Raw genomic sequence first — 92,706 nt, forward strand, 5'->3', positions numbered from 1 at the left:
GTCACTTTTAAGATGCGACGTGCAACGTGTGAAAAATACTTGCCATAGTTATATAAATTTGAAAGAATCACCAAGTAAAATTAGGTAATTCACTGATAATCACCAACCAAAAGGTCTATTGATATCCTTAATCTTTACAAGGATAAAAAAAAGGAATTTGCCCCATTATTTAAAATGGCGGAGGGCTATGACTTGAGTGACCCGTTCAACAAAGTACCCATGCAGTTGTACAATGATATGTGCAATTGGTTAGAGAATGAACTGGGACAATTTAACCTTATCCGTGTCGGGCGGCAAATCGGTGAAAGTGTTTATAACAGCCTGAAAGCCAACAATGTAACCAATGAAAAATCCACACCGTTGGACTACATGAAAGCCTTGGTATATGCCGCCTCTACCATGGTGCAAGACCCGCAGGGGCGCGGTTGGGAAATTGTTTCGCATGATAAAAGTAGCATCGTCATGCGTCGCACCCAAACCTTTAACAGTAAACTGCAATTAGGTCTGCTTGCAGGTTTGGTTTACAAGTGTAAAAATGTTTTTGGCGTTACAGTAGATTATCAGGAAAAAGAAGCCAATGGAGCGGAGTATGATACCTATATCATCCGTTGGACAAATATGAAGTAAATGAATTTTTATTTTACACCTATAAAACATGTATTTTTATAGATGTAAATACTAATATCAATCACTATGCCAAATTTATTAATTTTTTTTTAAAATGTTATATAAAATTTGCTTTATACAAGAGCCTCTTCTACATTTGTTATAGATAATTAAATCTATAACACCATGAAAAAACGAATTATTTATTTACTTGCATGTTGTCTTGCAGTAAATGCCTGCTCTCCATTGAAAGAGGTTGAAGAGTCCTCTGTGCCTATTTCAGACCAAAATGCCTCTGTATGTACATCTTGCACCGGATTGTTATTGCCCTCACAAACAAAAATTGCTAAAATGGGTGATAATACTGTACAAATAGATTTACCACAGGGTTATTTTTTTAAAGCATACACAAATGATAATACTCCTGTCTTGCTTAGCTCATCGGTTACTATTAAATGCGATTGCAGAGGCAATGGCAATGGCCACGGTTGTTCACCTGTTTACAGACAGTTTGCCAATGGCACTATCGAGTATGCATGTGCACAGGCCGGAAGTTGTGATATGGAGATTCATGAAAAAGTTGACCAGGCAGGCTCTATGATGTTGTCTGCTGTGGCAGATTATAACCGGCGAAACGGCTATATTAAGAACAGAAATTTATCCACCGGTCGGTTGGAGGTTGGAATAGGCTCGCCGTTGGATGAGCTGGAAAGAACAGAACAGGTAGCATTTATGGATTTGATAAATGAAACCTCTCTGAAACCGTCCCCCAATGAATCTTTAATGCCTGTTGTGCCGGTTTCGTCTTTTTCGCAGTTGATAAAATCAGCACCCGTAACGGAGGCAGATTTGAATGATCCTGAAGTGGTGAATGAATTGAACCAGATTTTTACAGGGCTGAAGAGAGCTGTTCATACACGCGGAATCCCTGATAGTCAGGAGAAAGCATTAGTGCCACTGATGATAAAAAATAAAATTGCCTACTGGCAAATTCCTGCCGCTTATGTGAGAGCAGATAATGTCTTTGGCTTTACTGATATCGGCACGAATGCAAACTTTTCTTGCAGTGGCTGCAATGGCAACTGCACGCTTCATGCAAAGAAAACGCTTGAATATGATATATACTATCGCAAGGGCAGCGGTTGCGATTGTACACTCCATGTAGAGCGATAGGTATTATTGTTAAACAGAAGCAGCGTGGTAAAATTTACCACGCTGCTTCTGTTTTTATTTACCGTACAGTTTCTTACCTGCTTCAAAGTACTTATCTCCCTCTTTCCAGAAAGGAATTTCCTTTGCATTGGCAATCAGGCGTGAGGCATAGACGTATGCAGAAAAGAATTTTTGCAGGTAGTCATAATCCAGATTGTCGGGCTGATCGCCGGGTTGGTGGTAGTATTTGTTGATAGCATCGTCAAATGCGGTAAATCCGAGGCTGAAAGTAGGGGCAGGGATGCCCATCGCTGCAAAGTTTACGTTGTCGGAACGGTCAAACAGGTTTTGCTCAGGGGCGGGGTCATCGGTAGCTTCCAGACCAAAAGCCTTGCAGGCCTGCTCAATCATCGGTGCGGCCGAGGTGCGCTTCAACCCGATGATAGTGGCTGCCTTTGTAGTATTGTAGCCTGCATTGTCGCTGTTGAAACAGTAAACCATTTGCTTGTGAGGAATCGGGCTGTTTTCTATAAACCACTCGCTGCCCAGCAAACCTTTTTCTTCGCCTGTAAACAGCACAAACAGCGCCGAGCGCTTGGTGGGGTGTTTGGCAATATTTTCAGCCACGGACAGAACCGTTACCGTACCTACTGCATTATCGCGCGCACCGTTATAAATGGAGTCGCCCGCTACATCAGGTCTGCCGACACCTACGTGGTCGTAGTGAGCAGAATACACCACATATTCATTTTTAAGTTTCGGGTCGGTGCCTTCCACATAGGCCACTACGTTCGGGCTGGAGGCGTAAACAATCTCCATGCCTGTAATGGATAATTTGGCAGTATAGGCGGCATCTGTTTTCATTTCGGCGGCTTCTTTCCAGTCGGGGTCATTCAGCCACAGGTGCGGGATGCTGCCCGGCGCGTCCTTACCTGTTCCTTTGTCTAATACCAGCTGGTCGCTGCCAAGATAATTGACCAAAAATCGCCAAGGAATCATTGGGTTGTTGTAAAGTTCAATCAGTGCTGCTGCACCTGCTTTGGCTGCGCGCTCATGCTTTTTGCGCCCGTCGGCAAACCATTGGCGCGCGTCGGTGCCTTCGCCGACACCCGCTTTTACAACTACGATTTTCCCTTTGACATCGGTTTTGGCAAATTCTTCTTCCTTGCCGTATTCCATAAATACCATTGCTCCGTCGGCAGACATGTTGCCGCCTTCAATGGCTACCATGTGTGTGTTTTGCTCAAAATTTTTACCGTTGAAGCTGAAAGTAATTTTGGCTTTTGATTTTTTCTGGGTTTTGAATTTAACCTGCTGGAAATAGCCTCCCAACGATGGCAGCGGCTTTGCGCCATAACATTGCAACTGTGTTGCCAGATAGCGGGCAGCAATGAGTTGCTCGGGTGAGGGCGTATTGCGTCCTTTTAACTCATCGGAAGCCAAAAAGCCGATGTGTGCTTCAATTTTTGCACGGCTGATGGTTTGGGTTGCCAGCGTTTGGTCGTTCTGAGCGTAGGCAGTAGTGCCTGCCAACAAAGCCCACGCAACCAACGCCATGCGATAATACTTTTTAGACATGATAATGAAGTTTTTAATACGCAGGCAATTTAAGGAAAAACGATGGTTGCCGATAAGGCCACAAAAAATAAGTGCCACACCAAAGGCGTGGCACTTGAATTTCTAAATTACTTAACAGCAAATATCAGAATCCGCTTACGTTCAGCCTGCCGCCTGTTACGCATCGGCCGCTCAGCGACGGTGTTGGAATAGCGCTGTTCATAATCGCATTTTTGATTTGCGCCGCAGTAGCGCTTGGGTTGATAGACTTGTACAGCGCAACGGCACCTGTTACGTGCGGAGTAGCCATTGAAGTACCGTTATAGCTGGCATAGCCTGAAACTACGCGGCCGCCTTGTCTTACAGGCACCGTTGACCATACGCCTGAACCCGGAGCACCGATATCAACAGAAGTAGCGCCAAATTGCGAGAAACTGGACAGCGCGCCTGTGCTGGTGATAGAAGCTACGGCAATAATGTTGCTGTTTGGATAGCTAGCAGGATAGCTTGGCGTAGCGTCATTATTAGTACCGTTGTTGCCTGCTGCTGCTACAAACAGAATACCTGCCTGATTCGCGCGCTCGATAGCGTCTTGCAGCGCCTGAGAAAAGCCGCCGCCGCCCCATGAGTTGTTGGTAGCCACAATGTTCAGCCCCTGACGGGTTTTCAAATCGGTGAAGTAATCAATGGCTTTAATGGCGTTTGCAGTAGTGCCGCCTGTTGAACCAAGAAATTTAGCACCCAGCAATTTTACGTTCCATACCACACCGGCAACGCCTCTGCCGTTGTTGCCAACCGCACCGATAGTACCTGCACAATGCGTTCCGTGGTCGTCGTTTACACCGTCAAAAACAGAGTTGTCGTTACCTGCAAAGTCCCAGCCGTAAACGTCGTCCACATATCCGTTACCATCATCATCTCGGCCGTTGCCTGCAATTTCGCCGGGGTTTACGCCCGTGTTAGCTGCCAAGTCCTCATGATTAAACATGTAGCCTTCATCAATTACACCTATATAAACAGTGTTTGAACCGCGTTTGCCGGCAGCCCATGCAATAGCAGCACCACAGCCAAATTGGTTAGCAGGTGAAGAGGTAGCACTGTACATACCCCACAAAGAACCGTTGGTAAAGTAGGTATCGTTAGAACTGTTGTGGCGATACACGTAGTTAGGCTCGATGTATTCTATTTCGCCGAAACCGCGAGCTTTTGCAAGCGCTTCTTGTGCCTGAATGGGCAAATTGACTAACATGATACCTGCACGGTCGCCTGCACGCTCCATCGCACGTGTCATCAGTTTTTCTTTCATTTTACCGCCCATTTTGTCGAGGATTTCATCCTTTTTGGCATCGCTGGTGCCGGCTTTGAATTTTACGATGTACTCGTTTACCACCACTTCGTAACCATCTTCGGTTCTGCCCACATTAAGAGCCTGCTCCGATGAATTGCTGTTTTCCGTAGGGTTGATGTCATTTGTTTGGCAAGCGGTGATTGCACCAATAAGAGCAAAAAAGTAAAGGGAATTGAGAAATAATTTTTTCATCTTACGTGAGTATGAAAAAGTTGATAAAATGAACTTATTGGGACGCAATTAATAGAATTTCAAGATTGCCTCAAAGTATATAAAAAATTTTTTTTGAGAATCGCACAATAAAGCACTTGGGCAGACGTTAAAAACAAAACGATACGTTTGGTCTGCAATAAATCTTCTTTTTTCAAAATAACCTTACGTTTTATAAAAAATTCGCTTTAAAACAAAATAACCATCTACTTGATAGCAGATGGTTATCTATAAGTGTTGCAACAAGTATTTTTTACATCTCCGCCAACAAATCAATCATCACCTGCATTTCCTGTGCGGTCAGGTCGGTGGAGCCGTTGTAGCCTATGCTTTTGAAGCGGATGCGACCTTGTTTGTCTATTACAAACTTAGTCGGGATGCCGCTTACCTTATAAGAGCCGATAACGCTGTTGTCTTCGTCCATGGGTACGTTGAAGTCATATTCCTTTTTGGCGATGAAGTCGCCTGCCTGCTTTTTCTTGTCTTCCACGCGCTCCCAACTGTTGATGAATAGGAACTGGACATCACTGCGGCCTTTGAAGCTGTCTTGCGCTTTTTTCATACCGGGAAAAGAGGCGATGCAAGGGCCACACCAGGTTGCCCAGAAGTCAATCACCACCACTTTGCCGCGCAATCCTTCCAGCGATACGGTTTCGCCGGCCAGGTTGGTCAGCGTGAAGCCCGGGGCAGGTTCGTCAATCATTTTAGCGGCAATCTCTGCAACCATGTTTTTCTTTGCCTCTGCCTCTATCCCTTTCAGATACTCCTCCCAGCCTGTTTCGCTGCCTTTGGTTCTGATGTAGGCAATTTTCAAAGATTCTTTGACAACTTCTCTGCTTTTGTTTTTGCGCACCATATCGGCAATGGTTTCCAAGGCTTTGGCGGGGTCGCCTGCTTTGGCTAAGGCTTGTGCATGGTTTTCGGAGAGCACACTGCCCATCATTCTTTCAACAGGAGCAAAAGATAAAGCGGCTTCCAGCAGCGGCAGAGCCTCGGCAGCTTTGCCCTGTTGCAAGAGTGCGCCGCCGGCAACGCCCTTGGCATACAAGCCCCACAGCATGGCATTACCGTCGGGTTTGCCGCCCGACGCTATGTTGCTGAGATTTGCCTGAAAAAGGTCTATTACGCTTTGCGTCAGCGACAGCGCCAAGTCGTATTGTGCGTTTTTGGGTTGCGACAATGCAGAAGCGGCATTGACATATACGGACAAGGTTTGCCCTTCCAACGGCAGCGAGCGTACAAACTGCACGCCTTCCTGCCATTGCGAATTGTTGAAGTATTCCTGCGCAATCATGGTTGCCATGTTGGAATACTTTTCATCCATGCCGATTTTATTGCGGTAATTGCTAAAGATGGCGCGTTTTTTATCTATTTCGGCAGCCTGACGGAACTCGGTAAACATATTTTCTCTAACGGTTTGTCCGGTAGGAAAGCGCTGCAACACCTCGGCATCCAATCGGTCGGCCTCTTCTTTTTTGCCCAACATACGGGCTATTTGTGCAGCCATCGTAACCTCGCGCTCGGTGTTAAAGTTTGCAGACTGCCGTATCAATGCCTCAAAGGTTGCCATGTGTTTTTCTGCCTCCTCTTTTTTGTTGCCTTTCAACAGATTGCTCATTACATGCAATACATAAGGGCTTTTGTTGGCAGGAAACTGCTGCATTTCGCGCTCAAACAGTTGATTGGCAAAGGCGTTGTTCCTTTCGCGAAGCAAGCCGACAGCGGTCGTTTCATAGAAAACGCCCATTGAGCCTTGTGCATGAGGCAAGAAAGCACCGTTTTTGTCCGTAAGAAGTGTATAATAACCCTTGCCGTCGTTGGTGTCGGCATTTTCGCCGGCTCTGATGTCCCAAAAAATGCCCACAGTATTAGCAGGGGGTGTAAATGTACCTTGCCAAATGCCGTTGTTTTCTGTCAATTTTACATTGATGCGCTCATTGGATTCGTCGGCAGTAATCGCATAAGCAACTATAAACAATTGCGAAGCCGATTTGAGCGGGCCGTTGGCGGCTGTGTAAGTAATGCTGACAGGTTCGCCCTGTTTGGGCTGTGCAGGCTGAATTTTCAGGCGTTCATACTGCGCCTGTGCCGCCGATATCAGCAGCAACAATGCCCACAGAGAAGAGAGTAGTTTTTTCATGTGATGTAAGTTTGTGTTTTGAATGAACCGAATATACTAAGGTACGGGTTTGTCAAGAATTTTGTTCATTCAAGCGTTTTTTTGATAAAGACAGGGCTTATGACCTACCTTTGCAGAGTTGATTTGCCTGAAAAATTCCATGAAAAAATTAATTCCCTTAGTTGCCTTGTGGCTGATGTTAGGAGGCTGTAACTTGCCCTCAGCCGTTGTTACACCGCCACCCAAGGGCATTACCCGCTTTCAATTGAACATCAGCTATGCGGAAATAGCCGAACGCACCGAAAAAAACGAACGCTGGGACGTGGGTGTAACCGAAGAACAAATGGCTCCCGATGCTTATTATATCGTTAGCATTGCCGGGCGGCAAGTCTATAAATCGGCCACTTCCGACAATAAATATATTACCCAATGGTTAGAAAAATCGGACGTGATAGACATGAAACCGGCCGAAAAAATCACCATCAGCTTCTATGACTATGACTACTCCATTGCCCGTACAGGCATGTTGAGCAATCAGGATGATTTCATCGGAGCAATTGAATTAAGCATTGATGAGCTGATTCAGGGTGCCAAGTCGGGGAAGGAATTCAGCGGCGGCCAAATAAAAAAATGCCGCATCAGTTTGCACAGCCTGTACCGATAAAGGATGTTTGGGAATTCGGATTTTATGCAGAATCACAAGTGATTTGCAAAAATAATAATTGTGTCATTCGCAGAATCTGTTGATAAACTACTGCAAGCAGTTATTTTAAAACCTCTTTTTGTAAATCAAAAAATAGGTTGCGCTCCTGTGGCTTGAATTTTTTAAAAGGAAATAAGACTTCTTTGGTTAAAAAAATATCTGATACTTTTTCCAATGGCAGAATATACAAGTCCTCCGGATTGTCTGCTGTACCGCCTACGCCAAGCGCCACAAACACCGGTATGCGCGTTTCCATGGCAAATTTTTTATACCCATTGAACTGATGGATTTTGCACCACTCAATGCCGTTTTTATAGTAACCGCTGCGGTATTTACACTCTACGGCAAATACTTTAACGGTATTGTTCAATTTAAATTGCAATTTTAGGTCGAGGTGGAATATATTTTTTGCATACACACCGGCGGTATATTTATCGCTCGACCACTCTAACAATGTGAAGTATTTTTTATCAAACTTGCGGACGATATACTTTTCAAAGTCATCGCCTTTTTGTTTTTCTCTGTCTATGATTTGGGTTTCGGCAGGAGTGCCCGCAAGTGCTGCCTGAATCTGCGCCGCATAGTCGTTATAATTCAAACCTAATTCGGCTGCTTTTTTCTGCAACATTTTTTGTTCGTCGGGGGACAACTGACCGTCGGCAGTGGCCAGCGCAATGAGGTTTTCAAATATTGATTCCTTGTTCAACTTAATTATGAAAACAATCCTTACCAAAAACAACCATAAAACAAGGCTGTATTTGCATAAAAAGCAAATGCGCCGTTAATGCCTTAGCTTTGCGCCGCAAACAAGGCATCCATGATTGTAGAATTTCCAAATCCTTCGCCGCGCCTGCTGGTGGTCGGCGATTTGATGATAGACCATTACCTCTGGGGAAGTTGCAACCGTATATCGCCCGAAGCTCCTGTGCAAGTGATTGATATTGAGCGCGAAAGTTGCATTTTAGGCGGTGCGGGAAATGTTGTAAACAACCTCCTTGCATTAGGCGCACAGGTAACTGTTGCCTCCGTTATCGGCAAAGATGCCAACGGAGAGCTGCTGCAAAACCTGTTGCAGCAAGCCGGTGCCGATGCCCGCTTTCTAATTACTTCGGAAACGCGCAAAACCAGCCGTAAAAGCCGCCTGATGGCTGCCCACCAACAGGTAGTTCGCTACGACAGCGAAACAAAAGCCGCCATTACATCGGAAGAAGAAGCCCAATTGCTTGCCTCATTACTGCCTGCATTGCAGCAGTTTGACGTGGTGCTGCTTTCCGACTACGGGAAGGGAGTTTTAACCGACAAGGTTTGTCAAGAAATTATTCAAAGTTGCCGTGCTCATAATATTAAAGTGCTGATTGACCCCAAAGGAACGGATTACAGCAAATACAAAGGCGCATACCTGATTACGCCCAACCGCAAAGAAGCAGCCGCAGCAACGGGGCTTTCGTTGCACAACAACGAACAACTGCTGCTTGCAGGTCGGCAACTCAAACAATCCTTAGCACTTGCCTATGCCATCATTACGCTTTCGGAAGCGGGGATGGCTTATTTTGATGAAGAAATGCACCTCATTCCCACACAGGCAAAAGATGTGTATGACGTTACGGGTGCAGGCGATACGGTACTCGCCGCCCTTGGTTTTGCGCTTGCCAACAACAAGCCACTGGCCGAAGCCTGTCATTTTGCCAACTATGCCGCTGCGGTGGTAGTTGCCAAAGTGGGCAGCGCCACGGCTACACTGGGCGAAATTGAGGCCTTTATTGCTTCCACGGGAAAATCGGAAGGCAGCGAAACATTCATCAAATCGTGGGAAGAAATCGGCAGGTTGGTGCAGCAACTGAAAAAGAGCGGTAAAAAAATCGTTTTTACCAATGGTTGTTTTGACATCCTGCATTTGGGGCATGTCAAATATTTGGAGAAAGCCCGCAGTTTTGGCGATGTGCTCATTGTGGGCGTAAATACCGACGAATCGGTACGCCGCCTGAAAGGCCCCGAAAGACCGGTTAATACAGAGTTTGACCGCGCCTATCTGCTGGCAGCACTCAGTGCGGTGGACTATGTGGTGCTGTTCGGTGAAGACACGCCCTACGACCTGATTCGCCTGATTCGCCCCGATGTGCTGGTCAAAGGCGGCGACTATACAGGCAAGGAAGTAGTTGGCAGCGATATTGCCGGAGAGGTGCGTCTGGTGGACTTTGTACAAGGCAAAAGCACCACCTCGGTTATTGAAAAAATGCGAAAACAGGGGTAAGTTCCGTATTTATGCCCTATGTTTGTAATATTTCGCAAGCAGAGAAACAGAGATTCGTTTCTATCAACCTAATTATATGCAGTAGGAAATTTTAGTTAAACAAACAGTAAAAAAATCAAAATGCAAGACAAACTCATTCGGATAGGCGTATTCTACGATGGCAACTATTTTTGGCAAGTAAGCAACTACTATGCATATTCACACGCAAGAAAAAAACGCCTCAGTATTCCCGGATTACATGAATTTATCCGTCATCAGGTAGCAGAAGAAGAAGGCAGCGACGTTCGCCTGTGCCAGATTGTGGATGCACACTATTTCAGAGGCCGACTGAATGCCTACGATGCCAGCCAGCGCGGCGATATGATTTTTTGGGACAGAGTATTTGACGATGTGCTGATGAACGAAGGGGTAAATACCCACTACATGCCGCTGAAAAACACCTACGACGGCCAACGACAACAGGAAAAAGGCATTGATGTATGGCTCGCTTTGGAAGCCTACGAAATGGCTGTTTACAAAAAGTTCAACGTGATTGTGCTTGTGGCCTCCGATGGCGACTATGTGCCGCTTATCCGCAAACTGAATACGCTGGGCACGCGAGTGATGGTATTGAGTTGGGACTTTGAATATACGACCGACACCGGACAGCGCCACGTTACTCGCACTTCGCAAGACCTGCTCGAGGAAGTAACGTATCCTATTGCGATGCACGAAATTATTGACAACCGTGTGCGCCGCAACGACCCGCTGATTAACAATCTGTTTGTCAATACGGAACTGAAAAAGCCTGTTTCAGGCAAGCCCGTTACCGCACCCGTAAACGTCAATGATGGCGAAATTTTGAGCCTTAAAAACGGCTACGGCTTTATTAAATATCCGCCCAACAACCTGTTTTTTCACTACTCTACCTTGATTGACACCGATTTTAACGACTTACAGGTTGGCGATAAAGTAGAGTTTACCATAGAGCGCGGCGCAGAAGGGCAGGAAATTGCCAAAAATGTGCGCATCATCGCGCCCGACGATAGTAATAATATCGGCAACACATTTGAATCGGACGACATCAACCACACCGACCACGACGAATAAAGTACATGGATTTTCAACAGTTGGTAGCACGCGAATTGCAATCGCATGTGGAAACAATCGCACAGGTGCAGGCTACCCTATCTGCCGACATACAAAAAGCTGCCGAGATGGTTACTCAAACCATCATCGGCGGCTGTAAAATATTGCTGTTTGGAAACGGCGGCAGTGCGGCCGATGCCCAACATATCGCCGCCGAGTTTACGGGGCGTTTCGTGAAAGAACGCCGCGGGCTGCCCGCCATTGCGCTGACCACCGATACCTCCGCACTCACCGCCATTGGCAACGACTACGGCTACGACCGAGTGTTTGAGCGGCAGGTGGAAGCCCTTGCCCGACCGGGTGATTTGCTCATTGGCATCACTACCAGTGGCAACAGCCCCAACGTGTTGCTGGCATTGGCCAAAGGGCGCGCGATGGGCTGCCAAACCCTTGCACTCACGGGCAAAGACGGCGGTAAAGCCTCCCAAACGGCCGACCTGAATATTGTTGTTCCCTCGCAGGTAACGGCGCGTATTCAGGAAATGCACATCTTGATAGGGCACATTCTGTGCGCTGCGGTAGATGAAATTGCTTGACTTTAAAGCATATTATTGGTTATATTGTCTGCCCATTCATATAACACATGCAAACAGGCAGAGCATTTCCCTTATTTTTTGATTTAGACAAAAAAATTACCGCAGCTTCTGCTTTTCGGGTTTCATTGGTTTTTTGGTTGATATACTCTTTTGTCTATCTCGTGCTGAAAGGTGAAAATGTTGATTACTTTGGCTTTGAGAATGGAAATATAGCAGCCTCCGTAGCACGCGGCGAAGGTTTTGCCGATGTGATGGCAACCGGTAAGCAACAACCAACCGCATGGATGCCCTTGCTTTATGTATATCTGCTGGCAGGCGTGTTTTACCTGACAGGGATTAAATCAACAGCGGCGTTGTGGATGCTCTCGCTCATCCGTTGTGTGGTGTTAGCTGGGGGGGGCTATCTCGCTTTCAAAATCGGCGAACGGTTCGGGCGCTTGCAGGCTGTGGTATGTACCCTTTCGTTTATCGGATATATGACGGGGTTTTCCTACATCATGGTCAGCAACATATTTACCGAAGAATGGCTCATGGCTGTACTGCTCCTGCTGTTGGTGCATCAGTTTATCTTGCTGTTTTTCAATGAGCATGTATCGGAAACTTATGCCGCAATAGTCGCCGCACTGTGTGCACTGAGCAGCCCTATTTTGCTGGCGGTTTGGTTAGGTTTATTTGTGATATATGTGGCAACAGGCACCTTGAATCATTTGCTTCCGCAAAATTGGCGCGCGATTTCCCATACCACCATCGCATGGAAGCCGACACTTGTTGCAATTGCCGCAATCGTTGTCATCTTCTTTGCATGGGGCATCAGAAACCACTATGCAATGGGTAAATTCATTCCTCTAAAGTCAAATATGTGGATGGAGGTATATCTGTCTAACGTTATGTCGCAGGACGGCCTACTGTGGAAAGATGTATTACACGGAAATCATCCGCTTACCAATCAGGCAGCTCGTGCAGCCTACATGGCGCAGGGGGAAGTAGATTTTCTGAAAGCAAAAGAAATGGCAGCCAAACAGTATCTGGCTGACCATCCGACAGACTACCTGCGAAAAGTTGCCCGACGGTTCATCAATGCTTTCGGCTATACCGACATGAACCAGCAGGCAACCGATTGGTCGGAAGTTTCTCTCAAACAGCATATTCGCAGCCTGATGGTTGCCTTTATCCCGTTGCTTGCATTGCTGATTAATTTATTTACTTACAGGCTGCAAAAACCGGCACTGACGGTTATGGCGCTGGTATATGTGGGTTGTATTATGCCCTATGTGCTGATTTCTCATTTTTCCCGCTATCAGTTCTTTGCTATGGGGTTGCAGGCCGTTTTTGTAGGATTAGCTTTCTGTATATTTGTTCATCGGATACAAACCGGCCGGTTTTTCCCGGCACTCATCTCACGTAAATCACTATGAAAAAAGCCCTTATTACAGGCATTACCGGCCAAGATGGCGCATATTTAGCCGACTTACTGCTTGCCAAAGGCTACGAAGTCCATGGCATTAAAAGGCGCAGCTCGTTGTTTAACACACAACGCATTGACCATATTTACCAAGACCCGCACGAAGCAGGCAGACGGTTCATTCTCCACTACGGCGACCTGACCGATTCTACTAACATTATCCGCGTGGTGCAAGAAGTGCAGCCCGATGAAATCTACAACCTCGGCGCAATGAGCCACGTAAAAGTGAGCTTTGATACACCCGAATACACGGCCAATGTGGATGCCCTCGGCACGTTGCGGATTCTGGAAGCGGTGCGCATTTTGGGACTGACTGAAAAAACCCGCATCTATCAGGCGTCTACTTCCGAACTGTACGGGTTGGTACAAGAAGTACCTCAAACCGAAAAAACGCCGTTTTATCCGCGCTCGCCTTATGGGGTGGCCAAAATCTACGGCTACTGGATTACGGTCAATTATCGCGAATCGTATAACATGTTTGCCTGCAACGGCATTTTGTTCAACCACGAAAGCCCGCTGCGCGGCGAAACGTTCGTAACACGCAAAATCACGCGCGGAGCAGCACGCATCGCGCTCGGTTTGCAAGACATCATCTACTTAGGCAACTTAGACGCTCAGCGCGACTGGGGACATGCCAAAGACTATGTGGAAGCCATGTGGCTCATGCTGCAACAGCCCAAACCCGACGACTACGTAATAGCCACAGGTATTACCACCCGCATCCGCGAGTTTGCAAGGCTCGTTTTTGCCGAGATGGGCATTGACATTGAATTTTCGGGCAGTGGCGTAAATGAGGTCGGAAAAGTAGCCGCCTGCCGCAATCCGGAGTTTCAGTTGCCCGCAGGCAAAACCGTTATTGCCGTTGACCCGCGCTATTTCCGCCCGACAGAAGTGGACTTGCTCATTGGCGATGCAAGTAAATTTAAAAGCCACACCGGCTGGGAGCCACGCCACAGCTTGGCAGACCTGATTAAGGACATGGTAGAAGCGGACTTGGCACTGTTCCGCAAAGACAAATATTTGCTCAAAGGAGGGCATCGGATTTTCCAGTTACATGAATAAATCGGATAAAATTTACGTTGCCGGCCATCGGGGTATGGTCGGTTCTGCCATTGTGCGCAGGTTGCAGGCAGAAGGATTCAACAACTTGGTGCTGCGCACTTCCGCGGAGTTAGATTTAACGCAACAACAGGCCGTAGCCGATTTTTTTGCTGCTGAAAAGCCCGACTATGTATTTATGGCAGCCGCCAAAGTAGGCGGCATTGTGGCCAACAATACCTACCGCGCTCAATTTATCTATGAAAACCTGATGATTCAGAACAATGTGATTCATCAGAGTTATTTGCATGGCGTTAAAAAACTGCTGTTTTTGGGCTCTTCCTGCATCTATCCTAAGTTGGCACCGCAACCGCTCAAAGAGGAATATCTGCTCACCGGTTTGTTGGAGCCTACCAACGAACCCTACGCCATTGCAAAAATTGCGGGTATTAAAATGTGCGATGCCTACCGCGCACAATACGGCTGCCGTTTTATTTCGGCAATGCCTACCAACCTCTACGGCCCTAACGACAACTACCACCCGCAAAATTCGCACGTACTGCCCGCGCTTTTGCGCAAAATTCACACCGCCAAAACCGAAGGGTTGCCCGAAGTGGAAATATGGGGCACAGGCACACCACGCCGCGAACTGATGCACGTGGACGACTTGGCCGATGCCTGCCTGTTCCTTATGAAAAATTACGATGAGGAGGGATTCGTTAATGTGGGTACAGGAGAAGACATTACCATCAGCGAACTTGCCCAACTGATTTGTCGCATTGCCGGCTATGAAGGCCACCTGCGCTACAATACCGCCCAACCCGACGGAACACCGCGCAAATTGATGGATGTCAGCAAGTTGCACAGTCTGGGGTGGCGGCATAGCATCTCACTGACCGACGGCATCCGCAGCGTTTATCAGGCACAGGAGTGGATGCAGTTGGCATAGGCAAGCGCCTGCTGCTGACTTTTGCAAGAGTGAATCAGGCAAGCAAAATCAACACTGTGATTTTGCTTGTTTTTTTGAGATATATCGACAAAAAGGTTATCAAAATCACAAACAAACCTGATGGGGCTTAGAAGTCCGTCGGGTTTTGTTATCAATCTAAGAATCCCCCTCATCCAAAACCCTGCTGATTTCGGTTAATATACTGTTCATTTCTTTGGCATTGCTGTCTATCAAATGAATCAGGTAGCGCAGCTCGGCAGGGTCTTGGGGGATTTCCATTCGCAGAATTTCCATCACACCCATAATGCGCACTAATGGCGCACGCACTTCATGAGCATTCTTAGAGGCATAGTGAATCAGGCGCAGGCGGCGTTCATGTGCTTCGTTGCTTTTGCGTTGAACTTCCTCTTCTAACTGCTCGTTGAGTAAGGTGATTTCTTCATTGGCACTTTGCAATTCTTCGTTGCTGGTACTCAACTCTTTGTTGGCTTTTTCAACTTCATATTGAAAGTTTGTATATTCTTTTTTGATGGCATAGGCCAGATAGAGCGACACGCCTATGTGGATAATGGTATCCATTACGATATTATCGTTGTAATAATCGGTAATGACAGGGCCAAAAGCCTGATAGAGCAGCAAACCGATTAGGGAAACCATAAAAATGGCAGCCAATATGCGTCGTTCCCAACCTGCACCCGCAAACATGATAACAAACCCGATATTGATAAAATCCAATGCCAGCGTGCTACTGAAGCCGTTGATGTAGAAAAAAATAGCTACATGCATAGCATGAATAATCAACAGAATCGGGAAATATATTTTTGAAAAAAGATTGTGAGCACGAATCAGATAAATGCCGGATACGCTCAATAGTATCAGTGCGATGCTGCCCCAAGTAAGCAGAGAGTAATCGGAAACCGCAATGTCCCGGCCTACATACACAGCGTTGCCCACTATCAGACCTATTAAAAGCGCCTGCGTAATGTTGCTTTCTAATTTTAACTGTTGCTGTTCCAAAAGACAATTTGGTTTATGGGAAAATTCGTATCCGGTCTTATTTAAAACAAATTAAACCAAAAACCTTTGAATAGCAAACAACTATACCTTACATGAGCGAAATAATCGGTTAAACTGTCCGATGGTGGACAAACAATGGGCGACAATGGTACAGTTTGATTTTCCGATAGCTTGGTTTTTGCTTATAAGTGTTTGATTATCAGAATGTTATTGGCTTTGGCATCGGAATGGTAATTCTTATGGCATCACACGGTAGTTGATACCGAATTTAAAATTGCAAAAGCCATGAAAAATATATTATCAGTTTTCGCCATTGTATTCGCATTGTTGAGCATGTCTGCATCGGCCAATGACAAAAAGCCTGCTGCTTCGGCAAACAATCCACAACCTGAAAAAAAGACAACCATATCAGCTTTACAGGCCATGCAGGATGAGTTTTTGGCTGAGGTGCAGTCGTATGTACGCGAAACGTTTGAAGTCCCTGCCCGCGAGGTAAGCAAACTTGGCAAGCCGCAAAACGAAGTGCGCGTGTACGATATGGCGGGGAATCTTGTATATTGCTGTAAAACAGGTGAATATGCCGACCTGCCAAGTGGGGCAGAGTTGCTGACCGTACACGGCAATATTGCCTACTATATGCTAACGAAGTAATACCTGACGGCTAAAGCCTGCCAATTGCTTACATAACATCAAGGGGGCGTCTTTGCATTGTTCCGATGCGAAGATGCCCCCTTGATTTGCTGAAAAACCGACATTTAAACCTGTCAGGTTTGTGTGCATATACACAAACCCGAAAGATTTGACAATATCTTGGGTTTAATATTTTGATTTTCAGTAGTTTACATCTGCTTCAAAATCGCTTAGTAAGCCACACCCGAATCGCAGCCTAACTTGGCAATGAGCCATTTTCCGTTTTCTTTGACCATTTCGTAGGTAAAATCGGTGCTGTAATTACCGTCGGAGAGGGTGAGTTTGGCCTGTGCACGGTTGCCGTCAATAACCGATGTTACTTTGCCTGTATTGTAGGGTGCAACGTAGTCCTGTGCACACAGCCAGCGGTCAGCCCCCAAGCCCGAGGGGACTTCGTCTTTGGGTTCGTTTTGCCAAAGTTTGGCGCAGGCGCGATAGAAACGGGTTTCGTTGGCAATCAACTCGTCGCTGATGCAACCCGATGCTTTGAATTGTGCCAAATAAGCGCTTAACCTCTCTTCGTTGAGTGCCAGATGTTCGCCCGAATCATCGGTGAAGTTGATTTTGTACAAGATGGTATCGTTGGCTGCATACCAAGTGTAAAAATCGTGGATGGTTTTTTCAGTGGCTGCACTGTCGGGCAAGGCTTGCGCCGTAGCTTCTTCGGCAGGTTTGTCAGGCGATTGCCCGCAGGCAAACAGTAGCCCTACTGCTAAAAAAGCAATAAAAAAGATGTTTTTCATGGTATTTTTCAGTGAATTTTGGCGATTATGGTTTGGCACCGACCTGTAAAACTACATTGAGCGGTCAAAAATATTGTACTTCAACATGCAGTAGAAGGCTCGCACACCGTCTTTCCAGCCGATTTTCTTGCCCTCTTCATAGGTTCTGCCATAATAGGAGATACCCACTTCGTAGATGCGTATTTTAGGTACTCGAGCAATTTTGGCGGTTACTTCCGGCTCGAACCCGAAGCGTTTTTCTTTGAGTTTGATTTTCTGAATAATATCGGTGCGAAACATCTTATAGCACGTTTCCATATCGGTCAGGTTCAAATTGGTGAACATATTGGAAACGAACGTAAGAATCTGATTGCCAATAGAGTGCAGGAAAAACAGCACGCGGTGCGGGCTGCCTCCCATAAACCGTGAACCATAAACCACATCGGCAAAGCCGTCCAAAATAGGTTGCAGCAGCAGGTTGTATTCCTTGGGGTCATATTCCAAGTCGGCATCCTGAATCACGAGGTACTCGCCCGTTGCCTTGCTGATACCCGTGTGGAGGGCTGCGCCTTTCCCTTTATTTACTTCGTGCTTGTAGTACTGGATGTCCATATCGGGGTTGGCGGCCATGTAGCGTTTGATAGCGCCTTCTGTGTCATCTTTTGAGCAATCGTTGATAATGATTATCTCTTTGGCAATATTATTGGTGAGCCGAACTTGTTTTATTTTGTCCAGAATCAGATGAATAGTCCGTTCTTCGTTGTAGGCAGGGATGATAATTGAAAGTTTGTTGATATCCATTTGATTAAAATAATGCAGCTTAGTCAGATTGGCGGCAAATTACAAAAAAACAATTGTACGGCTGTTCTTCACCGAAATTTACGTACAACAGCGCTTATTTAGGCCGCAGCATGTATTTTTGCGGCATACAAACACTTAAAAACCGCTTTTCAATATGGAAACAATGGAATTGGCTGCCTATATCTTTTTCATCTCGCTGTTTGCTGTTTCTATTGCCGTTGGAATCTGGCTGGAAAAAGGCAAATACAGAGGCAAAGTTTAAGATATTTATTTTCCGAAAAAGCTAAGCCATCCCATTTGCGCGGGGTGGCTTTTTGGTTGCTGATTGTTATCGGCCGAAACAACCGCCGCTTTATTGCGTTATCTTTGTGTAAAAACATTTAGGATGTTTTGAGAGAAAAAATTGCCATAAAAAAACCGCTTGTGTGGTTACTGCTGGGCTTGTGGACGCTCATCATGCTCAACAGCGTGATGTATCGCCACTCGCACCGCCTGCCCAATGGCAAAATTGTTTCTCATGCCCACCCCTATAAAAAAAGTTCGGACGGTTCGCCCGCAAAACCCCACGAGCACACAGACGAAGAGTTGGCTCTGCTCCAACTTATTGATGGTCAGTTATTTACTACGCCCGCGACCCTTTCTGTCGCAATTGTTGTGCCTTCGGTAAATGAGGCTGCTCATAACTTTGCGTATGCCTGCCTTGCCCTTTCTTCTTGCCAGCTGCACCACGCAGGACGCGCCCCACCGCAAGTTTAACATCCCTTCGCATATGTAATGCGGCACACCTTTTAGGGAAAGTTGTGTGCCGGATGCTCGGTAAATCATCGCGCGCCTGCAAAGGCTCTGATGCATTTTCTTACCTTCCAACTTACCTGTCATATCAACCTGACAACTGCTCTGCATTGTTGTTTCCATTTGTTTTGCCTTTCGCATATGAAAAAATATATAACCATTTTTGCTCTTATTATTTGCTTCAATTTCATTAATGCCGCCTTTTCTCAAAATCAGTTTACACTGAAAGGTAGAATTACAGAAGCAGGTGGCGACCCCATCCCCGGCGCAACCATTCAATTGGCGGCACAGGGCACAGCCTCCGGTACTGTCAGCGACCAAGAAGGCAACTTCTCCATCAAAGTCAATAAAGAAGGAACACATACCGTTATCATCCGCGCCGTAGGCTATCAATCATTGACCAAAGATTTGACCACGGGCGAAACGGCTGAGATACAACTTGCTGCCGATGTGTTGCATTTAGAAGGTGTGGTGGTAACAGGCACACGCAATGAGCGCGACCGCAGCACGGCACCGGTGGTCGTAAACATCAGCGACCAGCGCGTTTTCAATGCGGCACAGGCTGTGAGCCTTTCGGAAGGTTTGCGTTTCCAGCCCGGGCTGCGCGTTGAAAACAACTGTCAGAATTGCGGTTTTACGCAGTTGAGAATGAACGGGTTAAGTGGCCCATACACGCAAATTCTGGTAGATAGTCGCCCGATTTTCAGTGCCCTGAATGGTGTTTACGGGTTGGAGCAAATCCCCGTAGCAATGGTAGAACGCATAGAGGTAGTACGCGGCGGAGGCTCTGCCCTCTACGGTGCCAATGCAATTGCAGGTACTGTAAACATCATTACCCGCGAACCAGTAGAAGATTATTTTGAGGCAGGTATCAATTCCGGCTTAATCAACGGTAAAGTTTTTGAACATACTCTCAATGCCAATGGCGCAAGTATCAGCAAAGACGGCAACAGGGGCATCAGTTTGTTTGGTTCGGCACGTACCCGCAATCCGCTGGATATTAACAATGACGGGTTTTCGGAATTGACCCTTCAACGCAACATTGCAATGGGCAGCAAAGCCTTTTGGAAAACCCAAAACAGAGGCAAATACACCGCCGAGATGCACTTCATCCGCGAGCGGCGGCGCGGCGGCAACTTGTTTGACCGTGCCCCACACGAAACCGACATCGCCGAGCAAATTGTTCAGCAAGTTTACGGCGGTCAGATAGCCTATGAAGGCTACTCGGCGAATTATCGCACTCGTTATGCCGTTTATGCATCGGGGCAGCAGACTTTCCGCGACAGTTACTATGGCGGCGGCGGCAACTCGCCCGACCCCGAAGAACGCGCACAAGCATTGTTGTACTACGGCAACACAGCCGACCTGATGATGGTAGGAGGTGTGCAACTCACACACAGCATGGGAAAAACCGACAAAGGTGTAACTCTCACCGCAGGTATAGAATCGCAACACAACAATGTGGATGACCGAATGCCGGGCTACAATCGCCGCATTGAACAGCGGGTAAACGGTATGGCAAGCTATGCGCAATTGGAGTGGAAACCATTGGAACGGCTCACCCTGTTAGCAGGCGGACGTTTTGATATGATGGATTTAAAAGGCACTTATGATTTTGGCGTAGGAGAAACCGCCAAAAACAATCGCACATTTGCCGTATTCAATCCGCGCACAAGTCTGTTGTGGCAAACCGGTAAGTTTTCGCGCATCCGCGCAGGGTATGCCCGCGGTTTTCGTCCGCCACAGGCTTTTGACGAAGACCTGCACATTAAAACACTGAGTGGAACGGCACAATTTATCCGCATCAGCAAGGAGTTGCGCAGCGAAACTTCCGACAGCTTTACTGCCTCTTTTGACTTGACTCGCAACAATCCCGTCCGTCCGTTCTCATTATTGATAGAAACGTTCTACACCCGTTTAAACAATCCGTTTGTGCTGGAATTTTCCGGTGAAACAACCGCAGGAGGAGCCGCTTTTGTATCGGAAAAACGCAACGGTACGGGTGCTTATACAACGGGTGTCAATCTGGAAACCATGTATGCCATTGGCAGCCGCTGGCAGTTTCAAGCAGGCGCAACCCTGCAACAGGCGCGCTACATAGAACCCGAAGCTGTGCTTGCCAACCCCACAACCGGCGCGGAGATACTGACTGACCGATTGTTGCGCACACCTGATGTGTATGGTTATGCGCTGGTTACTGCCAAAGTTCTCAAAACGCATCAATTGAGCTTGACCGGGGTCTTCACAGGCCCTATGACCGTGCCGAACGAACGCTCACGCACACTTGTACGCACGCAAGGCTTTGCCGAATTGAATCTGAAATGGGCGAAACAAGTTAAAGTAGCACGCCACAGCAATATGGAGTTAAGTGCAGGCGTGCAAAATATCCTGAACAGTTTTCAGCAGGACTTAGAGGTTGGTGCAAACCGCGATGCCGGTTATATCTATGGCCCCATCAGACCGCGTACCATATTTGCCGCCCTGAAATTTCATTACTAAGGTCTATGATTGTTAAAATGCCTATTTGGCTTAATTCGGTGTAAAAAGTGAAATAAGCCAAATAAACTTACACCATTATTGCAGGAAATTTTTTAAAAAAAGTTGCTTAATATTTTGCAAATGAATTTTCCGATGCTAATTTTGAGTGTAAATCGCTTGAAAAATTACGCAAGTAATTAATGAGCAATTTTTTAAGGCAAATCCATGATATGTGAGGTAGCGTATTTGCCTTACCTTTGACTGTGAGCTGTTTCAAACTTGCTTTAATACCATAGGGTTATCTTGTTAGTGGGTATGTCTTCTGGGCATGCCTACTTTTTTTTGTGCCAAGTTGTCTCTAAGGGGTACTGCCGGTTTAATGCAATCGCGCAGGGCTTTTGTGTTTAAGACTCGGCGTACACCGCGGTTGTCTTGTTTGCTGCAAAGGCTTTTGTAAATTCCTAAAAATCAAATATTTAAGCCTGACAACTCTTAGAGAATCGTCAGGCTTGTAAAGCATTGAACAAAGCCAATCGGCAAATGACGTGGTTTTTTGCTGAATTTTTACATACGAATTCCGAAAGGCTGTTTTGCCAACTTTAAAACAAGATGTGATAGCTCAAAACGGCTTCTTTTCCGGCAGGGGCTGCCCAGATGAGTTCGCTTTGCCCGCCAATGGTGCGTATTTTGAGCTGTGCGGCCTGCTCTGCCGAAAGGCGCAGATAGTGCGTGCCGTTAATCAGGAACAATCCTTCGTCTGCTTTGGTAACAGTGCCTTTGGCAAGGCGCAGGTAAGTATTGGCAGGCGCACCGTTGATGCTGATGTTGCGCAAGAGGGTTTTGCCGCCGTCTGCCATTGCCACGCGGTCGGTAAGAGTGGTGCTGCCCATCAGGTAGCGGAAAGTCGGCACGCCCTGCGTGTCAAGTTCCATACCTTTGTAGGTAATGCCTACGGAGTCGGGAAATGCGGTTTGTTCTGTTGCCAGCACTGCTGCTATCGGGGCAGCCTGCAAATCAACCACGCTGCCCAGCGGAGGAACATTGCCGCCGCCGCGCTCGTGCCAAATGGGAGCAGCATCTACAAACTCGCCGCGCCATGCGTACAGCAACTTGCCCTGACTTAAATCCATGGCATAGTTGATTTGTTCGGGAAAACCAACCGAAATGGCATGAGAATATTGTCTGCCGCTATGTTGTACAAAAGCTCGCAGGAGATAGGGCTTTCCATCTTCGGGTTTTACGTGCATGATAGGGTCGGGAGAAAGCGGCGGCACACTGCCCGAGGCGTGCAAGGCATGACGCTCGATGTTTGGCCCTTCGGCATAAACTCCCAGTAACGGATACTGCCATTCAATCCACTTGGCATATGCCACCTGAATCGGATATTTACCGGGTTTAAGGTCTATTTTGCCCAATTTGACACTGCCGCGCCAATTTTCGCCGGTTTTCTCTACTAACTTTTGCCCATTGACCGTAATGCTGCCTGCTCCGTTACATTCTAACCCGAAGAAATAAGTACCGGGTTCAGCTACGGTAACGGTACCGTTAAAAAGCAGTGCGCCGGGTTCGTTGTTGTCGCTTACCTGCCACGTAATGCCCTCAGGAGCAGGCAAATTGCCCTCAGGTTGCAGGGTTTTCCAATCGGGCAGGGCTTTGTCAAAAGTGCCGTTGTAGCGCACCGCCGTTACGTTGTCCACTTTCAGGCCGGGCTTGCTGTACAAACGATAGCGGATGTTGCGGAATGCCACCGGCCCGTGGTCGCCTTGGATGCGCAGCGGCCCTGTCGGGGCTTCTTTCTCAAAAGCAGAACCGCGTGTAGGCCCTGTAATTTCCACATTTTCATGCACCAGAACGCCATTGTGGAATACTTTGACAAACTTTGCATTGGCTGTTTTTTCACCTTTCTCGTTGAAGCGCGGCGCACGGAAAATAACATGGTATTTTTGCCATAAACCCGGGGCACGGGTTACGTTTACTCGGGGCGGGCGGCCTTCGTAGCCTTCCTGCCCTTTGGGTTTGCTGCTGTCCCAGCGTTCGTAGATGGCGGCGCAATCGTGCTTACCCGGTTTGAGGCTGCCGCTGAGCGTGCGTGTATGGCTATCCAGAATCTGCAACTCATAGCGCCCCATAAAATAAATCCCCGAATTGGTTTCGCGGGCGTTCATAAATTCCAGCTCAATTTCCATGTCGCCATGTTCCATGAGCGTAAAAAGGTCGTCTTTTTTATGTTCATCGGGCAGATTGACCAATATGCCTGTGCCGTTGCCTGCCTGCAAGTCTAATTTTTTGTCCGGATGTGCGCTTACGCTACCTGCAATGCGCCAGTTGCCGGCCTGCGACTTAAATGCCTTCATATCGGCCAGCGACAGGGTAGAGAAGGGATAGCCCTGCTCATTTTGCGCCCGAACGCCCCATGCAGCCAACATTACAACGGCTACAAGCCCGTTTTTCCATTTCATATGATAGAATAAGTTAAGTATGCGATGATTTATCGCCCATAAAATTGAAGAAAGTGGGGGGATTTATCAAATCAATGTTTTTGCAGCGGCTTGTTTTAACTACAAGGTACGAAAGGCACAGGGTTAGGGGGGTAGCCGCTACAAAATAAAAAAGTGTCATTTTGACATCTTTTTTATTTTGAAAAAAGCCAAAAAGTGTCAATTTGGCAGTAAAAAACCGATAGAAATGGGCTGGTACAGGGCTTGCAATGCTGTTAAGCGTAAACGTTAAAAATGATTCAAACAACTAAACATCATAAAGCTATGACACTGATTCAATATCCTTCTCGCTTAGGCAACAGTTTATTCCCTGTGTTCAACCAATTGTTGAGCGATTTTTGGAATAATGACGATTTATTGAGCCGTACTACACAGTTTGTACCGGCGGCAAACATCAAGGAAAATGCCGACGAGTTTATTGTAGAGTTGGCTGTGCCCGGCTTGAAGAAAGAAGATTTCAATATTCAGGTAGAGGACAACGTGCTGCGCATTTCCGCTACTAAACAAAACGAAAGTACCGATGAAACAACAACCGTACACCGTCGTGAGTTTAGTTTCCATTCATTTGAGCGCACTTTCCGCTTGCCTAAGTCTGCCGATGGCGACAAAATCGCAGCTACTTATACCGATGGTGTGTTGCACCTCAATATTCCGAAGCGCGAAGAGGCTAAACCCAAAGCGCCAAGAACTATCCAAATCGCTTAGTAACAGAAGATTTCATAGTGTATGCTATTCATATAGCCAATAGGGAAAATGCCCGCCTTTTTGAGGCGGGTTTTTTTATTTTGATACCTGAATTGCAGCAATTGCTGTGATTTTAGAAGTTTTTTTGCGGAAAAATTTCTTGTGAATGGAATTACGGCAATACTTTTCCCTTTCCCGCATTTCTCTTGCAGCCGTTGGATGGCTATATGCGCTGCTGGCTGTTTTTGCGGCAGTACAAGCCATACTGCTCGGCGAAAATCCGGTTGAAAACGGCATTTATACGCATTACAACAACTATGTCATTTTCAAATATTCCTTTTTTCATTTGCTGGAAGGCAAAGATTTGTACGTATTCCATCCCAACGACCATTTTGACCTCTACAAATACAGCCCGACTTTCGCGCTGCTGTTCGGTGTTTTTGCGCCCTTCCCCGATGTGATAGGGCTTTCGCTGTGGAATCTGGCCAATGCAATGGCGATTTATTGGGGGATTCGTCGCGCCGATTTCCTTTCGGAAGGCGCACAAAAAAGCGTATTGCTGTTTGCGGTCATTGAAATGCTTACTTCGCTGCAAAACTCGCAAAGCAATGCACTCATTGCAGGCTTGTTTATTTGGGCATTTATCTGGTTGGAAAAGCGGCAGTATGCATGGGCTACGCTTGCCATCCTACTGACGGGTTTTATCAAAATTTTTGGTGTAGCATTGTTTGCCATTTGCATATTCTATCCACAGAAATGGAAAATTATTTTGTACAGTCTTTTCTGGGGGATTGTGCTGCTGCTGTTGCCATTGCCTTTTACGGGTTGGGAATATTTGCTGAGCCTTTACAAAAGTTGGTGGGAGTTGCTCAAAAACGACCACAGCATTTCTTACGGATTGTCGGTAATGGGTTGGCTGGCAAGCTGGTTTCATTGGGAGCCGCCTAAAAACACAGTGGTGCTGGCAGGTTTGGCGATATTGTTACTGCCGCTGCTGCGTATCCGTGCCTACAAAGAGTTGCCGTTCAGGCTGGCGTTTTTTGCTTCGCTGCTTTGCTGGGTTGTTATTTTCAACCATAAGGCCGAGTCGCCGACATTCATTATCCCCGTTGCGGGACTTGCCATGTGGTATTTCAGGCAGGAAAAAGCACCGCTTGTAATTACGGCACTGATGGTTGCCGTCTTTGTGCTTACGTCGTTGTCTCCCACCGACCTGTTCCCGCGCAGCCTACGCGATGAGGTCGTCATCCCGTATGTGCTGAAAGCCGCACCCTGTATTTTCCTCTGGATAGCCCTGCAATGGGAAATGAGATTCCGTATTTCGGATTTCCGATTTCGGATTGGGGATAGCTGATGTAGATTTGCAATTCTAAACCATCCGTTTTTCGCAAGTTAATTTATCTGTCAGTCCCAATCATGCAAACCTATCCCATTCTGCAACTGCAACCCAAAAAAGAACGCGCCGTACTGTTGCGCCATCCGTGGATTTTTTCGGGTGCGGTAAAAAAACTCCCCAAAGCTGCCAACGGCGACATTGTGGAAGTGCGCACTGCCGAAGGGCAAACGCTTGCATGGGGTTTCTTTTCGCCTGAAAGTCAGATTGTTTGCCGATTGTTTGCTTTTGCGGCAGGCATGAATGCCACGGGTAAATGGGCGGGCTATGAGCTCAACCCTGCGATGCAGTTTGATGCTGCCTTCTGGGAAGGTAAAATCAGCCGTGCACTGGCTTTGCGCCGCCGCCTGATTGACAGCGCAACTACCGACTGCTACCGACTGCTGCACGCCGAGGGCGATTTTATGCCCGGTGTCATTGCCGATGTTTACGGCGATACGGTTGTGTTGCAAATCCTGATTAAGGGGACGGAAAACCTGTTGCCCGTTTTGGAACAGGCGCTGCGCAAACAAGGTTTTCGCCATGTTTTTCTGAAAGGCAAGAGCAGCACCCACCACTTGGAGGGACTGCCGCAGGAAAACCGCTGGCTTGGTCAGCCGCGCCCCGCGCTGCCAATTGAAGTAAGGGAGCATAATGTTAAATTTTTCGTCAATCCTGAAAAGGGGCAGAAGACCGGCTTTTTCATAGACCAGCGCGAAAACCGCCAACTGTTGCGCAACTTTTCGCAAGGCAAGCGCGTGCTCAACACCTTTGCCTACACGGGCGGATTCAGCGTTTATGCGCTTGCAGGGGGTGCAAGTGAGGTTGTATCGGTAGATATTTCCAAAGAGGCCGTTGCTTTAAGCGAAGAAAACGCCCGCCTCAACTTTGGGGAACAGGCAGCGCACAAAGCCGTTGCTGCCGATTGTTTTGACTACCTGCGGCAAATGAATGAAGATTTTGATATCATCGTATTAGACCCGCCTGCCTTTGCCAAAAACGCCCGTGCCGTACCTAATGCTTCCCGCGGCTACAAAGACCTTAACTACTTGGCTTTCAAAAAAATAAAACCGCAAAGTTTGCTCTTTACTTTCTCCTGTTCGCAGAATATAGACAAGGTGCTTTTCCAGAAGATCGTCTTTGGTGCGGCTGCCGATGCAGGCAGGGAAGTAAGAATTTTACAGCATTTGGAACAACCTGCCGACCATCCTGTCAATATTTATCACCCCGAAGGCGAATATTTGAAAGGATTATTGCTTTGGGTGGAATAATATTCGCTCACTTTGCAGCCAATGCCAAACGGATTGAGTATATTTACCATGGCACATTTAATCCGTCAAAAAAATGAAACAGAATCTGTTATTTGCTCTCATGGCACTGATGATATCGGTACCGGTTGCTTATGCGCAAAAAAGCACAACCGTTATTGGCAAATTAGAAGGCAGTAAGGCCGTTTTAACGGCAGACAAAGCACAACTGCTTAAAAACTATCACGCAAATCTGCAAAAAATGGGTATCACAGACAGGTTGTTTAGTGATGTGCATCTGGTAGCCTTAGAAAACGGTCATTATATGTTGGTCTTTTCTCATAAAGACTACAAATCCGTTTTTGCCGTTGAACGGGAAGGCGAAATACTGTATGCCAAAGGAACAACGGCCTGTTTTACGTCTGATTGCGTGCAAGAATTGCAAGGCAGCATCCCGCAGTTTGAAAAAGATGCCGATTTCGGCATTTGCATACCATGCAGCAACGGCGGCAAAAGTACCCGCATCGCTTCATCCGGTTCTTTGCTGGAATAAAATCGCGTTTTAGTGTTCAATGCGAACGCGCACCTTTACCTCATCGCCCATGAGCCAATTGCTCGTACCCACCTGAAAATCAAGTCGGTTGAGGCTGAATTGCGCTGAAAATAGTGTGCCTTCGGCAGTTTTGCGGTAAGTAAACGGAATAGTCAAGGTTTTGGTAATGCCTCTGATGGTCAGGTCAAATTCGCCCTCCCAATGTTGGCTGTCTTTGCGGCTGATTTTGCGCGATTTCATCTGAATATCAGGGTATTGCGCTGCATGAAAGTAGTCTTCTTTGAGCAAATGGCGGTCGCGGGCACGAATGCCTGTATTGATACTGCCAACAGTTACCACTGCCGCAAATGCTGCAAACTCAGGGTTTTGCTCATCAAAACGGATAGTGGTTTTGGCTTCACCAAAAGTTCCTTCTACGTTCAATCCCGCATTTTTGATAGTGAAACGGATATCGGTTTTCGCTTTTATCATATCAGACTGCGCAAGGGCTTGCAGGGTTATTAGCCAAACTGCCAAAAGTTGGAAAATGAATTTGTACATCATGTGCAAGGGGGGCTTTTTATCGGCAGGAAACAGCATAGAAACTTCCCCCATGGCAAAATGTTTTGCGCAATAATTTATATTATGTTAAGCATTACTAAACTGCTATAATTCTTCTGCCCTATTTGCACAAAGGCATGTGATAATCTGGCAGTACACAAATAAACCACGCAAATTTTTGCGCTTTGACCTTGTCAAAGTGTGTATTGCGTTAAACCTTCCTGCCGTTTGCTTGTCAAAGTCAAGCATAAATGTGCATATTTGCCAAATCCGAATTGCAAGCCTTAGCCCAATAACCTATGCGGAAAATTTTACTCTCTTTTGCCGTTTGTTTGCTGTCCGTTTTTGCTGCCTATTCGCAGGTTTCTACCATCAGTACCAAAGGCCGCGAATTTTGGTTCAGTTTTATGCAGATGATTCCCAACGGAAACATCCAGTACCAAATTGCATTGACGGCGGAAACCAATGCACAGGCCACTATCCGCATACCGGGGATTAACTACACCAATACGGTTAGCATCGTACCCGGCGTTACTACGCAAGTCAATTTGACCAATCCTGCGGTTATACCCAGTGGTGAAGGGCTTCGCAATACAGGTATTCAGGTAACGGCAACGGCCGACATCAGCGTTTTTGCCACTTACCAAAGCAATGCACGGACGGAGTCTACCATTGTATTGCCCGTGCAGGCATTGGGCAGCAGCAGCGAATATATCGTAACGACCATTGCGCCCGAATCGGCCAACGGCAACAGCAATATCGTGATTGCCGCTACGCAGGATAATACAATGCTGGAAGTTATCCCCTCTGCCCCTACGCTGGGCGGCAGACCTGCTAATGTGCCTTTCCAAATTACCCTGAATGCAGGCCAAAGCTATCAGATACTCGGTGCGAACGTGCCGCCGCTTCTACCGCGCCCCGATTTGAGCGGAACGATTATTCGCGCCGTTCCCGGCACTTCTTCCTGCAAGCCGTTTGCGGTTTTTGCAGGTGTAACAGCCACTGTTATTTCTACGCCGGGCTGCTTGGCCACCTCATTGCAACACCTTTGGGAACAACAATACCCTGTCAGTACTTGGGGAACGCGCTATGCGCTTACGCCTTATACCAACAACCAAAACATCCGCAACAGAGGCTATATCTATCGGGTGATGGCTTCGCAAGACAACACTCGGGTCACACTGAACAACGGTGCCGCACCGCAAACCGTTACGCTCAACCGCGGGCAAATTTTCACCGGCAGAACCGGTACGGCAGACGGCATAGACATTTCGCGGGGCGTACTGATAGAAGCCGATAAACCCATTTCCGTTGCGCAAATTACCTTCAGCCAAGCCTGCAACGGTTCGCAGCCGCAGGCAGGCGACCCCTCGCTGCTGATGCTTACGCCGCTGAATCAGGCCACTACCCGCGTTACGGTAACTCCTGCCCGCATGTTTGGCGGAAATACGAACCCCAACCCGCAGAATGAGCGGCACTTCATCAACGTAGTGATGCGCACCAACGCATTCCGTAACTTTCGCATCACCAGCCCGACAGGTAGCGTTGCGCCGTTTACTTTTCAGCCATTGGCCGCCGACCCTTCTTTCTCTTACGCAGTGATAGAAGTAAGCACAGGTATGACCATTCCGAGTTATACCTTAGAAGCCTTAGGCAGCGGTTTTGGTGCATTTATTTATGGCTACAATGGCCCCGATGCCTATGCATATGCGGCAGCGGCAACCTTTGAAAATCAGGAAGTTAATTTCAATGTGGCAGGTTTGCCGGCCTGCGGTGGCACGCAACTCACTTTTACGGGAACAGGAACAGGCATTACCAATTTTGAATGGGACTTTGGCGATGGTTCGCCTGTACAGCGCGGCCAAACCGTGCGCTATACCTACCCGCGCGGTGGCATTTACAATGTGCGCATGAGGGCAACTACGGGCACAGCCTGCGGGTTCACCGATATTGTGAAGGAAGTACAGGTGATAGAACAACCCCGCCCCGATTTAGGCAGAGATACGACCATTTGCAACAATACACCCCTGTTGCTCAACGGCGGAGGTATCGTAAGCAACCCTTCGGCGGCGCAACTGACCTATCAGTGGAGCACGGGCGCAACTACGCCCAGCATTACCGTAACTCAGCCCGGGCGTTATATCCTGACTGTTACCAACTTTGGACAATGCGTAGGACGAGATACCATAGAAGTAAGGCAGCGCCTTGTGCAAAACGATTTGGGACAAGACCAGACTGTCTGCGCCAATATCCCCGTGTCCTTAGGTTTTGCACCGCAACAGGGTATCAGCTACCAATGGACACCGGCCACAGGTTTGAGCAACGATAAAATTTCTAACCCCACTTTAACACCCGAAAACACGGGAACGACACCGCGGACGGTGCGCTACATCCTCACGGCTATCGACCCGCAAACCAATTGCAGCAAAGCCGACACCATCAACATCACCATTCGCCCCAATCCGCTGCAACGACCTGCTACGCCGCAGCCACCCGTTCGCCTGTGTGCGGGAGAACGCGCCCAAATCGGAACGGAGTCAAGCGTTGCGGGGGTAACGTACAGTTGGAGTCCTGCCACGGGGCTGAGCGATGCAACGGTAGCGCGTCCTTTTGTGCAAATTGACAATGTAACCGCCGATTCGCTGCGCACACTATATGTGCAAACCGTTACTTTCCAAGGTTGCAGCTACCGCGATACGGTAACGGTGATTGTGTATCGCAGACCCACAGCCAATGCAGGCCGCGATACTGTCGCCTGTTCCAATCGCCCCGTGCAGTTGGGCAGCACACCGCAAAGCGGCCTGACCTACCGATGGGCACCGCTGGACGGGCTTTCCAATGTAACAATTGCCAATCCGACCTTGCGATTGACCAACAGCGGCACAACACCCATTACACGTACCTACGTACTCACCGTGCGTAATGCGGCGGGTTGTACTTCAACCGATACGGTCAATGTGCGCATTTTACCCGGCGAACTGCCGCCTTCGGGCAGAAGAACCATTCGCCTGTGTCATGGAGATACGACTGTGATAGGTTTGGACAGTGTGCGGGGCTTTACCTACCGCTGGTCGCCGGCAACGGGGTTGAGCAGTACAACGCTCTCACGCGTGCGGCTGATTGGGCAAAATACCACCGCCGATTCGGTGCGCATTCTCTATGTGCTGACTATCAGCAACGGGGCTTGCAGCGCACAAGACACGACCGAAGCCATTATTTTCCGCCGCCCCACAGCCAATGCGGGACAAGACCAATTGGTTTGTGCGGGTCAGACCGTAACCTTGGGCGCTGCTCCCGTGGCAGGTTTGCGCTACCAGTGGACACCCGCCGAAGGGCTTTCCAACGCCACTGTTGCCAATCCGACCGTCAGGGGCGACAACCCGGGCAATACGCCGATTCGCCGCAACTATGTGCTGCGTGTGAGCAATGCAGCGGGCTGTTTCAGCACAGATACCGTACAAGTAACCCTTTTGCCGCCGCTTAATACTGCCCTTGCTACCAACTTGCGCGTATGTTCGGGCGATACGCTGCGCTTGGGTGCTGCCCCTGTGCAAGGTTACACCTACCGCTGGTCGCCTGCTGCCAACCTTAGCGCAACGAACGTTGCCAACCCTGTTTTCCGCCTCAACGTACAAACGCGGCAAACGCTGACATACGTTCTGACAATTACTGCCAATAACTGTTCGGCAAACGATACCGTGCGCATTACGGTAGAGCCGCGTTTCCCCAAACTGAAAATCAGCGGTGAAACACTGCTTTGCCCGGGTTCTAATCAGGTGCGCTACCGCTTGGATTCGGCACAGGCGGGCGTGCTGTACGCATGGACGATTACGGGAGGAACGATTCAAAGCGGACAAGGCACGCGCGAAATTACCGTCAATTGGGGTGCGCTGAACCCTGCGGCAAGTGTAGTTGTAGGTTATGCCGACCCGACCGTGTGCAACAGCGGCGGCGATACACTCCGCGTGCGGCTCACGCAGCAACTGCAAACAGGTAAAATCAGCACCTTGGGCAGCCGCGATACGCTTTGCGTGAACCGTGCACAAAACATCCGCTATCAGGTGCGCCCAAATGCAGGCGCGGTATTTACATGGCAGACTTCGGCCGGCGGCACGATTGTTTCGGGGCAAGGCAGCAACACAATTACGGTCAATTGGACAGGTACGGGCGCACAATGGGTGGTTGTGAACGAAAGGCAAACCACTGCCCTCAGCACCTGCACAGGTATTTCCGACACCCTGCGCGTACTCATCAATCCTGTGCCCAATCCTAATTTACAGATACAAGGGCTTGCGCAGGTTTGCGAAAATAGCGCCGCTACCTATACGCTTCCCGGCTTCTTCGGCTCTCGCTATGAGTGGGAAGTTACGGGTGGTACCATTGCAGGCAACCGAAACGGCAGCAGCATCAACGTCAATTGGGGAAGAATCAACGCCACAGGTGCACAGCCACAGGTGCGCGTCCGCGAAATTTCGGGCGATGGCTGCGAAGGTGAATTTATCACGCTGCCCGTGCGCCTCTTACCGATTCCCGTTACACGCATTGCGACAGCCGATTCGGTATTTTGCCCTACTCGCACGCAAGGGCTGCGCTATGTCGTCAGCGGTTTAGCAGGCAGCACCTTCACTTGGCAAATCAGCGGCGGAACGATTACACAAATCACTGACAATCAGCAGCAAATTATCGTTACATGGGATACGCTGGTTTTTCCGAAACGACTTTCGGTAACGGAGCGCAGCGCAGGCGGATGTACAGGGCAGCCTTTGGTTTTCAACATCTACTACGACAATCCGCAGTTGGAAATGCGCAATGTGAGCGTACAACAGGCAAACGAGCGCAACATAGAAGTACAATTCCGCATCCGCAATGCAGTGAATCTGCCGCAAACCTTTACCGTTTCGCGCCGTCCGTTGGGGCAAACGCAGTGGACGGCGGCAGGCACTGTTCGCCCGACCGACTCGCTGTTTACCGACCCGAACCTCTCTACCGACGAAACCGCCTATGAGTACCGATTGGAAAGACAGGCCGTAAGCTGGGGCTGCAACCTCAACCCGACAGCAGCGCACAACAGTATTTTGCTGCGCGGCACCGCAGAACAGTCAAGCAACGGCATCAGCCTGAACTGGAACAGCTACGGCGGCTGGCGCGTCGGTCAGTACGAAATCTGGCGCAAGTTGGACAACGAAACCGACTTCCGTTTAATAACTACTGTCAACGGCAACACGCTGCAATTCAACGATTTCAGCGGTAAGGAAGGCTTTACGCATTGCTTCCGCATTCTGGCACGCGAAGCAGGCGGCAGTCGTCGTTCGTGGAGCAATGATATTTGCTTGGAGTTCCGCCATCCGATTACCGTTCCGAATGTTATCACGCCCAACGGCGACGGCAGAAACGAAACGTTCGTCATCCCGAACTTAGAACCCTACAAGGAAAACGAACTGTTCATCTACAACCGCTACCATCAGTTGATTTACAGCCAAAAGAATTACCAACAAAATTGGGACGGCGGCGGCTATCCTTCGGGGACATATTACTACCTGCTGCGTGCCTTCCGCCCTACCGCCAACGGGCAAACAACAGTAGAAGAATTTAAGGGTTGGTTGCAGGTGATAAGGGAGTAACCGTTTGATATGGCAAATCCCGAAGGCAGTTACTTTCCTTCGGGATTTGCTTTTAGTTTTGATTAATACGTTTGCAAACCCACTACGGGCGCAGTGCACTTGCTATGATTTAGCAGCAACCGCTGCCGGGCGCGCAACCATTCGCCCTCAGTTCGGAAAGCCTGATTTTCGGTTTCTGTTGCGGAACGCCGCATTGGTCTTGTGCCAAACAAGTGGTGGTGGTAGAAAGCAGCACAAAATCCTGCCCGTCAAAGTCTAAATGGAACTTGCCGATGGTTTCGCCCTGATATTCCACCTCTATTTCCGCATCTTCCAGCCCCAACTTTTCTTCCGAAAGGCGGATGATATTCAGCAGCTTTTGCGGTTTAAGACGGTGTTCGTAGTCATTGGCATCCCAAAGCTGGAAGCCGACTTTCTTTTCGGTGCGGATGGTGCCGCCGCAATCAATAAAATGCTTGGTAATCATGCCTACTTCTGTTACGTGGAAGTGTTCGGGAACGTAAGCCCCGTTTTCCAATCGGAACGATACATTTTGCAAACCGGGCAAAATATTTTTGATAGCTGAAAGTTTCATGGTAATTGGTGGGTTTTAGCTTGTATAAAAATTGACATAAAGTGTTAAAAATCAGTTGCTTTTGCGCATTAACAACAAATTGATTTTTGCGCATTGAGTTTGTCCACGATTTGCAGCAAAAAATCGGACAGTTCGCGGATGCTTTCTTCCCGTAAGCAATAACAGACCGAAGTTCCTTCCACCGTACCCTGAATAATGCCTGCATTTTTCAGTTCTTTCAGGTGTTGCGAAATGGTTGGCTGCGCAAGCGGTATAACATTGACCAAATCGCCGCAAATACAGGCTTGGGCATTGAGCAGGTGCTCCACAATCGCTACCCGCGCAGGATGTGCCAATGCTTTGAGCAAAGAGGCCGTTTTGTTTTGGCGGTCGGTAAACTGTTCGGTTTTGGTTGCTCCCATAAGTCTTTTTCATTGTAATATTGCAATATTACGATAAATATCGGAATAACCCAAACTTTCACCTGCTTTTTTGCAAAAGTTGTCCATAAAGGGCTTTGGTGCGATTTTACGGGCGAAAAAGCTGCAAAGAACTTAGGAAAATACGCGCACCTGTTACAAATTGGCTTGCTATAACTTTTGGTTAGCTTTTTGTACTAATTTAGCGAGCAAACACACGATTCCCCATGAAAAAATTACTCCTTTCTGCTGCCTTTTCCGCTATCGGTTTGAGCCTGTTTTCATTTACCCTGTTGCAAGATGATGCGATGAAGCAGAGCATGAAACGCGGCGAAACTGTTTATGCAACCAACTGCGCCAACTGCCACATGGCACAAGGCGAAGGCATTCCCGGTGCTATTCCGCCGCTTGCCAAGTCGGACTACCTGATGAAAGACCAACGCCGCGCCATTCGTCAAATCATCTACGGGGCTAAAGGCGAAATGACCGTTAATGGTGTAAAATACAACAACGAAATGCCCGGCCAAAACCACCTGACCGACCAAGAAATTGCCGATGTACTGAACTATGTACAAAACTCTTGGGGCAACAAACAGCCTAAAATGGTTACGGCAATACAAGTGAAGCCCGAGCGCAGCAAAAAACAATAGTACGGCTGCCACTCACAAACATTCGGTTGGCGGCTGTCAATAACCGCAACTTTAACTTTGGCGAAGTTTCAAACTTTGTCAAAGTTTTTTCATTTTTGGGAAAGTCTTATTCCTTAACCGACCGTTGCCGTGATTCGTCCATATATTCTTGCCGAAACCAACTGGAAAGCCGTGCGCGATGCGCGCTTTCAGGTAGCCGTATTGCCTTGGGGAGCTACCGAGGCTCACAATTTTCATTTACCCTACGGAACGGACACCTATCAGGTGGAGTACGTTGCCGCCGAGGCCGCCCGAATTGCATGGCAACAAGGCGCACACGTAATAGTGCTGCCTGCCGTTCCCTTTGGTGTCAATACAGGGCAGTTGGATATTCCGCTGTGCATGAACATGAACCCCAGCACCCAACTGGCGGTACTGAAAGACATTGCCGACGTAATATGGCGTGCAGGTATTCCCAAGTTGGTGATTATGAACGGGCACGGCGGCAACGATTTTAAGCAAATGATTCGCGAGCTGTCGGCACTGTTTCCCGAACTGTTTGTTTGTGCGCTCAACTGGTACCGCGCCGCCGACTGGCACAAATATTTCCCCGAACCGGGCGACCATGCCGGACAAATGGAGACCTCTGCCATGATGCACATTGCCCCGCATTTGGTACTGCCGTTGAGCAAAGCGGGCAACGGCAGCGAGCGCAAGTTTATCCCCAAAGCCCTACGCGAAGGTTGGGCAGTGGCACAACGTGCATGGACACAAATCAGTGCCGATACAGGCGTAGGCAACCCGCAAGGCTCTTCCTCCGACTTGGCAGAACCTTACTTGGCGGCCTGTGCGCAAAACATCGCCGAGTTTTGGGTAGAGTTGGCCTCCTTGCCCAATGAGGGCTTGTATGAGTAGCCACGCTCCGTCGGATTATTGTTGCAACAAATAAGGTTTGTCGGAAATTCTGTAACTTTCCTTCAATCACCATTAAAACTGTGAGAAAATGAAAGACAAACCTAGCGACTCATCCCAATCATTCTCTCGGCGCGATTTTATTAAAGGAGCGGGAGCTTCTTTGGCGCTGTTTACCATTGTGCCACGCCATGTACTGGGCGGTGTGGGCTATATCCCCCCAAGCGACAAACTCAACATTGCAGGTGTAGGCGTAGGCGGCCGCGGCTATGACATCCTCAAAGGAGCTTACAACAACGGCACGGAAAACATTGTTGCCCTTTGCGATGTGGATGATGCGCGCGCAGCCAATACCTACAAAGAATACCCCAATGCGAAACGCTACCGCGATTTCCGCAAAATGCTGGAAGCCCAGAAAGACATTGATGCGGTGATGATTGGCACACCCGACCACACGCACGCCGTTATTGCGATGGCAGCCATGCAAATGGGCAAACACGTATATGTGGAAAAACCTCTGACACACAACATCCGCGAGGCACGGATGCTGACCGAAGCTGCACGCCGCTACAAAGTAGCCACGCAGATGGGCAATCAGGGCAATTCCAGCGAAGACATCCGCAAAATTGCCGAGTGGATTCAGGGCGGCGTAATTGGCGAAGTACGCACCGTACAGGCATGGACAAACCGTCCCATCTGGCCACAGGGCAAACCCGTCCCCAAAGGCGGCGAAAAGATTCCTGCCACTTTGGACTGGGACTTGTGGCTCGGCCCCGCAGCAATGCGCCCTTACAGCCCCGAATATCTGCCCTTCAAATGGCGCGGCTGGTGGGATTTCGGCACGGGTGCGCTCGGCGATATGGCTTGCCACATCATTGACCCCGTATTTATGGCACTCAAACTCGGCTATCCTACGAGCGTAGAAGCCAGTGTGAGCAGCGTTTTTATAGATGATTTTAAAATGGGCGAATTTCCCGAAAGTTGCCCCCCTTCTTCTATCATTCACTTGGAGTTTCCGGCCAGAGAAGGAATGCCGCCTGTCAGCCTGCACTGGTACGACGGCGGACTGATGCCACAGCGCCCCGCAGAACTCAAAGACAACGAACAAATGGGCGACTGGGGCGGCGGTGTGATTTTTGAAGGCACTCGGGGCAAAATTATGTGCGGCACCTATGCACGCAACCCAACCTTGCTGCCAACCTCTGCCATGAACTACTTCAAACAGCCCGAACCTACCATTCCGCGCGTACAAGGCAACCACCAAACCAGTTGGGTAGCGGCATGTAAAGCAGGAAACCTCGAAGCTGCCAATAAACTGGCAAGCTCCAACTTTGACTATGCAGGCCCGCTGACCGAAACCGTTCTGATGGGTAACTTGGCGCTGCGCAGCCTGAACATCAAGGAAATGGTAAAAGGAACAGACGGCAGAGAAACTACCGTTTACACAGGCAAGAAAAAGCTGCTTTGGGATGGAGCGAATATGCGCATCACCAACTATGAGCCTGCCAATCAGTTTGTAGGGCGCGAGTACCGCAGCGGTTGGGAAATCAAAGGATAAGCAAAAAGCTAAGTCGCAATGAGCGCAAAGGTCTTTATCGCAACGTCCGCAGAGTAAATATTCTTTGTGCCCTCGGCGATAACCTTTGCGTTCTTAGCGGTAAAAAAGATATTGCCCTCAGAAATTCATTAAGTTTGCCACCATGCAGGAAATCAAGCGACTGACAGAAGCGTATCATGCCATTGACTTCAGCCTCCGCAAGGCAGCGCTGGCAACCGTAATTCGGGTAGAAGGTTCTGCCTACCGCCGCCCGGGTGCGCGAATGCTCATGACAGACGACGGACGCTGGACAGGTGCTATTTCAGGCGGTTGTTTAGAAGGGGATGCCTTGCGCAAAGCCCGCAGGGTCATTCTTTCAGGGCAGCCCGAGGTGGTTACTTACGATACCATGGACGACAGCAGCGCCACTGCGCTTGGCGTCGGGCTGGGCTGCAACGGCATTATTGACGTACTCATAGAACCTATTGATGCGCAAGACCGATTCGGGCATTTTGCCATCCTTCAAAATTTCATCGGGAAAAACAGGCCGGAAGTAGTGGCTACCGTTACGGCGGTCAGCGGCTTGCCTTTACAGGTTGGCGAGCGCTACTACCAAAGCGGCGAAACCGTTTTACACCTCTCCCACTCGGGCATTCAGGCACAACTGCTCGCACAACTGCCCGTAATGCTCATGCAGGGGCGCAACCAACTCGTCCGCCTGACAGAAGGAGAAGGCTATGCCGATGTTTTTGTGGAAATGCTGCAACCGCCCGTCCGATTGGTTATTTTTGGCGGCGGCTATGATGTAGCACCTGTTGTTGCGCTTGCCAAAGCCACGGGTTGGGATGTTACCGTAACGGACGATTGCGTGGCGCACGTAGGCCCTAAGCGATTCCCGATGGCAGATGCCGTATGTGCCATTCCCCGCGAGGTGGCAGTAGAACAATTGGAACTCAACAAATGGTCTGCCGCCGTGCTGATGTCGCACAACTACAAGTACGACCTTGCCATTTTGCGGCAGTTGCTCCGTAGCGATGTTCGGTACATCGGCATTTTGGGGCCTCGCAAGCGCGGCGATAAAATGCTGGCGGAGCTTGCCCCTGAACTTTCCGCCCTGAATAGTGCCGAAAGAGAATTATTTGAAGAAAAACTGCACAGCCCCATCGGGCTGGATATTGGCGCAGAAACACCCGAAGAAATCGCCGTTTCCATTGTTGCCGAAGTAATGGCCGCCTTCCGCAATCGCAACGGGCAGTGCCTGAAATACCGCAACCAACCTATCCACAGCCATGCCTGAACCAATTCATAATACCGTTATTGCCATTTTAGCCGCCGGCGCATCTTCGCGCATGGGCAGCCACAAAGCCCTGCTCAACTGGCGCGGGCAGCCGTTAGTGGCACATGTTGCAAAAATGGCGCTGGGGGCAGGTGCGGCAAATGTTGCCGTTATCACCGGTTCGCAGTACAAAGAAGTGCAACAAGCCGTTGCGGATTTACCCGTACAAACGGTTTACAGCCCGCATTGGGAGTCAGGGATGGCACATTCCATTGCAGTTGCGGCAAAGTGGGCACACAAACAACAGGCCGAAGGTTTACTCATTATGGTTTGCGACCAACCCTTTGTGAGCGTGGAACTGTTGCAACAGATTTTACAAAAAGCCGATTCAGGCACATCACCGATTGTGGCCTCTGTTTATGCCAATGGTGTCAAAGGTGTGCCGGCGTGGTTCGACGAAAGTTTTTTTGAGTACCTCTACCACCTCAAAGGCGATATCGGTGCGCGCAAAATCATCGGGCAGTTTGCCGATATGATTGCCGCCGTCCCTTTTCCCGAAGGCGAAATTGATTTAGACACCCCCGAGCAGTACCGCCAATTTGCGGAGGAATAACCCTGCGTTTGCGGCAAAGGCAGCTAATACGAATGAATGCCGACTTGGTCATTTATGCATTAGACCTGACAGGTATCGGAGCCCCCTCAGGTCTAAATACTTGATTTTCAAAAATATGCTTTTGTATAAATCTGCCGTCAGGGATATCCTAAGAAAACGCTGTCGGTGGACAAAGTCCCTGCCGACAGTTTCATCCACTTACTTAATCACTGCAATTTGATCCATCAATGCTTTGGCATCGCGCTTAACTTCCTCGTCGCGGGTGCGGTCGTGTACGGCCTTGGCTATTTCCCAAGCAGCATCGCGCAGTTTGCCGCGTTCGCTGCGTTCAAACAGTTTCTTGTTAAGGGCTGCACTGCGCAAACCGTCGGCTTTGCCTAACTCAATGCGCTCTGTCATTTCGGTTTTCATGGACGTTTTTTCGTCTTCGCATTGCTTCAAGGAAGCCTGCAATGCCGCCGAATTATCGGGAGCAGGTTTATTGCCGCCGCCCCCACCGCCGCCTGCATTTTGTTTCATAGCCAGTTGCAGGTCTTTCATTTCTATTTGGCGTTTCAGGTCTGCAATCTCGCTTTTGAGTTCGTCTATGCGCTTCACGGCATCACCTGCCGAGGCGAGTGTTTCCTGCAAACTGCCTATTTTGATGCGATATGCTGCCAGCGTATTGAATGCCCCCAGCGCGTTGGCATAATACCCGTTTTCGGCTTTGGAAATTTCCGGACGAGGTGCGGTTTTGCCTTCCTCTATCAGCCGCAGCATGACCGACTCATAGTTTTTTGCCTGTGCTGCCAGCGAGGCTCGTTGCATATCGGCCTGTGGCATACCGTCCATTTTCTGGTCTAAGTCGTAGAGATAACCTACTTGCCGCGCCAGCGAATCCATTTCTAAAAGCAGGCGTTCATAGGTCGCCGCTTTTTTCTGCAAGGCTTGATTTTCTTCTTTTAAATAGCCCTCGGGGGCTCGCAGTAAAAAAAACATTGCCCCCAACGGCAGCATCAACGACAACAAATATGTTCCCAAAAATTTTTTAACTGCTTTGCTGCGGGCTTCTTTGTTCAGTGGTTCCATGGTTATTTTTAATGTTCAGTGATTCACAATCGGCAGAACTCATCGCGTGTTTTACACGTTCTGTAATTGACCTTTAAGATAAAAAATGGAAAGCGAAAAATCACCAAAAGAAGAAATCAGTATCAAAGAAGTTTCTCCGACAGAAGAGCAAGTTCAGGAAACCTACATCCCCGACTTTCGTCAGACAGTAGCAGACACACGGTCAAAAACCTGCGGCATCACTTGGAAACTCCACCCGACAGCCGATGATGAGGTAAGCGATGACACGGATTCCGACGAAGATTAATAGGGTAAAAACTTAACAGTCAGAAAAATACACTCCCAACAGATGCCGAACACCTGTCGGGAGTGTATGCCGAAGAGGCCTAATATGCAGGCACTATTTACCGTCAGTTTTGGCGGGTTGCCCCTGCATCATGGCAACGGCGCGGTGGATGGCCTTGCGAATGCGTGGATACGTACCACAACGGCACAGATTGCCTTGCATGGCTTTGTCAATATCCTCGTCGGTCGGCTGCGGTTTTTCTTTAAGCAGGGCTACGGCCGCCATAATTTGCCCCGACTGGCAGTAACCGCATTGCGGCACTTGTTCGGCTATCCATGCCTGCTGCACCGGATGGCTCAGGTCTGCACTGATACCTTCTATGGTTGTAATTTTTTTGCCCTGCGCAGCCATGACAGGATAAGTACACGAGCGAATCGGTTTACCGTCTATATGCACCGTACATGCGCCGCACTGCGAAATACCGCATCCGAATTTTGTACCGGTTAAATCGGCAAAATCGCGGATAGCCCACAGCAACGGCATCTGCTGGTCAATATCCATTTGGTAATCCTTTCCGTTAATAGTAAGCGTAATGGCAGCCATAACAATGCGGATTTTAAACGTTATAGTCAAAGTTAAAAATTGCGGCTGAGAAAATGCTATATGCGCTTGTTTTTTTAATCAGTGGCCGATATTGATAAAAAGCCGCAATTGATAACTAAATTTGCTATGGAATTATTGATTAACTTACTCATTCAACCGCTTAGCTATGTCAAAAACACACAAATTTGCCACTAATATTAACTGTGGCGGCTGTATTGCCAAGGTTACACCTTTTATTAATGCTGTTGAAGTTATAGAAACATGGTCGGTAGATACTACCAATCCGCAAAAAATTTTAACGGTACAAACAGCAACAGACTCTCCCGAACAGGTTGTGGAAGCTGTGAAAAAGGCCGGCTTCAAAATAGAGCCTTTATCTTAGGCTGCGGGTAAGTCCGAATAAAACAAACAACTTCTTTATATTTTTTTGAACAGCAATCAAGCAGATGAATAACCCGCTTATTTTGGTTATAGACGATGACAAAGCCATTCGTTTTTTGTTAGAGCGGATTTTTGCTGACAAGTTTAGTGTCAAATCTTTTGGCGATGTCATTCACGCTACCGCTTGGCTGGATGAGGGTAATATTCCGCATGTCATCATTTGCGATATTAATATGCCCTATATCAGTGGCATAGAGTTTATGCTAAACATTCACAGCAGCGGTATTTACGGCAATGTGCCCATCATTATGCTTTCCAGTTTCAGCCAAGAGGAAGCGGGTAAAAAATGCATGGAAATGGGTGCGTATGCCTATTTTGAAAAACCCTTTGATCCGCAGGAACTTCTACAAACAGTTCACAAAATTTTCGGAGAAACCAATTCGTAAGTTAAGATGGGAGGGTTGCAGTAGCAGCCCCTTATATGCAACAGTTCGTCGCCTGTGGAGCGCATACAAGCGACAAACTGAAAAGGTACATCAGCACTCAATTACTTTCATCTGCCGAAGCGCGGGCGATAAACCGACGCTAAATCGGGCTCCATCGGTTTTTCTTTTCTACGGGCGTAGCCTCCACAACCGGATTTTCCACAACAAAAACGGTTTGCTGTCCTTTCCGCTTACCAATAAACTCCAACTGGCTTAACTTTCCGAATAAATCTACCAGCAGGCGCATGAAGTCATCTATTTCGCTGATGATGGGCGCAATTTCGGCGTGGTTATATTGCAGTGTAATCAGTGTATCCAATTTAAACTCTATTGCGCCGGAAGCTACCCCCGACCACTCGGCAAAATAACCGAGCAATTCTTCGCGGTCTTTGTCGGGCAGCAGATTGATACCTGTTTTCAGTGTCTGGATGAGTTGTAACAGAAACTCCATCATTACCACGGGCGGTTTGTGAGGCATAAACCAGCGGAAAGCAATGATTTCATCGGACATGCTGAAAAGCAGTTTTTCCAGCACAAAGTAGATACTCTCGCCAAGGGTGCTTTTGCTTTTGCTGCGGATTTTATGCACAATGCGAAAAGCGTAGGTTTCCAAATCGTTGAGCAAGGAGGCAAAGCTGAGGTAGCTCTCCATCAATAGCGGAAAACTGTTTACTGCCATACAGGCAGGAATGTAATTGCGCACCGGTTTGAGTTCGCCGCTTTGGTAAATAATTTTACCAATAATCAGGTGTGAAACGTTGAAAGAAGCCGTTTGAATCTGACTGGCGGGAACAATGCTTACTTTGTAGCCCGGTACGGTGTAAGGATGGCGCGGCGGATGTTCTTCCATTTGCGGCTCGCCGGCAGGTTGGCGGGCAAACAAATCCACACTCAGCACCACGTAAAATATGTTTTCTTTGGAAGGCTGAATGTTGTACTGTTGCAACAATTGGCTGTAAGAAGTGTTCAGCACCAAATCGTCGCTTTGGATGATTTCAATGCGGCAGCCGTCGGCCGTAACAGCCCGGCAATTGACCACTTTTACATTGATTTGCTGCGTATAGTCGCAACTGATAAATACTTCGTAGGATTTACTGCCTTCCGAAGGCAACAGACCATAACTGTGGCTGCTCAGCCCCAATGCAATGGCATCGCGCACGCGGTCAATGGTAAAATTTTCCATTTCCAGGAAGTGCTTCCTGGCTATTTTCATGCCGTCAATCCAATTGACCGAACGATGGCTAAGTTCCGAAAACATACGAAAGCGATTTATTAAGGCATACCTGATTACAATTAGGCAATTCTTCTCCAAAAAAGCAAATCAGGCTTATGCCTCTACTATTACGGGTTTGCGTCTGCGAAATACGAAGTACTTCTTGGCAAGAAAATTCCAAATAATTACCAGTGCCAATGCCAGAATTTTCGCAATCCGATAGTCTAACGCGAAGGATTCAACCCAGAAGTACATGGACAACTGATTGATACCCAACCCGATAAGCACCACTACAAAGAAACTGACAAACTCCACCCCTTTTGAAAAAGAACCGGCACCAAATATCCACAACCTGCTGGCGATATAATTGGCTATGACCACAAAACAAAAAGCAATGAAGTTTGCCTGCATGTAACCCAAGCCGAATTTTTCTACCAGTAAAATTAAAAGGCCAAATTCACCGGCGGCCGAAAGCACTCCAACGATACCGAAACGCAATACCTGCCGGTACAATTCGTTGCTGTAATAAATTGCTAAAAGTTTATTTATCATAAAAACATTACATATTATATTGCACGTACCAATTACGTTATTAAGCCGTTAATAAACAAATAATAGCACAAATATAGGTGGCTAAGATTAGAAAATTTATATTGTTTGTGTGAATTATTACATGAAAAGTGTTTATCTTTATATTCGTAAACTTTCCTATTTCATCGTTTTTTTATAAAATAGAATCGGCAGCCAAAATTCATTATTTCAACTTTTGAAAACTTTATTTACTTTTTATCTATCAAAATTGGAGAGCTATGGAGCCTCAATCGATAACCGATGTGCTGCAGGAAATCTTAGATGTTGCCGATGACTGTTATCTGCTCTTTGAAGGGAATCATATTGTCTATGCCAGCAAAGCTGTTATGAATATCTGGCAATGTACACCGGAGGATTTATTAGACAATAATGATATTTTTTGGCAGAGTTTTGAGCCTAACGAACTCAACCAGCTTCGCAAAAACTGGGCTACCAAAATTCCGTTCAAACAAACCTGTCGCATTAAACAGCCCAACAACGAAAGTGCCATACTGTGGGTCGAGCTGAATGCGCGCCGCACCAATGCAAACCGCATTATGTTGCGCGTGCGCAATGTGAGCGAATGGCTAGCGCGCGAAGCCGAATCGCGCAGCATCTACGAAGAAGTTATCCACCTCAACGAAAATCTGAGCAATCATCAGGAAGAGTTGAAGGCAAGTCTGGAAGAGCTGCGCGAGACCAACCATCAATTAGAATACCATCGGAACCAGTTAGATTTTATCATCAAAAATGCCTCCGAAGCCATTTGCACCTTAGATAACTTTGGCAGGCTGACCATGATGAACCATGCAGGCATGGAACTGTTACAACTGACTCCGCACAAGGTGCAACTGCACTATTTGGTAAACTTTCTGGCGCGCGAATACCGCAAAGAATTGGCAGGGTTTATTGTAGGACATCAGGTAAACGCCTTGCCGATTTGGACAAAAGAAAGCGTACAACAGGTTTGTTATTTAGAGGTGGTGATGCGAAACACCAGAGGCGACGAGTTCCCCGCCAAACTTTCGCTTTCACGCATCAATACGCCCAGCGAAAACTACTTCATTGCCGTAATTACAGACCTGACAGAAGTAAAAAGAGCACAACAGGCACTGGTAGAAACCGAAAAACTGATTCGTAAAGTAGCCGAATCCATCCCCGATTTGCTGTTCCTCTACGATGTGAACAGCAACTCGTTTACCTTCCAAAACGAACATCTCAACGATTTTTTTGGCGACAACGCTAAGTATTTCACGCCTTTCCGCTTGGAAAAAGTTGCGGAGTTGGTTCACCCCGAAGACTTGGATACCTTAGAGCGCTCGGTTGGTCAGGTGGTAAGCGGCAGAGTGGGTATGGTAGAAGTAGAGTTTCGCCTGCGCAATCCCAACCAAAGCGGCTACAAGTGGATGCAACTGCGTCATGCAGTCTTCTCCAAAGACCAAGAGCGGGTTACGCGCATTCTGGGGCTTTTACAGGATATTGACGACCGCAAACACCGTGAAATGGAATTGGAGCAGGCAAAACAGGAGGCAGAACAGGCCGTCATTGCCAAATCGCAGTTCCTCTCTACCATGAGCCACGAAATCCGCACACCGATGAACGCCGTTATCGGGATGGCTAACCTGCTCATGTATGAGGTAAAAGACCCGCAGCAGTTAGAAAAAATCAAAATTCTCAAGTTTGCAGCCGACAACTTGATGGTGATTCTCAACGACGTGTTGGATTTCAACAAACTTGAATCGGGTAAATTAGAATTAGAGCTGCTTACCTTTAACATCAAAGAGTTGCTGCACGGCTTAGAACAATTATTTCAACCCAAAGCACAAGAAAAATCGCTTGCGCTCAAACTCAAATTAGATGCGCGCACACCGCTGCACGTAGTAGGCGATGCCGTGCGCCTGTCGCAAGTATTGAGCAACCTGCTCAGCAACGCCATCAAATTCACCGAAAAGGGCGAAGTATGCCTGACAACCGAATTGCTCACCCTCCAGCACGACACGGTAACCATCCGCTTTGAGGTGCGCGATACCGGTATCGGTATTCCGCAAGCACAACAGCAACGCATCTTTGAACGCTTTGCACAGGCTTCTCCCGAAATCAGCAAGAAGTACGGCGGCACGGGGCTGGGGCTGGCCATCTCCAAATTGCTTGTGGAAGCACAGGGCGGACGGCTTGTGGTTGAAAGCACCGAAGGGAAAGGTGCTACTTTCAGCTTTGTGCTCACATTCCCGCTGGCCTCCGAACAGCAAAGCTCCGTATTGCATACCGACGACAACGCAAGCATACTCTTGCAAGACCTCAGCGGCTGTAGAATTCTGGTAGCGGAAGACAATCACGTAAATCAGCTCGTAGTGCGGCAATACCTGCAAAATTGGAACGCTACCTTTGCCTTTGCCGAAACAGGCCAACAGGTCTATGAAAAACTGGCCGATGAGCACTTTGACCTGCTGCTGCTCGACTTGCAACTGCCCGATACCGACGGCTATACCATCGCCGAAACCATCCGTAAGAAAGAAGGCAAATACTCCGCCCAGATGCCTATCATTGCCTTTTCTGCCGACTCCGGGCAGGCAATGATTGATAAGGTATTCCGCAGCGGCATGAACGATTATGTGCCTAAGCCATTCAGACCCAACGATTTGTTTGACAAACTGGCGCATTATTTAGGTATCAGTCCGCTGCACTTTGGCGATGCAACCCAAGACGATGCCGCCAATGCCACCCATAAAGCAGAGGGGGGAGAAAGCGAATTAATCAGTTTGGCTCCTTTTATCGCACAAATCGGGCAGGAAGAATTTATGCGCGACTTTATTCGCCTCAATCTCGAATCGCTGGAACAATTCCCGATTGAGTACCGCGCTGCCATTGAAAAGCACGATACGGAAATGCTGAGCCGCGCAGTACATCGTATGCAATCCAATATTTCCCTGTTGCAATTCCATGCGCTTGCACAAGAACTTACCGCCTACAAAAACGGCAAGGCCATTTGGGAAAAGCTGCAACCCGAACAACTGGAAGAACATTTGGCACAAGTAGAAAACCTTTGCTACCGCGCCGCAACCATCCTGAAACGGGTGTCGGGCAAGTAGCAAACGTGCATTTGACCCACAGGCACACTAACTTCGCAAGCGGTTGTGTGCCTGTGATTGTTTTACCCCAACCATTACAGACCTTATCCCATAAAATTTATCTTCTCCGGCTATGATTACCATCAACCGAGCGCTTATCCAATCCCTCAGCCAAAAAGCAAAGGCATCGCCGCGCCTTCGCGCCAATCACAACTTCCACACAGACCTTGCCGACCCCATCAACCGCATGTTGAACGCCATGGAGCCGGGCACCTATGTACAACCCCATAAACACGAAAACCCCGACAAGCGCGAAGCATTTATTGTTTTAAGCGGAGAAGTTGCTGTTATTACCTTCCACAACGACGGCACACCCCACGAGTGTCGGATACTTACGGCCGGCGGCGAATGTATGGGTGTGGAAATACCGGCCGGAGTCTTCCACACACTTGTAGTGTTAAAAAGCGGAACGGTTTGTTACGAACTGAAAGACGGCCCCTACGATGTGCTGACCGACAAGCAATTTGCCGCATGGGCCCCCCCGGAAGGTAATGCCGATTGCGAAGCCTATTTAAATGGCCTGCTCCAATGGATTAACAGCATTAAATAGGGCTTTTTAATATTTTTTGCTTTAATTTGAGAAAGCATAATTGCTTCCTCTCTTTTAACCCGTTTTGTTGCCGTCAACCTTCTGATTTTACATATTACATGCCTGAAAACCAAATAGTTATTGGCATTGGCGCATCTGCCGGAGGCCTTGAAGCTTTGGAACAGTTGGTAGCAGGCATCCCTGCACCCTTAGAAAAGCACGCAAGTCTGATTATTGCACAGCACCTCAGCCCGAACTACAAAAGCGTGCTGTCGCAAATTCTTGCCAAAAAATCTACCTTTCCGGTGATAGAAGCAAAAAACGCACAGGAAATTATACCCGGCAGGGTCTATGTAGCCCCTGCCGATTGCGATATTCAGGTAACAGACGGGCGCATCTGCCTCACAAGGCCTTTACTCACCCAAGTGCCTAAACCTTCGGTTGATTTACTGTTTTCCTCGCTGGCAAATACCTATGGCAAAAATACCATTGCCGTTATTCTCTCCGGTACAGGAACCGACGGGGCAAAAGGCGTACAGGCCGTAAAAGCCAAAGGCGGTATGGTTATCGTTCAGAAGCCCGACACAGCACGCTACGACGGTATGCCCATGGCAGCCCTGCAAACCGGACAGGCCGATTTCGTTCTTGCGCCCGAACAAATCGGCGAGCATATCCGCCACTGTTTGCTCGACGACGAAGAACCACCCGCTCAGCAACATTCCGCCTTAGACGATTTATACGACCTGCTGCTCGAAAAATTCAATACCGATTTTTCGCTTCACAAACCCAAAAGTTTTCTTCGCAAGGTAGAAAAGCGCATGATGATAAAACACGTCAGAGACTTAGCAGCCTATGTGGACTTGCTGAAAACTGACGCGACAGAGGCGGAAACACTTTTTCATACCCTGCTGGTTAATGTAACAGAGTTTTTCAGAGACCCTGATATGTTTGAAAAACTGGAACAAATACTGCTGCCCAAAATCAATACACTGACCCCGCAAGACCGTTTCCGAATATGGGTGGCCGGATGCGCCACCGGCGAAGAGGCCTATTCGTTGGCGATGATGCTGCAATACCGCTTGGAAAAAGCATTCAGCCCTCCCCCCTTGCTGCAAGTTTTTGCTACCGATATAGATGAAGACGCTTTACACATTGCCCGTAGGGGTATTTACAGCGAGCAACAGGTAAAATCCATCCCCGAGCACCTGCGCGAAAAGTACCTTATTCCGTTAGAAAAAGGATTTGCCATTAACAAAAGGCTTCGGGCAAAGGTGTTATTTTCCAAACACAACCTTACCTCCGACCCTCCGTTTCTGAAAATAGACTTGCTCAGTTGCCGCAACTTGTTGATTTACTTCAACCAAACGGCACAGAAAAAAGTATTCCCACTGTTCTATCATGCCCTGAAAGAAGACGGCATCCTGTTTTTGGGTAAATCGGAAAACACTGCACAACTGGAAGATATTTTCACTATGGTTGAACCCAACCTGAAAATATTCCGCAAGCAGAAAAATGTAGCGGCCGAAGTCTCCCTCCGATACAGGTCATTTGGAACTACCGAAAACCTCATTAAAAAGACAGAAAAACCCAAAGAAGAAAACTATCGCAACCGCTTGCTGGAAACATTCAGTGCGCTCACCAACCATACCATACTGATTGTCAATGCCTCACAGCAAATTCTTGAAACTCGGGGCAACATTGGCGGCCTGCTGCAAATACCCGATGGCGCACTCAATTTCAATATCGGCAATTTGGTTACAAACGAAATCAGCACCGAGCTCAAAAGCGTGTTGATGCAACTGACCAAAACCAATCAGCCGGTGCGGCTGCCCATGAAAAAGATTTTGCTTAACGGAGAGAGATACTACGTGCGAATACAGGGCAGCCCGTTAGGAAATCCTAACGAAAACATCGGCTTGTATATGATGGTCGTTGAAAGATTCACACCCGAAGACCTGTTTTTGCCCACCGTCAGCACCCAAGCAACCGACAGCGCCAATCAGAACGACCGCATTCCTGAGCTGGAACAAGAGTTGGCAGCCACCAAGCAACGACTCCAAACCTACATTGAAGAAGTAGAAACCAGCAACGAAGAGCTCCAATCGCTCAATGAAGAGTTGCAGTCGGCCAATGAAGAACTCCAAACCGGCAATGAAGAGTTGCGCTCGGCCAACGAAGAGCTTGAAACGGCCTACTCCGAAATCAAGAAAATGAATGAAGACTTGAGTAAAAAGGAGGAAGCCGAAAAACATGCCAACACATTGTTTCAGGCACTTTTCAACAATACGCAGCAAGGCAACATCCTGCTCAACGAATCTTGGGATATTCAGTTGATGAACCCCCGAGCGGAAGAACTGCTGGCAAAAACGGGCATCCGACCAACGGCAGACAACAACAACAATTTGATAGCCCTGCTGCCCTTTGATTTGCAACAGCAACTGCTGCCGTTGCTGCAAGAGGCACAACAAACCCGCCAAACCGCCACCGCAATACTCTCCATGCCATCGTCGGGGAATACTGCTTACTACTATGAATTTTTCATCAACCCCATACCTGCCACCCGCAATCACAATGAACAGGCAATGGCGCTGGGCATCATAGACCGCACCGAAGAAAAACTGCGCGAAGCCGAAATTTTCAGACGCGACGAGCTGCTGGCCTCCCTGATTGACTCTGACACCACCTTTGTAATACGCATTGACCTGCAAGGACGCTATACCTATGTCAATCAAGCATTTTGCAAAAAATTCGGCTACAAGCAGGATGAAGTAATTGGCAAGCACTACATCTTCACCATCCATCCGGAAGACCACGCCGCCTGCGAGCACGAAGTTGCCCGCCTGTTCACCCTGCCCGAAGGAGCGGTCGTAGGCTTTGAAATGCGCAAACCGGGGCCTGACGGCGAATACTTGTTTACCGAATGGGAATTTGTACTCATCAAAGCACCGTCGGGCGAAGTAACCGAAGTACAAGGCGTAGGGCGCGACATCACGGAAAAGAAACTTGCACAACTCGCCTTGGAAGAAGAGCGGAGCCAATTGGAAATGATGATATGGGGCGGCAGGCTCGGCACTTGGGACTGGCACTTGCCGACAGGCCAAATCCGCTTCAACGAACGCTGGGCAGAGATACTCGGCTACAAAATAGAGGAAGTCAATTTTGACTTTGAGCAATGGCAGCAACTCATCCACCCCGACGACCGCGAACGTGTGGTGCAGGCCATTGAGGCCTGTATCAAGGGCGATGCTCCATTCTATGAAGTTGAACACCGCAAACAGGCTAAATCGGGCGAGTGGAAGTGGCTCATTGCCACAGGGAAAGTGGTAGAGCGCGACAAAAAAGGCAAAGCGCTGCGCCTCATCGGCATCCATCAGGATGTTACCGAAAAGAAACGCATAGAAGAAATGGCGCGGCTCAGCGAAGAGCGCAATGAAGCCGTTCTCAGCACCATGCAGGAAGGCATCGTCATTCAAGACATGTCGGGTGCGATTATTTCCTGCAACCACAGCGCCGAGGAAATTCTGGGCTTGACCTTTGAGCAAATGATTGGCCGCACTTCCTTCTTAGACCCCGGCTGGCGTGCCATCCGCGAAGACGGCAGCCCCTTCCCCGGCGAAGAACATCCGGCCATGGTAACCATCCGCACCGGACAGCCGCAAAGCAACGTGCTGATAGGTGTGCACAAACCTTCGGGCGAACTTTCTTGGATTTCCATCAACTCGCAACTGCTCTACCACCCCGAAACACAAAATCCCTATGCCGTTTTTGCCATGTTCCACGACATCACGCAGCACAAAAATGCAGAACTGGCGCTCGCATCGGCACACAAGCGTTTTGAAAGCATTGTGGACTCCACCGACGGCATTGTTTGGGAGTTAGACTACCAGACCTTCTGCTTTACCTATGTCAGCAAACAGGCCGAACGCCTGTTGGGCTATTCGGCCGAAGAATGGTATCAACCGGGCTTCTGGGAACAGCACCTCCACCCGAAGGATAAAGAACAAACGGTTGCACACTGCATCGCCTGCTCCAACAAACTGGAACCCCACGAGTTGGAATACCGCTTTATTGCCAAAGACGGCCGCACGGTATGGCTGCGCGACATAGTAACCGTTGTTGTTTCCGACAACAAGCCCTCTTTGCTGCGCGGCATTATGATTGATATCTCCAAGCGAAAAGAGATGGAGCAAATGTTGGAGCGCCTTTCATTGGTAGCACAGCGCACCTCTAATTCGGTTATCATCACCGACCATAAGCGGCGCATTCTGTGGGTGAACGAGGCCTTTACCGAAATTACGGGCTACACGCTGAAAGATGTGCTCGGCAAATCGCCCAAAATCCTGCAATTTGAAGAAACAGACCCTGCCACTGTTGCCTACATCAGCGAAAAACTCAGCCAACAACAGCCCGTACACTGCGAAATTCTGAACAGAGGCAAAAATGGCAATGTGTATTGGCTGGAAATAGAAATTCAGCCCCTGTTTGATGCCGACCACGAACTGACAGGCTTTATGGCCGTACAAACCGACATCACCGAACGCAAAAAAGCAGAGGAACAGATTAAAAAGCAAAACGAAATTCTAAAAGACATTGCCTTTACGCAGTCGCATATTTTGCGCCGACCGCTGGCCAATATTCTGGGTTTGCTCAACCTGATTGATATGGAAAAAGGCTATCAGAAAATGAACGCCCTGTACGAATACTTTGACTACCTGCTGCAATCTGCCCGAGAAGCCGACGACATCATCCATCAGATTGTGGAGAAAACCAACGCAATGGAGGAGTAAAGATAATTTCCTCCCCTCAGGTTAGCTATCTTTCGGAAAAACTGCCAATTTCACGTTCAATAACAGCGTTTATACGAACTCCATGAAAATGATACAGCGTTTCCGAATGAAAAAATCACGGATAGCAGCGGCGGTGGTTTGCTGCCTGCTTTCGGCAACAGCGTTTGCTCAAAAGCCGCCTACCGAAGACGATTTCTACCAAATCCGCACGCTGCCCGTGCCCGAAGGCGTGGCAATGGAAGTAGGCGGCATGGCTACCCTCCCCGACGGCCGACTTGCAGTCTGCACGCGGCGCGGCGAAGTGTGGCTCATCAGCAACCCCACCATGCAGGGCGGACAGCCGCGCTACCAACTGTTTGCGCAAGGGCTGCACGAACCGCTGGGGCTTGCCTACAAAGACGGCGCCCTCTACACCGCACAGCGCGGCGAACTCACCAAACTGATTGACAAAAACGGAGACGATGTGGCCGACATCTACGAATCGGTTTACAACTTCCCGCTGACCGGCAATTACCACGAATACACCTACGGCCCCATTATCGCCCCCGATGGCACCATGTACTGCACGGGCAACGTAGGCTTCTGGAACCCTGAATGGTGGTTGGGCAGAAGCCGTGCCCCTTGGCGCGGTTGGGCAGTCGCCATTTCTCCCGATGGTAAAATGACCCCATTTGCAACCGGTATGCGCTCGCCGTGCGGTATCGGCATCGGCCCCGAAGGTGAATTTTTCTACGGCGACAATCAGGGCGACTGGATTGGCTCGGGCTTCGTTGCACATGTGGAAAAAGGTGATTTCGTAGGCGGCAACCCCGCAGGCTTGGCTTGGGCTTCCCTGCCCGAGTCGCCCGTGAAAGTGCGCCCCGAGCAGATTGTCAGCTCCGACAATCCGCAGTTTGAAACAGCCGCCAAAGTGCCGGGCGTAAAACTGCCCGCCGTTTGGCTGCCACATTCCATTCTGGGCATCTCTACTGCCGAAATTCTGATGATTCTGCCTCGCGAAGGCGCTGTGCCGGGCAAATTCGGCCCCTTTGACGGCCAAATGCTCGTAGGCGACCAAGGTCAAAGCAAAATTATGCGCGTAGCTTTGGAAAAGGTTAAGGGGCAATATCAGGGCGTGGCCTTCAATTTCAGAGAAGGCTTTATGTCGGGCGTACTGCGTTTGGAGTGGGCAAAAGACGGCTCGCTGTTTGTTGGCCAAACCAATCGCGGCTGGGGCAGCACAGGCAAAGAACCCTACGGCCTGCAACAGTTGGTGTGGACGGGCAAAACGCCTTTTGAAATCAAAACCGTAAGAGCCATGCCCGATGGTTTTGAGTTGGAATTTACACAACCCGTCAATAAAGCAACCGCGCAAGACGTTGCCTCTTACAAAGTTTCAGGCTTCACTTACAAATACCACTGGCAATACGGCAGCCCGATTATCAACAAACAAGACTGTCCCATTCGCGGCGTGATTCTCTCACCCGACGGCATGAAAGCCCGCTTGGTAGTAGATGGTCTTCGCGAAAAATACATCCACGAAATTCAGGCCACCGGCGTAAAGAACGGCAGCGGGCATCATCTGCTGCACGATACCGGTTACTATACCCTCAACAATATCCCCGACGGCGAAAAAGTAAAACCCGAGCAACTGACAGTTATCGCCGCCACCATTCAGGCCAACCCCATAAGCAAGGCACCTGAGATGATTCACGCCCACGACCACATGGCAACCGATGTGGCCGCCACCGATGCAGTTGCCGTGCGGGTATCTGCCAAGCGCACCACAGAAATGCCTGCCGCATGGGGCGCACCCGATGTAACCATCAGCATGGGCACCAAACCCGGCCTGAAATACGACAAAGACAGGCTGGAAGTAAAAGCCGGCGCAAAAATCAAGCTCGTGTTCAGCAACCCAGACGACATGCCGCACAACTTCGTGCTGACCATGCCCGGCAAGGCCAATGAAGTAGGCACCGCCGCCCTGAAATTAGGAGTGGACGGCCCTGAAATGCAATATGTGCCCAACAGCCCGCACGTGTTGTACCATACCAACATGGTAAGCCCGGGCAAAAGCGAAACGATTTACTTCACCGCCCCCGACGAGCCGGGCGACTACCAGTTCGTCTGCACCTACCCCGGCCATGCTTTTGTGATGCAGGGTGTGTTGAAAGTGGTGAAGTAAGCAAAGGGATATTATGATTTTGGTGATTGCTCAAAGAAAATCTCTGCTTGTTATTGCAGGAATCATATTATTCCCCCTTTGTGTGATGGTGCAGCATATGCCGCATGACACGGGATTTGCTGCACCTGTCGCTAAACTCACACCGACTGAATCTCTTGCAGCGAACCCAATCAAAAAAAACACTTTTAGGGAGTATCAGACGAGAGCCTCCCAACGAGATGCCGGACAAGAAGTCAGATGAAACAGAGCGACTTTCCAAACAAAACCAAGATGCGGAACTCGCCAAAAAAGCTAAAAAGGCGCTTAAACTGCTTAAAGATGGAAGATTTAAAAAACCATAAGTTCTACTATCTCATGTGGTTGCCGCATGTACGGAATATTATTTGGGAAGCACGAAACAAAAAAGCCTTGCCTCAAAAAACGCTTGTAGAAGGCATCAATTTGTACGAAATGCTTAACAATGTGGTTAATCTGGCGAAGTGGCGCAAACAGTACACGGCGTTGTATAGGCAATGGCTGGAAAACGATGACAACAGAATTTTTGACCTGCAACATCCTGTCAATGCTCAAATTATCCATGGTTTAAAAAACATTAACTCCTTGCTGCCTTCACATATCCATTTGTGCTATTGGTATGATGTAGACCGTAGTCTGGATGAAGACTTTATTTGGGAAAACAGCCCTCTTTCAGGCAAGCGATTGATAGATTTAGGCGAAGATTTTTTTGAGGAAAACAGACTTTGGGACAAGGAAAATAACCTCCTACTCCCTAAGAGAGCAACCGACAGACAATCTCCAAGCCTATCGGAATTGTCCCAAGCGGCCACCGGTTCGTCTGCACTAAGTAAGTGAGCAATTCAAAACGACCTTTCAAATTTACCTCAAAGCCCGCTGAGTGCTTTTATGATGAATCTTTTCTCTGCGTACTCCGCGATTGCACCTTTGCGCACTCCGCGGTAAAAAAAGAGCACAAATGCTTTGTAAAAAAATATTTTGCTTAAATCTCTGAAAATCAATTATTTAAACTTAACAGGTGTTGGCAATCCGTCAAGTTTATCGTATATCGGCAAAACGCATGGCAGCCCTTTATCCGACGCTTTCGGCGGCATCCTGCAAAAGGTCGAGGGGAATGGTTACTACTAAACTGTAATCTAATTTCTCTAACCGCACAACTACCTTTCGGTCTGATTTGTAACTGATTAGCTCGCCCTTCATTCCTATCAGATGCCCGCCCGTAACAACTACTTTGGTGCCGGGTTCAAGTTTTTCCTGTGTGAGTTCAACGGGAATTTCATGCATCAGCATTTTTTTTAACCAGTTGATTTGCTCATCGGGTATTGGCACAGGCTTGCCGTCAAAGTAAATCACTCTGACAACGCCATGCGCCCTTGCAATGGCATAAAGTTGCGACACCCCCGTAAAAACAAACAGATAAGACGGGATAAAAGGCATATCTACCCATTTTTTCCTGTCGCTCCACTGGCGCAGTTGTCTCTGTAAAGGCAGGTACACTTCGTAGCCTTGTGCTTTTAACAACTGACTTACCTTTTTTTCCGCTCGCGGATATGTATGTACTGCAAACCATGCAGCGTCTTCTTTTTTTGTGTTCATACGATAGTTTGTCTGCCAAACACCCTACGGCTGATTGTAAGCGTGCAATAAAACAGCATGTCGGCATTTGGATTTGAGCTTTCGGATTGAAAAATCCAATGTAAAAACCGCATCATCCGCAACGATCCGCTTGCTTATGTCATGTGTTTTTGCTCAAAATGCTTACAGAAGTCTGACTGTAGGGGCTGAAAAATAAGCTGTTTTCGGATATTTTTCATTGCATCAATCGGCTGATTGTTTTTGTGCAGACAGCCGCAAGCCCCTCTTTGGGTATTTGCGGAAAATCAATAAATACAGGGCGCTAAGCATATGAGTAGTTTACTGCGTTCTTTTCTTTCGCTTATTAAACTGCTGGCAGGGACTTCGTCCACTGACAAAGTTTTATTAGGTTATCCCTGCCAGCGGCTGCAAGCCCTGTCAGTGGATTCGGATAAAAGCGTTTTAATATGCTCACCTGCTTACAAGTAAATGCTCATACCTGACAATCCTTAGAGATTGTCAGGTATGAGTTGATATTTTCAACAGATTGGATAATTTTTTTAAACTCTCCGCAAGTTGATATAGACTTCTTTGGGTAAAAAAACGATACAGGAAGAGGCATAATTGTTGGTTCAACTACGCACGCAAATAACCGCTACGCACCCATGACAAATGGCATTTTCCGCTCGCGTTTGCCTGTGAGGGCGAAGTATGCATTGGCAAGCGCAGGCGCTACGGGCGGCAAGCCGGGTTCACCTACGCCCATAGGCGGCTCGGTGCTTGGCACAATGTACACCTCTATCGGTGGTGTTTCTTGCATCCGCAGCAGTCGGTAGCTGTTAAAGTTGTTTTGCACTACAACCCCATCTTTGAAAATAATTTCATCTTTGATTGCTTGTGTAAGCCCCATCACAATGCTTCCTTCTACCTGTGCCCGCACGTTGTCGGGGTTTACGGCAGTTCCGCAGTCTATTACGGCAATTATTTTTTCAATTACGGGTTTCCCTTCGCTGTCTTTGCGCATGATGCAAACCTGCCCGCACATGCCGGCGAAAAATTGCCAAACAGCTACGCCCTTCCCTTTGTCTTTGGGCAGGCTATCCCATCCCGATTTTTCGGCCAGTATTTGCAAGATGGTGCGGATACGCGGGTGCTTTTCGCCCGTCATTGCCAAGCGGAAATGCAGCGGGTCTTTCCCTGCCGCATGTGCCATTTCATCTATGAAGCACTCATGCGCAAAGCAGGTAGTTGAGCTGTAAACTGCCCGCCACCAGCCAATCGGCACGGTTGTAGGCTGATAGATATACGATGTGCGGAAGTTCGGGAACCGGTAAGGATGCTCGCTGATGCCTTCCATTACGCCTTTGTCCACTTTGCTGAGGTCTTTGCGCTCGGGGAACATTTCGTAGCTGATGCTTGGGGCTATTACTTTGTGCTCCATTGCCAACGGGTTGCCCTGCGCATCTACCGCGCCGCGAAGTGCGCCAAACGTGCCCGGACGGAAAGGGCCTTGTGTCATGTCGTCTTCGCGCGTCCAGATGAGCTTCACGGGTGCTTTTACGGCACGGCTCAGGTAAGCGGCTTCCATCATAAAGTCCACGAAAAGACGACGGCCAAAGCCGCCGCCCATGTAGAGGCAGTGGATGGTGATGTTCTCTTTGGGAATGTTGAGGAAAGCGGCCAGTTCGTTGCGCACACGGCCGGGTACCTGTGTCGGAATCCACACCTCGCAGGAGTTTTCGCGCACGTCAATGGTGCAGTTCATGGGTTCCATGGGTGCATGAGCAGCCCATGAACATTCATAAAAAGCCTCTACGGTTTTGTAACCTTTTTCGGCAGCCTGTGCGAAAACTTCGGCAACATTGCCTTCCTGATGGTCGGTAAGGCCTTCGGTTTGGGCTAACTGCCGGGCTTGTTTGCGGAGCGATTCGTTGCTGAAAGGTGCAATGCCGCTGTTGTCCCACTCAATGCGCAGTTGCTTTCTTCCTTGCAAGGCTGCCCAATAAGAATCGGCCAGCACCGCTACGCCGTAGGTAGTTACGCCAAAGGCCTGACGCTCGCAGGCAATGACGTGTTTCACGCCTTTTACGTTTTTTGCACGTGTATCGTCCCATTTTTTCACTTTGGCACGATGCAGCGGGGCGCGTTCCACACTTGCATAGAGCATACCGGGTACTTTGGCATCTATGCCGAACTGTGCCGTGCCGTCGCATTTAGGCGGAATATCGGGGCGGCGGGTTTCCTTGCCAATCCATCGGAATTGGGCAGCCTCTTTCAGTGGCGGCTCTTTGGGAACTTCCAATTTGGCAGCCGCAGCGGCTACGCTTGCATAGGTTACCGTTTGTTGCGGCACAAGGCCATTGATAATATTACCCTTGCCGTCGGTAGAACAGTCTTCGGGTTTAACGCCCCACTGAGCCGCTGCTGCCATAATGAGCATTTGGCGGGCTGCTGCACCGGCTTTGCGCATAGGCATCCACGAGGTTTTTACGCTGGCACTGCCGCCTACACTCTGATTGCCATATTTCTCATCGCCCTGTGCCATGCGAACCTCTACCATTTCCAACGGAACATCCAACTCTTCGGCCAATATGAGGGGAACCGATTGGAAAGTTCCTTGCCCCATTTCGGGCTTATGCGCCATCAGGATGATTTTTCCGTCCGTACCGATGTGCAGAAAAGGGTTGGGATTGAACAGCGATGCATCTTCCGCACCCGAAAGATTGCGAATATGCGCTTCGGGAGTCAGGCTAAAGCCCAATACAAGGGCGGCACTTCCCAGAGCGGAGCGCTTCAGAAATTCACGGCGAGCCAGCGTTTCCATAGTCAAAAGCAGTGTTTAGAACAGAAAGTTAGTAATTTTTTTAACGGCTATCCTTTTGCCGGACGGTTGCCGTAGAAATGTATGATGAACACAATCACTGTCCGCAACAGGTACAGTGCCAGCAGCAGGTCTAAAAAGGAGAACGGCCACAGGTTATAGTAGTAGTGCGTGTAAATTTCTCCCTGCTGGTTAAATGAAAGCACGTGTGCCAAAACTTTTGTAATGAGCCATACACCTACCACATAAGCTCCCAGTTTGAGTTCTTTTCTCATAAAAATGCGGTTTCTATAAGTCATAAACGATAATATGTGCCTCTAAACTTGATTGAATGCAATTTAATCCATTATTTTGGGCAGAAACTAAATCGAACAGAAAACCATTATGAACAGATTCAGTGAAATCAAGCAATTGGTAGATAGCATTGAAGCGGATTTTACCAAATTCTATGAGCAGAATAATCAGGCTGCCGGTACGCGTGTACGCAAAGCCATGCTCGATTTGAAAAACCTTGCACAAAGCATTCGTCAGCACGTTCAGGAAATTAAAAACGAGAGAAACGCAAAATAACCTGTTGCGCGAATCGTCTACCGACAACCGAAATGGCCAAAAAGCTGTTTCGGTTTTTTTTATGGCAAAGAAATCCTCCGAAAATTTGATTAATCAGATTAATTATTGCTATTTCATGTTGTTGAACAGGCTGTTACTGTTGCCCGCTCTTGGCTATGCAATAATTGCCGATTCGAGCGTTATACAAAAGCACAAGAGATTTGCGAAAAATACTTTGCTTAAATTGTTGAAATATCGGCATTTAAACCTGACAATTCCTCGATACCTGTTATTTTTATGCATAAAAAAGCAATAAAGCGAGCAATTGATAACGATTTTTTTCGTTAACATCCGAATCATGCGGGCTTTCGCAGATTTTTTCGGGTAAATCAGTATTCATCTGTACTTCCGCCAAAATCTGCGGCAGAGGCAACAGGCGTTTACATCCGCTGTATGTGTTTTTAAAACGCTTCATAGTTAATATTGTTTACAAGCGGAAAGCCGATTTGTTATGCAAATCGGTTTTTCATTTTCGCTTGCCAATTTGGAAAATCTCAAAAAAAGGGCTAACTTATTCAAAACTAACTTTTTAAGCTATGCTAAACATCACAAACTTCGCTAAGGCACGCCGCTACCTCAATATCAATCTGATAGCTCAGGAAGCGGGCATTGACGTACAAACGCTTTTTGAAAAAATAGCGGCAGAAGAAAACCTACAACCTACGGAGGCTTCAAAGCTGATTGATTTGTTGAGCAAGGCAGGCATCCAATTGCGCACGTGGGAAAACGACCTTCCGACACCGCTAACCGCTAAATCGGCGTGGGTAGATGAACTCCGGGCATTGCCGCTGGAAATACATCCCGAGGCCACGCTCCACCGCGATTTTTTCTATCACGAATAGCAGGCTGATACCATGAGAAAAGTGTTTGTAGATACGCATGTGTTGCTCTTTGCTACACAGAGTGATTCTCCATTGTTTCATACGGCACAGAACCGCCTGCGCGAGGCTGCCGAAACTTCCGAACTGTTTACCAGCGGGCAAGTGCTACGCGCCTATACACACACATTCGTTCGCGAGGCGGTGCACAACGGAATGCCTGTGCAGGATGCCATCCATGTGGCACTGAAAAATATCAATATTTTTCGCAGCCATATGCAGGTGCTGCAAGATGATGAAACCACCCTTAATACTTGGGAGTACCTGTTGCCTTCGCTTGCCGACAGTTCCGAAATTTTGGATGCGGCAAGGGTTGCTTCCATGAAATCGGCAGGGGTAAGTTGTTTGCTTACCTACAAAGCCGATGCTTACAACCGTTTTGACAACCTGATTACGGTTTGGCCATTGGCATAAACAAAGCCCCTGCATCATTCCGATACAGGGGCTTGCAAAAAATCACCCGAAGGTTTTACTGTATGCTGTAAAACTGACTCAGCGTTTTGTCGCCGTGCGAGATACTTAATATGTACTCGCCTTTCTGTAAAGCAGACACGTTGAATCGGCGTGCATAGTTCTGATTGCCTTCACTGACTTCGCTGTACAGCACGGCACCGTTGCGGTCAGCAATTTTGATATACACGGGCTCTTCGGCATTGGCAAAGGCTACTTTTACAAAGCCGTCTTTTACTTCCGAAGAAATGTAAGCCGCAAAAGCCGCTTTTGTCAGTTGCGCACCGCCTACGGCTACTTTGTTGCTCGTGCGAAATTCCCCTGCCGTGATATCTACGGTGTAAACACCCTTGCCAAAAGAAGACAGGTCATAGTTGCGCTTCATTTCGGTCATATTGCGCAATTCTTCGCGATGGAGTACGTTGCCTTGCGCATCCGTAATGCGGACTGTTACCTTGCTGCCGGTGCTGTTTTCAAATGCCAGACGGATTTTCATGCTTTCGTTGATGGCATACATGCCATAGGCGAATTTTTCGGCAGCAATTACTTTGCTCGTGCCAAAGGGAGCATCCGACGGGTTGGCTTTAACGAAGGTGCTGACTAACGCAAGGGCAGCCATAAAAGCCAGAAAATACAGGCGATGAGTGAAAGATTTCATGGTATGCTGAGTGTTTAAGTTTTTAATGCAAATTTTGTTTGACACCAGTACAGTGTCGCAAAAGTGTGCCACGTTTTGTAACACACTGATAGTCAAACCAATAAAAACCATTCCGCATAATGCTTGACCTCTTGCGTCGTCCGAAACCGAACAGCATACGTTCGCGAAACGGACAATAAAAAAAGCCACAGACTAACAGTCGGCGGCTTTTTGCTCTACTAAGGTAAATGTGAAAATGAAGACGATTCAAAAATAGCGTTTTTCAATTTACAAGTCAATTTTTGATGCTGTTTTTGAATAAAAACATATATTTTTTTACTTTTAAGCCTCCGAAATAACCCATTCTTCGGGTTTTTCTGCATTATTTTCCTCTATGTGTACTTTCTGGCCTTTGCTGAGTCTTCCGGAAATAATCATGCGGCTTAGCGGACGGCGCAGCAGGTTGCGAATAGCTCCTTTGAGCGGACGCACACCATAGCGCGGCGTAAAGCCTGCCATTGCTATGTGCTTTTTGGCTTCCGGGGTCAGCGAGAGTGTGATGCCTTGCTTGGCCAGCAAGTCGGTCAGCCCTTTCAAGTGGATTTCAAATATTTTTACCACATTTTCCTCCGAAATAGGCGCAAAAGGTACAATTTCGGTCAGGCGCGCCAGAAATTCGGGGCGGAAAAACTTGGCCATAATCTCCATCAGGTCTTGCGACTTCGGAATTTCGCCCGCCTGAAAGGACTGAATAATATGCTCTTGCCCGATGTTGGAAGTAAACAGCACAACGGCATTGGAAAAATCGCCGACTTTGCCCAAACGGTCGGTGAGTTTGCCTTCATCCAAAATTTGCAGGAACAAGTCAAACACCGAAGGGTGCGCTTTCTCGATTTCATCGAACAGCACCACCGAATACGGTTTTTCTCTGATTTTATTAACAAGCATACCGCCTTCTTCGTAGCCTACGTATCCGGGAGGTGCGCCGTAGAGCAGTGCGGCGGAATGTTCCTCCTTAAACTCGGACATGTCAAAGCGGATAAGAAAACTTTCATCATTGAATAGAAAATCGGCAAGCGCTTTGGCAAGTTCGGTTTTGCCTGTGCCCGTAGGCCCCAGCAGGAAGAATGAGCCAATAGGCTGCCCGCCTTTAATCAGCCCCGAGCGCGACTCTAAAATAGCTTCGCAAAGAGCTTTTACGGCGTGGTCTTGTCCTACAACGCGCTGTTTGAGGATTTCGTCCATACCAAGGAGTTTTTCGCGTTCTTTGCTCTGCAATTTGCCTAAGGGAATGCCTGTTTTGTGGGCAATAACGGCGGCAATGTCGTTTTTTTCTACGGTGTCTTTTTTGTTGTCGGTAAGCGCCAACAGCGTATTGAGCGTATTGTACAGGTGCTCGCGGAGAATATCGGCAGCGTCTATCTCATCTGCCTGCACGGTTTCTTCCATTTGCCCCATCAAAATATGGCTCACTTTGTTTTTGAGTTGGGCATGAAACCAGCGCAGTTCGCGCAGCAGTGCCACCTCCTCCACCACCGAAAGTTTGTCTAACTCGCTTTTGAGTGCTTCCAACTCGGCGCGGGAGTGTTCGTCCATCATGCGAATGGCTGCCATGGTTCTATCAACCAAATCTACGGCGGCATCGGGCAAGCGGCGGTCTTTTACATAGCGCTTGGCCAATCGCACGGCTTCGGCTGCCGCATCTTCAGCCACTCTCAGGCCATGGTGTTGCTCATAGAGCGGCAGAATGTGCTGAATCATGCGGGTAGCGGTGTCCATATCGGGTTCTTCTACTCGCAATACCTCAAAACGTCGGCTGAATGCTTCGTCGGCTTCTATGTATTTGCGGTATTCGTCGTTGGTGGTTGCGCCTATTACCGTCAGCTCGCCGCGTGCCAACTCGGGTTTAAGCAATTGCGCCGCACCGGAGCCCACGGAGCCTTTGGGGTCGAGCATTACGTGCAACTCATCAATAAACAAAATGGCCTTGGTGTATTTTTTCAGTTCTTTCAAGATGGCTTTCAGGCGTTCCTCCACCTCTCCGCGATAGCTTGCACCCGCTACGAGTGCCCCCAAGTCAAGTTCAAAAATTTGCGCTTCGGCCAGATGCGGCGGTACTTTCCCTGCTGCTATGCTGAGCGCAAACCCATCCACAAGTGCGGTTTTGCCAACGCCCGGTTCGCCAACAATGATGACGTTGGGCTTGGTTCTTCGCCCAAGAATCTCTGCCATCATGCGCGTTTCGCGGTCTCTGCCTACAATAGGGTCTAATTTGCCTTCGCTTGCCATTTCGGTTTTGTTGCGGCAATATTTGAGTAAAGCGCCTGTGGAAGGTGCGGCAGCCGATGCGGGTGAGTTGTTCGAGGCCGCTGCTGCGGTTTCGCCCGTAGCCCGTTGTAGCGCAAGTTCTTCCAATGCGCTTTCCAGCAATTCTTTTTGTGTCAGTCCAAAACTTTTGAGTTGCTCTTTGCTGAACGCCAAATCGGGTTTGAGCAGGGCGGCCATGCAACACACAGGGTCTATGGCATCGCGAGACAGTTGCAGTTGCACCAGTTCTGCCATTTTAAAAACCTCCTGAGTTTTGGCGTCGGAGGGCGGCGTTTCGGGAACAGTTACGGCTTTGGGCAGGTCTTCGAGCCGCACTTCTGCCCATTCGCGCAGTTCGGGGACATCCTTGCCGGCCAGAGAAAGCGTAGTGGCAAGCCCTACGTCGTTGTGCAGCAATCCCATCAGCAGGTGGGCAGGCGTTACCGCCGCGTGTCGATATTCTTTGGCAAGAGACTGGGCTACCTGCAAAGCGTAGCGAAGGGCATCTGTGTAATTCATAATGGTAGCGTTTGAGTGAAGTATTGCACAGGCAAAATATGATTTGAAGCTATGAATATTTTCTCAATTTTGCGAAAAACGACCGTTAATGCTATCTGTTCAGTCGGTCAGTAAGTCCTTCGGGAAGCTGAAAGCCGTAGATAATTTGAGTTTATACCTCAACAAAGGCACATTTACCGCCCTGCTGGGGCCAAACGGTGCTGGCAAAACCACGCTGGTGGAAATGATAGAAGGCTTGCAGCAGCCCGACAGCGGCAGCATTTCCATTGCAGGGCTCAACTGGCAGCAACATGCCGCACAGTTGCGGCGCATCATCGGGTTGAGTTTGCAGGAAACGCGTTTTATTGACAAACTCACCGTTGCCGAAACGCTGCGTTTGTTTGCTTCTTTTTATGACATTGGCACACGGCGCACGGAAGAAGTAATGGAAATGGTGCGGCTTACCGAAAAACAAAACAGCTATACGGTCAATCTTTCGGGCGGCCAACGGCAGCGGCTGGCGCTGGCCATAGGCATTTTGCACACACCGCAATTGCTGATTTTGGATGAACCCACCACCGGCCTCGACCCCAATGCACGCCGCGAACTGTGGGAAATGCTCGAACACCTGAAAAAGACCGCCGGAATGACCCTGCTGCTTACAACCCACTACATGGAAGAAGCCGAATACCTCTGCGAACGAATTGTGATTATGGACAAGGGGGCAATTCTGGCCGATGGCTCGCTGCCCGAACTACTGAGCCGATTTGATGCGGGCGAACGGATAGAACTGGAACTGCTGACCGACGAACGCTCCGAAACATTTTGGCAAGCGCTGTTTGCAGCCATGGAGGGTTTGCGCAAAATAGACCTGCACTGCACCGAAGACGGCATACAGGCTACGATGGAAGTAGAGCGCATTGCGGCATTTCTTCCGCCGCTGATGCAGCAATTAGACAAACTGCCCGTCAGGCTGCACCACCTGAACTCGCGCCGAAAAACGCTGGACGACCTGTTTACGACCATGACCGGCAGGCGATTGGCAGATTAAACCGCACAACAAGCCATACGGGATATTTCGGATTACGGATTTGGGATTTTTTGCATCAGTAAAATCCGCATCATCCGATTGAAACTATGTACATTCTCTAATGCGCCTTGAATCGCTCATCTGGTTGCTGTTATAGATTTTTTACAAAAAATTTGACAGATATACACCCATCCGATGGACTTACAAGGCTTGAATATTTGATTTTGAACCGTTTACACAAGGTATTTTTCGCAGGAAAAAGTTATATTGTGCTGGTAGTTTACTCAACGCAATAAGGAAAAAATCAACAGTAAGTTATGAAAGCGACCCGTATAGACGTTACTCCCGAAGCCATGCAAGTCATTGACCGCCTGCGTGCCGAGCATGGCGAACTGATGTTTCACCAAAGCGGCGGCTGTTGCGACGGTTCTGCCCCCATGTGCTTCCCTGCGGGCGAGTTCCGCATCGGTGATAACGACGTGTACTTAGGCAGCATCCACGGCTGCGAGTTTTACATGGCTGCCGACCAGTTTGAGTATTGGAAACATACGCACCTGACTGTGGACGTAACGCCCGGGCGCGGTGCAAGTTTTTCTTTGGAAATTCCGATGGGTATTCGCTTTGTCATCAAATCCCGCCTGTTTACCGAAGAAGAAGCCGCCAATTTAGAACCCGTGCGCATGGGCGCAGCAGTGTAAAAGTAGCAAAGGGTTAAAGCAATTCCATCCATAGCAAACGGTTTGCAAACCATTCGCTATGGATGGATGAATGAATAGACGCACGGGATGGAATAGCGATATTTTCCGCCTTGCGATTTTCGCTCAAATCCTCTGACGGGGGGCTGTAGGGATTCGCGAAAGCCTGTTAGCCGTTGTCGCAGACGCTAACAGCGATTCAAATTCCCAATTCCCAAATCCCAAATCCGAAATCCGAAATCCCAATTCCCAATTCCGCCTTCCTTTCACATTTTCAACCGCTTAAAAATTCCTTCGGGTATCAGCTTGATAATGAGCATAATCCATCGCCACATCCAGAGGGTATAGATAACGTTGCGGCGGCGTTGAACAGCTCTGAAAATGTCTTCGGCGACCTGTTGCGGCGAGGCAGTGAGCAAAGGCGGCAAGTTGAGGTGTTCGGTCATTTTGGTGGCAATAAAGCCCGGCTTGACGGTGAGCACGTGTACGCCGCTGTGCGCCAACCGATTGCGCAAACCCGAAAGATAGGCGGTGAAGGCTGCCTTCGCACTGCCGTAGATGTAGTTGCTTTGCCTGCCGCGTTCGCCCGCTACCGAGCTGATGCCGACAATGCAGCCGCTTTTTGCCTGTTCCATGCTCTGCGCGGCAATGTTGAGGATGGAAACCGCACCCGTGTAGTTGGTGTGGATGATGCGCTGCGCTTCGGCAAAGTTGCGCGCCGCCTCTTCCTGATTGCCTAAATAGCCGAAAACGGCAATGACAATATCGGGTTGGGGGCTGAGTTGCGCCCAAAAATCGGCGTGCGAGTCGTAGGCAAGCGCATCAAAATAAACGGCTTTTGCCGCCGTGCCGTAGCGGATGGCAATATCTGCCGCAAGGTTTTGCGCGGCTTCCGTTTGTCGGGCTGCCACCACTACCGAGTGCCCGCTTTGGGCAAAACGGCGCGCCAATGCCGTCCCTACGTCGGAAAGTGCGCCCAAAATCAGTACCGACTTGCTCATAGCCCGGCAAGTAAACGTTTAGACTGCAAGGAAGCAAATTTGCCTTCGGGATTGTAGGTGCGGACAATGTCAAGAAATTCCTGCAAGCGCGGATAGCCCGCTTTGAACACTTCGGGTTTCATGCGGGCATCTTTGGTCAGGTAGAGCCGCCCGCCGTAGTCCAGCACTACGCGGTCTAATTCGTCCAAAAATTCAAACAGTCCTTTGCGCACGGGGAAATCCAGCGCGAGCGTATAGCCTTCCATCGGGAAAGAAATCAGGCTTTCCTGTTTGCCGAACAGTTTCAACACCGCCAAAAACGAGCCCCAGCCCTTTTTGCCGATGCGCTGCAAAATGTCGGTTAGTCCGCGTTCCGAGGCGGCAGGCGGCAACACAAATTGATATTGCACAAAACCGCTGCGCCCATACATCCGATTCCAGTGATGAATGGCATCCAGCGGATAGAAAAATCCGTCGTAAGGCACGGTGCTGTCCATTACGCGGCGGTAATTTTTGTGGTAATACAAAAAGTTGAACGCCCGCACCGAAAGATTATTCAACACAAATTCAGGGAAGTGGAAAGGCACGGTCAGCTTCATCTTGGGCGGCAGTTGCAGGTGCTTGTCGGCAGGAACGCCCGCGAGTTGGTCGGCTGCGGCATGTTCGCCCGACATCATGATGCTTCTGCCGAAGCCGTCGCCGCTTTTGAGGCAGTCAATCCAAGCCATGGAATAGGTCGCGTGTTTGTATTGCTCAAACAGGGCGATGATTTCCTGTAAATTGCGGGCTTTCACCTGCCGCTGGCGGATATAGGCGGTTTGAATTTTTTTGAGGCGGAAACAAACCGTCAGGATGGCACCCGTCAGCCCCATGCCGCCGCAGGTAGCCGCGAACAGGTCGGCATGTTCCGCAGGCGAACAGCGGACGATTTCGCCCCTGCCCGTAAATACATCCATCCAAAGCACGTGCTGCCCAAAAGAGCCTTCTACGTGGTGATTTTTGCCGTGCACGTCGGATGCAACCGCCCCGCCGACGGTGATAAACTTAGTGCCGGGCGTAACGGGCAAAAACCAGCCCTTCGGTACAATCACATCCAGTACGTCGGCAAGCGTAACGCCTGCCTGACAAGTAAGGATGCCGTTTTGCGTATCAAAGGCAACGATTTTGTCAAATTTGAGCGAAGAAACCACGCAGCGGTCGGAAAGGGACGAGTCGCCATAGCAGCGCCCGTTACCTCTGATAATCAGTTCGTTGGCAGTTTCAAAAGTATGCCGCAGGGTTTCGGTATCGGCAAAAGAAGTTGCGGTAGTGGCTACCGGGGGGTAGTTGCCCCAATTGGCAAGTGTAGTTTTCATAGGGAAGTTTGTTGTCGGGTGATTGAGAAATTAAGTACACGGATGTTAGCGGATTTCACTGATAAACGCTGATTTGAGATGTTTAAGAAATAAAATCCGCGTAAGTCCGCGTCATCTGCAATAATCCGTGTTAAATGATTTAAAGAAATGCACAGCGGTTTATTGTTATTCCAAAAGCGAATCCAGCAGCCCGCGGTAGTAGATGAGCGCGTAAAAACTCAACACCCAACCCAGCAGGCAAGCCTGAATAAAGCGGTCGCGGTAGAGCACCTTCACGGGCGAACCTGAATTGTTTTCCAAAAATGTGATTTGCAGGTAGCGCATCATGCCCGCCAGCACAAAAAAGAACGTATAGTAAACCCGATGCGTCCCCAATCGGCTGACCACTTCGGGCGAGAGCGTGTAGGTCAGGTAAGCAACCAGAATAACGGCAGTAATTAGTCCGGTAGAAAGGTTGATAAATTCCAAGTTGTAGCCTTTGGCAGCTTTGCGGACATCCGCCCCCGTTGCGGCTTTGAGCACCAAGTCGTCGCGGCGTTTGGCAATTGCCAGAAACAGCGCCAGCAGAAAAATCATCACCGTAAGCCATTCCGACACGTAAATATCGGTGAGTGCACCGCCTGCCTTTACGCGCAGCACAAAGCCCAGCGCCACAATAAAAATATCCAGAATGGAAATGTTTTTCAGCCCCAGCGAGTAGCCAACGTTCAAGCCGATGTAGAGCAGCAGCAGGAAGAAAAACTTGGTATTGAGCCAAAAAGCCAGCCCCAAACTGCCCGCCATGAGCAAGCCCAGCAGCACAAAAGCCATAGGAACGGAAACCGTGCCGGCTGCCAGCGGTCGTTTGCATTTTTCGGGGTGCACTCGGTCGGCGGCGATGTCTTGGTAGTCGTTCAGTACGTAGATGCCGCTTGCCGCCCAACTGAACGCCAGCCAGCCCCAAAACAGCGGCAGCAATTTATCGGCTTCGTATATCCTGCCTGCAAAGAAGACAGGTAGCAAGAGGAACAAATTTTTGACCCAGTGTTTGGGTCGCATCAGTTGCACATAAGCACCTATGAGGTCGAGATACCGGTCGGGTTTAGCAACTGTGGTTAAAGTTGCTTTATGGTTTAAATCCATTTCTTGTAATTGTAATAGTAAGACTGAATAAAGTACAACATCTGTTAATTTTGAACATAAATTCAATTAATTACTGATGTAAGATATTGATTAATTATTGCAAAGTTATAAATATTGATTTGTTATTTACAACTTTAAACTCCCTTTATTTGCTATTAGAAAGCGTTTTTGTATTTAAAAATACATTTTTAAGCAAAAAAATAAAAATAAGTACACGTGTTGTTTTTTAATTTTTTTTTCTACTTTTACACTATAATTCTTTAAAAGAGATGTTTAATCATGCTCAATAAAGAAAAATACCATTAAAAAACAAAAAAGTACAATTTTGCAAACACTACTACGATGAAACAGTTACTTTTTACACTAACAACAATCTTCGCGCTTGTACTTGTGAATGGCACAAGCATGGCGCAGACGACAGTTTTTAACCCTGATGACCCTGTGGTACGCTGTCCTTGTAATCCTGTTCCTGCTCAGCCGCCACACGGTCAGGTTGGCAAATGGGTGGCTACTCGAGTAGTGAATTGGGCGAATGATGATTTTAAGGCGTACATATACAAGGGGATGGCCTTCCGCCTGAAGTTTCCGCGCAACTTCAAAACCGACCCCGTAACCAAGCGCTACCCGATGATCGTGTTTTTCCACGGTCTCGGAGAACGGGGCCCTATTACAAACAATGAGCGTCAGTTCCTCAATGGTGCGGCTCAGACCCACCAAGGACAAATCAACCGCGGCGAATTTGATGGTTTTGCACTCTTCCCGCAGAATACAGATGGTTGGTTCTACAATTTGACCATTATCGCCGAACTGGTTGATATTATGATCAATCAGGTTCGTGTAGACCCTTTCCGTGTTACGGTGCACGGGCTTTCCGCAGGCGGTCAGGCTACATGGAGTATTATTACAGACTATCCTCGCCATTTTGCGGGCGCTTTGCCTATGAGTGCCAATAACGGCAATGCACAGTCGCAATTCAGATTTTCTCCTGTTTGGCAGTTTCAGGGGGCACTGGACAACAATCCTAAGTTGGTAGATGCGCTTGGTCTGGAATCTGCAATGAAAGCAGTAAATGCCAATTACAAACTGACCGTATATAAAGATTTAGGACACGCTACATGGGGCAGAGCTTACCAAGAGCCTGATTTTCTGCCTTTCATTAATAGAGCCAACAAAACCAATCCGCATATTATTGCCGGTAAGAGAGAGTACTGCCCGGGCGAAGCTATCAATGTAACCATGGGTGTAACTCCGGGCTTTAATGGCTACGAATGGCGCAGAAACGGCGTAGTAATTGCCGGTGCTACCACCAACACGCTGACCGTTACGCAAGAAGGCACTTACGATGTGCGCATCCGCCGCGGCACCGAGTGGTCTTATTTTTCGCCTATTCCGGTGGTAGTATCCGTACGTCAGCCTACGCCCGCACTCACGCTGAACGATATCAGTATCCGCAACAGTACTGTTTTACCTGACGGTGCCAATCGCAACACCACTACCCTTTCCGCACCCGAAGGCTATCAATCTTATTTATGGTCTAATGGTGCAACTACTCGTTCTATTGAGGTAGGCGCAGGAACTTATACCGTTCGGGTAACTGAACCGGGAGGCTGTATCAGCGCGCCTTCTGCTGCCGTGGTTGTTCGCATGGGCAATGCGGCCGGTTCGCCTGCTGCTCCGACAGGCTTTACGGCCAACACACTGAGCGAAAGCGCCATCCAACTGAATTGGAGCGATGCTGCTACCAATGAAACGGCTTATGAGTTGTATGCTTCCACCGGCCCCAATACAGGCTTTGAGTTGATTGCTTTACTGCCTGCCAACAGCAACAGCTACACGCACACAGGCCTTGAAGAAAACGTTACTTATCACTACCGCCTCCGTGCCATCAATGCGAATGGTTCACATGCGGTAGTAACGACTTCTGCTACTACCAATCCTGACAGACAAGCACCAAGCATTCCGCAAAACCTGCGTTCCGGTCTCAAATCGCGCACTTTTGTCAATCTGCAATGGGATGCTGCCACAGACAACGTGGGTGTACAGGCCTATGAAATTTTCCGCGACGGGCAATTAATGGGCACATCCAACACTACTTCCTTCCGTGTTGAAAACCTGACACCGTTACAGACCTACCGATTCCAAGTGCGGGCACGCGATGCCGCAGGCAATCAATCGCCGTTTAGCGCATCTTTGGTTGTTACGGCAAGCACAGACGGCTTGTATTGGTCATATTACTCAGGCTTTTTCGGCACTTTGGCACAAATAGAAGATGCAGTGCCTTTAAAAACGGGTTTATCGCAAACCTTTGACCTCTCGCCGCGTGTAGAGTCGGAAGGTTTTGCCTTCAAGTTTGAAGGTTCTATCAATATTACGGCTGCCGGTACTTATACTTTCTTCACTCGTTCCGATGACGGCAGCGACCTTTGGATAGGCAATACCCGTGTGGTAAACAATGATTTTGACCAAGGAATGACCGAACGCAGCGGTACCATTACGCTAACGCCCGGTTCGTATCCTTTAATGGTGCGCTATCGCCAATCTACCGGCGGATTCGGTTTGGAAGTGCGCTGGCAAGGCCCCGGAATTACCAAGCAGTTGATTCCGTCAAGTGTGCTGCGCGACAATTTTACGCCTACGGGAATCCCCGAAATGCCTACCAACGTTACTGCGACGGCCAACAGCTACAGCCAAATAACCGTAAGTTGGACAGACAACAGCAATAACGAAACAGGCTTTGAAGTGTTCCGTTCGCTGAACGCTGTTGATGGCTTTGTATATATTGGTACAGCGCCTGCCAATACTACCACTTATGTTGATACAGGTTTGCAGCCCAACACCACCTATCATTACAGAGTTCGCTCAACAGCATCTTCGGGCAATTCGGCTTTTGAGTCTACTACACTGAACTGGTCGTATTATGAAGGCTCATTTACCAGCCTTACACAAGTAGCTTCTTCGCTGGCGCTTACAAGCGGCATATCTACGAATTTTTCGCTTGCGCCGCGCCTGCGCGATACAAACTTTGGCTTTGTATGGACAGGCTTTTTGCAAGTGCCTGCGGCAGGTACTTATACCCTGTTTACTCGCTCCGACGATGGCAGTGATTTGTGGATTGGCTCTACCCGCGTAGTTAATAACGACTTTAATCAGGCAATGACCGAACGCAGCGGTAGTTTTAACTTCCCTGCGGCGGGAGCTTACCCGATTACGGTACGTTATCGCCAAGCTACCGGCGGATTCGGTTTGGAAGTGCGCTGGCAAGGCCCCGGAATTGCCAAACAACTGATTCCGGATGCTAACCTCAGCCGTGCGCTGAACCGCGCCACCACGCTGGCCGCACCGATAGGAGTACCTGCTGCCCCCGAGGGTTTAACGGCTAACAACATTACGCCTTCTTCCATTGAGTTGGTGTGGCTCGACAATTCTACTAATGAAGAACGCTTTGATATTTTCCGCTCTACCGACAATGTAAACTTTACCAAAGTTGGTCAGGCGAATGCCAACAACTCGGAAGAGGCTTTCTACACCGACAGCAACTTGGCAGGCAACACGCGCTACTACTACCAAGTGGTTGCGGTCAATATTGCAGGTGCTTCTGCTCCTACAACGGGTGATTTTATGACAGGCAACAATGCGCCTGTAATAGAGGCTATCCCTAACCATACGGCGCGTGCAGGACAGGCATACACAATCTACTTGCGGGCATCAGACCCCGATGGAAATACTGTATCGTTCAGCGGTCTGGGTTTGCCGGGCTTTGCAAGCATCAGCAACACGGGCAATGGCAGAGCCACCCTGCAAATCAGCAACAGCAATACTGCGGGCAGCTACAACCTGCAAGTTCGCGCAACCGATAATCTGGGTGCACAGGCCAACGCTTCCTTTACGCTGACCATTAACAACAATCAGTTGCCGGTGTTAGCTGTTGCGCCCGGTGTTACCGTTACGATGGATGAAGGCGATATCCGCAATCTGACGATTACTGCTACCGATGCGGACGACGACGTACCTGTTATTGCTGCGGTTGATTTGCCTGCTTTTGCCACACTGACACAAGGCGCTCCGGGTTCTGCCACTCTGCGTTTGGCCACCCGCTTTATTGACCAAGGCACTCATATCATCCGTATAACAGCTACCGATGCGGCGGGTTCACAAGTATCTCAAATTGTGAATGTTACGGTTAATAATGTGAACCCTAATTTCCGCGTGATGATTAACTTCAACAGTGGTAACGATGCACAAGGCGTAGCCCCTGCACCATGGAACAACACCGCCCGTGAACCTGTAACAGGCATGACCATCAGCAACCTGTTAAACGATGCAGGACAGAATTCCGGTATCGGCCTGACTTTCCCTACACCATGGGGCGGCGTGTTTAATGCCGGTGCCAACACTGCCGGTGCGGTGCCTAACAGCGTACTGCGCGAATACTATTGGTTCGGTATTTTCTGGGGGCCTAATACGACCAGCCTAAAAGTTACGGGCTTGCGTAGAAACCTGCCAATTTCGTTCCGTTTCCTTGCCAGCAGCGTATTCCGCAACGGCGGCGTTACCGACAACGGCTCTACCGTATTTGCCATCGGCGACCGCTCTGTATCTGTTCGTGCAGAAGGCAACACAGGAACATTCGGTTCATTAGACAATATTTTGGCAGATGACAACGGCGAGGTTACTATCAACCTTTCCAAAGATGCCAACAACGCCGAGCCTTCTGCGGGCTACCTCAATGCAATGATTATTGAGTCTAATTTTGACGGCAGCCTACCCGATGCGCCATCCAATTTGAAACTTGCCATTCAGCCGCAAACCGGCAGCATATTGGTAACTTGGCAGGATAATGCCAACAATGAGGACGGCTATGAAGTATGGCGCGCTACCTCTGCCCAAGGGCCGTTTACACTTGTGCATACTACCCAAGCGAATGTTACCTCATTCCATGATTTAACGGCTTTCGGCACATCGTATTTCTTCTATCAGGTGAGGGGTATCAATATGAACGGCGCATCACCATTCACCAAAGTGGTGAGCATTGTTACGCCCAACTTTGCGCCACGCTTCGATAACGTAAGAAACTTCCGCCTGCGCGATACAGAGTCTTTGTCTTACGATTTTATCGTATTTGACAGCCCGTCGGACAATGTGCAGATTTCCATTGCCAATCTACCGCCTTTTATTACGTTCAATGATATGGGCGGCGGTATCGGCCGAGTAGTTATTGCTCCTACACGCAGCAGCATCGGTACTTACAAGAACATTGTGCTGACTGCTATTGACAATAAAGGCGTATCAAGTACGGCTTCGTTTGAGGTAGTGGTTACAGACAACCGCATCACAACATACTATGTAAACATGAATGCCGTAATGCCTGCACCTGCTCCATGGAACAACTTTAATAAACAACCTACGTTTGGCGCGAGCCTGCAAAACATCAAGGATGAACGCGGCAATAACAGCCCCATAGACCTTGTTTTCCAAGCGGGTTGGGGCGGTGCCAATAACGGACAGGAGCAGCAATATCTGGGGGTAACTTTCGGCGACAACTCCATGGAACTGCCCGACGTGGTGATGCAAACCTTCGTGTTTGACGTATGGTGGGAGCCCAACAAGGAAGTGTTACTGACCGATTTGCATCCTGACAAACGCTATAATCTGGCCTTGATGTGCAGTTGGAACACAGGCGGCCTCCATACCACTACCGTTACCATCAATGGCGTATCGCGCAGCGTGCAGGCGGCAGGTAATTATACCAACTTCATCCGCTTCACCGACATACAGCCCGATGCCAACGGCAGAATCAGTATGATATTCTCCCGTTCTGGTTTTGTGATATGGAACGCTTTGATTATTGAGGAGTTTGATGCAACACCTGCCATCCCGAACCTGCCCGGCAACCTGACCGCCGAAACTGCGGGCTTGACAAGCATCCGCCTCAACTGGCGTAACCATGGCGGAAGTCCTGTATCTTTTGAAGTGTATCGTTCAGGAAATCCTACCACAGGTTTTGTGCTGGCGGCTACCGTTCCTGCTACTGCCACTACCTACACCGACAACGGCTTGGTAAGCAACCGCCGCTACTACTATCGCTTGCGTGCCATCAACGACAACGGTCAGTCCGATTTTACAGGTGTAGCCACTGCCGTTACGGCTTCACAGATTGTGAATATCAATTTCAACCACAACAACCAGAACAATGCTGCTGCTCCGTGGTACAATACCAACAGCACCCCATCCGGTGGTACACTTGGCCGAGCACTGCTTTCAAACATTCTCAATACTGCGGGCACAGGTTCGGGCATTAACATCCACTTGGACAATTACTTTGACGGTTCCAATCCGTTCGGGCCTAATACGGGCAACAACAGCGGCGTAGTACCCGATAACGTGATGCGCACCTTCTACTTCACAGAGGTTGGCACAGAAGGCCGCCTGCGCTTGTCAGGATTGAACAACTCCCTGCAATACAACCTGACTTTCTATGCAGGCACTACCTTCCAAGATTTCAACGGCAACACTATTTACACGGTAAACGGCAACCGTCACGCTGCCCTGAATCCGCAAAACAATACGACCAATGTGATTCGCATCAATAATGTCAGCCCTGTGAACGGACAAATTCCAATTGCCGTAAAAGGTGCGCCAACCATTCAGTACGGCTATATCAACGGTTTGACTATCCACGTATTCAACCCTGCTGCGCCTGATGCCAGCAACCCCGTAACCCGTACAGAGGCAGAAGAAAATGCGCCGGAAGGTCGTCGTTCGACAGACGGTATGACCGTGAAGCCGGAGGAGCACGGCGTGGTTTTTCCCAACCCCTTTGCTCAGGAACTGAAAGTAAAACTGAACATTGAACAAGAGCAGGAAGTAGCCTTCACCCTGTTCGACGGTGCCGGACGCGTTATCATGCAAGACAACCGCTACCTGTACGAAGGTTTGCAAGTGGCGCAAATAGATGTTTCCATGTTAGATTTGCCAACGGGTCTGTACTACCTGAAAGTAGAAACCGCTGACGGCAGAAAACGAACCGTTAAACTGGTGAAAGATTAGCGGAAAAACCGCTTCATTAAAATTCGGGCAATCTGCAAAGGCTGCCCGAATTTTTTTGTCTGCCGAATGTTTCCGTTATTACTGCCGATTTTTACGACTGGCCAATGAATCAAACCTACATTCCTGCATTAGACGGCACCCGTGCGCTGGCAGTATTGTTAGTGATGTTGTTTCACTTTCACCAATATCCTTTCGGCAGTTTTGGGCTGGATTGCGGTTGGGTAGGCGTACAACTGTTTTTTGTACTCTCGGGCTTTCTGATTACCCGCATCCTGTTGCATGAAAAGCAAAAGCCGCTCGGCAGCTACCTGAAACGATTTTATTGGCGGCGAACCCTGCGCATTTTTCCCGTGTACTTTGCCTACCTGTTTGCAATGGCGGCGCTGTTTCTGCTCATTGGCGAGCCCGATACTTTTGACCGCTATGCGCTGTCGCTGTTTACCTATACCTACAACTACTCCCGCTTGTTTGCCGACTGGCAGCACAGCCCGATGATGACTCACCTTTGGTCGCTTTGCGTAGAAGAGCAATTCTACCTCCTCTGGCCATTTATTGTCTATTTTTCGTCTGAAAAGTGGCTCAAACGCATTATAGTGAGCTTGTGGCTGCTTTGTCCGGCGATTCGCTGGTTGCTGGCCATGTATCTGCGCAACCATTTGCCCGATGAGGCAGCGGGCGAAGCGGTTTACTGGTTCACTTTCAGCCATTTTGATGCTTTTGGTACGGGAGCGGCCGTTTACCTTTTTCAATGGCCGCAACATCCGAAGGCAGCAGAGCGGTTTTGGGTATTGTTGGGGGGGCTGCTTGCCGCAGGTTTAGCCAATTACTACTTTTCCGAAGTACCTATGCACCCTACGGCTATCGGCTTCCCGACAGGAGGACTGTCTAACGGGCAGCACGTATGGTCTTATACACTCCTGAACTTCACTTTTGCCGCCTTGCTTGCCTTGCTGATGCGTTTGCCGCAAAAAAATACCTTCTTCACACAGCCCGTCATGCTGCGGGTTGGGCAGGTTTCCTATGGGGTATATCTGTATCATTGGGCAGTTTTGGGCGTAATAGCCAAATTGTTGCCTCCCGAGCCCATGGATTTATGGTTCAGTATTGCCCTGTTTGCGGTCTATTTTACATTGGTGTACGGCGTAGCATGGCTCAGCTTCCGATTTTTTGAGTCGCCATTGCTTCGCTTCAAGGGGCACTAAGCCTGTAATGTGCTTCCACGGGATTGTGTTCGTTGGGTGTAAACGAGGGATGCGTTTGATAATATACGGGCTTCAGCCTGTCGTTTGTCAGCAGATAGTCAATGCGAATGGGTGCTAACCGACGACTGTAACGGAAAGTAGTGCCCCATCCGCTGCCTGCTTCACAAAAAGCATCGGTAAAACCTTCTTGTGTCAGTTTGCGATAGGCATAACTCAAACCTATTTCGTTCAAGTCGCTGCACAAAATTGTCGGATAGGGCGAGCGTGCAAGAAAACGCGCCAGACTGTCGGCTTGTTCCGCCCGTTCAATGGCGCGCTGAAAGTAGCGGCGAAAATGCCAGCGCGTAAACTCATGTACAAAAAACTGATTAGAGGTCAGGTGCGCATTTACTACCCGCAGCGTATCCGAGCCAATATTGACATCGGCAAAAATGGCGATGTTTCGGTTTGAGTCTTTAATGACAACTCCCTGATTAACAATCGGATATTTTGAAAAAATAATCAATCCGAAAAAAATCAGCCCGCCGTGGCGCTCTTCGGGGTCGGGAAAAGCCACATAGGGCATGTTGTGCGAAATAGTTTTCCGGGCATTAAAAATTTCAGATTGGGGGTCATCAAAAAACTCCTGTATGCACTTAATGTCGGCCTGTTTACCGGCTATCCATTCCTTGCTTTGCAGAGCTTCGCGGTTGGCCTGCTTGTCAAAGTACGCATCGGAATACAGCGACCTGTTGTAGAAATGCCCCGCATTAAAGGAAATCACACGGATGGCCTTTGCTTCATCTGCCGCATGGTAAACCGGAGGAACGCCCGGCTGCCAAAATATATGGCCGTACATGCCGCCTGTCCACAACAAGGCAATGGCGGGAAACCATGCGGCATGGCTGCGTTGCAAGGCAGAAAGCAACAACCACATGCCATTAACAACTGTCAGAGGAATAAGCATTAACGTCAGCAGCGAAGCAATCGGATACACTGCCGGCGAAAAACGATTGGCATACAGGGCAACAATTGTTGTGGCAAAAAGTATAATTGTTGCAAACCACCACAGGCGGCGCAACCATATCAAAAAATTGCTTTTTTTTGACGGGGGAATTTGAACAGACAGAATTTGTGTGAGCGTTTGCATGAATTGTTTTACGCAATTTAGCAATGTAAGGTTTGATATTAAAATATAACTTTGCCATTATTGAAATGCTACAAAAAACATCCGATAAACTTTTGAAGCGCCTATCTGCCTTTTTTATACTGATTGGAGTAATTGTAAGGTTCAGGCAGTATTTTCACAATAAAAGTTTGTGGTTAGATGAAGCCATGCTTGCATTGAACATTATCAACCGCAACTATGAGCAGTTGCTGCAAACGCTGGATTATCAGCAAATGGCGCCGCCTGCATTTCTTTGGGTGAGCAAGCTGGCGGGCAGTTGGCAAGGATATACGGAATGGGGCTTGCGTTTGTGGCCGTTTTTGGCAAGCCTGTTGGCCTTGCTGCTGCTTTGGCAACTGCTGAAAAGTTTGTCGGCTTCTGCTGCCGAACAGTTGGCTGTAATAGTATTGTTTGCCTGTTCGTTTCGCCTTTCGTACTATGCGGGTGAGTTTAAACAATACAGCAGCGATGTTTTTTGGGTCATGCTATGCTTATTGCTTGGCTTAAAAGCCGACCTGTTGCAAAGTTGGCGGAAGGCAGCAGCCGTATTGCTGGCGGGTGCAGTGGGTTTATGGTTCAGCCATCCGCTGATTTTTGTGCTGGCCGGCATAGGGTTTTATCAGCTTTGGCAGTGGCAGTTGCAACGCAAACCTGCGGACTTGCTGCCGCTTGCCGCTGTCGGAGGGGGATGGTTGATGAGCCTGGGCATACAGTACGTGTTCATTTTGGCAAAAGATACTAATCGGGCTGCCATGCAGGACTACTGGAAAGAGGCCTTTCTGCCTGTGCCCCCTCACGGAAAGGCAGAACTGGAGGCATGGCTAAATATTCCTCAGCAATTATTTTACAGCACGCTGGGTATCAATAGCATCGGCTGGTTGCTGATATTTATCGTACTGGCAGGGGTTATATTGCTGTGGGAACAAAAAAGGTATTGGGTAATGGCATTGCTGCTGCCCCTGCCGCTGATAATTGTTGCTTCCGTATTGAAAATTTATCCTTTCAGCAGTCGCCTGCTGTTATTCCTCACCCCACCCACAGCCCTTTTAACGGGAATGGGCATTGTTGCCATCATCAAGCGATTGAATCATCCTGCCCTTACGCTGTTGTTGGTGTTGCTTGTTTTCATACAACCTGTTGCACTGGCAACCCTGCACATCTTTAAGCCGATAGAAAACGAAGAAATTAAACCGCTTTTGCGCTACTACGAACAAAATGCCCGTGCGGATGATGTGTTATACATCTATTACGGCGGCGGCAATGCGGCCAGATACTATGAGACCATCGGGTTTGCAAAACTGCCGGGCCGCGTAATTTACGGCAATTTTGACCGCAACAACCCATTGCGAGGCATTGCTCAGGATGTTTCCCAACTGCCAATTGCCGAATCGCGCCGTATTTGGGTGCTGTTCAGCCACATACTGAACAAGGAAGACCTTTACACACGGGAATTATTGGGGTCTTACAAAGAAGGAAAACTTATGCAAAAAGCCACGGGAACCGAACTGTACTTGTTTGAATAAAATGGGCGGCAACCCTAAGCTATTGGCAATCAGCACAAATTTTATGGCACTCCGGCAACTGATATTAACCGAATTGCGGCAGTTCTGGCGCGAGCCCGGCGCGCTTTTCTGGACATTGGTTTTTCCACTAGGCTTGGCAGGCGCACTGGGGCTGGGTTTCAGCAACCGCAGCGAGCCCACCTATGCCATTGGTATAGAAGCAGGCGAAATGCCGCCTTTTCTGCAAACCGTACGGCAAGCGCCGCAATCAAAATTTACCATCCGCCAAATGAGCAGGCAGGCAGGGCAAACCGCTATCAAGCGCGGCGAAATTCTGTTGTTTGTAGGCAAAGACAGCAGCGGCACTTTCGCCTTCCACTTTGACCCCGCCAACAGCGAAGCCGCACAGGCATTTAACGTACTGGAAAATACGATACTGAAACAACAGTTGAACGCATCCCCGCTGCGCATAGCCCCTGTTACTACCCAAGGTTATCGCTACATAGATTTTCTCATCCCCGGCTTGCTGGCCATGAGCATCATGAACTCTTGCATCTGGGGCATCGGTTGGTCGCTGATAGAATACCGCATGAAGAAATTGCTGCGACGCATGGCGGCAACTCCCATGCGCAAAACAGATTTTTTGCTGGCGCAAATGATTACGCGCCTTCTGCTGCTGGCGTTAGAATTGGGGCTGCTCATCGGTTTTGCCTATGCCTTTTTTGGGGTAATTGTACAAGGGGCGTGGTCGGCTTTTCTGCTGCTGGTGTTGGCAGGTACGTGGGCTTTTTCGGGATTGGCCTTCCTAATGTCGAGCCGAACGGCCAAAACCAACATTGCCAATGGCCTCATTAATGCCATCACCTTGCCCATGACCGTTGTTTCGGGTGTGTTTTTCAGCTATCAAGGCTTCCCCGAGCCATTGGTTGCATTTATCAAGTGGTTGCCGCTCACCTTGCTGGCCGATAACCTCCGCAGCGTTTTCAACGAAGGCTACGGCGTGGCACAGGTAGCTCTGCCCGCAGCGGTACTTTTCGGGCTGGGCAGCCTGCTTTTTGCCGTTGCCCTGCGGATTTATAAATGGCAGTAGAGAATGGTTGATAGTGTTTAATATATCAAACATTTTTTGTATTTTTGTTTTATATATCAAACATTATGAAATCTCAGGCAGTCATATTATTACCTACTGCAAAGCGAGTATTAGAACAGTTTGGAGAATCTATCCGTCTGGCACAGCTGCGGCGTAAAATCAGCACAACCTTGCTTGCCGAGCGGGCAGGTATCAGTCGTTCTACCTTGTGGCAAATTGAAAAGGGAACCCCTACGGTTGCCATTGGTGCCTACATACAAGTGCTATTCGTTATGGGGTTAGAAAAAAACTGGCTGGCCGGTGTTACCGAAGATCCCTTAGGGCGCAAACTGCAAGACATCGGACTGATTACCAAAAAGCGTGCGCCAAAGCGTCGTAAAAAAAGCAACAGCGATGAAGAGAATTGAGGTGTATATTTTCTTTGTAAGATATAAATGATTGAAAATAAGCATATTAAACCCCGATAGACAGCTGATTCTATCGGGGTTTAATGTATACCTACGCAATAGCCCGCAACGTGGCAGGAGGCTCCAGATAGCCGGAAAGTCGCCAGCAAACCTGCCAAACCTGCCTGATTTGTTCATGCGAGAGTTGGAAGGGGGCATGTTCGGAGTTGTCGCTCAGGCAGGTAATCAGCCCCTCTTGCGGCAGTCGGTTTTCAATGCGTTTTACCTGCAAGCCGTTTTCTTCGCTTTCTACCAAACAAACCTCTTGTTGTGGCAACTCCTGCCAACGATGGCGCTCAATTTCCTTGCAAATAATAATATCGCCGTGTTGTAAAGTAGGAGACATACTGTCGCCGCGAACAGTTACGGCAATGTGCCTGCCACCCCGCACCAAATGGTGCGGCAAATGGATGACTTCTTCCGAAGCAATGTAGGAGCTTTCGGGCAAATAGCCGCCTTTGCCATTGGCGGCCGCTTTTACATCCAACAACGGGATGCTGCGCATGTTAGCTGCCGCAGCTGCCGATTTTTCCTCCATTGTCTGCTTAAGCATTTCTCCGTATCCGCTAATCAGCCACTCTATTTGTACTTGCGGATAGGTTGTGCAGATTTTGTGCAGCATATCAAAACCGGGTTTGCTCTGCTGTTTGCCGTTGGTGTAATTATTAATAACGGCAGGGCTTACCCCGAGCGATTCGGCGAATCGCTTTTCGCTGCCCCCGCAGTAGTGGTCTATCAGCAGGGTAATGCGTTGTCCGACGGTGGTTTCCATAAGTTTCAATAATTAAATAAAATATTTTTCAATAACTATTGATTGTTTCCAGAAAAGTGTTTTATCTTTGTTCAATAATTAATGCAAACATAAACAATGAAATTCAATAAGTAAAGATTGTAACCAAGAAAATTTCTGAATTACAGTTCTTTACAAACCGGATTGCCCCGTAACTGATTAATTGATTACTATAATTATTGAACAGAGCCATGAACGAGCTTTATGTAAAACTCAGAAGAAATCTCGGCCTCTCGCTAATCTTACTGATTGGTTTAGGAGTTGAGTTCAGCAATTTCCAAAGCATGTTCGTTAAATTCATGCTGCAGTATCGCCCCGACTGGGGAGCTTTCAACCACATTCCGGCGATTTTCCTCAGTGCCTTTTTGCTGTTGTGCATTGTTATTTTCGGTATTCGCCGCCAAGTTGCGCTCTCATGGTTTTTGGCGCTGCTGACCTGCGTTATCTCTTTTGCCGTGTACAGCCGCATGAATCTTTCTTGGAATTGGGACGAGATGAACGAAATTCACTTCGTAATTTTGATTCTGTCGGGTATGCTTCCTTTGTTGGTAGCTTACAGCACGCACCAGATTACGCACGACAACGAAGCAACATTTGACGAAATGGAGGAGTACGAGCGCCGCCACAGAAAGCCTGCCCGCCAGTCGGGCGGCAATTACAGCAACCCGCCGCGCTATCAGGTGCAAGAGCAGTACCCGCACAACTATGCACAACGCCATGCCCCGCAGGCAAAAACACAGCCGCCGCGCGACGTTCCCAGAGGTAAGTACGGAATAGGCGAAGTGGATGAGTTCCGCCGCGAACCTGTGCAGCGCACCATATACCGCCAACCCGAAAACTACGTACCGCCTATGTATGAGCCTTCTTACGAGCCAACACCACAGCCGGAATATCGCCCGCCAGTGCCGCCCCAACCCGATGCGGACGAGCACTCACATACCAAATATGCCCAATTGAAGCCTACGCCACGGGTGGTTCGCCCGCAGGTACAGGTAGAGCCGGAAGAAAAGCAGCCCGCCGTGCAGTTTGCCGAACGCCGCGAGGTATTGCTGAAAGTGGATAAACCACGCGAGGGGGCAACCGACCGCAAACCCGCAACAAACAAACCCGCAAGCGGCTACTTGATTACTTGCCAACATTGCGGTGCACAGAGCATGAAAAAAAGCAAGGCTGCCAAATATTGTTCGGAAGAGTGCCGCAACGAAGCCAATAAGAACAAAGCCGGCAATGCAAGCTCAGCAACAACAGGTGTTGCCTTTGAAATGAAACGCGACGAGTACGACACCAAAGGCATCATGGAGTGGGTAAACGTGGGCTGAAAAGCATGCTTTGAAAATTTTTGGGAAGCTCCTTTTCAGTCAAAAATCAGATGTGGCTAATTGTCAGTCAAATCCCGATTTGTGCAATTGTATCTTTTAATGAACTTGATTTTACACGAAACCAATCAGGCGAATAAAGCCGTTATTTGCAAAACCAAACAGTGCAGATTACCATGAAAACCACAAAATCCATCCTTGCGCCTCAATTGAGTTGCCGGCACTGCGGCAAGCAGATTCAGTACGTTACCAGTGCCGAGCAGCAGTTTTGCTCCAATACCTGCCGCAGCAGCTTTAACCAGTCGGTGCGATTGCAGCAGCAAACCCGCCTGACAGTTTCGCACCTTGCTACTGCGCGCCGCAGCGGAGCCAAAAAAGCACAGCCCGAAGCAGCCGTAATGCAGGCACAGCCCGTAATGCCCCTGAAACCAAGTGCAGAAGTGGCAGCCTTTGCCAAAGATGCTACACCCGAGCAACTGTTGGCGCTGTTGGAAAAAACCCTTGTGGAATTGGCAGAAGCCAAAGCGCAAAATGCTGTTTTTCAGGAAGAACTCGGCAAATTTCGCAGAGTGGCCGGTAATCTGTTCTATCTGGCAAGCTGATACAACGCCGCACAGCCGTCAGATGGCCTCCAAAGCATTTTAATCATGGTTACTTTGAACAAAGCTTAACGTTGTGAGGTTTTAACATAGTTTGATTCATTTCACACGTTAAATTTTGGGGATAAGAAAAAGCCTGATAGCATCTATCAGGTTTTTTTATTTAATTCAGGGGCACAACCCAAACCTTTCATGACACCATTTACAGCCGAATTGCTCGGTACATTCCTCTTGATTCTTTTCGGCAACGGTGTTGTTGCCAATGTAGCACTGGCTCGCACCAAGTCGCAAAACGGCGGCTGGATAGTTATTACGCTGGCTTGGGGGCTGGCAGTCGCAATGGCCGTTTATGTAGTAGGGCGCATCAGCGGTGCGCATTTGAACCCCGCCGTAACGTTGGCAATGGCCTCCACAGGTGCATTCCCGACGGCAGACGTGCCGACCTACCTGCTGGCGCAGTTTATCGGTGCTTTTTTGGGGGCTGCCCTTACTTTTGCCTATTTCCGTCCGCACTTTGCCGCCACCGCAGACAAAGACACAAAGCTGGCCGTATTTGCTACCTCTCCGGCTATCAACAAACCGCTGAACAACCTGCTGAGTGAAATTATCGGCACGTTCGTGCTTGTATTAGGCATTATGGGCATCGGTGCAAACCAACTTGCCGATGGTATCAATCCGCTGCTGGTAGGCTTATTGGTTGTCCTCATCGGATTGGCGCTGGGAGGCACTACGGGCTATGCCATCAACCCCTTCCGCGACTTAGCCCCAAGGCTGGCGCATTTTCTGCTCCCCATTCCCGACAAAGGCAGCAGCAATTGGGGTTATGCTTGGATACCCGTTGCAGGGCCTGTTCTTGGCGGAACGGCTGCTGCACAGTTTTTTGACGTAGTTGTTAAAGGCAATTCGGCAGGAACACTTTTTTACATCAGTATTATTCCTGTTGTGCTTCTCTTCGTTTGGAATGTTTTTAAGGATTAGCTGATGCAAAAAACGCTCGTATTATACGCCCGCATTTGACGCCAAATGCCAAAAGCAAGGGTTTATACAAAAGCGCAAGTGGTTTGCAAAATGCTTTTTGTAAGTTGTTGAAAAACAACTATTTAAACTTGACAGGTTTTGAAAACCTGTCAAGTTTGAGTATAACTGCAAAACTTGGATGAAAAGCTACCCTAAAGCCGGGTTAAAAAAACTCTTATGAAAAAACTCCCCGGCTTTGATAGGGTTGAGCACGAAACCTTAAAGCATTTAAAGAAGTTATTCTTGAAACACCCCCTCCCCTACAATCTCGCCGTTACCTGCGATTTATCGTAGAAGCCCTTCACATCGTAAATCACTGTCTTTTCGTGCTTCAATGAGTTGAGCTCCAAGTCTTTGAACTCTTTGTGTGCCACGGCAAGAATAACTGCATCGTAGGTGCCGCCAATGCTCGGCAGCAAGTCAATGCCGTATTCGTGGCGAACTTCCTCGGGGCTTGCCCACGGGTCATATACATCCACGTGTGTACCGAATTCCTTCAATTCGCGGATAACGTCAATCACTTTGGAGTTTCTGATATCGGGGCAGTTTTCTTTGAAAGTAATGCCTAATACGAGCACTCTTGCGGTTTTAATATTGGTGCTTTTGTGAATCATCAGCTTCACTACCTTTTGGGCGATAAAGGTGCCCATGTTGTCGTTGATGCGCCTGCCCGACAAAATAACCTGCGGGTGATAGCCGATGCTTTCTGCCTTGTGTGTGAGGTAGTACGGGTCAACGCCGATGCAGTGCCCCCCCACCAAACCGGGCGAAAAGGGCAGAAAATTCCACTTCGTGCGAGCACTGGTGAGTACTTCCTTCGTATCAATACCCATTCGGTCAAAAATAAGTGCCAGCTCGTTCACAAAGGCAATATTGATATCGCGCTGGGCATTTTCAATAACTTTGGAGGCTTCTGCCACCTTAATAGAGGGTGCTAAATGTGTGCCTGCATCAATAATGGAGGCATACAATGCCTGAATTGTTTGGGCAGCCTCCGGCGTACTGCCGCTGACTACCTTTTTGATTTTGCGGATGGTGTGTTCCTTGTCGCCGGGGTTGATTCGCTCGGGCGAATAGCCGCAGAAAAAGTCCTGATTGAACTTCAGGCCGCTTTGCTTTTCCAAAATCGGCACACAGTCTTCCTCGGTACATCCCGGATAAACGGTAGATTCGTAAATCACGATGTCGCCTTTTTTAAGGGCTTTCCCGACCGTCGTGCTTGCCGAAATAATCGGCCTTAAATCCGGTTGTTTGTATTCATCTACCGGTGTAGGCACGGTAACGATGAAAATCGTAGCATTGCGGAGCTCGGCAGGGTCGCTGGTATAGCGAATGTGGGTAGCGGCACGCAAGCTGTCCGAATCTACTTCTAATGTGTGGTCGATTCCGTTTTTAAGTTGTTGAATTCTGTTTTCATTGATGTCAAAACCAATAACGGGTTGTTGTTTGCCAAATTCAACGGCCAATGGTAAACCTACATAACCAAGTCCAATAACGGCAATTGTTTGTGTGTTAGGGTTGTTAAGCATGGGAAACTGTATTAACAGGGATTAAAATTTTCTCTTTATCCAATTTCTGATAAACAGAGTTGTTGCTGATATATTCGGGGATAGCTTTCTTCATAATGCGCACCATTTCCATACTGTCCCTTTTTTCCAGCGCATTTCGGAATGCTTCCATGTAGGCACTGACGGTGTTGTACGTATAGCTCAACTTATCTTGACCAATCATAATTTTAGGATGATAGGTCCTAGTTAGCCCTTCCGAATCGGTCAGCAGTTCTTCTATCAGTTTTTCGCCGGGGCGCAATCCCGTAAAATGGATGGCGATATCTTTATCAGGTTCATAGCCTGCCAAACGAATCATTTTTTTCGCCAAATCAACAATTTTCACGGGCTTACCCATGTCAAATATAAAAATTTGTCCGGCAGCACCCATTGTGCTTGCTTCTAATATTAATTGACAAGCCTCGGGGATGGTCATAAAATAGCGGGTAATTTTGGGCGATGTTACGGTAACGGGGCCGCCTGCCTCTATCTGCTTCTTAAATCGCGGAATTACGGAACCGTCTGAGCCCAATACGTTGCCGAAACGCGTAATAATGAATTGCGTATTCGTGTTCATGATGCTTCGGTTGAGCGCCTGCACATAAATCTCTGCCATGCGCTTAGATGCCCCCATCACATTGGTCGGATTCACTGCCTTGTCGGTAGAAACCATTACAAAACGCTCTGCCTGATACTTTACGGCAAGGTCTGCCACTATTTTAGTTCCAATAATATTGTTTTTTACTGCCTCACACGGGTGTGCTTCCAGCATGGGCACGTGCTTGTATGCGGCGGCATGATAGACAATGTCGGGTTTGTATTGCATAAAAACTTCCTCCATTCTGGGCAAGGACGCTATGTTGGCCAATACAGGTACAACATCATCAAAAAATACCTCTTCCTGAATGGCCAGATGCAACTCGTGCAGCGGCGACTCGGCCTTATCCAGAATAATGAGTTGTACAGGGTTCAGATGGGCTATTTGGCGGACAAGTTCGCGCCCGATGGAGCCGGCAGCACCCGTAACAAGCACTTTGCGACCTTTCACAAATTGCATGATGTGCCTGCTGTTCAATACTATCGGGTCGCGTTCCAACAAGTCTTCAATGTTGATTTGCTGCAATTGTTTTACCTGAAAACTGCCACCCGACCACAAGTGAACCGGAGGAATTTTCAGCACCTCCAAACCCATTTGCAGGCAATAGTCCGCAAAAGCCTGATACTTACCTGTCAGTGTGTTTTGCGCAATCACCACTTTGTGCACGCCGTATTTTTGGATAATCTGGTCAAGTTGCTCATGGTTGCTGATTACACGGATGCCATCCAGCAACTTATAGGTAGTCGTAGGGTCTTCATCAAAAAATGCCACGATACGATAGTTAAACAATGCATCATTTTCCATGGTGCGCTTAGTGGCAAGTGCCCAATTGCTTGCCCCGCATATCACCACATTAACCTTTCTTTGCTGCGACACTTGTTGCTCCGGCTTCACATACCGATAAAATATGACCAGCCCAAACCGATAAGCCAGCATCAATACAAGCGTAAGTATTGCACAAATAACGGCTATCGAAAAAGAATAAGCGTGGCTCATCTGAGGTACTATGCTTGCGTAATACACCATCACAATGATGGCATCGCTTACCACTAAGGCAGAAAAGATGCGCATAACATCGTGTACACCGGCATATCTGATAATACCTGAGTACGTTTTAAAATAATAAAACGCAATACCTCTGGCAATAACAATCACTAACAAAGTAGCAGGGATTGCTTCTACTATATCGCTTCTCACCTCCATATTGAACCGCAATGCAACGGCTGCCACGAAGGCGAAAACAGACAGAAATAAATCGATGGATGCTATCGGCATTTGATGCATGAATGCACGATTAAGCAACTTTTTAACATTTTCCATACATAAAAAATTTAATGTATTATAAATGGCTATATAAAGATATAAATAGATTTCAAATTGAAAATTTTTATCATTTTTTTATCTTTATTAAAAAAATACAACACTATTTAGAATCCACGTCCTACAAAACCACATCTAAAATAGTTAAAACAGCACTTTTATAGATAATATGAGCAATAACTATCGTAATTATACAATACCATGTCTTATCCATAAGCTATATTAAAAAGCAATTAAGCAAATAAAATTAATGTAATATTTGTTCAATTTTTAGCAAAATTTTATCTATTAAATACTTTTTAGAAAGGATTACTATTGTTGATATTTTATAAAAAACGATTGATTTGCATTCTTTTTTTGGATACAAAAGCCCACCACGTCCGAATTTTTTCGGACGACACTTTCACAACCGAATAACTAAGACAACTTAATTTTGAGGTAGTTACAGCATACCCCTTACAGACCGTATGAATAGGTAACTATTGATAAATCGGGAAGGGTATGCTAAACTCTGTTTTGCATGTGCTTTAGCCGGCTGCTATATCCACACCGCATTGGTTTTTACGCTTTCTGCCGCTTCGCGAATTCTGGCGCGGTCTTCAGGCGTAAGATTAGAGCCGGAAGGTAAGCACAAGCCCCGTTCAAACAGGAACTCCGAGGTACCGTCGCCATAGAAAGGACAGTCAGCATAAATGGGTTGCAGGTGCATCGGCTTCCAAAGCGGACGCGATTCTATGTTATCTGCCGCCAGTGCCAAGCGCATATCCTCACGGGTAAAGCCTGCCTCCTCGGGGTCTATCAGAATACAGGAAAGCCAACGATTGGCCAGCACCCCTTTTGGTTCGCGCAGGAACGATACACCCGGCCACCTGCCCAACCATGACTCATAAAAATCATGATTGGCGCGCCGCTGTGCTACCCGTTGGTCAAGAACTTCTATCTGACCTCTGCCAATAGCCGCGCAGACGTTACTCATCCGATAATTGTAGCCAATCTGCGTGTGCTGATAGTGTGGTGCAGCATCTCGCGCCTGTGTGGCCAAGAATCGGGCTTTTTCTATCCATTCTTTGTTGTTGGAAAGCAGCGCCCCGCCGCCCGAAGTGGTAATAATTTTATTGCCGTTAAATGAAAAAATACTCATATCGCCAAGCGTGCCACATGGCCGCCCGTAATAAACGCTGCCCAAGGCTTCTGCCGCATCTTCTATCAGAGGGATGTCATACTCGCGGGCAATGGCCAGTATTTCGTCGGCTTGTGCGGGCATCCCGTACAAATGCACATAGATAATAGCTTTGGGTTTTTTACCACGACGCAGGCGGTCTTTAATAGCGGCACGAAGATGCACGGGACTCATATTCCATGTGTCGGATTCACTGTCCACAAAAACAGGCGATGCACCCAAATAAACTATCGGGTTAGATGTGCCGCAAAAAGTCATTGATTGGCAAATAACCTCATCGCCTTGGCCTACACCCAACAGAATGAGTGCCAGATGAATGGCTGCCGTTCCCGAGCTGAGCGCTGCAACGTGAGCCGCACCCGTATAATTCTGTAAATCGTGTTCAAAGCCATCCACATGAGGTCCCAGCGGGGCTATCCAGTTTTCGTCGAATGCCTGATTAACATAACGGCGTTCGTGCTCGCCCATATGCGGCGAAGAGAGCCAAATCCTTGATTGGCCGGAAGTCGAAGTTTGCATAAAGTTGTAGTTCTATATATAATGGTACAAGTAGCAGCAAGTATAACTTAGCTATTGCAATATATAAAAGGTTTGAAATATGCGCAAAATAATAATAAATATTACATTAAAAATTTTAAAAAAAACAGCCGAATTTTTGAGTAGAGTCTGCGAACAGCCTACTGTAAATGAGCATAAAAAAAGCACACCTTATGGTATGCTGCGTTTTTTATCAGTATTTTCAAGTGCTTGGATTAGATTTTATATAAATAAAAAAGCATTAAAAAATTACGTACATATAATAATGAAAGGAAAAACTATAAATAACAATAAAAGGAATAATTACGCAGTATGTAGCCAACCCTGTACTCTGGCAGGTACGCCATATGCTTTTGTAAAAGGTGGAATATTACTTACAACCATACTTTGCCCGCCAATAACAGCGCCCTGCCCTATGCGGGCATGCTGCCGCGTGGCAACCCCGATGCCCACGTCCACACATTCTTCCACGTAGGTAAAGCCTGCAAAGTTTACCCCCGGGGCTAAGGTGCTGAACGACGAAATAGTGCAATTATGCCCGATGGCGCAATTCATGTTCATGATGACAAAGTCGCCAATGAAGGTTTCGTGATTGACCGACACGCCCGGGTAGATGATGCTGCCTTTGCCAACGCTTACCCCGTGCGAAAGCCACGCGTTTTTTGACACAAAAGCAGGAAAATCATACCCGCCCGCTGCAATTTTTTCGCATATTTTCCTGCGGATAGTCGGTGAGGCTATGCCTACGGCAACGGCAGTTCCTAAGGGGGCAAAATCGGCGATTTGGTCGGAAGTGCCCAGCACTTCATAGCCGAATATCCGCCGCCCGATTTTCTGCTTGTCGTCGTCCAAAAAGCCGATGATGCGGTAAGGCTGTGCGAAAAGGTCAAGGTTATAGGCTAAAAACCCGCCGACATTACCCGCCCCGATGATGACTAATGGTTTCATAAATAATGCAAACTGTTTACTAATTGCTTGATAATCAGCAATTTTTGAATAAAAAACAAAATGAAACGTCAGCGCAAAATGCGCATCTTTGAATCGCATTTTTACGATGCGAATATAACACGAAGAGGCTGTCCAAAAAGTCTGGATAGCCTCTAATTAATTGATTATCTTTGCTTTGCAAGCAGTATATAAGTGCATGGGCAAAGTAGTCTTTAAGCAGCGACCGGGCAAAAGTCCCGAAC

At 48.4% G+C, this 92,706-nt stretch carries 74 protein-coding genes; 44 read left to right on the forward strand and 30 right to left on the reverse strand.

All coding sequences use genetic code 11. The features are described from left to right. The first annotated feature begins 174 nt into the window (after positions 1–174). Both NDK19_RS13040 and NDK19_RS13045 read left to right on the forward strand, forming a co-directional pair. Positions 175–627, forward strand: a complete 453-nt coding sequence (locus tag NDK19_RS13040; protein ID WP_250632336.1) for a hypothetical protein — start codon at positions 175–177, stop codon at positions 625–627. Positions 628–792: 165 nt separating this feature from the next. Next, positions 793–1,779 carry a hypothetical protein gene (locus NDK19_RS13045; RefSeq protein ID WP_250632337.1) on the forward strand — a complete coding sequence of 329 codons (987 nt, stop codon included), beginning with the start codon at positions 793–795 and terminating at the stop codon, positions 1,777–1,779. Between the two features lie 54 nt (positions 1,780–1,833). Here the strand turns inward: NDK19_RS13045 and NDK19_RS13050 are convergent, their stop codons facing one another. The 3 genes from NDK19_RS13050 to NDK19_RS13060 all read right to left on the reverse strand — a co-directional run bounded on the left by NDK19_RS13050 (position 1,834) and on the right by NDK19_RS13060 (position 7,013). Continuing rightward, positions 1,834–3,336 carry a M28 family metallopeptidase gene (locus NDK19_RS13050; RefSeq protein ID WP_250632338.1) on the reverse strand — a complete coding sequence of 501 codons (1,503 nt, stop codon included), beginning with the start codon at positions 3,334–3,336 and terminating at the stop codon, positions 1,834–1,836. A 124-nt stretch (positions 3,337–3,460) separates the two neighbouring features. Next, positions 3,461–4,855, reverse strand: a complete 1,395-nt coding sequence (locus tag NDK19_RS13055) for a S8 family peptidase (protein ID WP_250632339.1) — start codon at positions 4,853–4,855, stop codon at positions 3,461–3,463. 271 nt (positions 4,856–5,126) lie between these two features. Then, positions 5,127–7,013 (reverse strand): redoxin domain-containing protein, encoded by a 1,887-nt coding sequence (locus tag NDK19_RS13060; RefSeq protein WP_250632340.1) that lies wholly within the window; start codon positions 7,011–7,013, stop codon positions 5,127–5,129. Between the two features lie 139 nt (positions 7,014–7,152). Here NDK19_RS13060 and NDK19_RS13065 point away from each other — a divergent pair, with 139 nt between their 5' ends. Continuing rightward, positions 7,153–7,656, forward strand: a complete 504-nt coding sequence (locus NDK19_RS13065) for a C2 domain-containing protein (protein WP_250632341.1) — start codon at positions 7,153–7,155, stop codon at positions 7,654–7,656. 100 nt (positions 7,657–7,756) lie between these two features. Here the strand turns inward: NDK19_RS13065 and NDK19_RS13070 are convergent, their stop codons facing one another. Then, complete coding sequence (locus tag NDK19_RS13070) at positions 7,757–8,401, reverse strand: TerB family tellurite resistance protein (protein WP_250632342.1); 645 nt, start codon at positions 8,399–8,401, stop codon at positions 7,757–7,759. Positions 8,402–8,512: 111 nt separating this feature from the next. Between NDK19_RS13070 and rfaE1 the strand changes: the two genes are divergently transcribed. The 6 genes from rfaE1 (at position 8,513) to fcl (ending at position 15,059) form a co-directional block, all read left to right on the forward strand. Continuing rightward, on the forward strand, positions 8,513–9,946 hold the full coding sequence (gene rfaE1 / locus NDK19_RS16965; protein ID WP_317207172.1) for a D-glycero-beta-D-manno-heptose-7-phosphate kinase: 1,434 nt from the start codon (positions 8,513–8,515) through the stop codon (positions 9,944–9,946). Positions 9,947–10,066: 120 nt separating this feature from the next. Next, complete coding sequence (locus NDK19_RS13085) at positions 10,067–11,035, forward strand: NYN domain-containing protein (protein ID WP_250632343.1); 969 nt, start codon at positions 10,067–10,069, stop codon at positions 11,033–11,035. 5 nt (positions 11,036–11,040) lie between these two features. Further along, positions 11,041–11,610, forward strand: coding sequence for a D-sedoheptulose 7-phosphate isomerase (locus tag NDK19_RS13090; RefSeq protein ID WP_250632344.1), 570 nt, complete (start codon positions 11,041–11,043; stop codon positions 11,608–11,610). A gap of 47 nt (positions 11,611–11,657) precedes the next feature. Then, positions 11,658–13,025, forward strand: coding sequence for a hypothetical protein (locus NDK19_RS13095; protein ID WP_250632345.1), 1,368 nt, complete (start codon positions 11,658–11,660; stop codon positions 13,023–13,025). Then, positions 13,022–14,134, forward strand: coding sequence for a GDP-mannose 4,6-dehydratase (gene gmd / locus NDK19_RS13100; protein WP_250632346.1), 1,113 nt, complete (start codon positions 13,022–13,024; stop codon positions 14,132–14,134). Before NDK19_RS13095 ends, gmd begins: the two co-directional genes overlap by 4 nt. Continuing rightward, on the forward strand, positions 14,127–15,059 hold the full coding sequence (fcl, locus tag NDK19_RS13105; protein WP_250632347.1) for a GDP-L-fucose synthase: 933 nt from the start codon (positions 14,127–14,129) through the stop codon (positions 15,057–15,059). The genes gmd and fcl overlap by 8 nt, the downstream gene beginning before the upstream one ends. Before the next feature lie 156 nt (positions 15,060–15,215). Here the strand turns inward: fcl and NDK19_RS13110 are convergent, their stop codons facing one another. Beyond that, on the reverse strand, positions 15,216–16,076 hold the full coding sequence (locus tag NDK19_RS13110) for a histidine kinase dimerization/phospho-acceptor domain-containing protein (RefSeq protein WP_250632348.1): 861 nt from the start codon (positions 16,074–16,076) through the stop codon (positions 15,216–15,218). A 285-nt stretch (positions 16,077–16,361) separates the two neighbouring features. Between NDK19_RS13110 and NDK19_RS13115 the strand changes: the two genes are divergently transcribed. Then, positions 16,362–16,727, forward strand: a complete 366-nt coding sequence (locus NDK19_RS13115; RefSeq protein WP_250632349.1) for a hypothetical protein — start codon at positions 16,362–16,364, stop codon at positions 16,725–16,727. 209 nt (positions 16,728–16,936) lie between these two features. Here the strand turns inward: NDK19_RS13115 and NDK19_RS13120 are convergent, their stop codons facing one another. Together NDK19_RS13120 and NDK19_RS13125 are read right to left on the reverse strand one after the other, a co-directional pair. Beyond that, a complete protein-coding gene (locus tag NDK19_RS13120; RefSeq protein ID WP_250632350.1) occupies positions 16,937–17,509 on the reverse strand; it encodes a DUF3828 domain-containing protein in 573 nt (190 codons plus the stop codon). Between the two features lie 51 nt (positions 17,510–17,560). Next, the gene (locus NDK19_RS13125; protein WP_250632351.1) at positions 17,561–18,289 is read right to left on the reverse strand and encodes a glycosyltransferase family 2 protein; all 729 of its coding nucleotides are present in this window, start codon (positions 18,287–18,289) and stop codon (positions 17,561–17,563) included. A gap of 423 nt (positions 18,290–18,712) precedes the next feature. Here NDK19_RS13125 and NDK19_RS13130 point away from each other — a divergent pair, with 423 nt between their 5' ends. Next, on the forward strand, positions 18,713–19,045 hold the full coding sequence (locus NDK19_RS13130) for a hypothetical protein (RefSeq protein ID WP_250632352.1): 333 nt from the start codon (positions 18,713–18,715) through the stop codon (positions 19,043–19,045). Positions 19,046–19,222: 177 nt separating this feature from the next. Beyond that, positions 19,223–21,580 (forward strand): TonB-dependent receptor, encoded by a 2,358-nt coding sequence (locus NDK19_RS13135; RefSeq protein ID WP_250632353.1) that lies wholly within the window; start codon positions 19,223–19,225, stop codon positions 21,578–21,580. Between the two features lie 578 nt (positions 21,581–22,158). Here the strand turns inward: NDK19_RS13135 and NDK19_RS13140 are convergent. After that, positions 22,159–24,018, reverse strand: coding sequence for a 3-keto-disaccharide hydrolase (locus tag NDK19_RS13140; RefSeq protein ID WP_250632354.1), 1,860 nt, complete (start codon positions 24,016–24,018; stop codon positions 22,159–22,161). A gap of 303 nt (positions 24,019–24,321) precedes the next feature. Here NDK19_RS13140 and NDK19_RS13145 point away from each other — a divergent pair, with 303 nt between their 5' ends. The 4 genes from NDK19_RS13145 (at position 24,322) to NDK19_RS13160 (ending at position 27,913) form a co-directional block, all read left to right on the forward strand. Beyond that, entirely contained in the window at positions 24,322–24,762 is a 441-nt protein-coding gene (locus tag NDK19_RS13145) for an Hsp20/alpha crystallin family protein (protein WP_250632355.1), read from the forward strand. A gap of 145 nt (positions 24,763–24,907) precedes the next feature. Further along, complete coding sequence (locus tag NDK19_RS13150; RefSeq protein ID WP_250632356.1) at positions 24,908–26,095, forward strand: glycosyltransferase family 87 protein; 1,188 nt, start codon at positions 24,908–24,910, stop codon at positions 26,093–26,095. A gap of 62 nt (positions 26,096–26,157) precedes the next feature. Continuing rightward, positions 26,158–27,384 (forward strand): class I SAM-dependent rRNA methyltransferase, encoded by a 1,227-nt coding sequence (locus NDK19_RS13155; protein ID WP_250632357.1) that lies wholly within the window; start codon positions 26,158–26,160, stop codon positions 27,382–27,384. 73 nt (positions 27,385–27,457) lie between these two features. After that, positions 27,458–27,913, forward strand: a complete 456-nt coding sequence (locus NDK19_RS13160) for a hypothetical protein (RefSeq protein ID WP_250632358.1) — start codon at positions 27,458–27,460, stop codon at positions 27,911–27,913. Between the two features lie 9 nt (positions 27,914–27,922). On the opposite strand, the gene NDK19_RS13165 is transcribed toward NDK19_RS13160, so the two are convergent. Beyond that, positions 27,923–28,507 carry a YceI family protein gene (locus NDK19_RS13165; RefSeq protein WP_250632359.1) on the reverse strand — a complete coding sequence of 195 codons (585 nt, stop codon included), beginning with the start codon at positions 28,505–28,507 and terminating at the stop codon, positions 27,923–27,925. Between the two features lie 245 nt (positions 28,508–28,752). Between NDK19_RS13165 and NDK19_RS13170 the strand changes: the two genes are divergently transcribed. Then, the gene (locus NDK19_RS13170) at positions 28,753–34,074 is read left to right on the forward strand and encodes a T9SS type B sorting domain-containing protein (protein ID WP_250632360.1); all 5,322 of its coding nucleotides are present in this window, start codon (positions 28,753–28,755) and stop codon (positions 34,072–34,074) included. A gap of 109 nt (positions 34,075–34,183) precedes the next feature. Here NDK19_RS13170 and NDK19_RS13175 read toward each other — a convergent pair whose 3' ends face one another. Together NDK19_RS13175 and NDK19_RS13180 are read right to left on the reverse strand one after the other, a co-directional pair. Continuing rightward, positions 34,184–34,648: a DUF6428 family protein gene (locus tag NDK19_RS13175; protein WP_250632361.1), complete on the reverse strand. Its 465-nt coding sequence runs from the start codon at positions 34,646–34,648 to the stop codon at positions 34,184–34,186. Between the two features lie 68 nt (positions 34,649–34,716). Next, the gene (locus NDK19_RS13180; RefSeq protein ID WP_250632362.1) at positions 34,717–35,049 is read right to left on the reverse strand and encodes an ArsR/SmtB family transcription factor; all 333 of its coding nucleotides are present in this window, start codon (positions 35,047–35,049) and stop codon (positions 34,717–34,719) included. Positions 35,050–35,273: 224 nt separating this feature from the next. Between NDK19_RS13180 and NDK19_RS13185 the strand changes: the two genes are divergently transcribed. The 5 genes from NDK19_RS13185 to NDK19_RS13205 all read left to right on the forward strand — a co-directional run bounded on the left by NDK19_RS13185 (position 35,274) and on the right by NDK19_RS13205 (position 40,013). Next, complete coding sequence (locus NDK19_RS13185; protein WP_250632363.1) at positions 35,274–35,696, forward strand: c-type cytochrome; 423 nt, start codon at positions 35,274–35,276, stop codon at positions 35,694–35,696. A 129-nt stretch (positions 35,697–35,825) separates the two neighbouring features. Beyond that, positions 35,826–36,590 (forward strand): creatininase family protein, encoded by a 765-nt coding sequence (locus tag NDK19_RS13190; RefSeq protein ID WP_317207173.1) that lies wholly within the window; start codon positions 35,826–35,828, stop codon positions 36,588–36,590. Between the two features lie 88 nt (positions 36,591–36,678). Continuing rightward, a complete protein-coding gene (locus tag NDK19_RS13195) occupies positions 36,679–38,145 on the forward strand; it encodes a Gfo/Idh/MocA family protein (RefSeq protein WP_250632364.1) in 1,467 nt (488 codons plus the stop codon). Between the two features lie 142 nt (positions 38,146–38,287). Then, on the forward strand, positions 38,288–39,421 hold the full coding sequence (locus NDK19_RS13200) for an XdhC family protein (protein ID WP_250632365.1): 1,134 nt from the start codon (positions 38,288–38,290) through the stop codon (positions 39,419–39,421). Beyond that, positions 39,414–40,013, forward strand: coding sequence for a nucleotidyltransferase family protein (locus NDK19_RS13205; protein WP_250632366.1), 600 nt, complete (start codon positions 39,414–39,416; stop codon positions 40,011–40,013). Before NDK19_RS13200 ends, NDK19_RS13205 begins: the two co-directional genes overlap by 8 nt. A gap of 198 nt (positions 40,014–40,211) precedes the next feature. On the opposite strand, the gene NDK19_RS13210 is transcribed toward NDK19_RS13205, so the two are convergent. Next, on the reverse strand, positions 40,212–41,081 hold the full coding sequence (locus tag NDK19_RS13210; RefSeq protein ID WP_250632367.1) for a hypothetical protein: 870 nt from the start codon (positions 41,079–41,081) through the stop codon (positions 40,212–40,214). An 85-nt stretch (positions 41,082–41,166) separates the two neighbouring features. Between NDK19_RS13210 and NDK19_RS13215 the strand changes: the two genes are divergently transcribed. Next, entirely contained in the window at positions 41,167–41,367 is a 201-nt protein-coding gene (locus tag NDK19_RS13215) for a hypothetical protein (protein WP_250632368.1), read from the forward strand. A gap of 93 nt (positions 41,368–41,460) precedes the next feature. Here the strand turns inward: NDK19_RS13215 and NDK19_RS13220 are convergent, their stop codons facing one another. Next, complete coding sequence (locus tag NDK19_RS13220; RefSeq protein ID WP_250632369.1) at positions 41,461–41,949, reverse strand: (2Fe-2S)-binding protein; 489 nt, start codon at positions 41,947–41,949, stop codon at positions 41,461–41,463. Positions 41,950–42,115: 166 nt separating this feature from the next. Here NDK19_RS13220 and NDK19_RS13225 point away from each other — a divergent pair, with 166 nt between their 5' ends. Together NDK19_RS13225 and NDK19_RS13230 are read left to right on the forward strand one after the other, a co-directional pair. After that, positions 42,116–42,331, forward strand: a complete 216-nt coding sequence (locus NDK19_RS13225; RefSeq protein ID WP_250632370.1) for a heavy-metal-associated domain-containing protein — start codon at positions 42,116–42,118, stop codon at positions 42,329–42,331. A gap of 64 nt (positions 42,332–42,395) precedes the next feature. Then, the gene (locus NDK19_RS13230) at positions 42,396–42,776 is read left to right on the forward strand and encodes a response regulator (protein WP_250632371.1); all 381 of its coding nucleotides are present in this window, start codon (positions 42,396–42,398) and stop codon (positions 42,774–42,776) included. A gap of 139 nt (positions 42,777–42,915) precedes the next feature. Here NDK19_RS13230 and NDK19_RS13235 read toward each other — a convergent pair whose 3' ends face one another. Together NDK19_RS13235 and NDK19_RS13240 are read right to left on the reverse strand one after the other, a co-directional pair. Further along, the gene (locus tag NDK19_RS13235) at positions 42,916–44,073 is read right to left on the reverse strand and encodes a hypothetical protein (protein WP_250632372.1); all 1,158 of its coding nucleotides are present in this window, start codon (positions 44,071–44,073) and stop codon (positions 42,916–42,918) included. Positions 44,074–44,142: 69 nt separating this feature from the next. Beyond that, on the reverse strand, positions 44,143–44,580 hold the full coding sequence (locus tag NDK19_RS13240; RefSeq protein WP_250632373.1) for a GtrA family protein: 438 nt from the start codon (positions 44,578–44,580) through the stop codon (positions 44,143–44,145). Positions 44,581–44,837: 257 nt separating this feature from the next. On the opposite strand from NDK19_RS13240, the gene NDK19_RS13245 reads away from it, so the two are divergent. The 6 genes from NDK19_RS13245 (at position 44,838) to NDK19_RS13270 (ending at position 56,058) form a co-directional block, all read left to right on the forward strand. Next, a complete protein-coding gene (locus NDK19_RS13245) occupies positions 44,838–47,687 on the forward strand; it encodes an ATP-binding protein (RefSeq protein ID WP_250632374.1) in 2,850 nt (949 codons plus the stop codon). A gap of 112 nt (positions 47,688–47,799) precedes the next feature. Then, entirely contained in the window at positions 47,800–48,276 is a 477-nt protein-coding gene (locus tag NDK19_RS13250; RefSeq protein WP_250632375.1) for a WbuC family cupin fold metalloprotein, read from the forward strand. Between the two features lie 98 nt (positions 48,277–48,374). Further along, on the forward strand, positions 48,375–53,042 hold the full coding sequence (locus NDK19_RS13255; RefSeq protein WP_250632376.1) for a PAS domain S-box protein: 4,668 nt from the start codon (positions 48,375–48,377) through the stop codon (positions 53,040–53,042). An 82-nt stretch (positions 53,043–53,124) separates the two neighbouring features. Next, positions 53,125–55,206 carry a plastocyanin/azurin family copper-binding protein gene (locus NDK19_RS13260; RefSeq protein ID WP_317207174.1) on the forward strand — a complete coding sequence of 694 codons (2,082 nt, stop codon included), beginning with the start codon at positions 53,125–53,127 and terminating at the stop codon, positions 55,204–55,206. A gap of 155 nt (positions 55,207–55,361) precedes the next feature. Continuing rightward, entirely contained in the window at positions 55,362–55,547 is a 186-nt protein-coding gene (locus tag NDK19_RS13265) for a hypothetical protein (RefSeq protein ID WP_250632377.1), read from the forward strand. Next, entirely contained in the window at positions 55,525–56,058 is a 534-nt protein-coding gene (locus tag NDK19_RS13270; protein WP_250632378.1) for a hypothetical protein, read from the forward strand. The genes NDK19_RS13265 and NDK19_RS13270 overlap by 23 nt, the downstream gene beginning before the upstream one ends. Positions 56,059–56,292: 234 nt before the next feature. Here the strand turns inward: NDK19_RS13270 and NDK19_RS13275 are convergent, their stop codons facing one another. The 3 genes from NDK19_RS13275 to NDK19_RS13285 all read right to left on the reverse strand — a co-directional run bounded on the left by NDK19_RS13275 (position 56,293) and on the right by NDK19_RS13285 (position 59,892). Next, positions 56,293–56,817: a UpxY family transcription antiterminator gene (locus NDK19_RS13275; protein WP_250632379.1), complete on the reverse strand. Its 525-nt coding sequence runs from the start codon at positions 56,815–56,817 to the stop codon at positions 56,293–56,295. 634 nt (positions 56,818–57,451) lie between these two features. Beyond that, positions 57,452–59,620, reverse strand: coding sequence for a xanthine dehydrogenase family protein molybdopterin-binding subunit (locus NDK19_RS13280; RefSeq protein WP_250632380.1), 2,169 nt, complete (start codon positions 59,618–59,620; stop codon positions 57,452–57,454). A gap of 47 nt (positions 59,621–59,667) precedes the next feature. Beyond that, complete coding sequence (locus tag NDK19_RS13285) at positions 59,668–59,892, reverse strand: hypothetical protein (protein ID WP_250632381.1); 225 nt, start codon at positions 59,890–59,892, stop codon at positions 59,668–59,670. A gap of 109 nt (positions 59,893–60,001) precedes the next feature. Between NDK19_RS13285 and NDK19_RS13290 the strand changes: the two genes are divergently transcribed. After that, positions 60,002–60,187: a histone H1 gene (locus NDK19_RS13290; RefSeq protein ID WP_250632382.1), complete on the forward strand. Its 186-nt coding sequence runs from the start codon at positions 60,002–60,004 to the stop codon at positions 60,185–60,187. 274 nt (positions 60,188–60,461) lie between these two features. On the opposite strand, the gene NDK19_RS13295 is transcribed toward NDK19_RS13290, so the two are convergent. Continuing rightward, a complete protein-coding gene (locus NDK19_RS13295) occupies positions 60,462–60,641 on the reverse strand; it encodes a hypothetical protein (RefSeq protein WP_250632383.1) in 180 nt (59 codons plus the stop codon). A 121-nt stretch (positions 60,642–60,762) separates the two neighbouring features. On the opposite strand from NDK19_RS13295, the gene NDK19_RS13300 reads away from it, so the two are divergent. Then, positions 60,763–61,068, forward strand: coding sequence for a hypothetical protein (locus tag NDK19_RS13300; RefSeq protein ID WP_250632384.1), 306 nt, complete (start codon positions 60,763–60,765; stop codon positions 61,066–61,068). A 12-nt stretch (positions 61,069–61,080) separates the two neighbouring features. Continuing rightward, the gene (locus tag NDK19_RS13305; protein ID WP_250632385.1) at positions 61,081–61,518 is read left to right on the forward strand and encodes a type II toxin-antitoxin system VapC family toxin; all 438 of its coding nucleotides are present in this window, start codon (positions 61,081–61,083) and stop codon (positions 61,516–61,518) included. A gap of 55 nt (positions 61,519–61,573) precedes the next feature. Here NDK19_RS13305 and NDK19_RS13310 read toward each other — a convergent pair whose 3' ends face one another. Together NDK19_RS13310 and NDK19_RS13315 are read right to left on the reverse strand one after the other, a co-directional pair. Continuing rightward, the gene (locus NDK19_RS13310) at positions 61,574–62,212 is read right to left on the reverse strand and encodes a T9SS type A sorting domain-containing protein (protein WP_250632386.1); all 639 of its coding nucleotides are present in this window, start codon (positions 62,210–62,212) and stop codon (positions 61,574–61,576) included. Between the two features lie 321 nt (positions 62,213–62,533). Then, positions 62,534–65,017: an ATP-dependent Clp protease ATP-binding subunit gene (locus NDK19_RS13315; RefSeq protein WP_250632387.1), complete on the reverse strand. Its 2,484-nt coding sequence runs from the start codon at positions 65,015–65,017 to the stop codon at positions 62,534–62,536. An 88-nt stretch (positions 65,018–65,105) separates the two neighbouring features. Here NDK19_RS13315 and NDK19_RS13320 point away from each other — a divergent pair, with 88 nt between their 5' ends. Continuing rightward, complete coding sequence (locus NDK19_RS13320; protein WP_250632388.1) at positions 65,106–66,047, forward strand: ABC transporter ATP-binding protein; 942 nt, start codon at positions 65,106–65,108, stop codon at positions 66,045–66,047. A gap of 296 nt (positions 66,048–66,343) precedes the next feature. After that, positions 66,344–66,724: a DUF779 domain-containing protein gene (locus tag NDK19_RS13325; protein WP_250632389.1), complete on the forward strand. Its 381-nt coding sequence runs from the start codon at positions 66,344–66,346 to the stop codon at positions 66,722–66,724. A gap of 263 nt (positions 66,725–66,987) precedes the next feature. On the opposite strand, the gene NDK19_RS13330 is transcribed toward NDK19_RS13325, so the two are convergent. The 3 genes from NDK19_RS13330 to NDK19_RS13340 all read right to left on the reverse strand — a co-directional run bounded on the left by NDK19_RS13330 (position 66,988) and on the right by NDK19_RS13340 (position 70,178). Then, positions 66,988–67,722, reverse strand: a complete 735-nt coding sequence (locus NDK19_RS13330; protein ID WP_250632390.1) for an SDR family oxidoreductase — start codon at positions 67,720–67,722, stop codon at positions 66,988–66,990. After that, the gene (locus NDK19_RS13335) at positions 67,719–69,056 is read right to left on the reverse strand and encodes an FAD-binding oxidoreductase (protein WP_250632391.1); all 1,338 of its coding nucleotides are present in this window, start codon (positions 69,054–69,056) and stop codon (positions 67,719–67,721) included. Before NDK19_RS13335 ends, NDK19_RS13330 begins: the two co-directional genes overlap by 4 nt. A gap of 165 nt (positions 69,057–69,221) precedes the next feature. Then, positions 69,222–70,178, reverse strand: coding sequence for a UbiA prenyltransferase family protein (locus NDK19_RS13340; RefSeq protein WP_250632392.1), 957 nt, complete (start codon positions 70,176–70,178; stop codon positions 69,222–69,224). A 342-nt stretch (positions 70,179–70,520) separates the two neighbouring features. On the opposite strand from NDK19_RS13340, the gene NDK19_RS13345 reads away from it, so the two are divergent. Then, positions 70,521–77,225 carry a fibronectin type III domain-containing protein gene (locus tag NDK19_RS13345; RefSeq protein ID WP_250632393.1) on the forward strand — a complete coding sequence of 2,235 codons (6,705 nt, stop codon included), beginning with the start codon at positions 70,521–70,523 and terminating at the stop codon, positions 77,223–77,225. 104 nt (positions 77,226–77,329) lie between these two features. Next, a complete protein-coding gene (locus tag NDK19_RS13350) occupies positions 77,330–78,427 on the forward strand; it encodes an acyltransferase family protein (RefSeq protein WP_250632394.1) in 1,098 nt (365 codons plus the stop codon). Here the strand turns inward: NDK19_RS13350 and NDK19_RS13355 are convergent. Then, entirely contained in the window at positions 78,414–79,556 is a 1,143-nt protein-coding gene (locus NDK19_RS13355) for an endonuclease/exonuclease/phosphatase family protein (RefSeq protein ID WP_250632395.1), read from the reverse strand. The genes NDK19_RS13350 and NDK19_RS13355 overlap by 14 nt on opposite strands. Before the next feature lie 92 nt (positions 79,557–79,648). Here NDK19_RS13355 and NDK19_RS13360 point away from each other — a divergent pair, with 92 nt between their 5' ends. From NDK19_RS13360 to NDK19_RS13370, 3 genes are all read left to right on the forward strand, one after another. Beyond that, positions 79,649–81,097 carry a glycosyltransferase family 39 protein gene (locus NDK19_RS13360; RefSeq protein WP_250632396.1) on the forward strand — a complete coding sequence of 483 codons (1,449 nt, stop codon included), beginning with the start codon at positions 79,649–79,651 and terminating at the stop codon, positions 81,095–81,097. Between the two features lies 1 nt (position 81,098). Next, on the forward strand, positions 81,099–82,166 hold the full coding sequence (locus tag NDK19_RS13365) for an ABC transporter permease (protein ID WP_250632409.1): 1,068 nt from the start codon (positions 81,099–81,101) through the stop codon (positions 82,164–82,166). Between the two features lie 65 nt (positions 82,167–82,231). Further along, on the forward strand, positions 82,232–82,573 hold the full coding sequence (locus tag NDK19_RS13370; RefSeq protein WP_250632397.1) for a helix-turn-helix domain-containing protein: 342 nt from the start codon (positions 82,232–82,234) through the stop codon (positions 82,571–82,573). Between the two features lie 91 nt (positions 82,574–82,664). On the opposite strand, the gene NDK19_RS13375 is transcribed toward NDK19_RS13370, so the two are convergent. Continuing rightward, positions 82,665–83,384 carry a S24 family peptidase gene (locus tag NDK19_RS13375; protein ID WP_250632398.1) on the reverse strand — a complete coding sequence of 240 codons (720 nt, stop codon included), beginning with the start codon at positions 83,382–83,384 and terminating at the stop codon, positions 82,665–82,667. A gap of 209 nt (positions 83,385–83,593) precedes the next feature. On the opposite strand from NDK19_RS13375, the gene NDK19_RS13380 reads away from it, so the two are divergent. From NDK19_RS13380 to NDK19_RS13390, 3 genes are all read left to right on the forward strand, one after another. After that, complete coding sequence (locus tag NDK19_RS13380; protein WP_250632399.1) at positions 83,594–84,721, forward strand: hypothetical protein; 1,128 nt, start codon at positions 83,594–83,596, stop codon at positions 84,719–84,721. Positions 84,722–84,894: 173 nt separating this feature from the next. Continuing rightward, complete coding sequence (locus tag NDK19_RS13385; RefSeq protein ID WP_250632400.1) at positions 84,895–85,320, forward strand: eL24 family ribosomal protein; 426 nt, start codon at positions 84,895–84,897, stop codon at positions 85,318–85,320. A gap of 189 nt (positions 85,321–85,509) precedes the next feature. Then, on the forward strand, positions 85,510–86,295 hold the full coding sequence (locus tag NDK19_RS13390; RefSeq protein ID WP_250632401.1) for an MIP/aquaporin family protein: 786 nt from the start codon (positions 85,510–85,512) through the stop codon (positions 86,293–86,295). Positions 86,296–86,594: 299 nt separating this feature from the next. Here NDK19_RS13390 and NDK19_RS13395 read toward each other — a convergent pair whose 3' ends face one another. The 4 genes from NDK19_RS13395 to NDK19_RS13410 form a co-directional block, all read right to left on the reverse strand. Then, positions 86,595–87,863, reverse strand: a complete 1,269-nt coding sequence (locus NDK19_RS13395; protein WP_250632402.1) for a nucleotide sugar dehydrogenase — start codon at positions 87,861–87,863, stop codon at positions 86,595–86,597. Then, positions 87,856–89,799: a polysaccharide biosynthesis protein gene (locus NDK19_RS13400; protein ID WP_250632403.1), complete on the reverse strand. Its 1,944-nt coding sequence runs from the start codon at positions 89,797–89,799 to the stop codon at positions 87,856–87,858. The genes NDK19_RS13395 and NDK19_RS13400 overlap by 8 nt, the downstream gene beginning before the upstream one ends. Positions 89,800–90,337: 538 nt before the next feature. Then, complete coding sequence (locus NDK19_RS13405; RefSeq protein WP_250632404.1) at positions 90,338–91,498, reverse strand: DegT/DnrJ/EryC1/StrS family aminotransferase; 1,161 nt, start codon at positions 91,496–91,498, stop codon at positions 90,338–90,340. Positions 91,499–91,819: 321 nt separating this feature from the next. Continuing rightward, positions 91,820–92,464 (reverse strand): NeuD/PglB/VioB family sugar acetyltransferase, encoded by a 645-nt coding sequence (locus tag NDK19_RS13410; protein ID WP_250632405.1) that lies wholly within the window; start codon positions 92,462–92,464, stop codon positions 91,820–91,822. Between the last annotated feature and the right edge of the window lie 242 nt (positions 92,465–92,706).

This window comes from Rhodoflexus caldus (assembly GCF_021206925.1).
GTDB lineage: Bacteria > Bacteroidota > Bacteroidia > Cytophagales > Thermoflexibacteraceae > Rhodoflexus > Rhodoflexus caldus.

Bases quoted from the DNA above. Each gene is read 5' to 3' on its own strand.
- NDK19_RS13040 (WP_250632336.1), top strand. From the start codon at position 175: ATGGCGGAGGGCTATGACTTGAGTGACCCGTTCAACAAAGTACCCATG.
- NDK19_RS13045 (WP_250632337.1), top strand. From the start codon at position 793: ATGAAAAAACGAATTATTTATTTACTTGCATGTTGTCTTGCAGTAAAT.
- NDK19_RS13050 (WP_250632338.1), bottom strand. From the start codon at position 3,336: ATGTCTAAAAAGTATTATCGCATGGCGTTGGTTGCGTGGGCTTTGTTG.
- NDK19_RS13055 (WP_250632339.1), bottom strand. From the start codon at position 4,855: ATGAAAAAATTATTTCTCAATTCCCTTTACTTTTTTGCTCTTATTGGT.
- NDK19_RS13060 (WP_250632340.1), bottom strand. From the start codon at position 7,013: ATGAAAAAACTACTCTCTTCTCTGTGGGCATTGTTGCTGCTGATATCG.
- NDK19_RS13065 (WP_250632341.1), top strand. From the start codon at position 7,153: ATGAAAAAATTAATTCCCTTAGTTGCCTTGTGGCTGATGTTAGGAGGC.
- rfaE1 (WP_317207172.1), top strand. From the start codon at position 8,513: ATGATTGTAGAATTTCCAAATCCTTCGCCGCGCCTGCTGGTGGTCGGC.
- NDK19_RS13085 (WP_250632343.1), top strand. From the start codon at position 10,067: ATGCAAGACAAACTCATTCGGATAGGCGTATTCTACGATGGCAACTAT.
- NDK19_RS13090 (WP_250632344.1), top strand. From the start codon at position 11,041: ATGGATTTTCAACAGTTGGTAGCACGCGAATTGCAATCGCATGTGGAA.
- NDK19_RS13095 (WP_250632345.1), top strand. From the start codon at position 11,658: ATGCAAACAGGCAGAGCATTTCCCTTATTTTTTGATTTAGACAAAAAA.
- gmd (WP_250632346.1), top strand. From the start codon at position 13,022: ATGAAAAAAGCCCTTATTACAGGCATTACCGGCCAAGATGGCGCATAT.
- fcl (WP_250632347.1), top strand. From the start codon at position 14,127: ATGAATAAATCGGATAAAATTTACGTTGCCGGCCATCGGGGTATGGTC.
- NDK19_RS13115 (WP_250632349.1), top strand. From the start codon at position 16,362: ATGAAAAATATATTATCAGTTTTCGCCATTGTATTCGCATTGTTGAGC.
- NDK19_RS13120 (WP_250632350.1), bottom strand. From the start codon at position 17,509: ATGAAAAACATCTTTTTTATTGCTTTTTTAGCAGTAGGGCTACTGTTT.
- NDK19_RS13125 (WP_250632351.1), bottom strand. From the start codon at position 18,289: ATGGATATCAACAAACTTTCAATTATCATCCCTGCCTACAACGAAGAA.
- NDK19_RS13135 (WP_250632353.1), top strand. From the start codon at position 19,223: ATGAAAAAATATATAACCATTTTTGCTCTTATTATTTGCTTCAATTTC.
- NDK19_RS13140 (WP_250632354.1), bottom strand. From the start codon at position 24,018: ATGAAATGGAAAAACGGGCTTGTAGCCGTTGTAATGTTGGCTGCATGG.
- NDK19_RS13145 (WP_250632355.1), top strand. From the start codon at position 24,322: ATGACACTGATTCAATATCCTTCTCGCTTAGGCAACAGTTTATTCCCT.
- NDK19_RS13150 (WP_250632356.1), top strand. From the start codon at position 24,908: ATGGAATTACGGCAATACTTTTCCCTTTCCCGCATTTCTCTTGCAGCC.
- NDK19_RS13155 (WP_250632357.1), top strand. From the start codon at position 26,158: ATGCAAACCTATCCCATTCTGCAACTGCAACCCAAAAAAGAACGCGCC.
- NDK19_RS13160 (WP_250632358.1), top strand. From the start codon at position 27,458: ATGAAACAGAATCTGTTATTTGCTCTCATGGCACTGATGATATCGGTA.
- NDK19_RS13165 (WP_250632359.1), bottom strand. From the start codon at position 28,507: ATGGGGGAAGTTTCTATGCTGTTTCCTGCCGATAAAAAGCCCCCCTTG.
- NDK19_RS13170 (WP_250632360.1), top strand. From the start codon at position 28,753: ATGCGGAAAATTTTACTCTCTTTTGCCGTTTGTTTGCTGTCCGTTTTT.
- NDK19_RS13175 (WP_250632361.1), bottom strand. From the start codon at position 34,648: ATGAAACTTTCAGCTATCAAAAATATTTTGCCCGGTTTGCAAAATGTA.
- NDK19_RS13180 (WP_250632362.1), bottom strand. From the start codon at position 35,049: ATGGGAGCAACCAAAACCGAACAGTTTACCGACCGCCAAAACAAAACG.
- NDK19_RS13185 (WP_250632363.1), top strand. From the start codon at position 35,274: ATGAAAAAATTACTCCTTTCTGCTGCCTTTTCCGCTATCGGTTTGAGC.
- NDK19_RS13195 (WP_250632364.1), top strand. From the start codon at position 36,679: ATGAAAGACAAACCTAGCGACTCATCCCAATCATTCTCTCGGCGCGAT.
- NDK19_RS13200 (WP_250632365.1), top strand. From the start codon at position 38,288: ATGCAGGAAATCAAGCGACTGACAGAAGCGTATCATGCCATTGACTTC.
- NDK19_RS13205 (WP_250632366.1), top strand. From the start codon at position 39,414: ATGCCTGAACCAATTCATAATACCGTTATTGCCATTTTAGCCGCCGGC.
- NDK19_RS13210 (WP_250632367.1), bottom strand. From the start codon at position 41,081: ATGGAACCACTGAACAAAGAAGCCCGCAGCAAAGCAGTTAAAAAATTT.
- NDK19_RS13215 (WP_250632368.1), top strand. From the start codon at position 41,167: ATGGAAAGCGAAAAATCACCAAAAGAAGAAATCAGTATCAAAGAAGTT.
- NDK19_RS13220 (WP_250632369.1), bottom strand. From the start codon at position 41,949: ATGGCTGCCATTACGCTTACTATTAACGGAAAGGATTACCAAATGGAT.
- NDK19_RS13225 (WP_250632370.1), top strand. From the start codon at position 42,116: ATGTCAAAAACACACAAATTTGCCACTAATATTAACTGTGGCGGCTGT.
- NDK19_RS13230 (WP_250632371.1), top strand. From the start codon at position 42,396: ATGAATAACCCGCTTATTTTGGTTATAGACGATGACAAAGCCATTCGT.
- NDK19_RS13235 (WP_250632372.1), bottom strand. From the start codon at position 44,073: ATGTTTTCGGAACTTAGCCATCGTTCGGTCAATTGGATTGACGGCATG.
- NDK19_RS13240 (WP_250632373.1), bottom strand. From the start codon at position 44,580: ATGATAAATAAACTTTTAGCAATTTATTACAGCAACGAATTGTACCGG.
- NDK19_RS13245 (WP_250632374.1), top strand. From the start codon at position 44,838: ATGGAGCCTCAATCGATAACCGATGTGCTGCAGGAAATCTTAGATGTT.
- NDK19_RS13250 (WP_250632375.1), top strand. From the start codon at position 47,800: ATGATTACCATCAACCGAGCGCTTATCCAATCCCTCAGCCAAAAAGCA.
- NDK19_RS13255 (WP_250632376.1), top strand. From the start codon at position 48,375: ATGCCTGAAAACCAAATAGTTATTGGCATTGGCGCATCTGCCGGAGGC.
- NDK19_RS13260 (WP_317207174.1), top strand. From the start codon at position 53,125: ATGAAAATGATACAGCGTTTCCGAATGAAAAAATCACGGATAGCAGCG.
- NDK19_RS13270 (WP_250632378.1), top strand. From the start codon at position 55,525: ATGGAAGATTTAAAAAACCATAAGTTCTACTATCTCATGTGGTTGCCG.
- NDK19_RS13275 (WP_250632379.1), bottom strand. From the start codon at position 56,817: ATGAACACAAAAAAAGAAGACGCTGCATGGTTTGCAGTACATACATAT.
- NDK19_RS13280 (WP_250632380.1), bottom strand. From the start codon at position 59,620: ATGGAAACGCTGGCTCGCCGTGAATTTCTGAAGCGCTCCGCTCTGGGA.
- NDK19_RS13285 (WP_250632381.1), bottom strand. From the start codon at position 59,892: ATGAGAAAAGAACTCAAACTGGGAGCTTATGTGGTAGGTGTATGGCTC.
- NDK19_RS13290 (WP_250632382.1), top strand. From the start codon at position 60,002: ATGAACAGATTCAGTGAAATCAAGCAATTGGTAGATAGCATTGAAGCG.
- NDK19_RS13295 (WP_250632383.1), bottom strand. From the start codon at position 60,641: ATGAAGCGTTTTAAAAACACATACAGCGGATGTAAACGCCTGTTGCCT.
- NDK19_RS13300 (WP_250632384.1), top strand. From the start codon at position 60,763: ATGCTAAACATCACAAACTTCGCTAAGGCACGCCGCTACCTCAATATC.
- NDK19_RS13305 (WP_250632385.1), top strand. From the start codon at position 61,081: ATGAGAAAAGTGTTTGTAGATACGCATGTGTTGCTCTTTGCTACACAG.
- NDK19_RS13310 (WP_250632386.1), bottom strand. From the start codon at position 62,212: ATGAAATCTTTCACTCATCGCCTGTATTTTCTGGCTTTTATGGCTGCC.
- NDK19_RS13315 (WP_250632387.1), bottom strand. From the start codon at position 65,017: ATGAATTACACAGATGCCCTTCGCTACGCTTTGCAGGTAGCCCAGTCT.
- NDK19_RS13320 (WP_250632388.1), top strand. From the start codon at position 65,106: ATGCTATCTGTTCAGTCGGTCAGTAAGTCCTTCGGGAAGCTGAAAGCC.
- NDK19_RS13325 (WP_250632389.1), top strand. From the start codon at position 66,344: ATGAAAGCGACCCGTATAGACGTTACTCCCGAAGCCATGCAAGTCATT.
- NDK19_RS13330 (WP_250632390.1), bottom strand. From the start codon at position 67,722: ATGAGCAAGTCGGTACTGATTTTGGGCGCACTTTCCGACGTAGGGACG.
- NDK19_RS13335 (WP_250632391.1), bottom strand. From the start codon at position 69,056: ATGAAAACTACACTTGCCAATTGGGGCAACTACCCCCCGGTAGCCACT.
- NDK19_RS13340 (WP_250632392.1), bottom strand. From the start codon at position 70,178: ATGGATTTAAACCATAAAGCAACTTTAACCACAGTTGCTAAACCCGAC.
- NDK19_RS13345 (WP_250632393.1), top strand. From the start codon at position 70,521: ATGAAACAGTTACTTTTTACACTAACAACAATCTTCGCGCTTGTACTT.
- NDK19_RS13350 (WP_250632394.1), top strand. From the start codon at position 77,330: ATGAATCAAACCTACATTCCTGCATTAGACGGCACCCGTGCGCTGGCA.
- NDK19_RS13355 (WP_250632395.1), bottom strand. From the start codon at position 79,556: ATGCAAACGCTCACACAAATTCTGTCTGTTCAAATTCCCCCGTCAAAA.
- NDK19_RS13365 (WP_250632409.1), top strand. From the start codon at position 81,099: ATGGGCGGCAACCCTAAGCTATTGGCAATCAGCACAAATTTTATGGCA.
- NDK19_RS13370 (WP_250632397.1), top strand. From the start codon at position 82,232: ATGAAATCTCAGGCAGTCATATTATTACCTACTGCAAAGCGAGTATTA.
- NDK19_RS13375 (WP_250632398.1), bottom strand. From the start codon at position 83,384: ATGGAAACCACCGTCGGACAACGCATTACCCTGCTGATAGACCACTAC.
- NDK19_RS13380 (WP_250632399.1), top strand. From the start codon at position 83,594: ATGAACGAGCTTTATGTAAAACTCAGAAGAAATCTCGGCCTCTCGCTA.
- NDK19_RS13385 (WP_250632400.1), top strand. From the start codon at position 84,895: ATGAAAACCACAAAATCCATCCTTGCGCCTCAATTGAGTTGCCGGCAC.
- NDK19_RS13390 (WP_250632401.1), top strand. From the start codon at position 85,510: ATGACACCATTTACAGCCGAATTGCTCGGTACATTCCTCTTGATTCTT.
- NDK19_RS13395 (WP_250632402.1), bottom strand. From the start codon at position 87,863: ATGCTTAACAACCCTAACACACAAACAATTGCCGTTATTGGACTTGGT.
- NDK19_RS13400 (WP_250632403.1), bottom strand. From the start codon at position 89,799: ATGGAAAATGTTAAAAAGTTGCTTAATCGTGCATTCATGCATCAAATG.
- NDK19_RS13405 (WP_250632404.1), bottom strand. From the start codon at position 91,498: ATGCAAACTTCGACTTCCGGCCAATCAAGGATTTGGCTCTCTTCGCCG.
- NDK19_RS13410 (WP_250632405.1), bottom strand. From the start codon at position 92,464: ATGAAACCATTAGTCATCATCGGGGCGGGTAATGTCGGCGGGTTTTTA.